We start from the raw sequence: 115,343 nt of genomic DNA, 5'->3' as shown, positions 1-115,343 counted from the left end.
AGGGTGCAGGAATGGGAAGCCCTGATGTGGCAATTTCAGGCACCAACACCATGGACTCCGCAAGGGCAGAAGTGGACGCCGATGACCCTTGTTTTTGACTTGCAGCACGTGGCTTGATGTCAGGCAGGATATGCCTTTCACAGTGACGGTGGAGAAGAGGCAGGTATGCAGCAATCGCAAACACAGCAGGCAATTTCAATGCCTCCCTTGATCGAATTAAAGGATGTCAGCAAGCGTTTTCCTGGCGTGCTGGCGCTGGATAATTGCCAGTTGGATCTGATGCCCGGTGAGGTTCATGCGCTGATGGGCGAGAACGGTGCCGGTAAATCAACCCTGATGAAAATTCTGTCCGGGGTGTACCAAAAGGATGCCGGTGAGATTCTGGTCAATGGCCAAGCAGTCGAGATCGACGGGCCTCGGGCAGCGCAGGCACTGGGGATCGGTATCATTCATCAGGAACTCAATCTGATGCAGCATCTGAGCGCAGCCCAGAACATGTTCATCGGACGTGAACCACGGGGCCGTTTTGGTCTGTTTCTCGATGATGCCGAGCTCAATCGTAAGGCCGCCGCCATCTTCGCACGCATGCGTCTTGATCTCGATCCTCGCACCCGCATCGCTGAGCTCACCGTCGCCAGACAGCAAATGGTGGAAATTGCTAAAGCATTGTCCTTTGATTCGCGTGTACTGATCATGGATGAACCGACTGCCGCACTCAATAATGCCGAGATCGACGAATTGTTTCGGATCATTGGCGAGCTGCAGTCACAGGGTGTAGGTATCATCTACATCTCGCACAAGATGGATGAATTACAGCGCATCTCCAACCGTGTCACCGTCATGCGCGATGGCAGATATATTGCCACCGTCACGACCGAAGGCACGCCAGTCGACACCATCATTGCCATGATGGTGGGGCGTCAACTCGAGAATGCCGGGCCGATGGATGTCGATACCAGCCGCAATGAAGTGGTACTGGAGGTGCAAGGTCTGCAGCGCGGCGATACGATCCGCGATGTCAGCTTTGAGCTGCGCAAAGGAGAAATCCTTGGTTTTGCCGGACTGATGGGCGCCGGACGCACGGAAGTGGCGCGCGCCATCTTTGGTGCAGACCCGATTGATGCAGGAGAGATACGGGTACGTGGAAGCCTTGCCAATATCAAATCACCGGCCGATGCAGTGGCGTATGGCATCGGCTATCTCTCCGAGGACCGAAAGCACTTTGGCCTAGCGACCGGCCTCGACGTCAAGACCAATATGGCACTCTCGAGCATGCAGCGCTTTCGCAAGCAGGGCATCTTCCTGGATGACGGCGCCATCAAACAAATGGCTGAACAGTATGTGCGCCAGCTCAGCATCAAGACGCCCACAATCGATCAGCCAGCGCGACTTCTATCTGGTGGAAATCAGCAAAAAATCGTGATCGCCAAATGGTTGCTACGCGATTGCGACATCCTGTTCTTTGATGAGCCGACACGCGGCATTGACGTCGGTGCCAAGAGCGAGATCTATAAACTTATCCATGCATTGGCGGCACAGGGTAAGGCCATCGTCATGATTTCCTCCGAATTGCCCGAGGTACTGCGCATGAGTCATCGGGTGCTGATCATGTGCGAAGGGCGCATCACCGGCGAGCTCAGTGCCGCTGAAGCGACACAGGAAAAAATCATGCAACTGGCAACCCGGCGCGCCGCCACTGTCATGCCATCTTCCCATTGAGATCACCATGGTAAATCAACCCAATTCCATTCACCAGGCCAATCTGACCATGAGCACCACTCCCGTACCGAGCGAGCCCACTGGCTGGCGCGCGCGTTTGTTTAATCCCGTCACGCGGCAGAAATTGCTGGCCTTTGCCAGCTTGCTGGTACTACTGGTGTTTTTTAGCTGTGCCAATGAAAATTTTCTGCAGATAGAAAACCTGGTCAGCATTCTGCAGTCAACGGCAGTCAATGGTGTGCTCGCAGTTGCTTGTACCTTTGTGATCATTACCGCCGGGATTGATCTGTCGGTCGGCACGATGATGACCTTTTGCGCGGTCATGGCCGGTGTCGTGCTCACTTACATGGGTTTGCCCCTGGGTGTTGGTGTCGCTGCAGCGATTCTCTTCGGTGCCTTGTGTGGCTGGACTTCAGGCATGTTGATTGCCAAGCTCAAGGTGCCGCCGTTTATTGCCACGCTGGGCATGATGATGCTGCTCAAGGGACTGTCTCTGGTGATCTCGGGGACCAAGCCAATTTACTTCAATGACACGCCCAATTTCTCGATGATTTCCCAGGATTCCCTGATCGGTGATCTGGTGCCCGCGTTACCCATTCCTAATGCAGTACTGATCCTGTTTCTGGTGGCACTGGCAGCCAGCATCGTACTCAACAAAACCGTTCTGGGGCGTTACACCTTTGCGCTGGGCAGCAATGAAGAAGCGCTGCGTCTGTCGGGGGTGCGGGTCGATTTCTGGAAGGTAACCGTCTATACCCTCAGTGGTGCCATCTGCGGCATTGCCGGCTTACTGATTGCATCCCGTCTGAATTCGGCGCAACCAGCGCTGGGGCAAGGTTATGAGCTGGATGCGATTGCCGCTGTCGTGATCGGCGGGACCTCACTATCGGGTGGTACCGGCACCATTCTGGGCACCATCATCGGCGCTTTCATTATGAGTGTACTGATCAACGGTTTGCGCATCATGTCGGTGGCGCAGGAATGGCAAACCGTCGTCACCGGCATCATCATCATCCTGGCGGTGTACATGGACATCCTGCGTCGTCGCCGGCAGTAATGCAATACGTATCACCCAGCAGTCTGATCCATCCACCAAGGAGACATTACATGATAAAGAGAAGAGCAATCAATCTTGCCATTGGTTTGACGTTGGCAGTTGGCATGAGTGGTAGCGCACTGGTCGCACACGCGGCTGATGAAATTTATATTCCACTCATTTCCAAAGGTTTTCAGCACCAGTTCTGGCAAGCCGTGAAAGCGGGCGCGCTGCAGGCTGGCAAGGATTTCAATGTCAAGGTCTCGTTCGAAGGACCAGAGACCGAAGCGATGGTCGACAAGCAGATTGACATGCTGTCGGCGGCACTAGCCAAGAAGCCGCGCGCACTCGGCTTTGCTGCACTCGATAGCAAGGCAGCCTTGCCGCTGCTGAAGAAAGCGCAGGCTGCGAAGATTCCCGTGGTCGCATTTGACTCTGGTGTCGACAGTGATATTCCGGTGACGACCGCTAGTACCGACAACAAGGCTGCTGCTGCCCTGGCCGCTGACAAGATGGCCGCGCTGATTGGCAAGGAAGGCGAAATCGCGGTGGTCGCCCACGACCAGACTAGTCGCACCGGTATTGATCGTCGCGATGGCTTCGTCGAACGGATCAAGGCTGCTTATCCCAACATCAAGATTGTTAGCGTGCAGTATGGCGGTGGCGATCAGTTGAAGTCGACTGAAATCACCAAGTCGATTCTGCAGGCCTATCCCAACCTGAAGGGCGCTTTTGGCACCAATGAAGGCTCGGCCATCGGCGTACTCAATGGCGTGCGCGAAATGAAGCGCAAACTGATTGTGATCGGCTTTGATTCCGGTAAACAACAGAAGGATGCGATTCGTGACGGGTCAATGGCGGGCGCGATTACACAGAATCCGGTCGGCATCGGTTACAAGACCGTTGAGGCTGCAGTCAAGGCAATCAAGGGCGAGACGCTGCCCAAGGTGATCGATACGGGCTTTTACTGGTATGACAAGAGCAATATTGGTGATCCCAAAATTGCCGCTGTTCTCTACGATTGACAGGGTTTGATGTAGATCGAGATAGCACGTCGGCCATGGCCTCCCTCACAGGTCGTGGCCGGCACTTCTGTTTTTGCGGCCCACCAATATGACAATACGCATCGACGCGCATCAGCACTTCTGGCGCTACCGCATTGAGGATTATCCCTGGATCGCCAGTGACATGACGATACTGGCAAACGATCGTTTGCCTGACTCCTTACAAGCAATTTTGCAGACGAACACAATACAGGCCACGATTGCCGTACAGGCACGTGCTGATTCGCAGGAAACTGGGTTTCTGCTGGCCTTGGCACAAGACACCCCATGGATTGCGGGCGTCGTTGGTTGGGAGGACCTGTGCGCCGACGATTTGGTCGAGCGACTGGCATCGTGGCAGCATCCCAAACTGCTGGGCTGGCGCCATCAGGTGCAGGATGAACCAGATGTACCGGGCTTTCTCGCGCGGCCGGATTTCAATCGCGGTGTGGCGTTGGTGCAGCAGTTGGGCTATGTCTACGACGTGCTGGTCACGCAGCAGCAATTGCCACAGATACCTGCATTCTGTGCGCGACATGACCAGCACTGGCTGGTGCTGGACCATCTCGGTAAGCCGGCCCTGCGCGAGTTTGACGCGCCAGAGACGGTGCACCATTGGCGCCAGCATCTGCAAACACTGGCGGCTATGCCGCATGTTGTGTGCAAACTGTCCGGACTTGTCACGGAAGCAGACTGGCGTGCCGGTTTGCAGACGCAAGATCTGTCACACATCCGTCTTTGTCTGGATCTGGCGTTGGCAGCTTTTGGTCCGCAGCGGCTGATGTTTGGTTCGGATTGGCCGGTATGCCTGCTGGCAGCTTCCTATGCAGACGTGGCGCAACTGGTGACGCAATGGAGTCGGGATAATCTGCATCCTGATGAGCAGGCTGCGCTATGGGGCGGTACAGCAGCGCGCTGTTATGGCATGACTGATTTTACCGACTCAATTCCCGGCTGAACTCTGCCAAATATGAATATGCAGATTTATTCGTGGCGGTGCCGATGGTGGCGCAAGAGAATCGACTTTTCTTTTCTGCCCAAGGGACTGCACCGTCATGAGCGAACACCAGCACGAGCAAGCGCGCAGCCTGCATCTGAATGTCAATATCCTGCACTCCGGCTTTGTGCCCTCGGCCTGGCGTTTGCCGGATGCCGATCCATACGCTTTCAGCGATGTGAATCATTACATCCGTATCGCTCAACTTGCCGAAGCTGCCAAATTTGATGCCGTATTCCTGGCGGACAATGCTTCTATCGTTGAGCAGATCGACTTTCGCCCCATCACGGCGCTGGAGCCGACTGTTCTGCTGGCAAGCATCGCGGCGGCGACTTCACGCATCGGGGTCATCGGTACTGCCTCCACCAGCTACAACGAGCCCTACAATATCGCGCGTCGCTTTGCGACGCTAGACCATGTCAGCCATGGTCGTGCTGGCTGGAATGTGGTGACCACCGCTGATCTGGCATCGGCGCGCAACTTCGGTCATGACGCCGTACCGGATCACGCCGCCCGCTATGCGCGTGCCCACGAATTCACCGAGGTGGTCAAACTGCTCTGGGACAGCTGGGAAGACGATGCTGTCATTGGTGACAAGACCGACGGACGCTTTATCGATGTGACCAAGGTGCATCCGGTTGCCCATCGCGGAGCCCATTTTTCCGTATACGGACCACTCAATCTGCCACGCTCACCACAGGGGCAGCCGGTGCTGGTACAGGCAGGTGGTTCGGGGGATGGTCGCGAACTGGCTGCGCGTCATGCGGAGGCTGTATTTTCAGCCTCGCAGTCACTGGAAGAATCACTGGCCTACAGCTGCGATATCAACAGTCGCGCAGCGGCCTTCGGACGCGGTCCGCACGCGGTCAAAATTCTGGCAGGACTGGCAACCGTTATCGGTGCCACCGAGGCCGAGGCACGTCAGCGACGTGATCAACTGATTGATCTGATTCCCTGGAGTTACAGTCTGAACCGCCTCGCCGGGATTCTTGGCATTAGCGCTGACCGACTCAAGCTTGATGAGGCATTGCCGGACAATCTTGCCTTGCCTAATGGCGGCAACGGCAACCATACCTTCTTCAACGCCACACTAGCGCTGGCACGGCACCATGGGCAGACGGTTCGGCAATTGATCTATGCACTCAGTGGCGGCGGTGGTCATCGCGTGTTGGTAGGTACACCCGAGCAAATTGCGGACGATATTGAACACTGGTTCCGGGCCGGCGCTGCCGATGGCTTCAATCTGATGCCGGATGCTTTACCGGGTGGTCTTCAGGATTTTGTCGATGGTGTTGTGCCGATCCTGCAGCAGCGCGGAATCTTCCGACGCGAATACAGCGGCACTACCTTGCGCGAGCATCTGGGACTGGCGCGGCCAGCAAGTGTATTTGCACAGAGCAACCAGCAGCACAAGGCCGCCTGAATGTTCAGGCGGTAGCGTGTTCAGGTGCTAAGGCACAGATTATTTCTTGAAATAGTCGGGCAAGCGAAAGCCGTCATAGAAATGGTCTGCCCGAATCGCTTTCTGGAACGTATCGGATTGATAGGCCTCCACCAGATCACGCGAAAATTGGGCAGTCTGCTTGCCTTTGCGCACGACCAAGACATTGATGTAGGGCGCTGTCATGTCTTCCAGAATGAATGCTTCGCTTAATTTGAGTTTGGCGAAGATGGCAAAATTTCCCTGAATCGCAGCGAAGTCAGCATCATCAAGAGCACGCGGTCCCTGTGCGTTTTCCAGCAAAACCAGCTTCAGACCGACCTTGTTTTCGACGACGTCGAGTTCACTGACATCCACCGGATTGGCATTTTCCCTGATTTTGATCCAGCCAAGATGTTGCAGGATGTGCAGCGCACGTTGCAGATTGACCGGGTCATTCGGCACCGCCACGGTGAAGCCCTTTTTCAGGCCTTCCAGACTGTGGTGCTTTTTTGAGTACAGCCCCATCGGTGGTGTTGGTACCTGAACAATGCCGACCAGATCAGTCTGATTACGATCGTTGTAGGACTTCAGAAAGACCGCGTGTTGCATCACGTTGGCATCGATATCGTCCTTGAAAACGGCAGTGTTGGCCTCCAGTCCGGTACTGAACTCGTAATATTTGATCTTGTAGCCTTTCTTTTCCAGTACTGGCTGCACACCAATTTTGAACTCATCAATATAAGGCCCGGGCACAAAGCCCACCCGTAATTCGTTGGTAGATAGATTGCTGGCTGCCTGCACGGTACTAAGGTTAAGGCTGGACAGTGCCAGCAGACTCAGCGATGCCAAATGTTTGAAATAGGAAGTGCGCATATTGGATTTTCTCTCGGTCAGGCGTAGGCCAGCGCAAAGCGCTCGTTGGGCGCATTGTCGTTGAGATGGAAATCGCCGATGGCAGCTTCGCGCTGGGTTGCGGGGTTATGCGAGGCCAGCGTACGTGCATTGCGCCAGTGGCGATCCAGACGGCGCTTGTCGCTGGTAGCTGAAGCACCACCGACCTCGAACAACAAGGTCGTTGCTTCCAGTACCTGGCCGATGACGATTTGCTGTGCCTGGAAGGTTTGAATATCCAGCGCGACGTAATCTGCCGTGCTGGCGTGACCGGCTAGACGTGCCAGATGTACCTTGTCGATGGCGCCAGCCAGCGCGTTGACGAGTTGCTCGGACGACCATGCCAGACTGGCGAGTCGGCCAACCACCCGATGTACCAGGGGATTGTCCCGCGGGCTGGACTGGCCGGGAACGCCGAAAGTGCGGGTGCGCGCCTGCGTAAAGGCGACAGCATCACGTTGCACGGCGCGTGCGATGCCAGCCAGCGTGGCCAGATGCACCGTCTGATAGAAGGTCGTGATGATGCTGTTGCGACGCGGTTGCGAGGCATGATAGCGATCCAGAATCTGTGCCCGAGGCACCAGTACGTCTTCAAAGCGGGTAGTGCCACTGCCTGTCAGGCGTTGACCGAAGCCATCCCAGTCATCGATACGCTGTACGCCCGGTGCATCGCTCCTGACCAGTACATTGAGATCCGATTCCTGGTCATGTGCTCGTACCAGAATCCAGTCGGCATAGAGTGTGCCGGTGGAGTAATATTTTTCGCCATTGAGACGCCAATGATCCGGCTGGCTATCGCTGCTCAGTACGACCGAATTAGTAGTGCTGTTGGTGCGCTCCGAGGTTGCTGCACCAACACTTTGACCGCTGCCGATGACGCTGAGCCAATGGCGGGTATCGGCATCGTCCTTGCGCTCTAGCAGCAGTTCGGTAAAACCGGCGTTGACACGCAGAATCTGCGGCAGATTGGAGTCTGCCTCTGCCAGACGGATTAGCAGGCTGAAAAACTGCGACAGGCTGACGCCGCTGCCACCTTGTTGCTGCGGTACACGCAGCGAAGTAAAGCCACTATCCTTGAGCCATTGCACGGCCTCAAAGGGCAAGGTTCTGTCGTTTTCGCGTGCGATGCTACCTGCGGCGATACGATCAAAGATATCTTGAAAGCGGCTAAGCAGTGGGTCGGAGTTCGCGGCAGTAGAAGCGTGAGACATGATTACCTTTTTTTGCGAGATGGACGAAGGGGGACTGACTAATCAGAAATTATCTGGCAGCCTCCTGCGCTTGGTAACGAAGATAATCAGATAAGAATATGCTGCGCCACGCTTTGCCAAGGCAGCAGCAGGCTTGCAGGCAGTATGGCAATCGGCGTTACAATGCGCGCCTGTCTGTTATTGGGGCTGCCGTCCTTCCCTTGCAAGATTGTCATGAACTGTCGCCCACTTTGCGGTGCCTGCTGTATCGCACCTTCGATCACCAGCCCGATTCCGGGGATGCCTGATGGCAAGCCGGCTGGAGTTGCCTGCGTACAATTGATGGCAGATATGCGCTGCGCTATTTTCGGCAAGCCGGAGCGGCCGTCATTTTGCGGTGGCCTACAGGCATCTTCTGATATGTGCGGGGCAGATCGGCACCATGCCATTGCCTGGCTTGGTCGGCTTGAGCATCTGACCAGCCCGTCGTTGAAAACTGACGGTCTGATTTAAGACTCTTGTTCGAAAATTGACGAGGAGTAAAATAGTCGCATGACTACGCCACCTATCAGCGGCTCGACGCCAGCGACTATGCGAACTGCCACGGCAGCTTCTGTGACGAAGGCCACCACGGTCGCAGGAGACGCTGCCGCCACCACGACGACTGCTGCTACCGGTGCAACATCGGCAGCGGCTCCTGCAAAGTTCTCTACGGTATTAGGTGCCAAGGTCAAGCAACATGCAGCCCGGGCAGCGACCGGTGTGGCGGCACAAACGCCGCATGTGGTGGTGGCTAAAAAGGTCGGTAAGGCGGTAGCATCGGCGCGTTCTACGGCGCCTGCTGCGGCAGTCAAGACCGAAAAAGCCTGACCATTCCCCTTTCGGCCTGGTTGCGTTTCTCTTGCGTTTAACTGTTTATTTTATTGTGGTAGGGCTTTTGCCGCGGCAATGACCTTGGGGTGATCAAAATCATTGATCGCAGCAATGAATTGATTGGTGTACAAATCTTCCAGCTTAGGGCTGGTCTGTATCACATTCCCAGCCTTCATGAAGGCCACCATGTTGGCGACAGCGCTGGCAGGAATTTCTCCCCATTGCACACCCGGTTCCAGTTTCAGAAAATCATTGCGGGTATTGATGATGTGAAGTCCTTGTCGGATCGCCGTAGCGTCATCGAGGCTCGATGGCTTTGTCAGCGGGAAAACCTGCCAGTGCACCTTGAGCGCTCCCTGCGGGTTGGTCAGTGCGGTCAGCGAACCCATCGCGACACAACGCAGTGTTTTTTCGATCACACGAGGGCGCTTACTGATCATGTCATCACGTACGAAGTAGGAGCCGCCGAAGTTCAGCTTTTCAGCAAATGGCGAGCTAAAGCGACGTAGTTTGATTCCTTGATTTTCGGCCGTAGCAATCTGTGAATCCCAGGTACCCCAGATATCGACCTTGCCATGCACCAGCGCAGAAATTGCCTGCGCACCGGTACCCGTTTCGACAAAGGTGACATCCTTGTCCGGATTCAGTCCGGCCTCGCTCAACATGCCCCGGAAGATCTGCACCATTTGCGCGCCGTAGGACGCCACGCCGATGGTCTTGCCCTTGAAGTCGGCCAGCGTTTTGATCGGCGAGGAGTCCAGCACGACCGGGAACTGGAAGTTGTGTCGCATGTTGAGATAGACCGCCTTGATCGGCGCACCCTTGGAACGCGCAATGATGGCAGCAGCCGGACCCATGTTGACGAAGTCTGCCTGGCCACTCAACACTGCCTGCATGGCCGTGGTGGAATTGGTCGGCTGCAGTGTGACGTCGAGACCTTCCTTCTCCCAGCATTTGGTATAGGTGGGCAGCGAGGTATTGTTGACCTGCGAGGCATCGAGTACCTCAGTGCCGATGGCGATGGTAACTTTTTCTTTTGCCGTGGAAGGTTTGCTCTGTGCCTGGGCCTGGTAGCTGCTTAGCGCTACTATCAGCAAGCAACTCAGCATTGTTAGCGCAAACGAACGGGACGTTCGGAGGAAGGCCAGCATATTCATGGTAAATCCTTGTAGATAGCGTGACAGCAACAAGCTTTGCATGCTACCGAAGTCAGTGGATACCTGCTCGTATGTCGTATGCCCCATGAATTGTGCTGCGTTGACCTCACTCTTCTGTAACAACCCGTTTGGCCTTGTGCGTGAACCGGGTCAGTGTGCCCAATGGCAGGACATCGATCTTGGCCGTGACGGAGAGTACCTTTTTGATCTCCTGCGCCAGTTGCGTTGCCAATTGTTGTGCATCCGCAGCGGTGTCGATCTGCTCGACCCGCAGATGCAGGCTCTTCATGAAGCCAGCAGCATCGCGCACCGAGCGGTCAAGCACCAACTGGTACTCATCGCCTAGCCCGGGAGTCCGGCGCACCAGTTCTTCGACCGCAGAGGGAAAGACATTGACGCCGCGGATGACCAGCATGTCATCGGCGCGACCGCGCACGCCACCCTTGAGTCGCGCATGGGTTCGGCCGCAATGACATGGAGTCTGGTCACGCACAACAATGTCGCCAGTCCACCAGCGAACCAGTGGCCCCGCCTGCTTGTCCAGATGGGTCAGCACCAGGACGCCGGGGGTCCCATCCTTAACGGCGATTCCGGTATCGGCATTGACCACTTCGGCATAGGCAAAATCTTCGGCCAGATGCAGACCATCCTGAGCACTGCATTCACCGGCAATGGGCTGGAATTCGAGACAGCCATAGGCATCATAGCAGCGCGCTCCCCACAGCGCTTCAATACGCGCCCGTGTTGCCGGTATGCTGGCACCGGGTTCACCACCAACCATGATGGTGCGTACACTCGACGCGGCCGGATCGAGTCCGCGTTTGCGGACTTCCTCGGCCAGATGGGTAATGAACGATGGCGTACCACATAGCACGGTGGTGCCATAGGTGAACAAGGTATGGATCTGCCGCTCGGTATCCTGGCTGCCGGCCGGGATTACCATGGCACCGGTACGCTGATACCCGGCAGTCGCGCCAAGACCACCGACGAACCAGGTATAGCTGAACAGGCATTGCACGATATCGTCAGCGCCAATGCCCTGTGAGTGCGCATGGCGCGCGTACAGTTGCGCCCAGCGCTCAAGATCGGTACCAGTCCAGAACTGTGGGGTTGGTATCGTCGTGGTGCCGGAAGAAAAATGGATGCGCTGCACCTCGCTGCGCGGGACCGCCATGAAACCGCCTAACGGTGGTTGCGCTGCGAGTGAAGCGACATAATTATTTTTGTAAGTGAATGGCAGCCTGGCAAGATCAGCCAGCGAGCGCAGCTCGCTGACGTCCCAGCCGAGCCGCCGCAGCAGTGGTGCGTAATAGTCACTGTCCTGGCTGAGCCTGGACATTTGCTTGCGCAATTGCGTCAGCTGGAATGCTTCCAGTGTGGCACGATCCCAACTTTCGGCGGGATCAAGATGTGCAGGCACAGCAACGGGCATTACTGTGCCCCGAGACCACGAATGGCAAAGGTCGCAATCGACGCCGCCAGACCCAGTTTTTCTTCTTCGGTTTGGTCGGGGCGTGGACGGTACCAGATGGTGGTCCAGTTCAGGGCGCCAAAAAAGGCTTTCACGACGATATGTAATTGTTGTTGTGGGGCGTGACCTTCATCAAGCACTTGTTGAATTGCTTCGCGAAACAGCGTTTCATACTGATCGCGCAATACTAGGATTTCTGCCAGCACGGTACGTTGTGAGGCAGTGGTTTCACCGGCCAGATGCATTTCCAGGCCTTGTACTGCAACCCGCTGATACGGTAGATGATCCATGATGACGGTGATATGTGCCATGACCATCGCGCGTAATTTCTCAACCGCATTCGTATGCGGCTCAATAGCCGCGGACTGTACTGCTCCCAGATCCATTTCCATGCCACGTTTGTGGACATCGAAGAACAGATCAGCCTTCTTGCGATAGTGATGGTAGATCTTGCCTTTAGTGGCACTGAGAATGTCAGCGACATCATCAATGCTAGTAGCGGCATACCCTTTGGTCATGAATGCCAGTGCAGCTGCATCGAGAATCTCACTTCGTGGGTCTGATTCTGCCGCGGTTACCACATCGGTTTTCGATGGTGGACTTACTGTTTCGACCTTCATTTATGCTCCCTCCTCATTAAACTCGGCGTGTATCGCGCGTGCGAGCACCAGTCTCTGGATCTCCGAAGTACCTTCGTAAATTTCGGTGGCGCGCTGATCCCGGTACAGGCGCTCGACGAGCGAAGGCTTGACGAAACCTTCCGCTCCAAATACTTGAACCCCAATATCGACCGCATCGTGTGCAGCCTCGCTACAGAACAATTTTGCCTGGGCACCGATCAGTGCGACATCCTTGCCAGTATCGAAGTTGCGGGCGGTTTCGTATGCAAGCATTCTACCTGCTGATAGCCGTGTTGCGACATCTGCGAGTTGAAAACCGATACCTTGATGGTCAATGAGCACTTGTCCAAACGCCGTGCGAGCCGTTGCACGCTGGGCTGCAGCGCTGAATGCGGCTAATGCAATTCCGTTGGCCTGCGCTGCTACCACCACGCGCCCGACGTTGAGTGCTTCGAGTGCAAGCTTGAGTGCGCGACCTGGACCAGCGATCATCGCCTCAGCTGCGACCCAGGTATCGAAGTGCACACTGCTGTTGACGGTGCCACGCATGCCCATCTTGTCTTCGGGTGCCGCATTGCTGACACCCTCTGCATCAGCATCCACGATGTAGGCCGCAATGCCGCGCCGCCCCTGTCCCAGCGCGGTTTGTGCAAACACCAGGTAATAGGCGCATTCACCGCTGCCACCGATCCAGCGCTTGGTACCACGCAAGCGCCAGCCACCGTTTTCCGGAAGCGCCAGCGTCTGCATGCTGGAAGGGTCCGAGCCGGCTTCCTGCTCACTGAGCGCAAATGAAATTGTTTTGCGCTCGCGTGCCATCGCGCCAATATACGTCTCTTTCTGTGTCTCACTCCCCGCACGCAACAGTGGCCAGGCACCAAGCTGCAGCGTTGCCACGATACCGCTGGTGGAAGCGCAGGCTTGCGCGAGCTCTTCCACCACCGCGCAAAAAGCCATCAGCGAGGCACCACTGCCGCCGTATTCCTGTGGCAGGAACATGGTCGCAATTCCGCAGTCGTAGAGAAGCTCGACGGTCTCGCGAGGGTAACGTTGATTGCGATCGATCTCGGCAGCTTTGGGCGCGACATGATCCTGCGCGACTTGCCTTGCAATGCTGCGCCAGGCGCTCGCTTGGGGATCGAGCGTAGGCTCCCAGATAATCGCCATTATTTCTCCAAGTCGGCCAAGGTCATGGCCTGAGTGGTTGTGGAGCGGGCTAGTTGATGCTTTTTATTGATCTTCTGAATTGCTTGCCAGAACAAATATACTAAGTAGCATTGCCGCAGTCAATTGCTGAAAATGCAGTTTGTTTGGCTGAAGTTAGCGTGAAAAGAAACATTATGCCCGGTATGTTTTTATTTAACTGTCGTATCTACCGTTATCTCGCGCAGCGGGTCACACCGCTGTCTTAAAATGTGGGCTGTGTGATCGGTCAGCCTGAGTCCTGCGCGTTGGATGCAGACCTGCTAATCTGCGCGCCGTGTTGTGTTTTGGTACCAGGCAAGACGACACAGCCATCATGGATCCGCAAAATCGCACAATTGCAAACGTACACAATCGCAGGAGAGCACAGCATGCAGCAACATCCCGGAAGCTTGTTTCGCCAGTTACTGGCACGTGGTGGTGCGGTGCCGGTGCCGGGGTGTTACGACCCGCTGGGAGCAATGCTCATTGAACGTGCCGGATTTGATGCGGCCTACATGACCGGCTTTTCGCTCTCGGCTAGCTACGGCAAACCGGACATCGGCCTATTGACCATGCAGGATATGGTGCAGCAGGCCCAACGCATTGCGGAGTCAGTCAGGATCCCGGTGATCATGGATGCAGATACCGGCTACGGTGGTGCTGCCAACATCGCAGAAACCGTGCGTGCCTGCGACAAGGCGGGTCTGGCTGGCTTGCATCTGGAAGACCAGCTGATGCCAAAAAAATGTGGTGCGATGGCAGGCAAGCAACTGGCATCGATTGAGGAAATGCAGCTACGTCTGAAGGCGGCACGCAGTGGTCGGGTTCACCGTGATTTTGTGATTATCGGTCGGACCGATGCGATGACCGTCGCCGGTCTGGAAGAAGTTCTTCTGCGTTGCAAGGCGATGCAGCACGCCGGTGCCGATGCAATCATGGTGCCGTCATTGAGTACCCCGGAAGAATTGGCCGCAGTTGCTGCCAGTGTCGAGATTCCGGTGCTCTATGTCGCTGCCGAAACAGTACGTCCCACCTATACCAAGGCACAGCTGGAGCAGGCCGGGTTTGCCGCCGCGCTGTATCCTTTGAGCCTGATTCAAACCACCGTCAAGGTCCAGCAAGCTATGTTGCAGGCCTTGCATCAGCACGGAGACAGTGTACAGCTCATTGATGGCATGCTGCCCTTTGCCGAGCTTGGCCGACTCGTCGGCGTCGAACGTGCCGCTGCCTTTGAGTCCTGGCTCAACTCGTCGAGCGATCTCGAGGATGTTGTCGACAACACGATGGCCACACTCAACGGCAGGAGCTGATCCCATGGGCGCCACCATGACCCAGAAAATTCTCGCACGGGTAAGCGGCCACGATGCTGCGCACCCGCTGCCACCGGGACAGATTATCTGGGCTTCCCCAGACCTGGTGAGTGCACCGGAAGTTTCCTTTTCTGCTTACATCAAGCGCTTGCGCGATATTGGCGTAACCCGGCTGGCACAGCCGGACAAGGTCGCCGTCATCATCGATCATGAAGTGCCGGTTCACAGTGCTGCGGGTGCCGAACGCAATCAACTCACGCGCAAGCTGGCACAGGAGTTATCGGTGGGTCATTTCTTTGATGGTGTCGGTATTACGCACCCTTTGCTGGTCGAGCGTGGACTGGTGCGACCAGGCATGTTTGCCGCCGGTGCCGACAGCCACGCGCCAGCACTGGGTGCGGTCGGTGCACTATCGATTCCGTTCGGCTTTGAAGTCACGATGGTGTTGGCGACCGGGCAAATCTGGCTGCAGGTGCCAGAGACCATTCGGGTACGTCTGCATGGTTGCTGCCCACCCGGCGTGGCTGCCCGCGATATCGTGCTGGCCACCATGCAGCAGCTTGACGACGACCTCACCAGTTACCGTGTGATTGAATATCAAGGCGAAGGATTGGCCAGCCTGTCGATACCAGAGCGCATGACAATCTGCGGGCTTTGTGTGGATGCCGGTGCCAAGTCCGGTATTGCGCAAGTGGATCAGCGTTGCGTGGAAGCCTTGCATGCACTGGGTGTGGCCGATGCCGCATTCTTTCACAGCGATGCCGATGCCAGTTATGCTCACACCATCGATATCGATCTCGACAGCCTGAGCCCACGGGTCTCAATTCCTCCTTCGCCCAGTCATGTCCGAGAAGCACAAGCGCTGTCAGCGATCCGCATTGATCATGCTTACATTGGTTCCTGCGCCTCGGGTTCCATCGAAGACCTCCGTGCTGCTGCCGCCATCCTGCGTGGGCACAAGGTTCATCCCGCCGTGCGGCTGCTGGTGATACCCGCTACCCAACGGGTATTTCAGCAGGCGCTAGAGGAGGGCTTGCTGACCGAGCTTAGTGCTGCGGGAGCGCAGATTTCACCCTCAACCTGCGGTCCATGTTTTGGTGGCATGGCACAACTCACCGCCGGTGAGCGTCGTATCAGTACCAGCACCCGCAATGATCCAGGACGCATGGGTAGTAACGCTGCCGAGATCTATCTGGCCAGCGCCATGACCGTTGCGGCATCGGCCATTACTGGTCACATCACTGATCCACGTCAGTTCGTCGATAGCGTGGCCGTTGCAGGGAGCGCAACATGAGGAGTGCTGCATGACCGTACAGACGACCTTGCGCGGACGGGCGTGGAAGTTCGAGCAAGATATTTCCAGTGACCAGTTGATCTCGGCACGTCATGTGTTCGAGTTTGATCCGCGCCTGCTCAGCAAACATCTGCTACATGAGCTCAGACCCGAGCTGGCCCAGCAGGCCAAGCCCGGTGATGTGATCGTGGCAGGCGCGCATTTTGCCCATGGCAGCAATCACAGTCATCCTTTTCTGGCGATGCAGGCATTGGGTGTCGGACTGTTGTGCCGCTCCCTGTCGCGTGGGCCGTTCCGGCTGGCGATTTTCATGGGCGTGCCGTTGCTGCAGGCAAGTGATGAAGTGATTGCCGCCATTGAAGATGGTCAGCAACTGGAAATCGACTTCAGACAAGGCCGTGTTATTAATCTGAGCACCGGCGCCAGCATGCAGGCTGAGCCACTGTCGCCGTTTCTGCAGGAGATTGTGCAGGCAGGTGGCGGGATGGGCTTCATCGAATCGAGACTGATCAATAAATAATCCATGACAGCAGCTTTGCCAGAATCCTCCCCGATCATTGCCATTGACGGTATCGAAAAAAACTATGCGACGCAGGATGGTCAAGTGGTTGCCGCGCTGGGACCGTTGTCGCTGACCATCGCGCGCGGCAGTTTCACGACCATCGTTGGACCATCCGGCTGCGGCAAGTCAACCCTGCTCAAACTGATGGCCGGTCTGATCGTCCCCAGTGCTGGCCAGATCCGACTCAATGGGCAGATTGTCGACGGACCGCAAGCGGCTATCGGCATGGTTTTTCAGATGCCAGTGCTATTACCCTGGAAAACCGCGCTCGACAACGTCTTGCTACCAGCCCGCGTGCTGGGACTGGAGCAACGCAGTGCGCGCGAACGGGCGCAGGAGCTGCTGGCACTGGTGGGATTGGCTGATTTCAGCCGCCGTTATCCGCATGAACTCTCTGGCGGCATGCAACAGCGGGTGGCGATTGCGCGTGCATTGATGCAAGACCCTGAAGTGCTGGTCATGGATGAACCCTTCGGCGCGCTCGATGCGATGACGCGCGAATTGATGAGCCTGGAGTTATTGCGTCTGTGGCAGCAGTCTGGCAAGACCATTGTCTTCGTCACGCACGCCATTACCGAGGCGGTATTTCTTGGCACCAGCGTGCTGGTCATGTCGGATCGGCCGGGCCGCATTGCTGATCTGGTTGCGGTAGATTTGCCCGCCGAGCGTAGTCTCGACCTGATCAGCAGCGATGCGTTTGGGGTGTACACCAAACGTATTCGTAGCAAATTCAGCTTACCAGGATGGCGTTGATGGATGCACCATTTAAATCCCCCGCCCCCGAGCAACGTAGCAGTCTACTAGCGCGCCTGCACCGGTCGCTGGCGGCACGCCCGGAGTTGTTGCTGATTCCGGCCGTGTTCGTGGTGTTGATCGCCTGCTGGGAAGGCATTATCTATTACTGGCAGATCCCGGCCTATCTGGTACCAGCACCCTCTGCGATTGCACGCGCACTGTCTCAGACGGCATTTCTCGATAATGCCCTTTATACCTTGGCAGAGGCGCTATCCGGGTTTCTGCTGGCGGCTTTCTTCGGGATTGTGCTGGGTGGACTGATTGCCCAGTTCCGCTTGCTGGAGAAGACCCTTTATCCGTATATGATTGCGATCCAGACCACGCCCAAGGTAGCGCTGGCACCTTTGTTCATCATGTGGTTTGGCTTTGGTATTACTTCCAAGGTCATCATTGCGGCGACCATCGCATTCTTCCCGATTCTGGTCAATGTCATCAGCGGATTACATGCCACCGATACTGCCCGCCTCGAGCTGATGCGCTCGCTGCGCGCCACGCGCTGGCAGATTTTTACCATGGTACGGCTGCCCAGTGCGTTACCGAGTATCTTTGCCGGTCTCAATATTGCGATCATCTTCTGCATACTTGGTGCCATCGTTGGCGAGTTCCTTGGCTCGCGCCGTGGACTTGGCAATGCCATCATGCAAATGAACGTCAATCTGGACACCGCCGGCATGTTTGCCACGCTGTTCGTGCTCTCCCTGATTGGTGTCACGCTGCATCTCTTGATGCGCTGGCTCCAGCGCAAGTTGCTGTTCTGGGCTGACCGCAGTCGCATGCCGGAGCTCTGAGGCAAGCCTGCCGCAGTTGCTGATCAACTTGTCGGGACGCGCTTCCAGTAAAATGGCGGACTTTCCGTTGCCGGTAATCGTTGCCAGCAATAGCGATGGCAGCGTAGTTGCCTGATTTTGCCCTTTCATATTTTACGTTTAGCAATAAGGAGTTGGTTTTGGCTAATGTCTGTAGCGCCGGTCTGGATATCGGCTTCGCCTCCCTCGATTATGTTCAGATTGGCATACTCGGTATTGTCCAGGGCATCACCGAGCTGTTGCCAATTTCCTCTACCGCGCACATGCGTATCGTGCCGGCCGTACTGGGCTGGCATGATCCCGGCTCGGCGTTTTCAGCGGCGATGCAACTGGCGGCATTGGCTGCCGTGGTCAGTTATTTCTGGCGTGATGTTAGTGCGGTCACCACCGGCAGCATCAGTGCCTGGAAGCAACGTGATTTCAATGCGCCGATGTTTCGTCTGGCGGTCGCCATCATTCTGGCAACGATCCCTATCGGTATCGCGGGACTGTCGCTCTCCCATGTGCTCAACAGTTGTGGCTCGCCGTTGCGTACGCTGTCGGTGATTGGTTATTCCAGTCTCGCGCTGGCAGTGCTGCTGGCAATTTCTGAATTCACCTGCCGTCATCGCCGGACGGTGAGCGAGATGCGCTTGCGCGATGCCCTCATTGTTGGCATTGCTCAGGTTGGTGCGCTGATTCCCGGCGTATCGCGTTCTGGCTCGACACTCACTGCGGGTTTGTTTCTCAACTTTAAGCGTGAAGAAGCGGCGCGTTTTTCCTTCTTGCTGGGCTTGCCAGCAATTGCACTGGCGGGTCTGAAGGAATTGCTGGTGCTGTGGCACGCGCACATTCCGGTGCAGGCATGGTCGCTGCTCTTGTTCGGTCTGCTGGTGGCGAGTCTGTCGGCGTTTGCGGCGATCTGGGGATTGATGAAAGTGCTGGAACGCTTCTCGACCTGGCCGTTCATTGTCTATCGCGCATTGCTGGGTATCTTCCTGCTGGTGGCAGTCAGCAATGGCTATCTGCAGTAAATAATGTCCTTGCCTGCTTCCTCACCGGCGCATCTTGATCGCGCCCTGCAAGAACTGCAAAGCGTATTTGGCTATACCTCGTTCCGGGGTCATCAGGCCGAGATCGTGGAGCACGTGGTGGCCGGTGGCGATGCGCTGGTGCTGATGCCGACCGGCGGCGGCAAGTCGCTCTGCTATCAGGTGCCTGCGCTGGTACGCGAAGGTATCGGGGTAGTGGTGTCGCCGCTGATTGCCTTGATGCAGGATCAGGTCGATGCGTTGGCCGAAGTCGGGGTGCGCGCTGCCTTTCTCAACTCTACGCAAAGCTTTGATGAAGCCATGCAGATCGAGCGACGGGTGCGCAGTGGCGATCTGGATCTCTTGTATGTCGCTCCCGAGCGCCTGATGACGCCGCGTTGCCTGGATTTGCTCGACGCCTCGCGAATCGCCCTGTTTGCAATTGATGAAGCGCACTGCGTGGCGCAATGGGGCCACGATTTCCGCCCAGAGTACATCAAGCTGTCAGTGCTGCATGAACGCTTCCCGCAGGTCCCCCGCATTGCACTGACAGCCACCGCCGATCAGCAGACCCGTGAAGAAATCATCCACCGTCTGCAACTCGAAGATGCACGTCAGTTCGTCTCCTCGTTCGACCGTCCCAACATCCGCTACCAGATTGTGGAAAAGGCGAATGGGCGCAAGCAGCTGCTTGACTTCATTCAGAGCACGCATGCCGACGATGCGGGTGTCGTCTATTGCCTGTCGCGCAAAAAGGTCGAGGAAACTGCTGAGTTCCTGCAGCAGCATGGCATCAATGCGCTGGCTTATCACGCCGGCATGGACTACGCCAAACGTACCGCTAATCAGGCTCGCTTCCTGCGGGAAGACAAGATTGTGATGGTTGCCACGATTGCCTTTGGCATGGGCATCGACAAACCTGATGTGCGGTTTGTCGCGCATCTGGATTTACCCAAAAGTATTGAAGGCTATTATCAGGAAACCGGACGCGCCGGACGCGATGGTTTGCCTGCCAATGCCTGGATGGCCTACGGTCTGCAGGACGTGGTGCAACAGCGACGCATGATCGCCGAGTCGGATGCCGATGACAGTTTCAAGCGCGTGCTAGGTATCAAGCTCGATGCCATGCTCGGCCTGTGCGAAACCCTGCATTGCCGACGCATGCGTCTGCTGGAATATTTCGGCCAGCCCGGCCAGCCCTGCGGCAATTGTGACATCTGCCTGAACCCGCCGGTCTCCTTTGATGGCACCGTACTGGTGCAAAAACTCCTGTCTACTGTCTACCGTGTCGAGCAGCGCTTTGCCCCTGGACATGTCCTGGATGTGTTGCGCGGTATTGACAGTGAGAAGATCAAACAGTGGCATCACGAGCAACTGTCTGTTTTTGGAATCGGCAGTGATCGTGGTGAGGCGGAGTGGCGCGCCGTGCTAAGGCAAGTCATCGCACTTGGTCTGTTGACCGTGGATCATGAAAATTACAGCGCGCTCAAGCTGACCGAGGCGGCTCGTCCGGTGTTGCGCGGTGAACAGAAAATTAATCTGCGGCAATATCAAAAACCCGTCAAGGCCAAGCGCACTCCCAGCACTGGCACGGGTTACGTCGAGACAGACCTGTCTTTGGCCGAACAACTTATCTTCGACAAACTGCGTTGGTGGCGGGTGGAAACCGCGCGCAAACACAACGTTCCTGCCTATGTCATCTTTCATGACAGCACTATGCGCGAGATCGCCAAAGCCAAACCAGTGTCGCTTGACGACCTGCGGGGCGTCACCGGTGTTGGCGCACGGAAACTTGATACCTACGGTGCCGACATCATTGCTCTCATTCAGGAATTGTCTGAATAGACACAAGCGTTTCTTGAGCGCATCCTATCTCACACATTTCCACGCATTCTTGCTGGTATGTGCTTTGCTTAGTGTTGTCATGTATGCAGGTGAAAATGATTCGTCTGCAACATCTATCAGAACGGCCTGGAGGTAGTATGCATTTGAATAATTGGCGAATTGGCACCCGTCTTGGTGTTCTGGCCGCGATCCTGTTATTGGCGACCATTTTTGTGGGTGTGCGTGGATGGGTGTCGCTGTCCTCTAGTTTCGAGCGCAACAGCATCTCCATGCAACAGGCCGCGACCGTGCAGCATGCCATTGATGCTGCACGTAGTGCGCAGGTGCAGTTCAAGATTCAGGTACAGGAATGGAAAGATACCCTGTTGCGGGGCAAAGACCCTGAAGCCTTTGCTAAATATCGTCAGGCTTTTATCGATCAGGGCAAAGCAACTCAGTCCAATCTAGGACAACTTAAAACGCTGCTGCCGCAGTTGAACTTGACGACCGACAAAGTAACGCAGACTCAGCAACAACTGGCCGATCTGGAGACCAAGTATCTGCGTGAGCTGCAGCAAGGTTACAAGTCAGACGACCCGTCCAGCGTAGCGCGGGTCGATCAGGCGGTCAAAGGTATGGATCGCGGCCCTACCAAGATGATCGATGACATCGTCAACGACGTCCATCAGGCGGCAGAGCACTTCCAGGAAGAGGAAGCCAGCAAGGCCACGCAGGACTTCCAGAGTGCGCGCATGACACTGCTGGTATCGATTGTGCTGGCGTTGCTGCTAGGGGGGATTGTTACCTACTGGCTGGTGACCAGTATCATCCGGCCATTACAGACCGCGGTAACACTGGCACAGACCGTGGCAGCAGGGGACTTGCGTTCGCAGGTGGCAATCACGGGCAAAGATGAGACCTCACAATTGCTGCATGCGCTCAATGATATGAATGGCAGTCTTGCCAAAATCGTCACTGATGTGCGCCTTGGCACCGACACCATTGCCACGGCGTCCAGTGAAATTGCGATTGGTAATCAGGATCTGTCGTCACGTACCGAAGAGCAGGCCGGTTCGCTGGAAGAGACTGCCGCTGCGATGGAACAGCTCACTGCCACCGTCAGGAAGAATGCAGACAATACGCAACAAGCCAATGATCTTGCGGCCAGTGCGGCTGGTGTGGCAGCGCGCGGTGGTGAGATGGTGGTCGCCGTAGTGGAAACCATGGGGGCCATCGAGCAAAGCTCCAACAAGATTGTCGACATCATCAGCGTGATTGACGGAATTGCTTTCCAGACCAATATTCTTGCACTGAATGCGGCGGTCGAAGCGGCCCGTGCCGGAGAGCAGGGACGTGGTTTCGCGGTGGTGGCCTCAGAGGTGCGCTCACTGGCCCAGCGCAGTGCCAGCGCCGCCAAGGAAATCAAGGAACTGATTGGCGACTCGGTCAGCAAGATCAATGCTGGTAGCAGTCTGGTCAGTGGCGCCGGTGACACCATGCAGGAGATCGTTCGCGCGGTCGAGCAGGTGGCCGGCATCATGGATCAGATCAATCGCGCCAATCAGGAGCAAAGCATCGGCATTGATGAAGTCAATCGTGCCGTGGTGCAGATGGATGCGGTGACCCAGCAAAACGCGGCACTGGTTGAGCAGGCCGCGGCTGCCGCAGAAAGCCTCAAGGATCAGGCCGCCCGACTGACCAGTACGGTCAGTGTATTCAAGGTCGGATAAAGCCGCGGAATCAGGGTTAGCCCTGTTTGATGAAGACCAGATCCCAGACCCCGTGGCCCAGACGCAGGCCGCGGTTTTCAAACTTGGTGACAGGGCGGTAATCGGGACGTGGCGCGTAGGCTTCGGCGCTGTTTTTCAGGGTCGGTTCGGCGCTCAGCACCTCCAGCATCTGGACCGCATATTCTTCCCAGTCGGTTGCGCAATGCAGATAGCCACCAGTGGCGATGCGCGAAGCCAGCAGACTCACCAGCGGTCCCTGAATCAAGCGCCGCTTGTTGTGGCGTGCCTTGTGCCAGGGGTCGGGGAAAAACACATGTGCACCGGCCAGTGACCCGGGGGCGATCATGTTGGTCAATACTTCCACTGCATCATGCTGAATCACACGCATATTGCTCAGTTGCTGCTCACCAATTAGTTTGAGCAGGCTCCCGACACCCGGGGTATGCACCTCGACACCAATAAAATTCTTCTCAGGCATGCCTGTTGCAATTTTTGCACTGGTTTCTCCCATACCGAAGCCAATTTCAAAAATCGTCGGTGCGCTGCGTCCAAAGCTGGCTTCCATATCCAGTGGTTGCTTGGCATAGGGCAACATGAACTGCGGGCCCAATTCCTCAATGGCACGTGCCTGCGCACCTGAGAGCCGGCCAGCGCGGGTGACGAAGCTGCGGATACGATGCTCGGTCGGATCGTAAAAAAGAGGTTTGCCGGACTTGTTTTCTGACATGGGGGAACTCGTGAAGCGATAAATTGAAACGGACGTCTTGCGGTCCGCAGAGGTGCTTGGCTTTTCCCCGATCTTGCCGAGGCGCGGACGATATTCTGGACTGTAACCAGCAGACTGGCAAGTCTGCGTGTGGCGGGTTCTGGACAGGATCAGCGCCTCATCGCGGGTATCTCTCATAAATATCACTGATTTCTACTGAACTTATTGTCGTGGCGCCTTTCTTCTTATCCATCGGTGAAAATGTACCGACAACCGATAGGGGATTTCGGCAAGCGCATCATCGCCTGATGCTCAGCAAGGACCAATCCGGGCGCAACGAGGGCGATATCAAATAACAGCAAGCTCACGACACGCCAACAATCATGAAAATGGCGACGGTCGCGCATCAGTCGCCGCCGGGGCTACCCGCATCGGTTTCAACCTTATTACGATCCGTATTTGCAAGGAGGTCAACCTATGTCCACGCTGACTACCATGCCCGCAGAACTCTCTATCTCCGGACTGCTGACTGGTCATCCGATTGCCCACAACCAGATCTCGACGCAAGGCACTGTGCTGCGTACCACGCTGCGCGATGGCCTCGACATACTCGTCTGGGAAGGACATTTCCCGCAGCCGCTGACCATGCATGTGCGCGACGATTGGGGCCGGGTCCAGTTCTGCTGCGCATTGCGCGGTCGCTCGCATTATTCGTTGCATCAAGGTAGCCGGCGACGCGAGGTCGATTTGCGCGCGGGGATGAACTGCATTAGCTACACCCCCGATTCGCGTTGTCGGTCGACCCATGCGGGCACAATGGAGACGGTGGTTATTGCGGTCAGACCAGATATATTGCACGACCTGGTGCCTGAGATGGATGCCGGTCTGACTGCACAAATCGATGCCGCGCAATGCTGTCAGGTCGGTCGCAGTGACGCCCAGATGAATGCGATTGCTTATTCGCTGATGACGGCCTTGCGCAGCACGCCGCCTTCTACCTTGTGGTTGCTCGGGCAAAGCCTGGTGCTGGTGAGCCTGACACTGGCCGCGCATGAGCAGGCGGATGGTTCTGTCAGTCAGCTTAGTGAGAGCGACCGCCAAAAATTGCTACAGGCGCGCGATTATCTGCTCTCCGATCTCAGTGCCGCACCGACGATCGCCATGCTTGCCAGAGAAACCGGACTTGGTGTGCTCAAGCTCAAGCGTGGCTTTCGCGAGCTGTTCCAGCAGAGTGTGTATGGCCTGTTCCAGCAGGAGCGCATGCATGAGGCAAGGCGGCGGCTACTGGCCGGTGATGGCTCCGTCATGGTCGTCGCCAGCGATATGGGGTATGCCAATGCCAGTCACTTCGCGACGGCGTTCCAGAAACAGTTCGGGATCAGACCTTCGACGCTCAAACAACGCCGGTGAGCGAATTTGCCGCCTGCGGATGTGATCGCATGATGCCCTCGTCCATACCGATCCGGGCCTAAATAATTCCGCTACGGGTGGCAGTGAATAACCAGATGATTATCATTTGCAGGTCGGATCAGTGCCGTAACCCTGAGCTGATCGGATGCGCGGGGGGGGGGCAGCCTTCTGGTTTCACCCCGCCTCAAGTCGCGGATAGTCTATCCGCCAATCACATCCGGTGTCCCACAGACGGCATATGCAATATGCTCGTGCAGTGCCGGGCGACGCTGACGGCACCATGAGGACTCTATGTACCCCTTTATCGATGAGCAACTGCATGCCGAGCTGGCGGCTGACCTGTTCTTACTGCCAGCGCAACTGCCAGTCGAAGCCAATCTGTTGCAGCTGGGGCTGGACTCGCTGCGCATGATGGCATGGCAAAACCGACTCCGGGCACGTGGATATCCACTTAGTCTGCGTGCCTTGTACCGTGCGCCCAGTGTGGCCGGCTGGAGTCGTTTGTGTCATCAGGCGGCTGCATTGGCATTTGGCAGTCGTCAGGAACCACTTCCTGGCTTTACCGTTACCGATGCGGAGCCATCACTGCCGGATGATTTCAGTGTGCTGTTTGCGCCATTGACGTTGTCCCCTGATATCCGGCAGTCGGCGCAGCATATTGTGCGGCATGGCGCGCTGGATGCGCTGGCACATGCCATTGCGACACTGGCATTATGGCTCGGTCGTCCGGTGCGCGTCATTGAAGTCACCGCTCAACATGGCTGCAAAAATGCACGCGGACAGACTTTGCTGCAACAGTTGACGCCGCGACAGTTGTACTACATCGGTTTGATCAGTCCTTCGGACCTGCGCGTTCTGACCGCGCAGCAGGCTGACGTGATCTGTCTGCATCATGAAGACTGGCGACAGGATAGTGGTGATGTGCGCCAATTACTGGCGCTCGCGGCGCCCGGTGCGATGGTGCACCTGCTGCAGTGTTCGCCGCAGCAAGACAGCTGGCTCGATTACCTGCAGCAGCAAGGGCTGGAATGTCAGTCGGCAGAGCACTGTGGCACACAATGGCGGATTATTGCCCGCGTCAGACCGGATCTCAGGATCGCCGCTCAAGATCCGTTGCCGCCTTTGTCGGTCTTATCGCGATTGTCTGTTCAACTTCAGCCGCAATCACGATCACCATCGCAATTTCCATCGCCACCATACCAACCGCCGATCATCACACCGCCATTGGTGCTCAGGCCGGATCCGGTAAGCCGCCATCGGCCATTCGCACTGACTGACTTGCAACAGGCTTATCTGGCTGGTCGTGAGCCCGGCTTCCCGCTCAGCGGTGTTGGCGCGCATTTTTTTATCGAATTTGATGTAGATGCGCTCGATGTCGGGCGTTTCGAAGCAGCATGGAATCGACTGATTGCGCGACACGACATGTTGCGCTGCGTGGTGCGCCACGGGCGTCAGCAAGTACTGGTACTGGAGGATTTGCCACGCTTCGCGCTACAGCATCATCAACTCGATCATCTCGACGGTGTAGCAGCGGTGGCCCTGCGTGATCGCCTTGCCTATCAGGTGCGTGATCCTCGTCGTTGGCCGTTGTTCGATCTGCAGGCCGGGGTAGATGGTAGTGGGCATAGCCGACTTTACCTATGCCTCGATCATCTGATGCTCGATAGCTTGAGCATCCAGATCTTGCTGGCGGAACTGGAGCAGCTATACCTGTACCCAGAATCGGAACTGCCCGCACTGACACTGCGTTTTCGGGATTATCAGAAACAGCTTGGTCAACGCCGTCCCAGCCAGGGTTCTCTGGCGTATTGGCAGGCACGCTTGTCGACGCTACCAGCAGCCCCCCAGTTACCCTTGCGCTGTGATCCGGCGCAGGTTGCAAGGCCGCATTTCGTCAGGCTGTCGGCGACGCTACCGGCGGCACGCTGGGGCCAGTTGCAGCAACGTGCAGGCGATGCCGGTCTGACGCCTTCGGCAGTGTTGCTGGCGGCATTTTCAGCGGTGCTCTCCGGGTGGAGTCGCAGGCCTGAGCTTACGCTGAGTCTGAGTCTGTGTGACCGGCCGCAGGTAGATTCGCAACTCAATCATTTGCTGGGTAACTTTACTTCGCCGCTATTGCTGGCCTGGCAGCCTGATGGCGCTTGGCTCAGTAGCGCCTGCCAGTTACAGCGGCGCTTGCAGCAAGACCTACTGCATCGCGATGTCTCCGCGCTATGGGTGATGCGACAGCTGGCGCGACAGCATCCTGATCATGGCAGTATGCCAGTCGTGTTTACTTGTGCATTAGGAGTGCCGCAACAGGATTTTCTGTCTCCGCGATCATGTTTCCGTCCCCAATGGGGAATTTCCCAGGCGCCGCAAATCTGGCTCGATCATCAGGTCTATGAATCGCAGGGTGATTTGTGTTTCAACTGGGATGCGGTACAAGCACTGTTCGCACCAGACGTGCTGTGTGCCATGTTTGATCAATACGTGGCACTGCTGGAGCGACTGGCGCAGGATGCAGATGCCTGGCAATTGTCATTGCAAGAACTGATTGTGCCGCCGTCTCTTCCAGACCATGCGTTGGCGCTCCCGCCGTCTGCGCTAGCGGCGCCAGAAGTGGCATTGCTTGATGTCGCCGCGCAGCAGCATTCACAGTACACACTGCGTCGTTATGGTCGTACCGGTCACCTTGGTCGCGGCGGGCGTGGCAGACGTCATGTACGTAGCTGTCCCGGCGGTAACAGCCTTACACGCGGTGGAGAAAACGCATGAAACCGATGTTCTCTGTTTGTCACTGGTATCTGTTTCAGGGCGTGATCATGGCATGGCACGCGGTTCAGGCTGGCCGATCCTACTATTCTTTCGGAGTGAAGTGATGGATAGTGTCATCCACAATGGATTGAGCAGCAATGACACCAGCAAGATCGGGCAAGACCAGCAACAGGCGCTAGCCACACTGCCGTTTTGCTACGATGACGCAATTGCGGTGGTTGGGTATGCCTGCCGCTTTGCAGGAGCCGAAAATAGTCACGCGTTTTGGCAGAATCTGGTGAGCGGACGTGAATGTGGTCTGCGATCGTCGTGCGCGGAGTTGCTGGCCACTGGTGCCGATGCCCCAATCATCGATACCTCCAACTTTATCAATCTCGGAACCGCAATCCCGGACGCGGATAACTTCGACGCAGCTTTGTTTGGCTATACTGCGAGCGATGCGGCAACGCTCAATCCGCAGCAGCGGCTATTTTTGCAGATCGCTTGGCATGCTCTGGAACATGCTGGCTTTGCGCCGACTGACGTACCCCACAAGACCGGCGTATTCACCTCGGCGCAGGAAGTACGCTCTTTGCCACCAGAAGACAGGGATCATGTCGCGCCGCAGGTTGCTCGCAAGCTCAATTTGCGTGGCCCGGCAGTGTCGCTGCAGACCACCTGTTGCAGCTCTTTGGTGGCCGTACATCTGGCCTGTGAGAGTCTCCGCTCGGGCGAATCTGATATGGCCATTGCCGGCGGCGTGGACATTTCATTCCCACAGGTTGGTGATGAGTTACATCTGCCCGGCACGCTTTATTCACCCAATGGTGCAGCGGCAATCGTGTTGCGTCGTCTGGCTGATGCGCTTGATGATGGCGATCCGGTACTGGCAGTCTTGCCCTCCAGCGCAATGAACAACGATGGCGCTCAGAGGGCCGGCCATGCCGCACTCTCTGTGGCGGGACAACGAGAAGTGATCAGCATGGCGCTGGCGCAGGCAGGTATCGATAGTACTAAAATCGGATTGATCGAAGCACACGGAGCGCTCACGCCACGGGGTGATCCGATTGAGTTGCAGGCGCTATGCACCGTGTTTCACACCGCCGATGCCGGGCCACCCTGCGCGCTCGGCTCGGTCAAGGGTAATCTGGGTTTTCTCGACAGCGCCGCCGGTATCGCGGGCATGCTCAAGACCATCATGGCTGTCGAACACGGCGTGATTCCGCCTAGTCTGCATTTCGAGCAAGACAATACCTCCCAACAAATGGCCGACAGTCCTTTTTATGTGCCCACGCAGGCACATTCCTGGAACGATGCTACGCGTATCGCCGGGATTTCCGCGTTTAACATTGGTGGCACCAACTGCCATGTATTAGCCAGCTCACTGCCGCCCGCGCTCCGCCAGGCGATGACTGGTAGCAGACCATTTCCTGCAGTATCGCGTACGACGCCAAAATCATCTGCTGCGGTGCTGTTGCTCAGCACCGCCAGCGAAACTGCGTTACGGCAGTTGGCCGCCGCCTATGCACTGGCACTGGAAAAGACGAGCTCACACGATCTCGCCTATACTGCATTGCACGGACGGCAACTTGATCTTCCCTACCGACTGGCCCTATCGTTGACCACAGTGGAAGATGCCACCGCAGCGCTGGCTGGCTATGCAGGTGCGCATCCGGAACCGCTGCTATACCGCGGTCATGGGGACCCTGGGAAATTGGTCTGGGTATGCTCCGGTGAGGGTACGCAATGGGTCGGCATGGGGCAGTCGTTGTATCGTCAGTCAATGAGTTTTGCGCAGACGCTGGAGCGTTGCTTCGATGCCTGCGGTAAGGAATGCGCCAATCAGCTGCGCAAGGCCATATTTGGCTTTTCGGGCGAACAACTGGCACAACCGATATTGGCGCAGCCGGTAATCATCGCCTTTCAGATAGCGATGGCTGCCCATTGGCGGGCGCTGGGTCTGGAGCCAGAGATGGTACTGGGCCAAGGGATCGGTGAATATGCCGCGGCAGTGATTGCCGGGCATTTTTCCATTGAGCAGATCATGCCGGTGGTATGCACCCGTGCCCGCCTTTTGCAGGATTGGCAGGCCGTGCCGCATTACGTAGCCAGTCAGGCAGCGGCAGCCGTTCCGGATGATTGCGCAACGGCACGGTTCCACGAAGTGACGGCGATCTTGAGCAAAGTTTGCGCCAATCTGCATGCAGTACCTTCATCCGTGCGCATGATTTCCAGTGTAACCGGTGCCGTGGTCAGCGCAGATCAGCTTAATGCCGATGCGGGCGAACATTGGTGTCGTCACCTGCAGGAACCTGATTGTCTGGGTACGGCATTGCAGGCCGCCAGTAGCGCAGGAGCGACGGTATTTCTGGAGCTCGGCGCAGATGCCTCACTGAGTAGCATGGCTCATCAGTGCATGTGGCCCGTGCTGGCCAATCCAGATTCGCAAGCGTGCTGGATCGCGAGTGCCCGGCGCCAGCAAGTGGCAAGTGTTCAGTTAGAACAGGCCTTGCTGCAGCTCTATGTCGCCGGGTTCGATCTGCGCTGGCAAGAAATTTTGCCATCCTCTGGCCGTAAAGTGCAGGCACCACTCTATGTGTTTGATACCAATACTGCTAATGCCACTGATGCCACTAATGCTACTGATACGATGACATCTCTGGCATTAGACACATCAGTAGTCACCACCCGTCATCTGCAGCCAGCAAACAGTTCTGTGGAGCGCCGATGCAGCAGTTGACTACTTGCGCGCCAATTGCACCAGGGTGTAGATCTGTCGTGCATACAGCACATAGGCAACGTCAATCTCACTACCAGTCGGCCACTCCTCAGACCATGAGTGAGTCAGCCGCAGTCGCAACAGATGATCGTCAAGTGCGATCACCTGTGCCGCATGAAAATCCTGAAAACGCCGCACTAGTGGAAACAATGCCTTGTACAAGGCTTCCTTGGCCGAAAATAGCAGACTGGTCTGATGCAGAGGTGGCAGTGGTTGCGACAGCGACTGTGACAGTGATGCCAGCAAGCGCGCTTCTGGGGCGCTGGCGATCTGTGCCGCAATGTCGCTGGCCATACTGGTACCGGGCAAGCATTCCCTGTTTACCCCCAGCGCATACCATCTGGAACAAGTCGCGGCCACGGCGATCGCGCCAACGCGGCTGTGGCTGATGCTACCGGTCCAGCCAACAGGCCATTGCGGCAAACGGTCTGCGCCGATGGGTAGCATCTCATTTGAGATCGCATGCCCTAGTCCGGCCATCTGCAGCGCATGTGCTGCGCAGCAACGTCCGGCGATAAATTCATGCTGACGTTGCCATGCCGCCTGACTTAATGAGGGCGGCAGACAAGCTGATGTCGTTGCGCGCGAGAGGTAGCGCTGCCATTGCGCTGCCTGGTGCGGGTGTCCGAACTCAAGCACTGACAGGCCAACACCCTCACCCAGGCCGAGTGCACTGGCCAGTCGATGCGGTTGATTTTCTGAGAGCGGAATTGGTACGTCGGGTGAGGGCAGTGGTGCCTTCTGGTCAGGATAGGTCATGGTGCCAATTCTGAAGTGTTCATGTTGCTTGAACAACTTAAAAACAGACTTCGCCGACGGGATCCTGGCAGGTGTCTGTGCATGCCATCACATTCTTGCCCAGACTACTTCTATTACCAGGGAATTGGCTGGCCCTGATAGTCAACAAATTGCGCACCGCTGACCGGTTCCAGCTCTTGTAGTACGCGTAGCATACCGGCCACCGATTGGTCCGGCTCTAGCAAATGCTCCACATTCGCCTGAAACGGCGCTGACAGACGCGAATTCACTGTCCCCGGCTGCAGTGCGACCAACATCAGCTGCGGTTGTTTTCTCTGCAGCTCCAGTGCAGCCGTCTGTAGCAACATGTTCATCGCCGCCTTGGAGGCACGATAACCATACCAGCCGCCCTTGCGGTTATCGCCAATGCTGCCCACACGCGCCGACAGCTTGGCATAGAGTGAGCGTCCCGGCGCCAGCAAGGGAGCAAAATGCTTGAGTACCAATGCCGGTCCGATGGTGTTGATTTCAAATGCACGGAGCAGATGCGCATGTTGCAGTCCTGCCAGTGATTTCTCAGGACCGATCCCATCGATGTAGAGCGTACCGGTGGCATCCACGATGATGTCGTAAGGACCGTCAGCGCGCACACGATCGGCATGGGCGGCAATACTGAGCGGGTCTGCCAGATCAAAGCATGGGATCGTACCGTCAGCAGCAGGCCCGAGTGAGCGGGATACACTGGCTTGCTGCAGGCAAAGCGGGTCGGCGTTGAACGCTGCCAGCCAGGCGGCACCGATTGCACCACCACTGCCAATGACCAATGCCTTGTATGGCTGTGTGAGATTTTTTTTACTCATATTTACTCCTGGTGTTGTTGGGTCGCATGAGGGCGCGCCACGACAATGTCAGTCCTCGCCTGTTTCCATTGGGAAATATTGTTTGAAAACTTCTATCATAGGCGTTTAATTTGTAGGCTGTAGCCGCCATTGAGGGGAGTCGAGCTGCTTAGTCCTGTCTTTTTCTTTACCGGACATTGCCCTTCTGCTAGATTCTGGCGTCTACGCCTGTTGGGTTGTACCTGACGCAATCAACGTGATTACGACTCGCGTTGTCCAGTATGATTTGAACGGCGGGTATTGAGCAGCGAGTCTCGGGCGGATAAGCTGATGTTTTCGGCGGTGTCAAAAACAAGAAAATGTGGAAAGAAAAGGGAAGTATATGAAGAATAAATTGATCCTTTCTCTGCTGCTGATGGTGGCTTGCCAGGCCAGGGCAGTGGTACTGATTACCGATAATGAAGCGCACCTGCCACCGGCGGCGGTTGTGCAGACGCGTGGTATTACGCGCGGTCCGGGAATTGCGCTGGTATCCCCGGCCAGTGGGCAAAGTATCAAGTCGCCGTTTGATCTGAAGATCAATTTCGAGGAGCGGGGCGGCGTCAAGATTGATCCTACCAGCGTTTCGGTGACCTATCTGCGCGCACCAGTGGTGGATCTGACATCGCGCCTGCGTCCGGTTGTCAGTGCCAATGGTATCGTCCTGAATCAGGCTGAGGTACCGCCCGGCGATCATCAGATCAGTATCCGGGTCAAGGATGCAGAGGGACGCGAATCCCATACCATCATCGACCTTAAGGTTGCGCCCTGAGATGCAATGCCCCTATTGCCAGTCAAACATTCCCGAGAGCGCGTTGAGCTGTTCTTTCTGCACCAAGGATCTTTACCTGTTTAAACCTTTGCTGCAAAAAATCGCCAGTCTGGAGGAATCTTCGGTACCGAAGCAGGCGCTGGCAGAGCTGGAGCAAAAGGTCGCAAGGCTCGAACAATTGCTGGAGCAGGGCCTGCACTCGCCGGCGCTGGCAGAGCAGCCGTCTGAATTATCTGAGGTGACCACTGGCACTGCCATTGGTCTTGCGGCATGGGTGTTGCGGACGCTGCGCATGCTGGGACGTTATCTATTGTTGCCGCTTGCGCTGCTGCTGTTGTCGCATTACTTGATGGATATCGTCTTTGACACGCATGTGTTGTATCTACGGCTGGTGAGTCTGGCTGTGCCGTTGCCATTTGGTCTGCTGGTGATGCGTGAGCGCCACGCTGGTTTTCGTCACTGGGCTGTGCTGAGCGCCTTGATGGCACTGGGAGCTGTGTTCGCGATGAGCTTTGATACCAGTCTGTTTGATCACACCAGCGTATTGCCGCAGTCGCGTCTGGAGCTCAGAGAGTTCATTGAATTTTCCTTCAGTATCTGGGGCAGCTACCTGGCGGGCATGATGCTGGGCTATTTTGTCCATCCCCATCGAACCGTGCATCCACAGCACTTCAGCTACAAGCTGGTACAGATGGTCAAGAAAACAGATATGTCCCCAGAGGATATTCAAAAACGTGCCGAAAATCTGCAGGGCTTCTTTGGCACCATTGTTTCGCTGGGGACATCGGCACTGGCGATCTATACAGGTCTGAAAAGTGTGATCGGCAATTGAGATCCGGTATTCCTGAATCAGTGTATTGACAATGTACGAACCTCCGTGCGGCTTCAACGGACTGCGCGGCGACAATCGAAAGGTTTGCGATCATGCGCAGAACGATGACTAAGCTGTTTTTTTTGATATGCCTTACAGGTTGCTCCAGCCTTGCATTTGCGCAAACGGACGAGGTCTCTGGCAACTACGCCAAGCTTAGTCCCGACGAAATCAAGGCCGCAAGAGCTGCATTGGCTGAGCCAACGCCAGCCGGCGCACTGAGCAGCAGCCTGCTCGATTTCTTTCTACGCAAGGAAAATCTGGCCCGCAAGCTGGGCGATAATCAGGCATTGATTGCCATGTATCGCGAATGGCTATCGGTATTGCCAGAGTCTTTTCATTACAACGGATTTGCCAACGAACTGTATGCTGCAGGACAAATTGACGAGGCGCTGTCAATGCGCAGGGAGTCCATTGCACGTCAAAAAAACAGAGTCATGTCAGCTTTTTATCGGCTCAATTACGCCACTGAGCTCTTCACGCTCGGGCGCTATGATGAGGCCAAGAAGACTCTGGAATCCCTGATTGGCGAGTTCGATGGGCTCAAAAGTTTTCTCGATAATAATCGCAACCAGAACGGCCGAGTGAACGATCAGGTGACGCTCAAACGCACGCAGGCCGGCGCGCTCAAGTTGCAGAGCACCATGGACGTGCGTGAAGGTAAATTCAAGGAAGCCGTAGAACATGCTGCACAGGCAGTCGTGTTTGCACGTGACGCCTACAAGGACTCTCAGGGGCTGTCCAAGCTGGGGGAAGATCGGGAGATGCTGACCGCACAGACGCTGGCCGGTTGTTTGCGCACGCAGGCCAACGCCTTGCGCTCAGCTGGCCGTTTCAGCGATGCCGAAGCTTCGCTACGGGAGTTTCTAAAGTTCACCAGCGCGGTCAAGTTGCCGCCTTCGGTACTGGCCGGTCTGTACACCACTGCCGGCAGTCTGCGCTTTGACCTGCGTGAATTCCCACAGGCCGAGCGCTATTACCGTAGCGCCGACAGGGCGGCCGAGACCCAGGCGCTTGCGCCGGATAGCCCTGATCGTATCAACTACGGATATTCTATTGTCGCCGCGATGGAGGGGCAGCAGCGCTGGCAGGACGCATTGGTGGAACTCAAACGCATCGATGCGCTTACCCCCAGTATCGATCCTCTCAAGCAACGTAATTTTGTACTGGAGCGCGGCTATGCCTATTTGCACCAGCCGGCACTGAATGCGCAAGCAGCGCAATTGTTCGCAAAGCTGAGTGCGGATGCCCATCTGCGCTATCCCGAACACCATTTCTTTGCGGCACAGGCGGACGGCTTGCTGGGACTGGCATTGTGGCAGTCTGACAAAACCGAGGACAAGGCGCGCGCTGTCGCCCTGCTCAAGGGAAGCGTACGCGACTACATGCTGCCGGAAAATCTGGATCTGGAAACCGCCGGATTGCGCAAGGATATCCGTGAGCTGGTATTTGCCAACTATCTGGAGGCGATGTTTGCGACACATGAAGAACAAGCCGTAGACGCGATGGCACCGGCGGACTGGATTCGCGGTGGCATGGTGCAGGAAGCATTGAGTGATGCAGCGGTGCGTTCGGCGGCCGGTGAGCCGGGTCTGGCTGATCTGGTGCGCAAGGATCAGGATGCAAAAAACGAAATCGAATCATTACGCAAATTCCTCGCCGGAGACGTTGGTACTGTCAGTCTTGCTTCGCCGGAGATCGTCAGTCAGTTGCATCAGCGGATCAATACGCTGGATGGCGAGCGCCAGAAGTGGCAGCAAGAGATCAAGAAGCGCTTTCCTGACTATGATCGTCTGGTGCATCCGGTACCCCCTGCAGTCCCGGATATCCGCGCTGCCTTGCGTGCCGATGAAGCCTTGCTGATGTTGCTGCCAACGCCCAATGCGGTCTATGTATGGGCGGTTGCAAGTGACGGCAAGGAGGCCGCCTATCGTGTTGCCCTGTCGCAGGAGCAATTGGATAAGCAGATCAAGGCGATACGCGCCACGCTGGATCTGGCGGATATGGACGACCGTTTGCGCCCGTTCAATGCTGCTGCCAGCAGTGCGCTGTATCAATCTTTGCTGGGGCCGGCGCAGGCCGTGATCAATGGGCGGGCACATCTGATTGTGGCACCCGGTGGCATGCTGGGACAGATTCCGTTTGCGGTATTGCTGACCAAGCCGACAACCCAAGTAACAGCCGATGCACCTTGGCTGATCCGCCAGTCAGCGCTGACGCAGATACCGAGCCTGAGCGCCTGGTTGGCGGTCAAGAAATTTGCGCAGGCGCCCTCGGCAGCGGAACCGCTGGCCGGTTGGGGTGATCCCGAGTTCGGTAGTGGCAAGACTTTGGCTGCTACTACTGGAGCGACGGGCGTCAACCGTGGCGTCATCCATACCAGAGCCGCGCAGGACGGCAATCAAGCGCAGAACCAAAATCAGGACGATGGCAGCGATAGTTTCAATTACGCCGATATCCCGGCGCTGCCCGATACGCGCGACGAGTTGCAGGCAATTGCGAAGGCGGTGCATGCCAATCCAGAGCGTGATTTGCATCTTGGTGCGCAGGCGACCAAGCTCAGTGTGTTGCACAGCAGTGCCGATGGCGAATTGCAAAAGAAGCGCGTGATCGTGTTTGCGACCCATGGTCTGGTCGCAGGGGATCTGCCCAATCTGAACCAGCCAGCCCTGGCCTTAGCGAACATCCAGAAGACCGGTGAGAGCCCCTTGACGTCGCTGCTGACTCTCGATGAGGTCTTGCAGCTCAAACTCAATGCAGACTGGGTAGTCCTCTCAGCCTGCAATACCTCGGCCGCAGATGGCAAGGGTGAGGAGGCCATGAGCGGGCTGGCCCGTGGTTTTTTCTATGCCGGTAGCCGTAGTTTGCTGGTGACCTATTGGTCGGTTGACAGTGAAAGCGCCAAGGAGCTGACCACCGCAACCTTCACCTATCACACCGCCAATCCGACGGCGCGGAAGGCCGAAAGTCTGCGTCAGGCGATGTTGCAGGTAATGGGACACAGTGAGCATGTGCACCCGGCTTTCTGGGCACCCTATGCGCTGGTGGGAGATGGCGAGTGACAATGCAGAGAAAGTGGTGCGCATGATGGCGGAGGGGCGGCAACTCTTTCACGCACTCGTGCGACGCTTGGCAATGCTTGATGGCAGGGTGTTTCATATTGCGCTGGCGGTGCTGCTGGGTGTTGGTATCGTACTCAGCTATGGCTTGCATCAGGAGCAGCATATGAAGGGCTCCATCTATGACTGGATGACCCGGCATCGTTTTCATACGCCGCAGCCAGATCCTGAGGTCGTGATTCTCGATATTGACGAAAAGAGTCTGGCATTGCTCAGTAGCGAGTTTGGCCTGTGGCCCTGGCCAAGGGATGTGCTGGGCGCGGTGTTGGCAGAGCTGGAAGCGCAGCAGGCACAGGCAGTGGTGTTCGATATTTTGTTTTCTGATCCGGACAAAAAAAATCCGGTCAGTGAGCAGGCATTTTCAGACGTCATCGCCAGCAGCAAGCGGAGTTTCTTTTCGGTGTTGCGGCTCAATCCCGACAACGATGACAAGAGTCAGATCAGGGCCAGCGACATGCCTGGACTGATTCAGCCACAGCCAGGCGAATCCCCATCTCCGGCACGTACCTTCGCGCTGGTGCCGCCGTATTTTGCGACCGCTGTGGCGACTGGGCGATTGGGTACGCTCAATATCCAGCCGGACAGTGATGGCGTGATCCGACGCTATCATTTGTGGGAAGACATCGACGGCTGGCGGATTCCCTCTCTGCCACAACGTCTGGCCAACGATTTGGGTTGGCCCCAACAGGCGCATGAAAATCAGTTATTGCAATGGATGGATAAGCCGCTGGCACATCGCCGTATTAGTTTTGCTGATCTTTATCAGGATAGCCAGAAGAAAAACAAGCGTCGGCCACGCGATGAATTCAAGGGCAAGATTGTCGTCATCGGTGCTACTGCCGCCAGCCTGTTTGATGTCAAGGGCTCCCCCTTGTCTTTCGTACATCCGGGTGTCGATGTGCTGGCCACGGCCATCGATAATCTCAAGAATCAGCAATTTCTCAGAGAGATTCCAGTTTGGGTGCAGTTGCCGGTCGTGTTTGGCCTGCTGCTGCTGATGGTGTGCCTGTCACTGCATTATTCACGCGAACAGCTGGAATTTGCTTTTCTGGTGGCACCAGCCATTCTGTTGCTGATCGCCTATCTGAGTATGAATACGCTGTATACCTTCGTTGACCTGTCGATGTCAGCGTCGGTAGCACTGATCTATTTCACGGTAGCCAAACTCTATAGCGTTCTGATGCGGCAATACTGGAGCGGTGAGGCACCTTTTGGCATCAAAATGGATGCTGGCAAGACGTATCGCGTGATCTGCCTTGCGGCCATCATGGGACGGCCGCAAGGTGTGCTCGGACTCGAAATGCGCTTTTTGCGGCTGATCAGTCGCTATGCCAGTCACGCCAAGGGCAGCATTGGCTTGGGTAAGGGAATCGGTTGGCTGCAGCCGGCGCTCAACAAGATCTTGATTGCGACCTGGGTTTGTCCGGTTGATGATGCGCAGGCGCTCGACAGGATGCATGTTGAAGCGACCGCGCTGCGTGAGAAAATTGCTGAGGAATTCGCTTCTCAGCAGTTACCACAGCCATCGCTACTTGAGCGCACCATGTTTGTCGACAGCGTAGCGACCGATACCGAAGCATCCTTGCGCAGTATGATCCTTGATAGTGTGCAGGCACTCACGACGACACACCAACAGGATCAGCAGGCATCAATGAACGACGCATTACATCATCAAGGTAGCTGAAAGGAACAGCATTCATGACCCGATGGAACCTATCCCTCCTGCGTTGTGCCAGCCTGGTGCTGGTAACGACTTTATCGACGATCTTGTCAACTACCGCTCACGCACAGCAAAATTCTGCCGATACGGTGCCAACACCGCAAGACATTATCAATGCGCTGCAAGTGCATCCGGTCACGCATCTGAGGAGCATCCGTAATCTTGGCGTCAAGCGCAACGATGACAGTACGACGGCGGTGAGTCAGGAGCCGCATGCGGCCGGTGGTGCTATCAATCTGAATATTCAGTTTGATTACAACTCCAGTCGTATCACCGTAGCTAGTCAGCAAATCCTCAATGCACTGATCGTTGCCATGCGCTCGGAGGAGTTGGCGCAACTGAAATTCCGGATCGAAGGCCATACCGATAGCACCGGTACTGCCGAATACAATCAGAAACTGTCGCAGCAGCGAGCCGATGAGGTCCGACGGGTATTGGTAGCGGCGCACATCAATGGCGACAGACTGAGTACCGAGGGTAAAGGAGCCTCCGATCCACTTAATCCGAATGATACGAGTGCAGCAGAAAATCGTCGCGTGCGTATCGTCAGTGTGGAGCAATAGCATGGGCAGGAAGCTTTTTATGCGAACGACTCTCCAGCGTCTGGATGCTGTTTTCTGCGCCTTGCTTTTCGTCATCGGCATGATGGCTGGTTCCGTCGCCAGAGCCGCATCGACGACTCCTGCCAGCGTTGTTCAGGAAACCGATTTGCGTGATGATCGTTATGTCGATGCCAAGATACTGGCGCATCTCAAGCCTGGTCAGGACGTACAGATCATTCGTTCAGAGGCCGGCTGGGTGCTAATTCAGGTCAGCAAGAAGTCGGGCTGGGTACGCGCGAATACACTCTCCGGCAGTGGCGCGGCAGCCGCTGGTGCAGCAACAATCGAAGGTGGACGGAGTGCCAGTGGCAATATTGTGGCGACCTCCGGTATCCGGGGCTTGCCACACACGACACGCTACGCGCTGATTATCGGCGCAGGTCGTTCGGTGGCGAACGATATGCCAGCACTGACTGGCGTGTCGGAGGATATCGCCGCCGCACGTGGCATGGCGCAAGCCATGGCAGTTCCAGCGTCCAATATCTTCGTGCTGCAGGAGCAGGACGCCGGCAAGGAGGGCATTGCGCATGCAATCAGTGGACTGTCAGCAAAATTGCACGCCGGGGACCGCGTGTTTGTCTATTTCTCGGGTTATGGCACGCAGGTTCATCAGCCGGGCGCTGGCAGTTGCAGTGCGGCGCTGGTGGCCAACGATGCACAAGCGATACGTACCGAGGAGTGGCTGGAATGGTTTAAACCAGTGGCTGCCAAGGCCGACAAGTTGATGGTCTTCTTTGATGCCGGTCAACATTCTCCAGCAGCTGCCGTCAGCTGGCCGAGGCTCCAATCCAAGTTTCTGCCTGCCAGTGATGGCTGTGCGGCGACGACGCCAGATTTTTTTACGCAGGCAGTGCAAGCTGGCGCGGTACCCGGCAATCTGGTTCAGATCACGGCAGCTAGTGGTGACGAAGCAGCATTCTCGGACCCGCTTCACGGTAGTCCGAGCACGCAGGCTTGGCGGGATTGTATGATGGGTGAGGCGCAGGATCTCGATAACTCAGGTGCCATCTCGATCCACGAACTTGCCGTGTGCGCGCAGCAGAAACTCAATCGCTGGCCTGGTGCTGCCGTTGTGACTGTCGCTCAGGCTGCAGCGGTCACTTCTGATGAAGAGGTGGTACCAGCAGGACCGGTAACGACGCTGACGCCTGCGATCGTTGCGCATTTGCAGGTAGCGGGTAATGCCGCACTGGTACCGGGCTGGAGTACCCCAGCAAGTGCGCCCGCCGGTAATCATGGTAAGGACGGCAAGCTTACCGTGACGGCAGCCAGAGCCGCATTGGATGACATACTGGCACAACGCGATTCACGTCGCACGGTGACCGTGACTGCACCCGCCAGCGTGCAGATCGACAAGGACCTTCTCCAGTTTTCCGTGACGTCCTCGCAAGACGGTTATCTCTATATCGTGTTGCTGGGCTCGGATGGTGAGAGTTTTTATCTGCTGTTCCCCAATGATCTGGATCAAGGAAATCAGATCAAGGCGGGACAGCGTTTCGACCTGCCGCACAAGAGTTGGTCGATCACCGCACAAGGGCCAGCCGGAACCGATAAGATGCTGGTGCTGGTGACCGATTCTCCGCGACCGCTGGCAAAGCTTGGTGACAGTCGTACCGGTCCTTTCCTGATGACACTCAGCGACGGTGAAGGGCGCGCCAATCTGCAATGGTTATTGTCGACCTCGTTGCAGCAGGCCAATGGACAATGCAATGGCAACACTTTGGACAAGCGTTGTTCCGATGCCTTCGGTGCAAGTCTGGTGGAAATTGTAGAAAAATAAGCCAAGGTAAGGCAGGGTAAGACAAGTTAAAACGTGACAGCGAGGAAGACATGAGTACACCATACAAGATTGCGGTACTGGCGGGTGATGGCATCGGCAAGGAAGTCATGCCGGAGGGATTGCGTGTACTGCGCGCTGCGGCCAGTCGGTTCAAGATTGATATCGAACTGCAATCCTTTGACTGGGCCAGTTGCGACTACTACGCCCAGACCGGGAAGATGATGCCGGATGACTGGAAGGCACAGCTCAGCGGCATGGATGCGATCTATTTCGGCGCGGTCGGCTGGCCGGCGACCGTACCAGACCATATCTCGTTGTGGGGCTCGCTGCTCAAATTTCGGCGTGAGTTTGATCAATACATCAATCTGCGTCCGGCACAGACCTTCGAAGGGGTGCGCAGTCCGTTGGCCGGGCGAGGTGCCGGTGCTATTGACATGCTGATCGTGCGTGAAAATACCGAAGGTGAGTATTCCTCGGTGGGCGGCATCATGTACGAAGGAACACCGCATGAAATTGTGACCCAGCAATCGATATTTTCACGACGTGGCAGTGACCGGGTGCTGCGCTTTGCCTTTGAGCTGGCACGCACCAGAGCGCGCAAGCATGTCACTGTCGCCACCAAGAGCAACGGCATTTCGATTTCGATGCCTTGGTGGGATGGCCGCGCCGCCGAGATGGCGACGCAATTTCCTGACATCAGCTGGGACAAGCAGCATATCGATATTCTGTGCGCACACTTTGTCTTGCAGCCACAACGCTTTGATGTGGTAGTGGCTTCCAATCTGTTTGGCGATATTCTGTCCGATCTCGGTCCAGCCTGTACCGGCACCATTGGTCTGGCACCGTCTGCCAATCTGAACCCGGAGCGCAACTTCCCTTCGTTATTTGAACCAGTACACGGATCGGCACCGGATATCTATGGCAAGAACATCGCCAACCCGGTTGCGATGATCTGGTCCGGTGCCATGCTGCTGGACTTTTTGACTGGAGGAACCGGGGCCGGCAGACAGGCACATGATGCGATTGTGGCGGCGATCAAATCAGTCTTGGCCAGTGGGCCACACACACCTGATATGGGTGGCGCCGCATCGACCACGAACATGGGACAAGCCATTGCTAGTCTCATTGTGTAGTGTTGGGCCAATGTCGACTGTAATCTGGTCATAACCAACGACGGCTCTGACCAGAAGACTTAGTGATTGTGCCGTGGCATCTGTTCGGCCACGCCGCGATACTTTACGGCTAGCTCCATGCAGGCACCCGATTCCAGCTGCCCTACGGTACTGCGGTAGAGCTCCTGCCACGGTGTCTGACTGGGTGGTATGGCTGGCAATCCTTGTGCCTGACGTTGCGTCAATTCCTCGGTGCTGATGAGCATGTTGCAACTGCCGGTATTGAGATCGATACGAATACGGTCACCGGTACGCAAATAGGCCAGTCCGCCACCGACCGCACTTTCGGGCGAAGCATTTAGAATCGAAGGGCTATCCGAGGTGCCCGACTGGCGTCCGTCACCCAGTGTCGGCAGGGTGGTGATGCCTCGTCGCAACAGCGCGTCTGGCGGTTGCATATTGACGACTTCGGCCGATCCCGGCCAGCCTACCGGACCTGCGCCGCGGATCACCAGAATGCTATTTTCATCGATACCAAGGACAGGGTCGTTGATGCGCGCATGGTAATCGTCCGATCCATCGAACACCACCGCCGTGCATTCAAAGATCCCCTCATTGCCCGGATCACTCAGATAACGCGCGCGGAAATTGTCGGAAATGACGCTGGTCTTCATGATCGCGAAATCGAACAGGTTGCCCTGTAACACCAGGAAGCCAGCCTGCTTGCGCAGTGGCGTCGCAAACGGGGTAATGACTTCACGGTCATGACTTTCGCGACCGTTCAGATTATGGGCCATGCTCTTGCCAGTTACGGTGAGTCGCTCGGCGCGCAGCAGACCGGCTTGCTGCAATTCCCACATAACCGCAGGGACGCCGCCGGCGCGATGGAAGCGCTCGCCAAGATATTTGCCGGCTGGTTGCATGTTCAGTAGCAAGGGGACGTCGTAGCCAAATCTCATCCAGTCTTCGGGTTCCAGTTTGACCCCGGCATGGCGGGCCATCGCCATAATGTGCGGTTGAGCATTGGTGGAGCCACCGATGGCACCATTGACCACAATCGCATCAAGGAAGGCATCCCGGGTCAGAATCGTGGATGGCCGTAGGTCTTCAAATGCCAGGTCGACAATACGGAGGCCGGTTTCATAAGCCATCTGACCACGCTCGCGATAGGGCGCAGGAATTGCCGAGCAACCGGTCAGCGACATGCCCAGTGCTTCGGCAATCGCATTCATGGTAGACGCTGTGCCCATGGTATTGCAGTGGCCAGCCGAGGGCGCTGAAGCCGCCGCGATATCGAGAAATTTTTCATTATCGATCTGGCCTGCTGCCAGTTGTCGACGACCTTTCCAGATCGCGGCACCGGAGCCCACCAGCTCGCCATCCATCCAGCCATCCAGCATCGGTCCGCCAGACAGCACAATCGCTGGAATATCGACCGTTGCTGCGGCCATCAGTTGGGCCGGTGTGGTCTTGTCGCAACCCGTGGTGAGGACCACAGCATCGATCGGATAGCCATGCAGGATCTCGACCAGACCCAGATAGGACAGATTGCGATCAATCGCTGCAGTAGGGCGGCGGCAGTTTTCGAAAACCGGATGCAACGGGAACTCCATTGGTATGCCACCGGCATCGCGAATACCGTCGCGTACGCGGCGTGCCAGTTCCAGATGGATGCGATTGCAGGGACTGATGTCGCTGCCACTCTGCGCGATTCCGATGATGGGACGACCGGAGCGTAATTCGGCAGCCGTAATGCCATAGTTCATGAAGCGTTCCAGATAGAGCGCGGTCATGTCGATATGCTCTGGATTGTCAAACCAGTCCTGGGAACGGAAACGACGGGCGGGGCGATTCGACTGGGTCACTGTGATTCTCCTGATGGTGAACCGATTACGGTCATGATGGTTAGGCGCCATACCAGCCGGCATCGACAAAATAGTCGCGGCCACTGCAGCGCGCGCCACTGTCTGAGGCCAGGAACAGCGCCATGGCAGCAATGTCTTCCGGCTCAATACGTTCGGGCAGACATTGTCCCGCCAGGATGCGCGCTTCTTCCTGCGGGTTGTGCCAGAGCCGCATCTGACGTGGTGTCCGCACGGCACCGGGGACGATCGTGTTGACACGGATTCCGGCGCTTCCCAGATCGCGTGCGAGGCCGCGCGTGAGCCCTTCAATGGCGGCCTTGGCTGTCATGTAGAGCGTCAGGTCGGGTAAGGCCAGATGCCAGGAAATTGATCCCAGATTGAGAATCACACCCTGCCCCCGGGCGCGCATGCCGGTGGCGACTGCCTGTGCACAAAAGAATTGATGCCGCAGATTGACCGCCATGCGCTGATCCCAGTACGCAGCGCTGACATCGCTGATCTGATGGCGATCATCGTTAGCCGCGTTATTGATCAGCACATCGACACCACCGGCCAAGGCTTCAATCTGGGTAAAGCAGGCCTGGAGCGCATCCAGATCGGTCAGATCACAGGGCAGGAAACGTGGTGCTACCTTCACGGCGGGCGTCTGCAAACTGGCTGCCAGTGCTGCACCTTCATCGGCAGCAATATCGAGAAAAAAGACCTGCGCTCCTTGTCGGGCGAAGGCGCTGACCAGCCCCACGCCAATGCCGGTTGCGCCACCGGTAATGACAACCCGCTTGCCAGAAAGACTTGGGTAGATGGCCTGTTCTCTTTGTCCCGCCAAAGCAGGTGGGACTGCGATGTTGTTATCGGTGATGCTCAAGCTCATGCTGTCAGTCTCCTCGGTTCGGATTGTTGCCGCTAATCAGGCAGGATGGAAATGAATTGGGTGTAGGGTTGATATGTCTCATGAGTACTAGCGGTTGCCTCTGGTACTGACATCCACCCACACCGCCAGCATCAAAATGCTGCCCTTGACGATCATCTGCCAGTAGGTACCCACATCCAGCATGGACATGCCATTGTCGAGACTGGCCATGACCAGCGCACCGATCAGGGCACCGTAAATGGTGCCGGAGCCACCGCGCATGGAGGTACCGCCGATGAAGCAGGCGGCAATCGCATCGAGCTCCCCCATGTTGCCGGCCGAAGGTGATCCGGCGGCCAGGCGCGCGGTATTGACCAGCCCCGCCAGTGCACACATCATGCCCATGATGCCAAATACACCTAACTTGATCGCCTGCACATTGACACCGGAAAAACGGGTTGCCTCCATGTTGCTGCCAACCGAATAGATGCGCCGGCCAAACACGGTTTGCGTGCTCATGTAACTGAACAGCCCCAGCAAGGCCAGTAACAGCAACACCGGTACCGGTACGCCGTCGTAACTATTGAGTGTGCGTACGAAGCCAAACAGCAGCAAACCAATCAACAAGACCTTGACGCCATCGCGCCACAGTGCCGGCAGCGGCAAGCCATAGCGGGTGCGACTGTTGCGACGTTGCCAGGTCAGTACAACGGTCAGAATAAACAGGCCGATGACCAAGACTAATCCAGCCTGCGTCGGCAGATAGCCTTGACCCAGATAGACAAGATCGTCCGACACCGGTGCAATCGTCAGTCCGCCGGTGATACCTAGTAATATCCCGCGAAATGCCAGCATGCCGCCGAGTCCGACAATGAATGAGGGAATTCCTCGATAGGCGGTCAGATAGCCATTGAACAAGCCGCAGAGCAGGCCAAGTAGGAGCACTAGTACGACATTCAATGCCAGCGGTAGCTGATAGTTCACATTCAGGATGGCAGCCGCTCCGCCCAGCAGACCAAGCAGCGAACCGACCGATAGATCAATTTCACCTGCGATGATGACCAGCACCATGCCGCAGGCGAGAATGCCGGTCACTGACATTTGTCGCAGCAGGTTCGAGAGGTTGCGCGGTGTCAGAAAGCCACCTTCGGTTTTCCAGCTAAAGAAGGCCCAGATGAGGGCAATTGCAATCAGCAGCGCCATGAGCTTGTAGCGGCTAAAGAGTTGTTTGATAGACGGACGGGTCATGTGTATTCCAGTTTAGGCAGACGTCGCGGTAGCGGCGGCTGGATGGTCTGAAGTGACTGAGTGGGAAGCATCAGGCTGATGGATAGCGGCAGCCAGGATGGTTTCCTGGCTGAGATCATGGTTCTCGAAGTCACCGCGCAACTGGCCTTCGCCAATCACCAGTACCCGGTCTGACATGCCAAGTACTTCGGCCAGCTCGGACGACACCATGATGATGGCCACTCCCTGTTCTGCCAGCGCGGCAATGAGCTTGTAGATTTCGGCCTTGGCACCGACATCGACACCGCGGGTCGGCTCATCGAGGATCAGGATCCGTGGAGTCGCCAGCAGCATCTTGGCCAGTACGGCCTTTTGCTGATTGCCACCCGACAGTCCCGTAATGGGGAGGAAGGGACTGGCGGTCTTGAGTTGCAGGCGGGCGATTTGCGCCGTGATGGTTTGTAGCTCATCCTCGGCATTGATACGACCACGACGTGAGAAGTGGTCGAGTACGGTCAGTGTGATGTTTTGCCCGACACCCAGATCGCGCACGATACCGTGTTGCTTGCGATCTTCCGGCACCATGCACAGGCCCTGTGCAATCGACTTGCGCGGGCTACTGGTATCTGCCGGTTTACCATCGATGAGGACCGCACCGCTATGAAGACCGGGGTAGGCGCCAAAGATGGCCGATACCAGTTCGGTGCGGCCAGCACCGACCAATCCTGCGATACCAAGAATTTCTCCTTTTCTGATGGCAAAGGACACATCATCAACACGCTTGCGCGACGGATTGTCGACATCGTGACAGGTGATATTATGGGCCTCCAGTACCACCTCGCCGAGCTGCCTGTTACGCGGCGGATAGAGGGTGGTAATTTCACGTCCGACCATTTGCGTGATGATCTGCTCAACGCTCATGGCCTGCATGGGCGTAGTGGCAATATGCCTGCCGTCGCGAATGACGGCAATGGTGTCGCATACCGCAGCGACTTCATCGAGCTTGTGCGAGATATAGACGCAGGCGACGCCACGCGCTTTCAAGCCTTTGATGATGTTGAGCAGGATCGCAATTTCAGCGGCCGTCAGTGATGATGATGGCTCATCCAGAATCAATAGTCTGGCCTGCTTGTTGAGTGCCTTGGCGATCTCCACCAACTGCTGATGACCACCGCCGTACTGCATCACCGGCAGCGCCACGTTGATATCCGGCATCTGTAGTTCGCGCAGCAACTCTTCGGCACGCTGGAACATGGCGGGATAATTCATGCGCCCGCCGGGCAGCGTCAGTTCGTGGCCCATGAAGATGTTTTCTGCCACCGACAACTGCGGTACCAGCATCAGTTCCTGGTGAATGATGACGATCCCGGCTGCCTCGGTGTCGCGCACCGATTGCGCGCGCAGGGGCTTGCCATCCAACAGGATTTCTCCATCCCAACTGCCATGTGGATAGACCCCGGACAGGATTTTCATGAGTGTTGATTTGCCGGCCCCATTTTCGCCGCACAGACCAATACATTCGCCGGGCCGGATCTTGAGTTCGATACCATCGAGTGCGCGTACACCGTCAAACTGTTTGACGATGCCTTTCATTTCCAGCAAATACTCAGCCATACCTGTGATTCCGATGAAACGTGCAAGGAGAGTGCGCTGCCACCATTGGTGGCAGCGCCATGCGTCGGCTTACCGAAGTCGATTTACTGAATCCCGAGCTGGGCTTTGGTATAGAAACCATCATCGACCAGTACATTGACGTTGCTCTTGGTCAGAGGAATCGGCTTGAGCAGGACGGTGTCGACCTTTTTTGCACCATTGTCATATTGGGAGTTGTAGGCTGGCTTTTGATTGCGCGCCAGTTGTACTGACAGATTGGCGGCCTCGCTGGCGATCAGCTTGAGTGGCTTATAGACGGTCATGGTCTGGGTGCCGGCAATGACGCGTTTGACTGCTGCCAGATCGGCGTCCTGCCCCGAGACCGGCACCTTGCCAGCCAGTTTCTGTGCTGCCAGCGCCTGAATCGCACCACCCGCTGTGCCGTCATTGGAGGCGACGATGGCATCGATCTTGTTGCTGTTGGCGGTCAGTGCATTTTCAACAATGGACAGTGCTTCCGTCGGATTCCAGTCTTTTACCCACTGCTGACCGACAATCTTGATGTCGCCGCGATCAATATAGGGCTTGAGTACCTTGAGCTGGCCTTCGCGCAGCATCTTGGCATTGTTGTCGGTCGGCGAGCCACCGAGCAGGTAGAAATTACCCTTGGCCTGACTCTTGACAACACCTTCGGCCTGCATTTCGCCGACTTTTTCGTTATCGAAGGAAATATAGGCATCAATATCGGCATTGAGGATCAGGCGGTCATAAGACAGCACCTTGATACCGGCTTTTTTGGCTTCCTTGATGGTATTGGTCAGTACGGTGGCATTGAAGGGAACGATCACGATCACATCAACGCCGCGCGAGATCAGGTTCTCAATCTGAGACATTTGTCGCGCCTCGCTGGCATCTGCCGATTGCACATAGACGGTCGCGCCCAGCTTTTCTGCGGCGGCGGTGAAAAAGTCCCGATCGCGGGCCCAGCGTTCGACCCGTAGATCATCGATGGAAAAGCCGATCTTCGGATGTTGCGCATCGGCCAGGGCAGCGCCGCTGCTCAGGCTCAGGACCGCCAGTGATGCCAATGCCAAGATACTTTTTTTTATGCTTGCCTTCATTGTCTTGTCTCCTGTGGTTCATTATGATTTTTCATGGTGGCTGGCAGGTGCCGCGCAAAAAAATGCGCTGCAACGCGCGCTCAGTCCGGTCTGGTACTGCCCGCCACACCTTGTTGGTATTGCTTTGTCGGCGTGAACGAGTGGCCATACTATGCTTGCTCATATCGGCCTACAATTACGAAATCCGCCAGCATTGATGGCGATTCTTTCTATTGCAGATGCACAAACAGGCCGTGCTAGCGGCAGCTCGGTACAATCAGCTCAATCAGTACAGGAAGTAAAATCTGGTAATTCAGTGCAAGTCAGTTCAAGAAGCTGATCGCAGTAGCAGTTACCAGGAAGAAACCAAGAATAAGTAATAATTCGCTGCATAAGCAGGAGACATGTCGTTCATCCTTAAAGGATAGACGATCATCTGGAGGTGTCAGTGTGACAAGAATACCGACTGTGCATCGCATAGCACTGTTGTTCAATGCGAACAAAATATTCGACCGCGACATCATTGCCGGGATCGGCGAATACCTCACCAGTACCCGCGCCTCCTGGGATCTGTTTCTGGAAGAAGACTTCCGTTGCCGGTTGCAGGGCATCGAGGATTGGCAGGGCCATGGGATCATCGCCGACTTTGACGATCCTGCCATCGCCGAAGCCATGACCCGGGTCCGTCTGCCTGTGGTGGCAGTCGGCGGCTCGTATGCCGATACCGACGACTATCCGCGTGATGTCCCCTATGTGGCAACCGATAATTTCAAGCTGGTCAAGCTGGCCTATGATCATCTGATTGAGGCTGGACTGCAGAATTTTGCCTGTTTCAGCCTGCCACCAGCACCCACCAACCGCTGGGCGCAGGAGCGTGAGAAGGCGTTCACTACGCTGACGCAACGCGATGGCATCAGCGGTCATGTCTATCGTGGTGTCGGTACCAGCGCGCAATCCTGGGATAACGCTGTCGAGCAGCAGATTGCCTGGGTTCGCAGCCTGCCCAAGCCGGTCGGCATTATCGGCGTGACCGATGCGCGTGCCAGACAATTATTGCAGGCTTGCCTGTGTGCCGGCATTGCGGTACCAGAACAGGTCGCCTTGATCGGTATCGACGACGATCCCTTGGCGCGCATCCTGACGCGGGTGCCGCTGAGTTCGGTGATTCAAGGCACGCTGGAGATGGGCCGCACGGCGGCGCATCTGCTCCATCAAATGCTGCACGGCGCCAGTTTTACCGATACCCGTATTCTGGTGCCGCCGGCAGGTATCAATGTACTCGCGTCGAGCCAGCATGAGGTACGCACCCATCCGCATGTGATGCAGGCGCTGCATTTCATCCGTCAATATGCGTGCCAAGGGATCAAGACTGAACAGGTCGCGGACTACGTTGGCATTTCGCGCTCGTCACTGGACTGGTACTTCCGGCGTGAGCTGCGGCGCAGCGTGCATGATGAAATCCTGCGCTTTAAACTGGAGGCAGCATGTCAGATGCTGCGTCAGAGCGCGTTGAGCATTGCCGATGTCGCTGTGGCGTGCGGCTTTACCTCGGTCCAGTATCTGCATGTGGTGTTCCGGCGCGAGCTCGGTTGTACGCCCAAGGAATATCAAGACCAATTGTTGTCGGCCAGTGGCAAGGCTGCCGTACCATCGGCCGCAGACGGACTGGACCGTACCACCAGTATCGAGGTTATCGCAGCGCGTGCTCCGCATACACCTCATGCATCGCATGGTATGCGTCGTTTGCCTTCAATTACCCAGTCTCTGCGTGCGTCCGATTGACGTATCGGGTCACTTTTTTACTTCTTACTTTTTACTTTCAAGATCAGAGCCAACGATGTTTCTCAAACATGTCAGCATCAGCAGCACCCCGGCAGGATCAGGCGTTACCTGGTACACCTTGCGCAATAGCAGCGGTATGCGCGTCATCATCAGCAATCGCGGGGCGGCCATGGTGTCGTGGTGGGTTGCTGACCGCTATGGTCATGAAGATGACGTCCTGCTGGGTTACCCTGACGATGCAGGCTATGTCGAGAATCTACCCTACTTTGGCGCGATCGTCGGCCGCTGGGGCAACCGTATTGCCAAGGGACAGTTTAGCCTCGATGGTGTGGTCTATCAGGTCGATTGTAACGATGGGGACAATCATCTGCACGGTGGACATGCTGGCTTTCATCGTAAGCTGTGGCAGGTTCAGCCCGATCCCGAAGGACTGCGCATGACGCTTGCGGTACCCGCTGGTGAGGCTGGATTTCCTGGCGCATTGCTGGTGTCGGTTCTATATCGCTTCAACGATGACGGAGCCTTGACGATTGACTACAGCGCCACGGCCGATGCCGCCACACCGATCAATCTGACCTCGCATGCCTATTTCAATCTCAATGGTGGCGTGGCTGATATTGGGGATCATTTGATCGCCATTGATGCGGATCGCTATCTGCAGGTCGATGCCGGGCTCATCCCAGTGCGGGCTGCCGACGTGGCTGGCAGTGCGTTCGATTTTCGCCAGCCGGCACCGATTGGTGCCCGACTCAGTTGGCCAGACCCGCAATTGGCGCTGGCTGGTGGTTTCGATCATTGCTATTGCCTGCGGAAGCAGGAACAGGAACACTTGTCATCGGCACTACGCCAGGTAGCGCAGGTATCGGACCCCGGGTCAGGACGCCAATTGACGATCTTGACCACCGAGCCTGGCTTGCAGTTCTACAGCGGTAATTTTCTGGCAGGTGTGCAGGGACGGGGCAGTGCACCTTATGCGCTGCATGACGGCTTCTGTCTGGAAGCGCAGGCGTTCCCCGATCAGGTCAATCATGAAGACAGCGCTGCCGTCATTTTGCGGCCGGGTCAGTTATACCGTCAGACGACGGTGTATCAGATGGGCTTGCAGGGAATTGCCTAAGCGTACATCAGCTTGCATGCGGAGAGCGTTAGTCTGACAGCACGCGCAGACGTTGCACGCCGCGCCATTGCGCTTGCGGTGCCAGATGCACTGGTTGAGCGACCTGCGCGGCTTCAATGCAGAGCATGCGAATCCAGTCGGACGGCACCATGTCGCCGAGTTGTTCGGCTTTGCTCGGACCGGGGTTCCAGACTACGCTGTCGCAGAATCCTTCTTGATCGACTTGCAACAGTGCGCGCTGCGTCACGGTTGATTGCAATTGCAGGCTTGGCGGTGGCGACAGATAGATGCGATCGGTCTCCTCGGCAATGTGCAGCAGTTTGTCGAATTGCGTGGCTTGGGTTTGACCCTGTGCACTATCAATGTAGTGCACATCCTGCAACCCACTGACCGATAGTTGCCGTACATCCTCGCTTGCCAGGTAGGTATGCAGTGCGCCGGTAAAGCTGAAAGCGGAAGTGCCCTGATTACTGACCGTAAGGCCGACTTCCAGGGTATTGGTACCGAGCGCGATATCGAGCTGCAGTTCGAACTCATGCGGCCACAGGGCACGCGTGGCGTCACTGGCAGCCAGCCACAGATGCGCCCGCGCGACTTCCTCCGCATGGATTGTTGAGACACTGTCGGTATGCCAGACGGTGGTGCGCACCAGTCCATGTTTTGGCAACGGTCCGCGATCGGCGAACTGGGGGAAGCAGATGGGCACGCCGCCCCGTGTTGGGCCACCGGGTTTGGTCGGCAGCATTTGACTACAGTACAGACGTTCGCCGCCGTTCGCTGTGCGCCAGGACAGGATTTGACCGCCATACAGGTTGATCACGGCACTGTCGCCTGCCAGGTTGCGTAAGCGGATCAGACCGGCGGGTGTGCTGGACGGGTCATCAGGATAGGGCATGGCGGACTCGATTGGTGAGGGCTTGTACAGACGTCATTGTTGGCGTTCGACCTGAAACAGTAGTCCGGATTTGATGATTTGTGCTGACAGAATGCGGTCGCCGATGACTTCGCTCATGTTTTGCCCTGGATTGTTCAGGGCATTGTCGACCAGCTGCCGGATCAGCGCGGGCAGCTTGTCTTTGGAACCATCGCTGACCACACGCGCAATGGTTTCCGCGCACAGGTAAAACTCGGTACGCGCGGCTTCGGTAGGCTGGGTCAGCAGGGTACCGATACTCTTCAGGTCGCCGTTTCTGGCGAAGGTGCCGATGAGCGTGGTGCGCGACGGACCGACCTGAGTCTGGAACACACGGCGTTCGCCGTTATTGGCCAGAGCGGTCACATCAATGACGTACAGCGCAGCCATGTGGGCTGCATCGGGATCCTTGCGGTCTTCTAGTACCTCGATCATGGTGCGATTGAAGCGGGTCGCAAACAAGGTAGGCGAAATATCGAGAGATTTTTCTGCGGCGGCAATGGCCTTGAGTTGATCCCGAATCGAGTGATCACATCCGGTAACGGTCAGTGTCACGGCCAGCAGGACAGAGAAGCAGACGCACAGGCGCGAAAGAGTAGTATTCATTGCGGTTTTCATCGGATAGCGACACAAATCTGGCAAGAAAAAAGCCCGGTGTCGGGATCGGTGCGATCACCCGGGCGATAACGCTCGAAACAGGGACGGGCATCCATCGTCAAACCTTGTGCCGGCAGCAGTTCACTGAACATGGCTTGCCAGGCTGCGCCAATGTCGCGTGTATCACCATGAAAGTCGAACACGGCATAGCGTCCGCCAGGCAAGTTCAGTTCGTGTGCCGGAGCGACAATCGGAGTTTGCTTCGTGACTTCGACACAGGCATCGTAGCGACATAGTTCGGGTGGCGTGTGCACTGGGTCATCGAGGCCAATGCCATAGCAGATGGCCGTTGCGTCCATCGCGCTGGCCGCGCACCACGGCAAAAACTGCGCACGCCAGAATGTGCCCAGCGCCGGGCCATAAGGACCGGTGTAGCGTAACGCAGCAACCCGCGCAGGAGGGAAATCAAGAATCTGTAATGGCATCGCGATCAAGGCGTGACAAAGATGCGCATATGATACCGCACCGTCCCCGCTGGCAATGTACTCAGTACGGTATCAGTGGCTGTATTTACGATGCGTCGCCAGCAGCAGGTCGAGCAGCTGGGAGAGCCTCTTGCCGGCCTGACGTACATGCTGTTTCTTGTGCTCGTACATGCGCGAATCGGCACGTTTCATCAGTTCACTGATATTGGCGGGCGCCACAGTAGTATCGACCTGGCCGACGCTAAAGCGCAGTTTGTAGCCGCGATTGCTGCTGCGGTTGTGTTGTTGTACTGCCTTCTCCAGGCAACGTAGCGCAACCAGTGCCTGATGACGGGTGGTGTTGGGCAACATGACCGCAAATTCATCGCCACCAAGGCGTCCGATAATGTCTGACTGGCGGAAGGATTTTGTCAGAATGGCACTGAAATCCTGTAGCGCACGATCACCCTCGGCGTGACCGAACTGATCGTTGATTTGCTTGAACAGGTCCAGATCAAAGTACAGCAGCGACACCGGTTTACCAAGACGCTGGCACAAACTCAGCGCTTGCTCCGACATGGCATCAAATCCGCGGCGATTCGGAATACGTGTCAGCTCGTCGATGGTTGCCAGTTCCATGGCAAACAGCTCCTGCTCGGCCATCTTGGCCAGATCGCGCAACAATGCCAGATCATCCTCGCCAAACTGGTGAGGCTGGTTATCGATCAGGCACAATGTCCCGAGCGGCTCGCCGTCACCGACACAGATCGGATAACCGACGTAAAAGCGTACACCGCTATCACGTCCGACCAATGGATTGTTGCTGAAGCGTTGATCCAGGGCGGTATCTTGCAATACCAGCAGTTCGTCACTGGCGCCGGGAGGAGTGAAAAATGGCGGTTGTGCCAGGCTGGCCTTGCCAGCTTTGCCGCTGCGTGTCTGCCAGGGCTGGTCGGCCAGACTGACAAAGGCAACCGGCACGTTGAACAGGCGCTTGGCCAGGCGGGTCAGGCGTTCGAAACGTGCCTCTGCAGCACTGGCCAGCAAGCCGAAGGCATGTATTGCGTCAACCTGGTAGAGCTCATTGATCGACATTTCAGACATGTTCATGGCAGGGCCTCAATTCTTGGCAAAGACAACGACAAGCAATGCCGGGCGGTGCTGCTGGTCAGATTGTGTCAGACCTACCCGGCGAAAGTATTTCTTGTAACGACAGCCCGCCCGCTTTCTGAAGTGCTGGATTGAAAATTTACACTTGTAGCTTTGACATGTGTTGTCGTTTTGCCATGTTTATGTTGCTAATTGCCGAAATGATAAGAGGCACCACCCATGCCATCGGCATCGAAGCCGGCAGTGATTGTGTGTTCGCTACCGCAAAACAGGACCTTCCATTGCTCTTGCCAGCTGCCGCGCAACGGATAGGTGCCAACCAGCAGTGGATTCCTGAGTGGCAGCCAGATGGCATTGACCAATGTGCTGACCTTGCCGACCGAGATCAGTTTGAAGTCGCTGCATTGATCAACGTTGGCACCGCCGTCACGGCTGATGGCTTCAGCCACGGCTGAGCGTGCCGCTGGCAATGCATCGACAATCAGCTTGGGGCCGGCACGGGTTGCGCCCAGTGTTTGTACCTGATGTGCCAGCTGCAGCATGTCGCGGTACTTGGGTGGCAGCTCCGGATTGCCACCTAGCAGGGCCAATACCTGCTGAACGGTACCACCGCCACTTAACTCGTTGAGGATTCCCGCGAGCGCGAGTCGGGCTGGCATATAGTCAGCGTCGGCGGCACCGGCCAGCGCTTCGAGTGCCTCAATCTGGTCGCTGCGCTGGGCAACGCTGCGACTGGCGATTTCATCGTAGCGTGCCTGAATCATGGTGCCGTTGATGCGGTACTGGTTTTCAGGATCCAGCTGGTAGGCTTGCCATAGCAGGAACCCGGCGCGGGCATCTCCGCCATCAATGGCCTTGCGGGTCCAGATACGGGCTTCCTTCAGATTGACAGGCAAGCCCTGGCCGGGCAAGTTGAGCTGGGCATAGATGGCGTAGCAGGTAGGTTCGCCACCTTCGGCGCACTCCTTTGCCAGGCGCGCTCCGGCATGGACGTCGGCAGCAGTGCCTACGCCGCGCACAGTCATCATGGCGAGAAAGGATTTGGCGCGATTGTCGCCGTCGGCTGCCAGGGAGGAAAATTCCTTGTAGGCCGCTTCATATTGCTGAGCGTCGTAGGCTTTGAGTGCACTATCGATATCGGCGTGGGCCGGCGCAGCTAGCAGCAGGCCGCATAGTGACAGGCCGAGTGAGACTGCGCGCAGTGGATGAGGTAGGTTCATGGTGTTTGACTGGAGTCGGAATCAGGATGATCTGGTTGATTGCTATCGCGGTAATGCGTGTATTTACGGGATTGTCCTTTGACCTTGTCGACCGGGTATTTCTCCCGGTTGAGCTGCATTTTTTCGAGCACTGCACTATACAGGTCGACATTGACCTGATCGGCTAGCCGGATCAGATAAACCAGGCTATCGGCCAGTTCGTGACGAATGCCGAGGCGCTGGGCGTCATCAAGCTCGTGATCGGCACCGGTGGGCAGCCATTGAAACTGCTCTACCAGTTCAGCAACTTCGACCGACAGCGCCATGGCCAGATTTTTCGGTGTATGGAACTGCTGCCAGTCCCGTTCTTCGGCAAATTGCCGCACGATATCGCGCAATACCAGCAGGTCGGATGGCATAGTGCCTGAAGTGCTCATGATGATGCCTCAAAAAATTGCCTCTGTAACAAGGCTAAACCCATAGTTTACTGCTGCAGACGGAAGTCGCCGATTCTGCCACACTGCGAGCTGTTCCTTTTGCAGTTCCTTTTTCTGCTCCTTTATTTACTCTTGTTCGATACTCATCATGACTATGGATGCGCACTGGACTGACGGTTACGTCACCGATATCGGCTATACCCACGGCTATTATCCGCAGCTCAATCCGGCACGCCTGCAACTGGCACTGGCTGCCGTCGGCCTCGATAGTCCGGTGGTGCACTCGGCCTGTGAGCTGGGGTTTGGTCAGGGCTTGAGTATCAACCTGCATGCTGCCGCGTCCGCCGTGGCCTGGCATGGCAATGACTTCAATCCAGCGCAAGCCAGCCACGCCGCAACCCTGGCAGCAGCGGCTGGTAGTACGGCCAGATTGTCCGCGGCCAGCTTTGCCGAGTTTTGCGATAATGAGACGCTGCCGCAATATGATTTCATCGCCTTGCATGGCGTCTGGAGCTGGATTTCGGCAGCCAATCGGGATGTGATTCGGCGCTTCGTCGAGCAACATCTGAAGCAGGGCGGGGTACTCTACATCAGCTACAACACCCAGCCGGGATGGGCAGCGTTCATGCCCCTGCGGGATTTACTGCTACGCCATTTCGACATGCCGGCCAATGCCGGACTGAGCAGCAGTGAACGCATCGATGCAGCACTCGATTTTGCGACCCGGCTGTTTGCTACCAACCCGGTGTATCTCCAGGCGAACCCCTTCATGCAGGAGCGGCTGGAACTGCTCAAGAAGCACAGCCACCATTATCTGGCGCATGAATACTTCAATCGTCACTGGCATGTGCAGTCGTTTGCCGACATGGCTGACATGTGGTCGGCGAGTGGTTTGCAATTTGCCTGTTCAGCTGATTTTCGTGACTATCTTGATCTGGCCAATCTGAGTCAATCCCAGCAGCAGTTCTGTGGCGAGCTGGAGGACCGGTACCTGCGCCAGGGAGTGCGTGACTTCATGGTGAACCAGCAATTCCGACGCGACTACTGGGTCCGCGGTGCGCAGCCACTCGATCCAGTGCATCATCACGCCGTCCTGGCGCAGCAAAGGGTGGTCTTGCTTACCACGCCGGCGCATATCCCGATGACACTCAAGACCGTGGCCACCGAAATTACCCTGAACCAGCTTATCTATGGACCGATTATTGCCGTACTGGCTGATCTGCAACCACATACGCTGGGCGAGATCGCCGGTATCGTCGGCAATCGCAACATCGGTTTGCAGCAGGTACTGGATGCCTTGATGATGCTCATCGGTTGCGGCCATGCCGCGCCGGTGCAGTCGGACGACAACCGCGCCGCCGGAGTGGCAGCCAGTGCCGCTCTGAACCGTCATCTGCTGGCACGGGCAGCCCAACATGGCGATATCGAACATCTGGCCAGCCCGGTGACCGGCGGCGGCGTGCCAGCTGACCGTATCCAGCAATTGTTCATGCTGGCGGTACTGGAGCAGCGACAAACACCGCAACAGATCATCGACTTTGCCTGGCATCACCTTGCTGTACAAGGTAAAACGCTGATCAGAGACGGCCAGCTTCTGGCCTCTGATGCAGATAACCTGGATGAGATGTCGCGACTGGCGCAGCAATTTTTTGTGGAGCGGCTGCCTTTGTTGCAGGCATTACAAGTGATTTAGCATAAAATGAAAGACGTTTACGGGGGTAGTCGTCGCGAAGAAATTGCTGAAAAGACAAGATTTTGAAAAAATCATTGCGGGCTAATTTGCTGAACTGGACCTTGAAAACCAAGGTCATCATCGTGGTTGTGATGGCGGTTCTGGTCACCACGGCGGTCACCGTTTCTGTGTCGCTGTACATCATGAAGCAGGATCTCAAGATTCTGATCGGCGAGCAACAATACAGTGCGCTCAAGAGTATCTCGGTTTCTATTGATGAAAGCTTTTATAACCGTCGTGTGGCGCTACGGGCGCTAGCCCAGGGCTTGCCCGGGTCGGCCATTACTCATCCAGAGCAGTTGCAGGAATACATCGGTGTTCACAGTAGTCTGGCCGAGATCTTTACCAATTTTCTAGTAGTCCGGGCCGATGGTGAATTGTTGGCCAATTACGTCAATACCACCGTCGTCGGCAAAATGAGCTTTGCCGACCGGGACTACATGCAGCGCACCCTCAAAGAGCGCCAGGGCATCATTTCCGGACCATTCCGAAGCAGGATCATTGATCGCCCGGTCGTCGTCATGACGGAGCCGGTATTTGATGCGCAGGGCAATGTCGTCTTTGTGTTCGTGGGCAGCATTGATCTGCAGCAAGATAGTTTTGTCAGCCATTATTCCACCCTCAAATTTGGCAAGTCGGGTTTTATGTTTATCGTGGCGCAGGACGGGACTATCGTCAATCACCCGAATCCTGCGCGACTTCTGCAGCGTGTCGATCCGCAGAGCAATGCCAGTGTGGCCATCAATCGTGCGTTGGGTGGTTTTGAGGGGAGCACTGAGGGCATCACCCGTGAAGGGCAGAGTGCCTTGTTTTCGTTCACCCGGATTCAAAGTGTGGACTGGGTCATCGGTTCCGTGTTTCTGGAGCAGGACGCGCTGGTGCCAATCAAGGAGATGCAGCGTCAGGCCTCACTGGTGACGCTGGTATTGGCCATCGGGGCGGGGCTGCTTGCCTGGATCATCATGTCGCGCCTGCTCAATCCCTTGCGCCGCTTGCATCGGCATATACAAAAAATCCATGCCGACAAGGTCTACGATGAAGTGCCACTGTATTACCGCAATGATGAAATTGGCGATCTCGGAAGCGCCTTCAATGCACTGATGCGTGAGCGCCGTGATGCAGAAGTTGAGCTGGAGCAGGCGCGCGCGCATCTCGAAAGTATGAACAAGACGCTGGAGCGACTGGCACTGGAGGATGATCTGACCGGACTGTCGAACCGGCGGCGCTTCGATCTGGCGCTACAGGAAGAATTCAGTCGCGCTATGCGGACCGGGCAGCCATTGGCATTGGTGATGATTGATGTCGATCACTTCAAGCAGTTCAATGATCTCTACGGGCATCTGGCCGGCGACGATTGCCTCTACAAAGTTGGTCGCACGATTCGGGCACAACAGACTCGTCCCGGCGATGTCATGGCGCGTTACGGCGGTGAGGAAGTGGCGGTCCTGCTGCCCGGCGCCGATTTACTGGGTGCGCTGGCGGTCGCCGAGCGTATTCGTCATGCGGTGCGTGAACTGGGAATTATCCATGCCGGTAACCCTGGCGGCATTGTGACCATCAGTGCCGGGGTCGCCGCGATCGTGCCTGAGCGGGACCTTGATGAGCCCGATAAATTGCTGGGACTGGCCGATAGCGCGCTTTATTTTGCCAAACAACAGGGCCGTGACCGCGTCTGCAGCACGCAGGATTTACCGCTGCTGTAAGCGCACACTCTGCCACGATGGCCCTGTCGATTTTCTTGCCGGTGGTCACACTATCCTCTCTACTCCCCGAGCTTGTGGAAAGTCTGATCCAGACGCTGTGACGCCTGTGCAAGCTTTTGTCGCTGCTGCTGCAGCCATGCACTATCACGGTTGAGCTTGTCCTGCTCGGCACCAAGCATGCGCATGACTTCCGCGCGTTGCGGACCGCCCAATCCCTTGCTCGATGAGAGCATGTTCTGCGCTGTGACGGCGGTCTGGTACTGCGCCTGGGTGAGCGGGAACTGGGTGCGTTCAAAGTCGAATTTTTTGACTGCTTCCGCATAAATCTGCTGCACTACATCAAACGAAATATCGCCTGGTTTGAGCTTGTTGGTCCTACCATAGGTCACCAGATCAGAGGCAAAATGATGACCGACCCGGAACGGGACATCTGCCTCACGCTGCAGGATATCGGCCAGTTCCGTGGTGGTGGAATAGTCTGCATCGACTTCCTGCAAGGCACGTTGTTTGTCGATCACCAGATTGTTGAGCAGATCGGCCATCTTGATGAAGGCATCGCTGGTCAATTCGAGTGTTTTTTCAACCTGGTCACGCTTGTAGTCGGGCATGCCGGGGCTGACGTTGTGCGCCTCGATCTCATAGGTCATCGCGCTGCCAACCACTTCACTGGCCTGCAAGCGCAGGATGTTGATGCCATAAGGATTGCGCTTTTGCGGCATGATGCTACTGGTGCCGGTAAGGCGACCTTCCTGAATCATGATCCACGGATAAGGCTGGTGGTATTGGGTATGGAAGTCTTGCATCAGGATGCCCATGGTTAGCGCGGCATTACTGCACAGACTGGTCAGTTCGACACCGGTATCGAGTGCCCCCAGCTGGGCGGCATCGTAGGAGTTCTCGACGGTACCATCGAAGCCCAGCAGCTCGGCCAGGCGGTGTCGGTCGACCGGAAAGCTGGAGGTGCCCAAAGCAGCTGCGCCCAGCGGGCTGAGGTTGAGTCGGGCATAGGCTTCCTGCAGGCGCGCGCTATCACGACCAAAGGCTTCGGCGAAGGCCAGCAGGTAGTGTGCAAATGTGGTGGGCTGCGCCTGCACGCCATTGGTGTAGGCCGGTACGATCGTGTCGACATGCTGCGCTGCCAATGCCAGGATCTGTGCCTTCGACTGGTTCATGGCCGCCATCAGGTCCAGCACGCGTTCACGCTGCATCAGGCGACGGTTGGTTGCCAGAATATCCTGACGACTGCGACCCGAATGCATACGCGAGCCGTCTGGTCCGGCAATGGCCAGGATCAGTGGCTCATATTGCAGATAGTCAGCCGGACGTTTGGCGCCGGGCTGATCGCCGTCGCGGATCACCTGGTCAACTGCGTTGACAATCGTCTTGCCCAGCCCAGTCGGGACGATTTTGTTTTCGATCACCATTACGGTCGAGGCCTTGTTCATTTCACCCAGGAAGTAAAAGGCGTCGTGGTAGACCGGTGCCTTGTCGGTGCTTTGGGCCTGAGCGGGCATCATTGGCACACTGCCCATTATGGCGACTGCCAAGGCAATACAGGTTGTCATGCGTCTGGCGTGAAGCCTGTATGCGGATTTGCGCCGAGGCTTGATTGGGTCGTGACGTGTCTCGTGGTTCATCTCTTGGTCCTTGATGTTTTTTTGATAACGGGAGATTGTCTGGCCTGCAATTGTAGCCATGGTGCGCATGCTATTACGGCTGGCGATGCCACCATATTGTGGATATCACGACTGGCTGGGCACCAGATATTTGGATTTGGCGCAGTAAATCTTTGCTCTGGTACCCGCAAAGGCGATCACGCTACCGGTACGTGTCTGGCGCAGTGCATAGGGATCGTTGGGGTTCTCAGAGGTGAAGTGGAAGCCTGTGTTACGTTCAATGGCATCGGCCAGTTGCTGTGGCGTGCCGTTGAAGACGGCGCCGATGAATTCAGCAGGGCTGCTGCTATCGTTGACCAGTACATCGCTTAACTGAATGCCCCACAGATCGGTACCCGCTTGCCGGTTCCGGCTGGCGCTGAACCAGTAGGCGCCGCCGTCGGTCTTGTAGGGCATGCCAAAGGCGAGAAAAAGGTAATCGTAGAAATACTTGCTGTTGAGTTGATCCAGACACAGCAGGGCGCTACCGATCTCGATACCGAAAGTACCACTTGGGATGGCTTGTGCTTCATCCATGCTGGCAGGCATCAGCTGTGCCACCATCAGAATGGCGGCCAGCACTACTGAACGCGCATTGCGGTGCACGGTGAAGTACGAGAGACGACGGAGGTAGTTCAAACAGACTCCAGAATGCGCATGTCGGTCACATGCCAAGTAAAACAATGCGCAAATTGTAGGAGTCTTTTGTGTTTTTGGCTAATTAATGCTTGTCGGAAATTGGTCTGGAGTTGCTTGAACGGCCCGACTTGAGTACGGTCTCGCCGCGCTGGGATGCTTCGAGTTTGCCGCTGAGGCTACCCAGGCCATCGACGAACGAGGCAATGCCGGTCCCCTTGATCATGACGCAGGGTTTGCCCATTTTCTTGCACAACTGTTTCACCAGATGATAGGCATTATGGCTGATATTGCCAGAGGCGCACAGGACGAGATCGGCGCCGCTGAGCATCGGCTGCAAGCGATGCAGGCTATCTTCGCGACCGCCGTCATGGTGAAGGAAACGGCCACAGCGGGCTTCGATAGCGACGCGATAATGATTGCGGGCACCGGTCAGGCCGCCCACGCAAAGGACACTGCGATCATTCAGACTGAAGCCTGTTGTATTGACCAGATTGTCAGTCTGCTGTCTTGTTTGTGATGGAGCAGCACGATGCATGAATACCTCGGTAGTCGCAAAGAATAGCTGCAGACTAACGCGTCCCTGCTGTGCTGCGAACGAAGATATTGGCATCTGGATATACAGTTTTTGCTGCTACTTATCCCGGCCGCTCCAGAATCAGACTGGCTTGCCCGTCAAGTGCTCTGCCTCGGCACCATGCGCCGGCTCTGGTGTACCTGCCGCATAGCGGCGCGCCAGTGCTGCGCATAACATCAGTTGCATCTGGTGGAATACCATGATCGGCAACAGCACGATACCCACACCGCTACCGGCAAACAACACTGATGCCATCGGAATCCCCGACGCCAGTGATTTTTTCGAACCGCAAAATACCAGCACGATTTCATCCGGCCGTGAAAACCTCAGCGCACGACTGGCATAGGTGGTCAGTACGATCACGCCGCCGAGCAGAATGGCATTGACCAGTACCAGCAACGCCAGCTGCTGTGGTGGAAACAGATGCCATACACCTTGTACAACGGCCGCACTGAATGCCGCATAGACGGCCAGCAGGATGCCGCCGCGATCGACCACCGCCAGCAAGCCCTTGTTGCGCGTCACCCATTCACCGATCCATGGCCGCAAGACATTGCCAAGCACAAACGGGAGCAACAGTTGCAGCAAAATCCCGGTGACTTGCTGCAATCCGTCACTGCCATCCTGATGACGATGCAGCAGCCAGGTCACCAGCAAAGGCGTGATGATGATACCCAGCAGATTTGAAGCGGTAGCGCCACAGATCGCAGCTGGGACATTACCGCGCGCAATCGAGGTGAAGGCAATCGATGACTGTACTGTCGATGGCAGCGTGCATACAAACAGAACGCCCAGCCACAGTTGCGGCGTCAGCAGGCCCGGTGCCACAGCCTGCAACAGCAAGCCCAGCGCCGGAAACAGAATGAACGTGCAGGACAGTGTCAGCAGGTGCAGGCGTGGCTGGCGAAAGCCAGAAAGCGCAGCCTCGCGTGACAGCCTTGCACCGTGCAGGAAGAACAACAGTGCAATGGCGATATTGCTGGCCAGATGCATGACATGTTCGAAGCTGCCGGTTGCGGGCAATATAGTTGCCAGCAGCACCGTACTCAGCAGAAGCAGCGTAAAGGTATCGGGGAGAAAACGTTTCATGATGATCAACCGAAGAATAAGAAATTAAGAAAACAGGATGCAGGCGCGGACTGGTTCCGGCACAGTAAGGCGATCTGACCTGCATGATAGGAAATCCTGCTATGATCGGGAACCCCTTTGATCGCGTTGACTGTTATCGGAATTGCCGATGATCGAAGGTTTTCTCACTGTCATGCAATCCGACGCTGCGCTATGCTCAACCCGATCTGGCTCAAGACATTCGTTACCGTTGCGACCTCCAGCAGCTTCACGGAAGCAGGCCGGCGGCTTGGGCTAACCCAATCCAGTGTCAGTGATCACATTCGACGACTGGAAGAAAGCACCGGCCGCAGGCTGTTTGTGCGCGACACCCATTCACTGGCATTGACCGCCGATGGCGAAAGTCTGCTGGTGCACGCCCGCTTGATTCTCGAGGCGCACGCCCGCGCCGAGGCGCAATTGAGCGCGCCGCGCCTGCGCGGACGGGTGCGCTTCGGTACCTCAGACGATCTGGCCATGGGGCCACTGCCAGACATGCTGGCCGCATTTCGTAATCAGCATCCTGAAGTCGAGCTGGAAATCACGATCGGTCTGACCAGCGAGTTGTATCGGCGTTTTGATAATGGCGATCTGGATCTGATTGTCGGCAAACGCTGGCCCGGCGAGCAGCGTGGTCAGCCCATCCTGCGCGTGCCGCTGGTGTGGCTGGGACGCCCGGAATCGGTGGTGGATCTGAGCCAGCCCTTACCGCTGATTCTCTTACCGGAACCGAGCGTGACTAGGGCGGCTGTACTCAATACCCTGGGTGTGGCTGGGTACCATTGGCGTATTGTCTGCACCAGTGGCAGTCATGCTGGCTGTATGGCGGCTGCGCGTGGTGGGCTGGGGTTGACGGTGTTGCCACAAACCATGATGTCACGCGAGCTGAGTCTACCGCTCAATCACGCCAGCCTGCCGGTGTTTCCTGTGGTGGAATATGTGGTGCTGGGTGCACGGCGGCTGAGTCGGCCAGCCGATAGTCTGCTGCAGATTCTGTTAGCCAGCGAGTTGTATCTGCGCTAATCCGGTCGTGCCGGGAGGCTACATGGTCAGGCGTCAACCACCAGATCGGCCCGGTACAGAGCGCGCAGGCGACGATCGACGAAGTAGCCACCTGCTTCGGTGTAACGCAGGTAATGGCGGCCGCAATGGGTGCAGACGGCGACTTGACAGCGGTTGTACGGGAAGTGTTGCGGTGCGATCGGCGCTTCTGGTGATTCGTAGCGCGTACCGGCCGGATGATATTCCTTGAAGCTGGGTTCATCGTAGGGATCTGCCAGCAAGGTGCCGATGTCCTGCAACAAGTGTTCTGGAAACGAGAGTGGTGTACTGACCCAGCCCGCAGTGACAGCCTGTGTGCAATCACAACTGGCAGTGACGGCAGCACTGCGTTTAGCCAGTGCGCACAGGGCATTGCTATCGAGCAAGGGGAGTGAAGCAGACATGGTGATGTGTGTGGGGGGGCGACAGTAATGTGATTTCAGTCATGCGATGTCAGAATTATTTACCGCCGAAGGCAATCCGTCCACCTTGCAAATGGGCCGTGCCGCCACCCAGGCTGCTGAGGATCGGCCAGGTTTGACGTCCGATCTTGATTTCGACCCCTTCAAACACCGCTTTGATGACGACCACTGAGGCTGAATCGGCGGCAATCAATTCCTCTTTCATCTCGGTCTGCACCGCGACCAGATCCTTGACTTCCTGCGCCACGATCTTGCGCTGATGCTCGATTTCTTCATGCTGCGCCGGGCTGCTTTTTTCGGGATGTTGCTTGAAATAGCCGATCTGTTTGATGATGCGGTCCAGCTCATCGAGTTTTTTCTGGAAGTTATGTTCAGCATCACGCAGCTTTTCTTCCAGATAAGGGTCATGTCCAACCTGAATCTTGGTCAGATTGCCTGTCGGTGAGCCCAATGTAATGGCTTTGACCGTCAGTGTCGCCTGTGCTTTACCACCGATGATCTGACCCAGTTTGGGGTTGTTTTTGCCGACGATGATTTCATTGCCGGCCATCATGTCGCATTGTCGAGCATTACCAGCGATCATGATGGACTCGCGTGCCTCAATCACCGCGCTCTCGGCAAACAGGGCCTGCACCGAGCCTTCGCAATGCAAGCGTGCCGACACGGCTGTGCCACCGGGCTGCGACTCGGCCATGCCGATGATGCCGCCATTGACAGTGATATTGCCACCAGCCTGAATCTCGGCGGCTTCTACCGTACCCTGCACGAAGACATCGCCAGTCACGCGCAAACGCATACCGGTCTTGACATCACCCTTGACCTTGACTGTGCCGGAGAACTCCATATTGCCGGTGCTGAGGTCGATATCATCCACAATGACGACCGGATTGATCTTCACCCCGTTGGAGATCAATGTTGGCTGACCGGCGATTGCTGCAATCAGGAGATTGGGGTCGTCCGGGTGCAGTTCGGTACCGGAGCAGTCTTTGTTGAATTCGACTTCCGCCACGGGCGGCGGATTGACTTCCTCGCCTTTGATATTCATGCCAATAGTGCCGTGATCGGTGGGGATGCGACGCATCACGGGATCGCCCACATTGGTGAGCAGCATATGGCTGATATCGGCATAGTTGATGATGGCATCGTCGTCGATTTCTTCCTCATCTTCGCCACTATCGAGCAGGCTTTCGAAGCGAGCAGGTGTGCCCATTACGGCCTCATCACCTTGGGCAATGAGGAGTTTGTCGCAGGAACCTTCTTTGAGGGCGGCGCGCAGTTTGTCGTGCAAAATCCCGTGTATGATGCCGCGCAGGCGAATATCGGTGAGTACCTCGATTGCCTTGGCGCGGCCGCCTTGCGGTGGGATTAGCGTGAGGTAGGCCGACATCAGGTCATTACTGACTTCGAGGACATACTCGCCGTCACGACGCTCGCCGATCTTCATGGAGACGGTTTCCGTTGCACTCATGGCACTGGCCACGAAATAGTTGATCGCAACGTCATCGATACTCAGTTTGGTATATCTGCCGTCCTCAAGCGCCTGTTTCACGAGGACCAGATTAGGAAGAAGTGCACCTTCCATTGGCGTATAGACTGCCGTCAATACACCGCTGACTCTGTCGAATTTGAGCGACAGTGATTGCGGGCTGATTTGTTCCATGTTATTTCTCGACAGTCTCAATCCAGGAGCCCGACGGATCGATCTGCAGACCTTCAGGCTTTTTGTTGTGTGGCAAGATGATCCTGTAAATTGCCATTTAGTACAAGGGCTGTTTCACCACGGCCACTGTGTTGTTAAAACGATAATGATGGAAGAAAACATGATGGAAAGCGCGCATGCGCGCTACGAAGATGGTCGTCGTAGCACTCTGATCAGCATTGTGGTCAATGTTACTCTCACTACGTTGCAGATATTGACTGGTCTGTTTGCAGGCTCGCAAGCCCTGATTGCCGATGGTGTTCATTCGCTGTCTGATCTGGTGGCTGATTTTGTCGTGTTGCTGGCGGCCAGACAAAGCCGCAATCCAGCCGATGAAGATCACCAGTACGGTCACCAGCGCTTTGAAACCGCGGCCTCGCTGGCGTTGGGAGCCCTATTGCTGGCGGTCGGTACTGGCATGCTGATATCGGCCTATTTCAAGGTGCAGGCACCGGCGGCGCAGACGGTACATATGGCTGCGTTCTGGGTGGCGCTGGCAACGCTGGCCAGCAAGGAACTGTTGTTCCGTTACATGCTGCGTATCGCTGAGCGTCTGCGCTCCAGCATGCTGGTAGCCAATGCCTGGCATGCGCGTTCGGATGCGGTTTCATCGCTGGTAGTAGCACTCGGCATTGGCGGCAATCTGCTGGGCTTTCATTTGCTGGATCCGATTGCCGCATTGGTGGTTGGCTTGATGATCGTACGTACCGGTTGGCTATTCTTTTGGCGGGCATTGAACGATCTGATGGACAAGGCCGTCTCGGAAGAAGAGTCAGAAGCGATTCGCGCGACCTTGCTGGCGACACCGGGCGTGTTCGGTCTACATGATTTGCGCACCCGCAAGATGGGTGATCTGACCATCGTCGATGTGCATCTGGAGCTCGATGGCAATCAGACCGTCACTGCCGGTCATGCGATTGCTTCACTGGCGCGGCAACGGGTGATGGAGCAGCATCAGGTGCTTGACGTGATGACGCATGTGGATCCTGTAGGACATATTGAATAAGCCACGAATTCGAAGGCCCACATAAAGGCTTATTCCAGATCCCATTGCACGTCCTCGAAGGCGTGCACCAGAAAGTCGATCGTGGCCCTTACCTTCGCCGGCAGGTGGGTGCGACTCGGGTAGACCGCATAGATACCCAGTTCTCCACACCGGTATTGCGGCATCAGCTGCACCAGCCTGCCGGCACGGATGTGTTCACTGAGCATGAAGCTGGGTTGGCGGGTAATGCCGATTCCAGCCACTGCCGCAGCAGCGCAGGTGTCGCCGTTATTGGCATGCATCCTGACATTGGTCTTGATACTGACTGAACCCTCGGGGCCCTCGAACTGCCAGTCATCCTTGTCAGGTGAATAGGTATAGCCCATCACCGCATGATCCTTGAGATCATGCGGATGTTGTGGCGTTCCGTGGCGCTCCAGATAGTCTGGCGAGGCACACAGCAGAATCCGGGTCGAAGCCAGCTTGCGATAAATCAGTGAAGAATTGGGTAACTGTGCAATACGGATCGCGAGGTCATAGCCTTCTTCGACGATATCGACGATCCGGTCCGAGAGGGTGATATCCAGCCGTATTCCCGGATAGCGCTGTAGCAGGCAGGGCCAGACCCGCGTCATGTGCAGTACGCCAAAGGACTGCGGCGCGTTGATCCGTAACAATCCGGTCGGATCGGAAATGCCGGCACCGATGACCTGATCGGCTTCTTCCAGTGCGGTGACGATTTGCTTGCATCGTTCCAGGTACAAGATTCCGGCTTCGGTCAACGAAAGACGGCGCGTCGTGCGTTGCATCAGGCGCGCGCCGAGTCTGGCTTCCAGCTCAAGAATGGTACGCGATACCGCGGCCTTGGAGATATTGAGCGCATCAGCCGCCTTGACGAAGCTACCAAGCTCGGCGACAGCAATAAAGCATTCGATTTCGCGCAGTTTATTCATGTGCTTGGTGCGATCTCATCGTTAGGCGGCGGCTGTCAATGGCGTCAGTAACGCGGCGCCACTGCCAAAGGCAAAGGCATCCATGCGCAGACTATGATAAGTCGAACCGGTATCGAGATGCTGCAATCTGGTCCAGTCGTCGGCCGCGCCCATGGCAAAGAACAGCGTCAGCAAGTGTTCATCGGTAGGGTGGTTGCGCACTGCATGCGGCGCGCTGGTGCGGTAATCCAGCAATGCCTGCAGTTTGCCCGCTTCCATCTGTTGCAGGAACCAGTGCAAAAATTGTAGCGTATGCGGTGCTGAATCACTGCCATCGGACTCAGCTGCATTGCGCTGTAGTTCGCGCAGATTGTGGGTAAAGCTGCCTGAACCGATCAGCAGCACGCCTTCTTTTGCCAAAGGTGCAAGCAGTTGACCGACACGATAGTGATAGGCCGGTGGCATCTGTGGCTGCAGCGAAAGTTGCAACACGGGAATGTCAGCCTGTGGATACAGATAACGCAGTGGCACCCAACTGCCATGATCGAGTCCCCAGCTATCGTCGGTCTGGGCCGGTAGTCCGGCATCCTGCAGTAGTGCGACGATGCGCATCGCTAGATCGGGAGCACCAGTGGCTGGGTAGTCCAGCGTGTACAGTTGCGATGGAAATCCACCGAAATCATGAATCACTTTCTGCTTGAGCAGATTGCCCACCCTCGGGGTTTGTGTAGACCAATGTGGAGAGACCACCACGATTGCCTTGGGACGCGGCAGGTACTGTCCAATCTGGTTCAGCAATGGCCCTGTGCGGCCCGGCTCCACGGCCAGCATTGGCGAGCCATGTGAGACAAACAGGGAAGGTAATGTGGTCGACATGATCAGACTCCGACAAGTTGATCGGGGGCGAGGCCCCCGGGGACATCAGACGTCATGTACGCAAACATGACGCGGTAAGGTTTTCAGGGGGCGAATGGCTGCAAACCTTTCGCTGAAAACCATCATTATGCGGCGCTTTTTCCACCCCGACGTTGCAGCGCGAAGGCGCCATTGCCGAGCAGGGTGATGGAAATCAGGGCCACGATCCACATTGCCAGATACTCCCAGCCGCCGTTTGGATTATTGAAGAAGAAGCCATTTTTCGCATGGACCGTGATAATCGCACCCAGCAGGTCGATTGCCAGTGGAATTGCCACCAGGTCAGCGTAAATGCCCAGTACCAGTGCCAGACCGCCGACGACTTCCAACAGAATCACTAGATACGCCATTACACCCGGCAAGCCCAGCGATTCAAAAAAAGCGACGGTACCTGGCAAGGTAAAGACAAAAATCTTGAGACCGGCGTGGATCAGAAAAAACAGACCAGTCGTCACGCGCAGCAGGAAGGCAGCGTAATCGGCTTTGGTATTGAAGGTAGTGGTGGGCATGATGGCTCCAGAGTTGAGAGAAGCCGACATTGGCTTCGATGGAGACACTGTAAGCAAAAGCAGGAGGGGAATAAATGTGGGACAGCGGGATTGATTGTCTCGTATGAATTGACAATCGCCCCCGCTCCAGGGAGATTATGACTCAGTCTTCGGTTTGGCAGCTTCGCGGCGGTTGAAGCCTTCTACCATGTCAAAACGGAACAAACGGCATTCCAGTGCCCCGTTGAAGAAGGGGGTCTTGCGTGCTTCTTTGAGTCGCAGCAGCTTGGGCAAGCCCAGATCGGCGGAGAACAGGAACACGCTCCAGCCAGCAAAGCGCTGCTTGAGTGTGGTGCCAAAGGCGCTGAAAAATGAGGCAAACAATTCCTCGGTGGGCAGCGCACTGTCCCCACGCACGCCGATACGCTCGCCATAGGGCGGATTGGTCAGCATGATGCCGACTGCCGGATTGCCGTTGGCATCCAGTGGTGGCTTGACCTCTTGTGCTTCGATCTGCTTGAGCGGTACCTCGAACTGGATGCCGGCCTTGCGCAGGTTGTTGCGTGCAATATTGACCATATCGCCGGAAATATCGCTGCCAAAAATGGTGGGAACGGAGGGTAGCGCCTGTGGCTTGAAGTCGCCCTTGATGGCCAGCCAGGCATCGGCGTCGAAGTTGTCGAATTTCTCAAATGCAAAACGCCGGCGTGCGCCTGGAGGAATGCCCGCCAGCATCTGTGCCGCCTCGGCCAGAATGGTGCCGGAGCCGCACATGGGATCAAACAGCACCATACCGGGCTTCCAGCCACTGGTCCGTAGCAGACCGGCGGCCAGATTTTCGCGCAATGGTGCGTCACCGGTGTCTTCGCGCCAACCGCGCTTGAACAGGGCCTCGCCGGAGGTATCCAGATACAGCGTGAAATTATGGGCGTCAAGGAAGCCCGAGATGCGCATATCCGGGGTCTTGGTATTGACCGAAGGCCGTTCGTCAAAGCGCTCGCGGAAGCGATCGCAGATGGCATCCTTGATCTTCAGGGTGGCAAATTCCAGGCTGCGCAGCGGCGATTTGACGGCGGTCACGTCGACCCGAATGGTATGGGAGACCTGGAACCAGTTCTCCCATTCCTGTTCCAGCGTCAGATCGTAGATATCGTTTTCGTTCTTGTAGGAGCCGTGGGCCAGTCGCAGCAGCACGCGGCTGGCAATGCGCGAGCGCAGATTGAGCTGATACGCGCCCAGTATCGTGCCTGAGCAATGCACGCCGCCCGGGACCTGATTGTGCACCTTGAGTGCGGCAGCCGGGCCGGCATAAGCGGCAATTTCATTGAGTTCTTCGGCCAGCGCGATTTCCAGCCCGCGCGGACAGGGGCAGAAATAGGAGTACGAGTGCGAACGGGATGCAGCAGGGGAAGTGGTCATAGGGGTACCTTTTGTCCGTTGGTGATTCAAAAGAGGAGATGCAGCAAGGAAACTGAATCGACATTCAATGCTACCGCGTCGCTCCCGCCCACGCGAGGAACGACGCTTGATACGATGCTTGATACGTTGCTAATTACAACACTTGTGTGCGCTTATTTGCGCTTATTCGCCCTTTTTTTCGGCAAAGGCGCGTTCGACGAAATCGAGTCTGTCCTGGCCCCAGTAGCCTTCGCCATCGACGATATACCAGGGGGCGCCAAAGACGTTGGCGGCGGACGCTTCTTCCGTGAATCGGTCAAACTCGGCCTGCACACTGGCAGTCTCAGAGGATTTGAGCAGAGTGACACCGTCATGGCCCAGCTGGTCTGCGATGGCTTGCAGAACGGCATTGTCGGCGATGTTCTTTTCTTCTTCCCAGATTGCACGCATGACCGCACCGGTCAGCGCGAGTGCTGCATTGGTGCCATGCGCGAGCTGCGTGGCAATGATCAGTCGTGCCGCCGCATCACTTTGAACCGGGAAGTAAGTCGGTTGAATGTTCATTGGCTTATCCAGGAACTGGCTCCAGCGTGCCAGCTCCTTGAGCCGATAAGCCTGCCGTTGCGGCGCACGCTTGGCCAGAGGCAAACCACCAGACTGACCGAAAACCTTGCTCAGATCAAAGGGTTTGAGTGCAATCTGAACGTCGTATTGCTTGGCCAGTGCAACCAGGCGTTCATGCCCCAGATAGGCGAACGGAGAGTGTGGCGCGAAAAAGTATTCACAAACCTTGCCCATGAGGGACTCCATCGTTGAAGAAAATTGCAGAAGAAAGTTGAAGAGCCATTTCAGAATGGCTTGACCACAACCAGAATCACGATCACCAGCAGCAATAATACCGGTACTTCATTGAACCAGCGAAACCAGACATGACTACGCTTGTTGTTGCCGTGTTCAAATTTTTTCAATAATGAACCACAGGCATGGTGGTAGCCGATCACCAGCAGCACCAGTAGCAATTTGACGTGCATCCATGCATTTCCCGGTCCCATACCGACGCCATAACCAAGAAACATCCACAGCCCCAGCACAAGTGCCGGTATTGCCAGAATGGTGGTGAACCGATACAGGCGGCGCGCCATGCCAAGTAATCGTTCCCGGCTCACGGTGTCGTTCTCTTGCGCCAGATTGACAAAGAGTCTTGGCAGATAGAACAAACCGGCAAACCAGGAGGCGATAAAGACGATATGCAGGGCTTTGATCCAGAGATACATAAGCGTTCCTTGGCAGACGTTGGTGGCGCCAGCGTCGCTGCTGGCGTAACGGGTATTACTCTTATTACGGGAATTACTGGCGAACCTGACCTTGTCCGAGCACGATATATTTCAGCGAGGTCAGTCCTTCCAGGCCGACCGGCCCCCGGGCGTGAAGTTTGTCATTGGAAATCCCGATTTCTGCGCCGAGTCCGTATTCGAAACCATCGGCAAAGCGGGTCGATGCATTGACCATGACCGACGCAGAATCAACCTCACGCAAGAAGCGCATGGCGCGGCTGTAGTCTTCGCTGATGATGGCATCGGTGTGCTTGGAAGAATAGGTGTTGATATGGGAGATGGCTTCATCCAGGTCGGCAACGATCTTGATGGCCAGGATCGGTGCCAGATATTCGGTGGTCCAGTCCTCTTCTTGTGCTTCCTTGAGCAAGGGGTAGCCGGCCAGAATCTGATGACTCTCAGGGTCAGCACGCAGCTCAACTTCCTTGCTCAGATAGCGCTCGGCCAGTTGCGGCAGAACAGTCGCAGCAATGGTGCGCGCTACCAGCAGTGTTTCCATCGTATTGCACGTGCCATAGCGATGACATTTGGCGTTAAATGCCACATCCAGTGCCTTTTGCAGGTCGGCCTTGTCATCGATGTAGACATGGCAGATACCGTCCAGATGCTTGATCATGGGGACGGTCGCTTCTTTGATCAGGCGCTCGATGAGGCCTTTACCACCGCGGGGCACGATCACATCGACATACTCGGGCATGGTGATCAGTGCGCCAACGGCGGCGCGGTCGGTCGTCTCTACCACTTGCACCGCATCGGCCGGCAAGCCAGCGTCGACCAGTGCTTGTCTGACCAGTTTAGCCAGTGCCTGATTGCAGTGAATCGCTTCGGAGCCACCGCGCAGAATGGTGGCATTACCACTCTTGATACAGAGCCCGGCCGCGTCTACCGTGACATTGGGGCGGGCTTCATAGATGATGCCAATGACACCGAGCGGGACGCGCATTTGACCAACCTGAATACCGCTGGGGCGATATTTCATATTCGATATTTCACCAATCGGATCCGGCAAGGCAACAATCTGCTCCAGACCTTCCGCCATGGTGGCAATCGCTTTATCCGACAGCGTCAGTCGATCCAGCATGGCGTCTGACAGACCGTTGGCACGTGCCGCAGCCAGGTCTTGCTGATTGGCCGCACGCAGCTGCTCTGCTTCACGACGAATCGCAGCAGCCAGCAGGCTGAGTGCCCGGTTCTTGGTGGCACTATCGGCACGGGCCATGGCGCGCGAAGCTTGTCGCGCGCGCTGGCCGAGTTGGGTCATGGTGTGTTGAAGTTCGGTCGTCATGAATGGATTCTTACAAAGTAGTCAAATGCCGCGCGCCAGTTTCAGCCCAAGTTGCGACAAGGCATCCCAGGCATCGCCGGAAAAAGCCTTGGCACGCAGGCCTTTGACCATCTTATCGATTTGCGCCGCATCTCGCAGCGCGTTTTGCAGTGTGGACAGGCTAATGCGGCGCAATGCCGGCTCCATCAGCTTTTCACGCGGCCCCCAGATGCGGTACTCCTTGAGAAGTACACCTAATGGCTTGCCTTGACTCATTGCCGACTTTAGCTTGAGCAGGGTGCGCACTTCTTCGGCCACAGCCCAGAGTACCAGCGGCAAGGCCTCGCCTTCACCCTTGAGTCCGTCCATCATCCGCACCAGACGGGCACAGTCGCCGGAGAGCATGGCTTCGTTGAGCTTGAATACATCGTAGCGCGCCACGTTGAGTACGGCATCATGGACTTGCTCGAAACTGAGTTTGCCGGGCGGATGCAGCAGCGCCAGTTTCTGGATTTCCTGATGCGCCGCCAGCAGATTGCCTTCGACCCGATCCGCAATGAAGTCCATGCATTGGCGATCAGCACTTTGCTGTTGCAGCGCCAGTCTGTTGTTGATCCAGCCAGGCAGCTGAGCACGTTCTACCAGCGGTATATCGATGTAGACGCCTGCCTGTTGCAGGCTACCGACCCATGCTGCTTTGGCGGTTGCCCAGTCGAGCTTGGGCAGGCTGATGATGGTCAGATTGTCTGGATTCAGATTGGACACGTATTCCTGCAGTGCCTGACCGCCATCCTTACCCGGCTTGCCCGTTGGTATACGAAGTTCAATCAGTTTCTTGTCACCAAACAGGGATTGCGATTGATTGGCTGCCAGCAGCTGACCCCATTTGAAACTGCGCTCCACCACCAGCACATCCCGTTCGGTATAACCGTTGGCGCGCGCTGTGCGGCGAATTTTGTCGGCCGCTTCGAGCGCGAGCAGATGCTCATCGCTGGCGATCACATAGAGTGTTGCCAGCGATTTGCCGAGATGGGCGTCAAGTGCGTCGAGCCGCAGTTGCATGGTTTAAGCGACCACTTTACTGACTATTTTCTTCGTTAGCGGCCTTGGGCTTGAAGGCTGCCAGACGGCGTAGCAATTGCAAGACGACATCTTGCTGCATGGCCGTGTAGAGTGAGCCTTCTTCGACCTGCTTAGACAGATCCTGATTGGGATTGTAGGTAATCTGGTCATGCATGACGATCTCAAACGGCAGCATGGCGACTGATCCGTCTTTGTTCACCAGCTGGAAGCGGTAGCGATCATACAGCGCATATTGACGTACATTACCGGAGGTATCCAATGCATCAATTTTCTTTTCGCGCTTCTCTGACAGAAGCTGGAGGGTCACTTCAGCTTCGGCCTGGGTTTGCGTCACGACCACTCCGCTCAGACGGATCTGGCGCGAGAGTTCGATATCCATGGGCGTGTTTCTTGGCAACGACAGATAAATCGATTTGAACGCCAGGTCTGGTGCGCCGCGCAGATGAAAGCCGCAGGCGCTCAGCGTGAGCACCGTCGCCAGGGTCAGCAGCCAGTGAATCGCCTTGCGTTGATGAAGTTGAAATGCCATGTCAGTTTCCGTGGTCAGGTTCGAGGGCAGGTTCTTGTTCGGTTCTTGTCAGGGACGTTATCAGGCAACAATGTTAATCAGCTTGCCGGGAACGACGATGACTTTCTTCGGTGCGCCGGTCAGGAATTTTTGCACGTTTTCGTTAGCCAGCGCCATCGCTTCGATCGCTGCGCGATCTGCATCCTTGGCAACGGTAATGCTGCCACGCAGTTTGCCGTTGACCTGCACCATCAGTTCGATCTCGCTTTGCTCCAGTGCGCTGTTGTCCACCTGCGGCCATGCGGCATCAAGGATGTCGCCTTGCTGGCCGGCAAAACCCAGTTCCTGCCACAGCACATGGGTGATGTGCGGGGTGATCGGGTTAAGTACACGCAGGAAGATCGAAGCGCATTCTGCCAGCACGGCATTGGCGGCCGGGCTGTCTTCCAGTTTGGCAGCTTCGAGCGTGTTGAGCATCTTCATGCAGGCAGAGACCACAGTGTTGTACTGGATCCGCTTCAGGTCGTGATCGGCCTGTTGCAGGATCTTGTGTACTTCACGGCGCAGCGTTTTCATGGCGTCGCTCAGCTGTGCTGCATCAATACTGCCGGCCTCCTGAATGCGCGCTGCGTTCTGGTAAGAAAATGCCCAGACCCGGCGCAGGAAGCGGTTGGCACCTTCGACACCGGCGCCAGACCATTCCAGCGTTTGCTCCGGCGGTGCAGCGAACATGGTGAACAAACGGGCAGTATCGGCGCCGAACTGGTCGATCTGCGCCTGCGGATCGATGCCGTTGTTCTTGGACTTGGACATCTTCTCGGTACCGCCAATGGCGACCGGCTGGCCATCCGACTTCAGGATGGCAGAGACCGGACGGCCCTTGTCGTCAAAACTGAGTGTGACATCGTCAGGGTTGATCCAGGTCTTTTTGCCGGACGCATCTTCGCGATAATAGGTTTCGTTGAGCACCATCCCTTGGGTGAGCAGGTTGGTAAAGGGCTCGTCGAACTTGACCAGGCCGAAGTCACGCATGACCTTGGTCCAGAAGCGTGCATACAGCAGATGCAGTACGGCGTGTTCAATCCCGCCGATGTACTGATCCATCGGCATCCAGTAGTCGTTGCGGGAATCGACCATGGCATCGTTGCTTTGCGGCGAGGTGTAGCGCATGAAATACCAGGACGAATCGACAAAGGTATCCATGGTGTCGGTTTCGCGACGGGCAGGCTTGCCGCATTGCGGGCAATCGACGTGCAGGAATTTTTCATGCTTGTTGAGCGGATTGCCGCTGCCATCCGGGACGCAGTCTTCCGGCAGGACGACCGGCAAATCTTTTTCTGGAACCGGTACGTCGCCGCAATCGGCGCAGTGGATGATGGGGATTGGTGTACCCCAGTAACGCTGACGTGAGATCCCCCAGTCGCGCAGACGGAAGGTGACTTTCTTTTCGCCCAGACCTTGTGCTGCCAGATCGGTAGCAACCGCTTCAACTGCGGCTTGATAACCGAGGCCGTCATACTTGCCGGAGGCGATGATGCTGCCGCTTTCCTTGTCGCCATACCATTCCTGCCAGGCATCGGTGGAATAGTCTTTCCCTGCGACAGCAACGACCTGCTTGATCGGCAGATTATATTTCTTGGCAAAGGCAAAATCACGCTCGTCGTGCGCCGGGACGCCCATCACGGCGCCATCACCATAGGTGATCAACACGTAGTTACCAATCCACACTTCGACCTTGGCACCAGTCAGCGGATGGGTGACGAACAGGCCAGTTGGCATGCCTTTCTTTTCCATCGTTGCCATGTCGGCTTCGATGACGCTGCCTTTTTTGCATTCGGCGATGAATTCAGCCAGTGCCGGATTGGATTTCGCAGCGAAGGTCGCCAGCGCATGTTCCGGTGCCACGGCACAGAAGGTCACGCCCATGACGGTATCGGCGCGGGTGGTGAAGACCCACAGCTTGCCGTCATTGATCAGCTTGCCGTCTTCGGCGATGTCATGCGGGAAGGCGAAACGAACACCAGTCGACTTGCCGATCCAGTTTGCCTGCATCAGGCGAACGCGTTCCGGCCAGCCCGGCAGCTTGGTTTCGACATGCTCCAGCAGCTCATCAGCGTAATCGGTGATCTTGGCGTAGTACATCGGAATTTCACGCTTTTCGATCAGCGCACCAGAGCGCCAGCCGCGGCCATCGATGACTTGCTCATTGGCCAGCACGGTCTGATCAATCGGATCCCAGTTCACGGTACCGGTTTTTTTGTAGATGATGCCTTTTTCCAGCATCTTGAGGAACATCCACTGGTTCCACTTGTAATACTCGGGCGTGCAGGCAGTCATCTCACGCGACCAGTCGATCGCCAGTCCCATCGACTGCATCTGCTTCTTCATGTACTCGATATTCGAGTAAGTCCATTGTGCTGGCGGCACGCCGTTGGCCATGGCGGCGTTTTCTGCCGGCATGCCGAACGCATCCCAGCCCATTGGCATGAGCACGTTGTAGCCGTTCATGCGCAGGTAGCGATACATCACGTCGTTGATCGTGTAGTTACGCACATGGCCCATGTGCAGCTTGCCCGAAGGATACGGCAGCATGGAGCAGGCGTAGAACTTCTTCTTGTCGCGGCCGTTCTTGTCTTTTGCGTGCTCGACGGTCCGATAGGCGTTGCTCGAAATCCAGTGCTGTTGCGCGGATTGTTCTACTTCTGCGGGGCTGTATTTATCTTGCATGACGGATGAGGCAAAGGAAAGATCGAAACCCAGCATTATACCGGCTCACCCTCGTGACGACGCAGTTCTGTGTTGTTAGTGCTGGAGCCCGGTTTTGGGCCCGATAATGAGAATAATTTCTCTGGTGAAATATTCCGTGAGGCTGCTAACGCTAAACGTCATCGGCCGGTAACAAAGCGCTGGCAAGATGTAATCGTTTTCATTTTGTTCCATACGCTTGTGCCACCCTCTATTAAAGAAGTTGCCCAGTCCGCTGGTGTCTCCACTGCCACTGTATCGCGCCTGCTCAATAATCCTGCGGCAGTCAGCAGCGAGACCGCCGAACGGATTCAGCAGGCCATCAGTCAGCTCGGCTTTCGTCCCAATTTCAATGGGCGTAACCTGCGTGCCGGCAAGTCGCGCACCATCGGTGTCGTGGTCCCGACCTTGTCCAATGCGGTCTTTGCTCAGTGTCTGCAAGGTATCGAACTGGCAGCGCGGGAGCTCGACTATTCGGTCATGTTCACTGCGACAGAATATCGCCAGGAAGAGGAGGCCGCCGCCGTCGAATTGTTACTTAGTCATCGCGTTGACGGGGTGATTCTGACTGTCGCCGACGCGAGCAGCAGTAGCACGCTGGACGTGCTGGATCGCGAAGCAATTCCCTATGTCTTGACCTACAACCAGCCACAGCAGGGCGAGCGTCTGTCGGTTGCTGTGGATAACCGGGCGGCCGCCTTTGATGCTGTAGCCCACCTGATTGCGTTGGGTCATCGGCGGATTCAGATGTTGAGCGGATATTTTCATGCCTCCGACCGTGCCTTGCAGCGTTATCACGGTTACCTGGAAGCGATGCGCATGTACAGCTTGACGCCGATGCCACCGATCGAAGTGGCGCGCCATACGGCAAGCAGTCTGAGTTTGTTTGTGGAAGGCGGCGATTTGTCTGCATTGACAGACCCGCAGCTGCGTCCTGAGGCCTTGTTCTGCTCCAATGACCTGCTGGCGCTGGCTGCCATCCGTGATTTGCGCAAGCTGGGATTGGATGTGCCACATGACATATCGGTCATGGGCTTCGACGGGATTGCGCTGGGCGAATTGATGTCGCCAGTCTTGTCCAGTATGGTGCAACCCTCCGAGCTGATCGGTGCGACGGCACTAAGGACCCTGATTGCCGCGATCTCTCCGGGCGCAACATCGGTTCCCGTTTCTGCCATTTTGCCCCACACGCTTCGTCATGGTGCCTCGGTACGCAGGCGCCATGCTTCCAACCAGGCTTTTGTTGCCTCCTTCATTTCTCTCTGATCGAAAGGAAATTCCATGCATTTCGCTCGACTTGTTCAGCGCCTTGCCCGCGGCGCAGCAATGCTGGCCGTACTGGCATTGCCAACCTGGGCCATGGCACAAAACGCCATCTGTTACAACTGTCCACCCGAATGGGCAGACTGGGCTACACAAATCAAGGTCATCAAGGAAAAGACCGGTATCACGGTGCCACCTGACAACAAGAACAGCGGCCAGGCGCTGGCGCAGATACTGGCAGAAAAAGCCAGCCCGGTAGCTGACTTTACCTATGTAGGTGTGACCTTCGGGATTGAAGCGAAGAAGCAGGACATCATTGCCCCCTACAAACCAGCCGGTTGGGATGAAGTGCCCGCTGGCTTGAAAGATCCACAAGGCTACTGGACCACGATTCATTCTGGCACTATGGGCTTGATGGTCAACGTTGACGCACTGCGAGGCAAGCCGGTACCGCATTCCTGGCAAGATCTGCTCAAGCCAGAATATAAGGGCTTGATCGGTTATCTGGATCCGGCCAGTGCCTTTGTCGGCTATGTTGGTGCAGTGGCGGTGAACCAAGCCTTGGGCGGTACGCTCGACAACTTCACGCCTGCTATCAATTATTTCAAGGCCCTGCAGAAGAACTTGCCGATCGTTCCCAAGCAGACTTCTTATGCACGCCTGCTGTCGGGTGAAATCCCGATTCTGTTTGGCTACGACTTTGATGCCTATCGTGCCAAATACAAGGATCATGCCAATGTTGCTTTCGTGATCCCCAGCGAAGGCAGTGTGAGCGTGCCTTACGTGGTGAGTCTGGTCAAAAATGGTCCGAATCAGGCCAATGCCAAGAAGGTGCTGGACTTCCTGCTGTCCAACGAAGGCCAGGCAATCTGGGCCAATGCCTATCTGCGTCCGGTGCGTGCCTCTGCCATTTCCAAGGAAGCGCAAGCGCACTTCCTGCCTGCGGCTGACTATGCACGCGCCAAGTCGATTGATTACGGCAAGATGGCTGAAGTGCAGCGTCAGTTCAGCGAGCGTTATATGGCTGAAGTGAAGTAAGCATGTCGTTGCACATTTCTCAATCAGAGAGCGGTCAGCCAACCGCTCTTCGCAGGCCCGCCAGTCGTGGCGCAGATACACGCCATCTCTGGTGGTGCGCTGCGCCAGCCATGACCCTGTTTGCCGCATTCTGGCTGCTGCCGATGATCCGTCTGATCGGGGTCGGCGCTAGCGGGCCTACAGGTGCTATGGCCTATGTCGCGGTACTGACTAATCAGCATTATTTGAACAGTCTGATTGCCACCTTGTTGCTGTCCCTATTGGTGACGGCAGTGACACTGGCTATTTCTGCGGTGGTCGGCTTGTTTTTGCAGCGCAATCGCTTTCCCGGCAAGTCCCTGCTGGTTGCCATGTTGACCTTCCCGCTAGCGTTTCCCGGCGTGGTGGTGGGTTTCATGGTGATCATGCTGGCGGGACGTCAAGGTCTCATTGGTGCGTTGACCGACAAGTTGTTTGGTGAACCGCTGGTGTTTGCCTACTCCTTGTCGGGGCTGTTTCTGGGCTATTTGTATTTTTCTATTCCCCGCGTGATTCTGACGGTGATTGCCGCTGCTGAAAAACTCGATCCTTCGCTGGAAGAGGCTGCCCGCTCACTTGGTGCGAGCACATTCCGGGTTGCCCTCGATGTCGTGGTGCCGGGCTTGACACCGGCGTTGATTTCTTCTGGCGCAATCTGCTTTGCGACCTGCATGGGCGCATTTGGTACGGCCTTCACGCTGGCCACCAGTATTGATGTGTTGCCGATGTCGATCTACAACGAATTCACCAGCTATGCCAACTTCGCCATGGCAGCTGCGTTGTCGATTGTGCTGGGCCTGATTACCTGGTTGGCGCTGGCATTGGCACGATCCCTGTCCGGCAATGATGTGCCGGCGGCGGCATGAGGAGCCGACGATGAAGAGACAAACCTCCAAGGTACTGCGGTTCTATCTGCAATTGAGTTTTACGCTGATAGTGTGTGCCTTCCTGATCGTGCCAGTATTCCTGTCGGTACTGGCGGGACTGACCGATAACGTATTTGTCGGTCTGTCCAGCGGCTTCACCTTGCGCTGGGTAGCGCAGGTCTGGAACACCTATCAATTGACCATCTGGCGCTCGATCGTGATCGCACTCGCCTGTCTGGTCGTGACGGCTTTGCTCGGTGTGCCGCTGGCCTACATGCTGGCGCGCTATCGGGGTGGCAACAGCCGTGTGGCGAGACTGTTCGAGGAGTTACTAATGATGCCGGTAGCGGTGCCCGGGCTGGCGACTGCATTGGCATTGATCATGGCCTATGGGCAATATCGCGCGCTGCGCGGCAGCATGGTATTCATTCTGATCGGCCATGTCCTGTTCACTTTGCCCTTCATGGTACGGCCCGTATTGGCAGTGATGCAATCCTCGCAATTGGCCGTTTTGGAGGAGGCTGCTGCGAGCCTTGGTGCGACGCGCCTGCAACGCTTTCTTGGCGTGGTGATTCCCAATGTGATGTCGGGCATTCTGGCGGGTGCACTCATGGTGGTGACCTTGTCCATTGGTGAATTCAATATCACCTGGATGTTACACACGCCGCTGACCATGACGCTGCCGGTTGGGCTGGCTGACAGCTACGCATCCATGCGGCTGGAAGTCGGGTCAGCCTATACGTTGATCTTTCTGTTCATGATTATTCCCCTGCTGATTGCCATGCAATGGGTCACGCAGACTACACAAGCAAGAGTACGACTATGAGTGCGTTAGTTTCCAATACAGTATCCAAAGCAGATTCCGGATCAGTCTCGATCAAGCTGATCCAGTGTTCCAAAACCTTCGGCAACGGCGCACCTGCGCTGGAGCCAATTGATCTGGAAGTGCATCCCGGTGAGACACTGGTCTTGCTGGGACCTTCCGGCTGTGGCAAGACCACCACGCTACGGATGATTGCCGGGCTGGAGTTTCCGGATGCCGGTGGTCGTATCCTGTTTGGCGACGAAGATGTGACTGACTTGCCGATTGAACGTCGTGGTGTGGGCATGGTGTTTCAGAGCTACGCACTGTTCCCCAACATGACCGTTGGTGAAAATATTGCCTACGGACTCAGGATTCGTGGCATCGCTGCCGCTGAACGCTTGACCCGCATTGATGACTTGCTGGAGTTGGTCCAATTGCAGGGCTTTGCTCAGCGTCGGATTGATCAACTCTCTGGCGGGCAGAAACAGCGAGTCGCACTGGCGCGCGCATTAGCTGTCGAACCGAGAGTGTTGCTGCTTGACGAGCCGCTCACGGCGCTGGACGCCAAGTTGCGCGAATCGTTGCGGGCAGACCTCAATAGCCTGCTACGCAAGCTCGGCATTACGGCTATCTATGTCACCCATGATCAGGGTGAAGCGATGGCGCTGGGTGACCGCATTGTGGTCATGGAGCGCGGCAGGATTGCGCAGATTGGTAGCCCGCAAGAGATCTACTATCAGCCTGCCAACCTGTTTGTTGCTGATTTTATTGGCAACATGAATCGGATTAGCGGTGCGGTTCAGGATGGTCAGTTGCAAACTGTTGCCGGTACCTTGGCGCTGCCTGAGCAGCAAACGCCATTGCAACATGGAGCGCAGGCGACGGCGATGTTTCGGCCGGAAGATGTCCAGCTTGCGGTACCTGATGGCAGCGGCGAAGGACTGGATGGATGCATCATGTCGAGCTTCTTCATGGGCGACAGGACCCGGCTGATGATCGATGTCGGGCAAGCTTTGCCGATCATCGTCGATGCCAGTGGTCGTGTCAGCTGGCACGCCGGCGAACGTGTCAACTTGCGCATTGCGCCGCAGGCCATGTTGGGTGTGTTGCCATCACCAACTGACAATCAAGGAGTGCCATCATGATTCTCTGTCAGATTTCCGATTTACATATCAAGGCACACGGCAAGAAATCCTATCGCGTGGTGGATACCGCTGAGAGCTTGCGGCGCTGTATAGCGCAGGTCAATACACTGCCCCAGCGCCCGGATCTGGTGGTGTTCACTGGTGATCTGGTCGACTTTGGACACCCCGATGAATACGCCATGTTACGTACTCTGCTGGCGCCACTGCAGATGCCGTATTACCTGTTGCCCGGCAATCATGATGAGCGACAGGCATTGCGTGCAGCGTTTCCCGAGCACACGTATTTACGGCAAAGCGAGACCGAACGGATTGACTATGTGATCGAACAACATCCAGTGCGCATCGTTGCGCTCGATACAGTGATTCCCGGACAAAGCAATGGCGCGTTGCCGCAGGCAAGCCTGCAATGGCTCGATGAAGTGCTCGCGCAACAGCCGCTGCGGCCGACCGTGATTGTCATGCATCATCCGCCGTTCAAGACGGGTATCGGCCATATGGATAAGATTGGTTTGGCACAACCACAGGCACTGGCTGCAGTGGTCCAGCGTCATCCTCAGGTGGAGCGCGTTTTATGCGGTCATTTACACCGACCAATACAGGTCCGGTTCGGTGGCACGATTGCGTCGACCTGTCCTGGCGTGGCGCATCAGGTGGTGCTGGATTTGTCGGATGAGGCGGCATCCCAGTTTGTTATGGAACCTCCGGGATTCCAGCTGCATGTATGGGATCAGGATGCCGGAATGATCAGTCATACCGCTGTCATCGGCCAGTTTGACGGCCCTTATCCGTTTTACGACGGTGATGCGCTGATTGACTGATCGAAATCTGAGGATGTTAGGCGGTATTCATCAGAGCAGCGACAGTTTCAGCGTCGCTGCTTCTTCATAATCTTCGCAGCGCTCGTTGATCATCGCTACACAGAATTGCAGCTCGTCAATAATCTCAGGCGCTGCCTGGCGCAGCTTGTCGCTGTGGGTCACTTCAATGGTCAGCACTTCGTCTGGCTGCAGCACGAATTGACTCATGCCATCGTCATCGCGCAGATAACTGAGGCAGTCGATCCAGGCATTCATGTTGTTGCCGTAGAACTCTGGAAATCCAAAAACTGCTGCGCAGTGGGCATGAAAACTATCCCAGTCGGTAATGAGTTCGCCGTTCAGGCGTGCGGTTGCCATGGTTATTGTTTGGCCGGATCAGGCTTGGGATCGGTCACAAAACCGATCTTGGTCAGCCCGTTGACCTGTGCTGCGGACATGACTTCGGCAATCATTTCATAGCGGGTTGCCTTGTCGGCACGCAGCTGTACTTCGGGTTGTGGTTCACGGCGCGCAGCGACGACCATACGCTGCTTGAGACCTTCCAGACTGACGGGCTGGTCTTGCCAATAAACCTTTCCTGCCGCATCAATGGAAATGCTGATAGTTTGCGGCTTCTCTGGTGACGGATTGGATTTTGCCGTGGGCAAATCCAGTTGCAAGGCGTGTGTAAACATCGGCGCTGCAAGAATGAAGATCACCAGCAATACCAGCATCACGTCAACCATCGGGGTGACGTTGATTTCCGCCATCGGCGCGCTGTGCTGGTTATCGTTGAAGCCGCCGAAACTCATGCTTGCCCCTTGTTCACGCGTTCACCGGTGGTCAGATAAGCGTGCAAATCATGGGCAAAGCCATCCAGCTCTGCCAATGTCAGACGATTGATACGGGTAAAGGCGTTGTACGCCAACACGGCCGGGATCGCCACTACCAGACCCAGTGCCGTCATGATCAGCGCTTCACCGACCGGGCCAGCCACCTTGTCGATCTGGACGGTGCCGCTGCTCGATACCGCGACCAGTGCATGATAAATACCCCATACCGTACCGAACAGACCGACAAATGGCGCCGTCGACCCGACAGATGCCAGCAGGGTCAGCCCGCGTTCGAGTCGTGCTGAAACGCGGTTGATTTCACGGCGTAAAGTGCGTGTGATCAGTTCACCTGGATCGGTTGATGAGTTTAGCGATGGTGTGCCTTGCTGCTTGGAGGAGATGCTCGCGGCTTCTTCGGCATGCAAGGCCAGCGGTGTATAGACTTCTTCACTATCGATCTGCTGCATGACCGCGATCGCATAGGTCAGTGTGGGTGCCTTCCAGAAGCTCTCGAGTGCATTGCTGCTGCGACGAATGCGCCATGAGCTCCAGGTCTTGGCGAGGATGTAAAACCAGCTGGCGATCGACATCAGCAGCAGAACATAAGCGACCGAGTGCGAAACCGCATCACCTTGCGCCCAGTAATGGGCAAATCCAACGCTATCTTCCATGGTTTTCTCTAGTGCCTGTTTTTTGTACTACACGTACATGTTGAACAATAGGTTTCCGATTGTTGCGTGCAAGATGGCATCGCCGTCTTGCACCAAGCTGCACGCTGCAATCAGTCAACTCCGTGACGCAATTGCAGGCAGAACGACTTATTTCAGACCCAGCACATCCTGCATATCGAACAAGCCGTTTGACCGCTCTGCCAGGAAGCGTGCGGCACGCAGGCTGCCATGGGCGTAGGTGACACGGCTTGAGGACTTGTGGGTAATTTCGATACGCTCACCAATGCCCGCAAACAGGACAGTATGGTCGCCCACGATATCGCCCCCGCGTACGGCTGCAAAGCCGATGGTGGAAGGGTCTCGTGGACCAGTGATGCCTTCGCGTGCATACACGGCGACATCTTCAAGCTTTTTGCCCTGTGCTTCGGCGATGACTTCACCCATTTTCAGGGCTGTTCCCGACGGTGCATCGACCTTGTGCCGATGATGGGCTTCGATGATCTCGATGTCATAGCCTTCAGCGAAGCTCTTGGCTGCCATTTCCAGCAATTTCATCGTGACATTGACACCGACGCTCATGTTGGGCGAGAGCAGGATGGCTGTCTTTTGTGCCGCAGCAGCGATCACTTCCTTGTGCTCAGCTTCCAGGCCAGTGGTGCCAATGACCATCTTGATGCCGTGTGCCGCACAGTATTGCGCATGCTTTACGGTACCTTCCGGACGGGTGAAGTCGATCAGTACATCCGCACCACGCAAGCCTTTTTCCAGATCGGATTCAATCAGGACGTTGGCTGGCGTACCAAGAAATGCAGCGGCATCAATCCCGAGATTGGCGGAGCCGGGTACATCGAGAGCGCCAGTGAGGATCATGTCATCGGATTGCTGCACGGCTTCGATCAGCATACGTCCCATGCGGCCAGATGCACCAGCGATGGCGATTTTCAGTTGTGTCATGTTGCTCAAAAATTAGCGTTGATTACTTTGGAGACGGGGCAAGTGGGGTATCGGAGGTTTCCGGCATTGCGTCCTTGTGGCTGCCGGCAATCATCGAGAGATATTCCGACTCGGTTGGCAGATCGTCGCCACCCTCGAACTTTTCCAGCAGATTTTCTTTGAAAAAGACGGATACGCGGCTGCTCACCAGTTCACCATTACGCTTGAGTAGATGAAATTCGTATTCCCAACGATCGGAGTGGAACAGGTCGGTCAGGAGCGGCGTACCAAGTACGAAACGCACCTGATCCTTGGTCATGCCTGGACGCAGTTGGGCCACCATCTCTTTCGAGACAAAGTTCCCTTGCTGGATGTCGACACGATAAGGTGTCAGAAAATCAAGGCCGAACAGGCCGCCCTTGCCCTTGACAACTTGCACCCCGTTGGAGGACGCAGAGGACGGTTGGTTATCGGCCGGACTCTTGGTGGCGCAACCGGACACCAGGGTGGTCAGCACCATCAGTGCCAGTGCGGTTATACGGGATGAAGGCAACATTTGCATAAAGATTTCAATTGGTTGAGCAATTATGCTAAAACGCTATATGATAAAGCAGATCATCTGACTTTTACTGAAACATGCCTAATAATCCATCCGAACTCAAAGCCAGCGGCCTCAAAGCGACTCTGCCACGGCTCAAAATCCTTGAAATTTTCCAGAACACTGAAGTCCGGCATTTGAGTGCAGAAGATGTCTATAAAATTTTGCTGGCCGACAATCTTGATGTCGGATTGGCAACGGTTTACCGCGTATTGACCCAGTTCGAGCAGGCCGGCCTCTTGCAGCGCAATCATTTTGAAACTGGTAAAGCTGTGTTCGAGCTCAACGAAGGATCTCACCACGACCATCTGGTTTGTCTTGACTGCGGCAGGGTGGAAGAGTTCTTCGATGCTGAAATCGAGAAACGTCAGGTTAAGATCGCTCAGGAGCACAACTTCGAGATCGCCGACCACGCTCTGGCCTTGTACGGTCGTTGCAAAGACTGCCAAAAAGACAAGAAATAAGCTGGTACAGACTAGCAAAGAATAAGCTGCACCACCTGATCCGCTCCAATTTCGTTGGCCTGTCAAAGCACAGAGCCAGAAGTACAGCCAAGCAAACAAAAGCCATCTTCTGGATGGCTTTTTTATTTTCGTTTGATTTTGCTCTGCGCAATGTTAAGCAAGGTAAGGCAATTGCAACAACTGGTTGTTGACTGGTTGTTTCTTGGATTTTGCTTAGGTATTGCTGAGTGCGCTCGAGAGCAGTTTGGCGGTGATGTCGACGATCGGAATAACCCGTTCGTAAGCCATCCGGGTTGGCCCGATCACTCCCAGCGTGCCGACAATCTTGCCATTGACTTCATAGGGAGCGGTGACGATGCTCATGTCATCCATCGGCACCAACTGCGATTCACCGCCGATGAAGATCTGTACTCCTGTGGCCTTACTGGAGACATCGAGCAATTGCATCAGACTGGTCTTCTGCTCGAACATTTCGAACAGTTTGCGCAGCGAGCTCATGTTGGAGGAAAGGTCTGCCACGCTCAACAGGTTACGTTCACCGGAGATGACCACGCTGTCAGAATCTTCACTCATGGCGTCACTTCCCGCCTCCACGGCCGACTGCATTAACTGGCTCATATCGTCGCGCAATTGTCGCAGCTCGTTTTGTAAGCGCAGACGCACTTCGTCGAAGCTCAGTCCGCCGTAGTGCTGATTGATGAAGTTGGCCGCCTGTACCAATTGTGACGGAGTGTAATCAACCTCAGTCAGTAGCAGCCGGTTCTGCACATCCCCTCCCTGTCCCACGATCACCAGCAGAATGCGTTTCTCGGACAGGCGCAGAAACTCGATTTGCTGAAACACGGATTCACGTCGCGGCGTCATGACCACTCCGGCGAACTGAGAGAGCGAAGACAGCACCTGCGCTGCGTTGGAGATGATCTTTTGCGGTGAGTTGATGGGCAGACGAGTCTGAAGTCGTGTTTCCAGCGCTGCTTCGTCGATAGTTTCGATGGTCAGCAGGGTATCGACAAAGACCCGATAGCCGCGCGGTGTTGGTACGCGGCCAGCCGACGTGTGCGGGCTGGCAACAAAGCCCATTTCCTCGAGATCGGCCATGATGTTACGGATCGTTGCCGGCGACAACTCCAGTCCGGAAATCTTGGAAAGCGCGCGCGAGCCGACCGGCTGACCGTCGGCAATATAGCGTTCGACCAGAGCTTTGAGCAGGGTTTGGGCGCGGTTATCTAGTTGCATTTCTTTATTCTAACGATCGGGCGGCAGTGCTGCCAGGGTTTCCTGTTCTGTATTCCTTGTCAAACACTGGTTAGCCCTAGCCAATGCTGCAGTTCATGAAGATTGGTACAGACTACGTCGGGTTGTATTTCAGCCGGTAATTCTCGCGCAAAGCGATTCATCCAGGCCGCACGCAAGCCGGCCTGCTGGGCGCCGAGGACATCAAGCGTCAGGTCGTCGCCGACATAGAGCGTATGCGCTGGCTCGACGTCGAGCGCCGAGCAGGCGGCATGAAAAATACTCGGATCCGGTTTTGCAGTGCCGAATTGATGGGCCGCAATAGAGACCTCGAAGTGTCCGGCCAGTCCGATGACGCCAAGGTCGGCGAAACCATTCGATACCGTACCCAGTTTCAGACTTGATTTCATGCTTTGCAGGCCCGGTACCACATCATCAAACGGGTTGACTGCATTGCGGGCGCGACTGAACAATTCCATTGCCGGGTCGGCCAGCGTAACGTCCTCGTGGCATTCGGCCAGTACCTCGCTGAGTACCGTGTGCCGCAGCGCCCATAAATTGATACGGTAAGCTGGTTCGCGTTGTGCCAGCAACTGCCTGCGCTGACGCAGGCTGCTGATAGTGTGCTGCGCCGTCACTGCAGGGGCGTGTTGTTGCAGCCAGGCATACAGTTGCTGCTCGGCTAACACCAGAACGGGCTCAATCGCCCATAGGGTGTCGTCCAGGTCGAACAGGACTGCCTTGATGCTTGTTTTGTTCATCAAATCTTCCAATTTATGTTCTAATCCGCAGCATGTGGCCTATCAAATTACCCGTGCAGGCGGCAACGCCGAAAACCATCGCCATCGTCGGCAAATTTCATGCCGTCGGGATTGCGCAGTCTTTGTCCGATATCGCAGCATTTCTTGAAGCACACGGGCATACCATCGTCTTTGAAGCAGAAACTGCTCAGAATGTCCGGCTGGACGGCTATGAAGCCATGACGCCGGAGCAGATCGGCCAGTTCGCCGATGCTGCCATTGTCGTCGGCGGCGACGGTACCATGCTCGGTATTGCTCGTCAGCTGGCACCATTCAACGTACCGCTGATCGGCATTAACCAGGGACGTCTTGGCTTCATGACCGATATTTCGCTAGACCGAATGATACCGGTATTGGCCGATATGCTGGATGGAAAGGTGGAGGCGGAAACTCGCTCCCTGCTGGAGGCCACCGTATTCAGAGAAGGCGAGCAGATTTTTCATGCGCTGGCTTTCAATGACGTGGTAGTTGCGCGTGGAGCATCTTCCGGTATGGTTGAGCTGACGGTCAAGGTTGATGGCCGCTTTATGTACAACCAGCGTTCAGATGGCTTGATTGTCGCTACTCCTACCGGCTCTACCGCCTACGCGCTGTCGGCTGGTGGTCCGATTCTGCATCCCAGTCTGCACGGTATTGTGCTGGTGCCAATCGCACCGCATGCGTTGTCGAACCGGCCGATTGTCATCCCGGATTCCTGTGAAATTCTGATTGAAGTCGTAAATGGCCGCGATATTAGTGCCAACTTTGACATGCAATCGCTGACTAGTCTGTCCTATGGTGACCGGATCGTCATCAAGCGCTCCGAGCATAAAATTACCTTCCTGCATCCACATGGTTGGAGCTACTACGACACGCTGCGCCAGAAATTGCACTGGAACGAATACCCCTCTGCAGAAGGCCGTCTACAATAAGCGCCTGCTGTACCAACTGTTTTCAAAAAAACCTTTCTTCCGATCCCATGCTGCGTACTCTGTCGATTCGTGATTTTGTGATTGTCGATGCCATTGAACTCGAATTTGCCCCTGGCTTTTCCGTGTTTACCGGTGAAACCGGCGCCGGCAAGTCGATTTTGATTGATGCGCTGACGCTGGCACTGGGTGGTCGTGGCGACGCCAGTGTGGTGCGTGAAGGTGCAGGCAAGGCGGATATCAGTGCTGATTTTTCGGCGAATGATGAGGTCTCGGCCTGGCTGCAGGCTAACGAGTTTGCCGATGATGAGGGCAATGTGCTGCTGCGCCGCGTGATTGATAACGCTGGTCGCTCGAAGGCCTATATTAATGGTATTGCCGCCACCGCGACGCAATTGCGGGAGTTAGGTGAATTGCTGGTTGATATTCACGGGCAGCATGCCCATCAGTCGCTGCTCAAGGCCGATGCCCAGCGCCAGTTGCTGGACAGTCAGGCTGGATTGACTGACGCAGGCAAAGCTGTTGCGGTCGCCTTCAAGATCTGGCGCAATCTGGCCCGCCAACGGGAAGAGTTTGAACGCAATGCGAAGAACGTGCTGATGGAACGGGAGCGTCTCGACTGGCAGGTCAATGAGCTCGAAAAGCTGGCCGTCAAACCGGGCGAATGGGTGGATATTAGCAATGAGCACAGTCGGCTGTCGCATGCCGCCAGTTTGATTGATGGTGCGCAGGAAGCGTTGTCGGCGATCTCGGAATCGGATTTTCCTATTCTGTCGCAGTTATCGTCCCTGAACCAGAAGCTGACCAAGCTCACCGATGTCGATGCTGCGCTCAAGCCGGTACTCGATGCGCTGGAGCCGGCTCAGATTCAGTTGCAGGAAGCGGTCTATGCGCTCAATGATTATCTGGGGCGTGTGGAGCTTGATCCTTCCCGTTTGCAGCAGGTTGAACAGCGACTCGAAGCGATCCATTCCACGGCGCGCAAGTTTCGTGTTGATCCGGAGCAATTGCCGCAGGAACATGAACGTCTGGCGCAAGAGCGCTCGCAGCTAGCCGATGCCAGCGATCTCGATGCGATGCTGGCACAAGAAGAAAAGCTGCGCGCCGCCTACCTGGCCGCGGCAGAGAAACTATCTGCTGAGCGTACCAAAGCCGCGCAGGCACTAGGTACTGCCGTGACTGCCGCGATGCAGGATCTGAGTATGACCGGAGGTCGTTTCGCGATTGCGTTGACACCGTGCGAACCGGCTGCATTTGGCATTGAGCAGGTGGAGTTTCTGGTGGCGGGGCATGCCGGTGTGGCACCGCGTCCGCTGGCGAAGGTCGCCTCCGGCGGTGAATTGGCCCGGATCGCTCTGGCGATTTCGGTGATTGCCTCGTCGGCAACGGCGACGCCGACATTGATTTTCGATGAAGTCGACAGCGGTATTGGTGGTGGTGTTGCCGAAGTGGTTGGACGTCTGCTCAAACGGCTCGGTCAGGAGCGTCAGGTGCTGTGCGTTACGCACTTGCCGCAGGTGGCAAGTCAGGGCAATCAGCATTATCAGGTCAGCAAACGCAATGCAGATGGCAAGACCCTGTCGCAGATCGCCGCGCTGGACGCCAAGGCGCGTATCGAGGAAATCGCCCGTATGCTGGGTGGCCTGGAAATTACGGCAACAACGCGCAAGCACGCACGTGAACTGCTGGCGCTTTAGCAAATTGCCAAAGCAGGCCACGCATTTTTTAAGCTAACTGAACCCGATTTTAAGGAAGCGGCTCTCCATGTCTTTTCGCAAAGAACCACCTTATGTTCACGGGACCAGCACACAGACTGCGGTTGTGCTGGTCAATCTGGGAACGCCAGAAGCACCGACAGCCAAAGCGGTGCGGCGTTATCTGAAGGAGTTTCTCTCGGATCCACGCGTTGTGGAAATTCCACGTGCACTCTGGTGGTTCATCCTGAATCTGATTATTCTGCCTCTGCGTTCCGGTAAATCGGCCGAAAAATATGCGTCGATCTGGTCGCCGCAAGGCTCTCCGCTGAAGCTTAATACCGAACGTCAGGCCAATTTGTTGCAGCAACAGCTGCAGTCGCGCGGGCATCGTGTCAAAGTGATCTATGCCATGCGCTACGGACAGCCGTCTTTGCCAAGTGTACTTGATGAACTCAAAGTGCAGGGTTGTGACCGGCTCGTGATATTGCCCGCCTATCCCCAGTACTCGGGAACCACGACTGCCTCCATTTTTGACGCGGTATTCGCGCATTTTGCCAAAGTGCGTAATGTGCCTGAGCTGCGTCTGATCAAGCATTATCACGATCATGAAGCTTATATTCATGCGCTCAAGTCCTCGGTGTTGGTGCACTGGGACGCCTATGGTCGGCCCGAGAAGCTGATCATGAGTTTTCACGGTGTTCCTAAACGGACCTTGATGCTGGGCGATCCGTACCATTGCGAATGTTACAAGACGGCTCGACTGCTGGCGACGGCGCTGGGCTTGAGTGAGGGCGAGTATCTGGTGACGTTTCAGTCGCGATTTGGCAAGGCGGAATGGCTCCAGCCTTACACCGCGCCGATCATACAAAAGCTGGCCCAGGAGGGGGTGGAAAAAGTCGACGTCATTTGCCCAGGCTTTACCAGCGATTGTCTGGAGACGCTAGAAGAAATAGCGCTCGAGGTGAAGGCGGATTTTCTGCTTGCAGGTGGGAAGGAGTTTCGTTTTATTCCTTGTCTCAATGACTCCGCGCCATGGGCCCAGGGCATGATGGAAATTGTCGAGCAGCACCTGCATGGGTGGCCCACGGTGGCGGGAAGTGCCTGGCGAGAAGAAGAGGCCAGACAGGCAAAAATCTCAGCTGAACAGGCACGTCTGCTTGGCGCCGCGCAATAATTGTACAGACATAGCAGATTCGTCTGCTGTCATGCGCCTGGTAAGCTCGTGTTGCAGAGGCTGGAAATCATGTTTCCAGCAGCCAGGCTGTTAAAATATACGGCTGGGTTTGGTGCGAATGTTGCTTTGCGGGATCGTTCGATGCTTTCCTCGTATTGCGAATAGTCAATACAGGGCAACGAGTTGTGAATAGCTGATCCAGGCAGCAGCAAGCAGAGCGTATGCAAGAATAGTGGCGGAGATAAGCGGCAATTTCATGACGCCTCCTTGGAATGAGGGGTAAGTAAGCTTTCGGTTTAATCATAAATGTTGCACCGCAAACTGTTAAGCTCATTCTAGTAAATTTTGTAACTGGACGTTAGGGCGGGCTTAGAACGTTTAGTTAGATTGCCCTAGGCGATCCATGCGTTTTGAGCAAAAAAATTCCTTGCGTCATGCTGGTAGCCACCGAATTGACCCATCATTTGTCGATAATGCCCCTTGATTTATTAGGGGCAAGCCCAATGTGGAACCGCATGCGCACAGGGCGCTGACCATCAAATACGCATTAAAGTTGGAGATTGATTAATTATGCAAGAGACCGAAAAACAAACGGAAAGTCAGGCAGAAAATCCTGCTGAGTCCGCAGCGCAAGCTCAGGCGACTCAGGATTCCTCCGCGCAACAGGCGACAGCCGAAGCGGCAAGTGAATCGCCTGTCGAGCCTGTGGCTGCAGCGGGTAATCTCGCGGAGCAATTGTTGGCTGCGCAAGCTAAAATTGCTGAAATGCAAGACGCGTTTCTCCGCGCCAAGGCAGAGGCTGAAAACATTCGTCGTCGTGCACAGGACGACATCAGCCGTGCGCACAAATTTGCAATTGAAGGTTTTGCCGAGTCGCTGCTTGCAGTCAAGGACAGTCTCGAAATGGCATTGAAAATCGAAACGCCTTCGGTTGAGTCCCTCAAGGAAGGTGTGGATATGACATTGAAACAGCTGTCGTCCGCCTTTGAAAAGAACAAGCTGCTGGAAATCCATCCGCAGGCCGGTGAAAAGCTCGACCCGATGAAGCATCAGGCAATATCTGCAGTACCGGCCGAGCAGGAGGCCAATACTGTCGTGGTGGTATTGCAAAAGGGTTATACGATTTCCGACCGTTTGTTGCGTCCTGCGCTGGTGACCGTGGCTCAGGGGAAATAAGCGGCATAAATTTTGCTTTTTATGTCGTTTTAAGCGCTTGAAAAGCAGAATTTCCCTCCACATATTAAAACTATCAAAATCATTGTTGTTCCCCTTCGCAAGGGGATTTAAGGAACAGAGGAAAAATCATGGGAAAAATCATTGGTATTGACTTGGGTACAACCAATTCGTGCGTTTCGGTCATGGAAGCTGGTCAACCAAAAGTTATCGAGAACTCCGAAGGCGCGCGTACAACGCCTTCGATCATTGCTTATCAGGAAGATGGCGAAGTCCTGGTCGGTGCGCCTGCCAAGCGTCAGGCGGTCACCAATCCAAAGAACACCATCTATGCGGCAAAGCGTTTGATCGGTCGTAAATTTGAAGAAAAGGAAGTGCAAAAAGACATTTCCTTGATGCCTTATCAAATCGTCAAGGCAGACAATGGTGACGCCTGGATCGGCGTGCGCGACAACAAGCTGGCGCCACCGCAGATTTCTGCTGAAGTCCTGCGCAAGATGAAGAAGACCGCAGAAGACTATCTGGGTGAAGAAGTGACCGAAGCGGTCATCACCGTACCAGCCTATTTCAACGATGCGCAACGTCAGGCAACCAAGGATGCTGGTCGTATCGCCGGTCTGGAAGTCAAGCGTATCATCAACGAACCAACCGCTGCGGCGTTGGCCTTCGGTCTGGACAAGACTGAAAAGGGTGACCGCAAGATCGCCGTCTATGACCTCGGCGGCGGCACGTTTGACGTATCGATCATCGAAATCGCCGATGTTGATGGCGAAAAGCAGTTTGAGGTGCTGTCCACCAACGGTGACACCTTCCTCGGCGGTGAAGACTTCGACCAACGCATCATTGATTACATCATTGACGAATTCAAGAAGATCAACGGTCTTGACCTCTCCAAGGATGCGATTGCGCTGCAACGTATTAAGGCGTCGGCTGAACGTGCCAAAATCGAACTGTCGTCTTCGCAACAAACTGAAATCAATGAGCCCTACATCGCCATGGCCAATGGCGCGCCGGTTCACCTGAATCTCAAGATCACCCGTGCCAAGCTGGAGTCGCTGGTTGAAGAACTGATCAGCAAGACCATCGAGCCATGCCGTATTGCCATCAAGGATGCTGGCGTAAAAGTGACTGATATCGACGACATCATTCTGGTCGGCGGTATGACACGGATGCCTAAGGTGCAGGAAAAGGTCAAAGAATTCTTCGGCAAGGATCCGCGCAAGGACGTCAATCCGGATGAGGCGGTGGCAGTCGGTGCAGCGATCCAGGGTTCGGTATTGTCCGGTGAACGCAAGGACTTGTTGCTGCTGGACGTGACACCACTGTCGCTGGGTATCGAAACCATGGGCGGCGTGATGACCAAGATGATCAAGAAGAACACGACCATCCCGACCAAATTCAGCCAGGTCTTCTCGACAGCAGACGACAATCAGCCAGCGGTTACCATCAAGGTATATCAGGGTGAGCGCGAAATGGCGTCGGGCAACAAGGGCCTGGGCGAATTCAATCTGGAAGGTATTCCACCATCACCACGTGGCACGCCACAAATTGAAGTGACCTTCGACATCGATGCCAACGGTATTTTGCACGTAGGCGCCAAGGACAAGGCCACCGGCAAGGAAAACAAGATCACCATCAAGGCGAACTCTGGCCTGACTGAAGATGAGATCGAAAAGATGGTGCGTGATGCCGAGGCGAATGCTGAAGAAGACAAGCGCCTCAAGGAATTGGCTGAAACCCGCAATCAGGGCGACGCACTGGTACATTCGACGCGCAAGGCACTGACCGAGTACGGCGACAAGCTCGATGCTGGCGAGAAGGAGGCAATTGAAGCCGCTGTCAAGGAGCTGGAAGACGTGTTGAAGGCCAATGACAAGGCAGCAATCGATGCCAAGACCGCAGCATTGTCGGTTGCCGCTCAGAAGCTCGGTGAAAAGATGTATGCCGATCAACAGGCGCAGCAAGCTGCAGGTGCAGCCGGCGCGGCTGATGGTGCAGGTGCAGCAGGTGCTACCGGTGCCGGTGAGGCGCGTCCAAAGGATGACGATGTTGTCGATGCTGACTTCAAGGAAGTGAAGTAACTGGCGAATTAACTGAGCGCGCTGGCAGCGGCGCGCTCTTGTGCGACCTGCTACAGGAATACTTCAAGCAATACGTCAGGCAGCATTGCTGCATGACACGCCGAGTCAGACGGTTGCAAAATCGTCTCTCGGCTTTTTCACATTGTTGGTTTCATCGGTTCCTGAAGTTTGTATCCGGTTGTTTGTCTTCGGTTCAGCACGTGATTTGACAGGGCATGCGTTGAGCTGATCGCGCAGGTATGTCTGATGTGCTGTTGGCTGCGCACTGATCGGATTCAGGGACAGGAAATGTCCAATAACAAGGTGGTATAAAACATGGCAAAACGTGACTTTTACGAAATCCTGGGTCTAGCGAAGAATGCGACCGAGGAAGAGATCAAGAAGGCTTATCGCAAACTGGCGATGAAATACCATCCTGATCGCAACCCTGACAGCAAGGGGGCGGAAGAGAAATTCAAGGAGGTCAAGGAAGCCTACGAGATGCTGTCCGATCCGCAAAAGCGCGATGCTTACGATCGCTATGGTCACGCTGGAGTTGACCCGAACATGGGCGGCGGCGGTGGTGGCGCAGGTGGTTTCGCGGATGCGTTCGGCGATATCTTCGGCGATATCTTCGGAGGTGGTGGTGGCGGTGGCCGAGGTCGCAGTTCGGGACCGCAGGTCTATCGTGGCGCCGACTTGCGCTATAACCTGGAAATCACGCTGGAACAGGCGGCTCACGGTTTCAATACCACCATTCGCGTACCTTCCTGGGATGAGTGCGATACCTGCCACGGCTCGGGAGCTAAACCCGGTACCAGCCCAACGACCTGCGGAACCTGCGGTGGTCATGGCCAGGTGCGGATGCAGCAAGGTTTCTTCAGCATTCAGCAAACTTGCCCCAAATGTCACGGTAGCGGAAAAGTCATTCCAGAACCATGCCCGACTTGCGCCGGGGCCGGCCGCCTCAAGCGCAACAAGACGCTGGAAGTGAAGATTCCTGAGGGTATCGATGACGGTATGCGGATCCGCTCGTCAGGCAATGGTGAGCCCGGCATGAACGGCGGTCCTCCAGGTGATCTGTATGTGGAGATCCACATCAAGCAGCATGAAGTGTTTCAGCGTGATGGTGATGACCTGCATTGCGAAATGCCGATTTCGTTTGCCAAGGCAGCATTGGGTGGCGAGATTGAGGCGCCGACACTCAATGGTCGTGCCTCATTTACTATTCCTGAGGGTACGCAGTCCGGCAAGACTTTCCGCCTGCGCGGCAAGGGTATCAAGGGCGTTCGCTCGGGTTATGCCGGTGACTTGTTCTGTCATGTGGTCGTTGAAACACCGGTCAAGTTGACAGATCGTCAAAAGGATCTGTTGCGGGAATTCGAGAAGCTCACAGCAGAGGGCGGTGCTAAGCATAGTCCTCAGACCAAGACCTGGAAGGATAAGGTCAAGGAGTTTTTCGAGTAATGGATCAGGCCGATGACGTTTGCCAAGGTGTCGGCCTTTTCTTGTGTTTCGAAGAGTCTATCCTCAACCTCCTAACCAGCTCTTGAACCAGCTCTTGATGACGATGAAAACACCAAGCCAACACGACCAGGTGCAGCAGCAGTTGCTGCAAGGAAATCGCCGCTGGGCGACCGAAATTACTTCACGCGATCCCGATTTCTTTCTGCGACTGGGTGCGCAGCGCTCGCCGGAATATTTCTGGATTGGATGCTCCGATAATCGCGTACCAGCTAATGAGCTGCTCGGATTGCAACCGGGCGAGCTGTTTGTTCACCGCAATATCGCCAACGTCGTGGTACACACCGACCTCAATTGTCTTTCGGTATTGCAGTTTGCGGTAGATGTCTTGAAGGTCAAGCATGTGATCGTCTGCGGGCATTATGGCTGCGCGGGCGTGCAGGCCGCCCTGAATAAGCGTCGCGTTGGTCTGGCTGACAATTGGCTGCAACATGTCCAGGATGTGCACGAAAAGCACAGCGACTGCTTTCATGATCATCAATCCGAAGGCGATCAGCACGATCGTTTGTGCGAACTCAATGTTCTGGAGCAGGTCGCCAATATCTGCCGTACCACAATCGTGACCGACGCTTGGGAACGTGGGCAGGCACTTAGCATCCATCCTTTGGTGTATGGCGTGCACGATGGCTTGCTGGAGGCGTTGTCGCCGACCATCAGTAATGCCGATGAATGCAATCGCTATCTGTCAGAAAGTCTTGCCTTGTACCGCAAGGCCAATGCGACTGGGGGCAGCTGATTGCCTGATTGAACGCTCTCCGCTAGTCGAAAAAGCCTGCTCTGGCATCTGCCGGGCAGGCTTTTTTACGCGCGTTTGATTTACGCACCGTTGCTTGGGCATGCGCAGGCACAAATCGCTTGTGCCTAGCGGATTCATGGTAAAGCAGGGTCTTAGAAGCAGTGCTCGCTGGCCGGAAACTGCTCTTGCTTGACCGCCGTTACATAGGCGCGCACAGCCTCATCAATGCTTCCGGCACCTTCCATGAAATTTTTCACAAAACGTGCTTTATGCCCTGGGAAGACACCAAGCATGTCATGCATCACCAGCACCTGGCCAGAACAGGCAGAGCCAGCGCCGATGCCGATGGTGGGGATATGCAAAGCTGCCGTCACAGAGGCACCTAGCGTTGCAGGGATGGCCTCCAGCACGAACAATGCCGCACCGGCATCCTGCAGGGCCAGCGCGTCTGCCAGCAGTCGCTCTGCAGCTTGCTCGGTTTTGCCCTGGACCTTGAAACCGCCCATCTGGTGCACTGATTGTGGCGTCAACCCAAGGTGCGGGCATACCGGGATACTGCGATCTGTCAGAAAGCGCACGGTCTCGGCGAGCCAGGCACCGCCCTCCAGTTTGACCATGTGCGCGCCCGCTTGCATCAATTTCACAGCATTGTCGAATGCTGCCGTGGGTGTGGCATAGGTACCAAATGGCATGTCTGCCACCACCAGCATGTGTGTATTGCCGCGTGCGACGCTGGCAGTATGGTAAGCAATCTCGTCGAGTGTGACCGGTAAGGTTGACTGATGGCCCTGGCACACCATGCCGAGGGAGTCTCCAATGAGTACCGTATCGATACCACAGCGATCCATCACCGCAGCAAAGCTGGCGTCATAACAGGTCAGCATCGTGATTTTCTCGCCTTTATCGCGCATGGTTTGCAGCGTGTGGCGGGTAACGGCTTTTTTGCGGATTTCGGGCGACTCTTGCAAATAGGCTGCCATGGTGGCTTCTCCTCGGTTCATGAAAATGCGCCAGATGCATGTTCATGGATATCAATAATGTGAATTGCAGTCCCCGCAGGGAAGTCCAGAAGCCTTGTCAGGTATCTCTGGCGTGCTCAGCGAGCCCGCATTGTAGGAGATTGACGCCGGGTTGTCAGCGCATACTGACCCAAGGCGCGAGCCGGTCATTGTTGCATGCGACAGGAGTGTTAGATTTTGGCAATATTTGTCACGTTCCCCGGTGCTGAGCGTGATATGCGTCGCTCGAATAGTGCAGAATAAGACTTGTCATTGTTGTTGCGACTATTGGCATTTACGGTAAGCCCAGCAGCGGAATATCACAAGGAGTTGAGTTTCGCCAGCGATACTGATGTAATCAAGAAAAACTAACATTCGGATTGGGAAATTGTGAAGTCCAGATACCACGCCTTGCTGGCGATTTTTGGGGGTAATGTATTGCTCCTTGCGCTATTGGCATCGACTTGGTGGGTTGGCGCCATTGCGGGGGGGGTGATACTGGCAGCCGTGATTCTGGTATTCAGGCAGATTGCCTTGAGGCAATCAGATGACGTATTAGTGCCGGCGGGGACGACGGTTGATTCTGAGTTGCCGACCTTGGTCCAGCAGGTAGTGCCAGCTTGGCGAGATAACATCCAGTTGGCACGAGTCCAGACTCAGGAGGCCATCGACAGGCTGGTTGTGCGTTTTGTCGGCATTCATCAGCGTTTGGCTAGCGCACTGAATCTGGCCGAGGGGAAAAATGGTGATATCGCTCAGGTTATCCAGAGCGCTGCAGTGCAGCTTGGCAGCGTTGCCGCGGCGCTGGAACATGTTTTGTCGACCCGCAATATCCTGTTGCAGAAGATTGAATTGCTACGCCAGCACAATGATGAAATTCTCCATCTTGCTCAGGACATGAATCGTCATCTTGACCAGCAAACCGGGACAGACTTTGCCAGCAGTCAGGGGCGATTAAGCGAGCTGATGGCAGTGTCTGTCACTTCCAGCGCGGCAATTACGCAAAAATCCCGGATGATTGCCTCGCAGATAGCGGTGGCGCTGTCTTCCAGCAAGCAGCTCGATACAGAGGCCAGTTCGATGGTAATTGACTCACATCAAGTCATCGATACCGTGATTGCAGATTTTCGACAGTCAGCGCTCAAGCTCAGCGGTACAGTAGACCAACTGGAAGGTGAAAACCGAGAAGTAGATCTGGAAGTCTGCGACATTCTGGTGAATTTGCAATTTCAGGATCGTATCAGTCAGATTCTCGATCACGTACAGAAAGACATGGTCAAGCTGGAGCAAATGCTCAATACCAGTGCGCCATTGCCAGCGGCACAGCAGTGGCTGGATGCGCTGGCACAGACCTATACCACGCTCGAGCAACGTCAGCGCCATGCCGGGCAGCAAGCGGATAAATCGATGCATTCCCAGGTCGACTTTTTTTAATGTGACATGTCATGACGAAACCGATTGATAACCAGGGCCCGTGGAGCATCAACACATGAGTGCCAAGACCATTCTTATCGTTGATGATTCGTTCAGTTTGCGTCAGACCATTAGCCTGGCACTCAAGATTGCAGGTTATGAAGTCGTTGAAGCAATGGATGGGCAGGATGCGCTCAATAAACTGGATGGACGGAAATACAACTTGGTCATCTCGGACGTCAATATGCCCAATATGGACGGTCTCAGTTTCGTGCGTGCGCTGAAACTGCTGCCGGATTACAAATTCACGCCGGTGATCATGTTGACCACGGAAAGCACCGATGCCCGCAAGCAGGAGGGGCGTTTGATCGGTGTGCGTGCCTGGGTACACAAGCCTTTTTTACCCCCGGTATTGTTGGATGCGGTAGCCAAGCTGATATTGCCATAGGAGGATCCCATGCCATTGACACAAAGTACCCAAGAAGGGCATCTGCTACTGCAGATCAGTGGCAGCTTCACCATTTTTCAGGCGCGTCAATACAAGGATCAACTATTGCAGCAGTTGGCACTTCCGGGTGATTTGCTGGAGCTGGACTTGAGTGCCGTCGAGGAAATCGATACCGCCGGGCTGCAATTGTTGTTGCTGTTGCGTCGAGAGGCCGGCGCGCTGCACAAACGCATGCAATACAAGAGTTTCAGCCCGGCGATCGAAAACATGATCGAGATGCTGCAGCTACAGCACATCTTCCCGATAGCACCGCTACCGGGGCGGAGCTGAAATGAAAAAAGACGCTGCCCGTGACGCGCTGGTGCAAGAGGCGAGAGAATTGATTGTCGCGATGGAAGCGGCCTTGCTGCAGATCGAAAGCGAAGGTCGCAGTATCGATGCCATCAATGCCATCTTTCGCGCGGCCCATACCATTAAAGGCTCCGCCGGGCTGTTCGCCTTTGACAGCATTGTCAGCTTTACGCATCTGCTGGAAAACCTGCTCGATAAGGTACGTAACGACATCCTTGCGCTGGATGACAACATGATGTCATTGCTGCTCAATTGCGGTGACTACATGGATGCGCTGGTGGATGCGATTGCCGAGGGCAACGAGGATCAGGATCCCGATCCAGGATTGCGTAGCGAACTGGAGGCTGCACTTAATGCTTATCTGGAGCGTGCGCTGACGGGGGGATCAATTCCTGTTACTGCACCAACGTCGCCTTCTCTGATGACCTCGGTGGCACAGTCATTGCAGTCTCTTGGTGCCGATGCAGAGCACGAACTGATCGCCGACATCAATGTTGCCAATCCACTGTGGCACATTTCGCTACGCTTCAGCCCCGGCATGTTGCGAGACGGCCTTGATCCGCTTTCCTTCCTGCGTTACTTGCTGACGATGGGGACCGTGGCTTATCTTCATGTAGTCGAGGATGGAATGCCTGCGGCTTTGGAAATGGATCCCGAGCTCTGTTATCTCGGTTTTGAGCTGGGCTTTGACAGCGTAGCGGATCAGGCGAGCATTGAAAACGTCTTCGAATTTGTAAAAGAGGATAGTCAAATCCTGCTGTTACCGCCGCATGCGGCCCTGGGAGACTATCGTCGCTGGCTCGCCCGCCTGCCAGATCGCGACAGCATCGGCTTGCTGCTGCGTCAGCACCAGGCGCTCACGGATGTGGAGTGGCAGTTATTGACACTCGGAGATGTCAATCTGAAGAGCATCCCGACTGCCGCCATAGCATCGCAGCAGCTTAGGGCCAACATTTCACCACTCGTCCCGACGACCGCTGTGCGGGCCAGAGCGGGCGACGAGAAAAAATCACCGGAACAGAAATTCATCAAGATCGAGGTGTCCAAACTCGATCAGCTCATTGATCTGGTCGGAGAATTGGTGATCGCCGGTGCCGGTGCCAGTCTGGTCGCCAAGCAAAAGAAAGATCAGCGCTTTGATGAAGCAACGCAAACGATCTCAGATCTGGTCGAGCAGATTCGTGATGCGGCGCTGACTTTGCGGATGGTGCAAATCAACGAAGTGTTTCAACGTTTTCCAAGGGTGGTAAGGGATATTGCGCGTGAGCTTGGCAAGAACATCGAGCTCATTGTCACTGGCGCCGAGACAGAGCTGGACAAGTCCATGGTCGAAAAAATTTCCGATCCGCTGGTGCACGTTGTGCGCAACGCACTCGATCACGGGATTGAATCGGCCGCCGAGCGCAAGGTCGCTGGCAAGCCTGAGACAGGCGTGCTGCGGCTCAATGCAACGCATGAATCCGGAACGGTCGTGATTGAAGTGTTCGATGATGGACGTGGTCTGGACAAGCAAAAAATCCTTGCCAAGGCGATTGAGCAGGGTCTGATTTCCCCGGAGCAAACACCATCTGATAGTGAAATATTCCGCTGTATTTTTGAGCCAGGCTTTTCTACCGCCGAGAAAGTCACAGCCTTGTCGGGCCGCGGCGTTGGTATGGACGTCGTCAAGCGCAATATTGAGTCACTGCAGGGCGAGGTCGAGATCTTCAGTAATCGAGGTCAAGGAACGCTGGTGCGTATTCGCCTGCCGCTGACTCTAGCCATCATCGCTGGTTTTCAGGTGGTCGTTGGTGGCGCGGTGTTTGTCATTCCGCTTGATCTGGTCGTCGAATGTATCAATTTGTCTGCCTATCCGGTACAGCGCAATGTAGTGACCTTGCGCGGCGAACCATTGCCGTTCATTCGCTTGCGTGAGCTATTTGACCTGCCGCACCGGGAGACTGTGCGCAAGAGTCTGGTGGTGGTCCAGTACGGGGCAATGCGTGCCGGTTTGCTGGTTGATAATCTGCTGGGAGAGTGTCAGGCAGTGATCAAGCCACTGGGAAAACTATTCAGCAAAGTAAAAGGCTTGAGTGGTTCGACGATTCTGGGCGATGGCCGGGTGGCATTGATTCTTGATGTTCCGCACCTGATTGCACAGACAGGAAAAATCGAGCAGAGCCAGGCGAGGGAATCGGGCACACGGTCCGAACTTGGCGTGATTTCTGGAGACCAGGCCGGATAACCTTCTCGTTAGGCCTGAACGGCAGGGTACGTGAAGCCCAACCGATATCGTAGTGAAAAGAAGCAAGGGATTTGTCATGCAAACTAAATGGACCCAGAAGATAACGATCAGACAGTTGTTCACCTGGCTGGTCATTTTGCTGGCAGTGCTGATGAGTATGATGGTTGTCGTCACGCGCGAGCTAAAGAATGCCAATCTGAATCTGGATCGGGCGCACGAGTCGCGTTATTACTCTTTTCTTCTTGCCAATGAAATGCGACGTACGTCCGAAGATCTGACCAAATTTGGACGGGCCTATGTCACCACGGGCGATCCCAATGATGAAGAGCGCTACTATTTTGTACTTGATATCTTCAACGGCAAGAGACCGCGTCCCTTGCACTACGAGCGTTTTAACTGGGATCTGGTCAATACCAAGCAGTTAGCCTCCACCTCAGCCGATCAGGCGGTGCCATTGATTGAGTTGATGAAGCAGGCCGGCTTTACGCCCGCCGAGCTGGGCAAGATGCAGGAAGCAAAAGCCAACAGCGATGCGCTGACCAAGATTGAAATCACCGCCTTCAACGCCATCAAAGGTCAGTTCGATGATGGAAGTGGTCATTTCAGTGTCATTGGTGCCCCCAATCAGGCCATGGCCCAGGAGCTGATGTTTGATCAGAACTATCGTGCGATGGTCGGTCGTGTCATGGTGCCGATTAATGATTTTCTGCGAATGGTGGATGAACGTACACAAGCGCGGGTGAATGTGGCGCAAGTCCGCTATTCCAAGCTTGAAATCGTGATTTTCTCTTTGTTAGGGGCATCGATGCTGCTGTTGCTGGTGTGCCTGTTCTTCTCTTACCGGCTGATTCGTTTACAGCTCGGCGGCGAGCCGCGGGATGCCATGATGGTTTTGCGTAAACTGGCCGAGGGCGACTTGACGGTGAAAGTCCCGCTCTGGCACAAAGATACCGGCAGTGTGCTGCACAGTGCGCAACAGATGATCTCCAAATGGACCTCGGTCATCAGCGATGTCAACGATACGGCCAATTCGCTGGCGTCAGCCTCAGAAGAAATTTCGGCATCCTCGCAGTCGCTGAGCAGAAATGCTTCACAACAAGCTGCCAATGTTGAAGCAACCAGTTCCTCAGTTGAGGAAATCACAGCCACCATTGCACAGAATGCCGAGAACGCCCGGGTGACTGACAATATTGCCAGCAAGTCTGCTGGTTCAGCTGCCGAGGGCGGCCAGGTGGTACGCGAGACCGTGCATGCGATGAAACAGATCGCTGGCAAGATCGGCATCATTGACGATATCGCTTACCAGACCAATCTGCTGGCATTGAATGCGGCGATTGAGGCTGCGCGTGCCGGCGAGCATGGTAAGGGTTTCGCGGTGGTAGCAGCGGAGGTGCGTAAGCTGGCCGAACGTTCGCAAACCGCTGCGCAGGAAATTATTGCTGTTGCAGAAAATAGCGTGAGTCTGGCCGAACGTGCTGGCGTCTTGCTTGATCAGATGGTGCCTTCTATCTTGAAGACGGCAGACCTGGTACAGGAAATTTCTGCAGCCTCGCGCGAACAGTCCGCTGGGCTCGAGCAGATCAACACCGCAGTGCATCAGATGGCGCAGACGACGCAATTGACAGCATCTGCGTCGGAGGAGCTGTCGTCAACTTCAGAGCAAATGAGTTCGCAGGCAATGCAATTGCAGGAGTTGATCATGTTCTTCCAGGTTGGTGCCGAAAAGGTCAGTGAGCCCAAAAAGCCGGCAAAAGAAAAGAAAGGTTCTACCGAGCCAGCACTGGTGAGTGCCCGACTCGTCAAGAGCAGGCGTGTTTCCATGCTCGATGCCGGAGAAGATCCGGTTGATGAATCATCTTTCAAACACTTTTAAACCTTATGTTGTATCGATTTCATGTCGAGAACTACCCGGTTGTAATGATGTATTGCGCCAAGTGCCGGAGGAGGAATAAGTATGCCTAGTCTATCGCTTAGCGGTGAAGCATCCCTGCTTGATCTGCGTCAGCAGGAAATGGTGCAAACCAGGCAATTTCTCAGCTTTATGCTGGGCGAGGAATTGTTCGCTATGGCAATTGACGATATTCGGGAAATCATCGAATACGCGCCGCTGACGGAAGTCCCGCTGATGCCCAGCTTTCTGCGTGGGGTCATCAATCTGCGTGGTGCGGTGGTGCCGGTGATTGACCTGTCTGTGCGTCTTGGTCGCCCGGCGACAACAGTTTCCAGACGGACCTGCATCGTCATTCTGGAGTTGCCGCAACAGCAACAAAATCTATTGCTTGGTGTGATGGTCGATGCAGTACGTGCGGTATTGACGGTGGAGCTGGACAAGATCGAACCGGCATTGCAATTTGGTGCACATATACGTACCGATTTCATTGATGGCATGATCAATATCAATGATCGCTTTGTGGTCTCGCTCGATGTTGGCGCCGTGTTTTCGGTGGAGGAGCTGTCTTCGCTGATCGGCCTGGCAGAGCAGGAGGTTGCTCGCAGGCAGAATTAGCATCTGAGGACATGCAGGATAGGCCTGGGCGGAGTAATCTAAGGCTTGGTGTTGCTGCGTTACCGGCACTATCGACATAAGCACATTCACGGGAGCATGAATGAGTTTGAGTATCGAATCCGTTGCAATGGATATCAGCGATCAGCAAATGTTGTTGTTCCAGCGTTTCTTCAGAGAACAGACGGGATTGCATTTGCCTCTGTCGAAGAAGGCCTTGTTGTGCAGCCGATTATCTTCGCATGTGAATGAACTCGGAATGGGCAATCTTGAAGCATATTATGCGTTCATCTGTCTACCAGCGCAGCAGGCAGAAAGGCAGCGTGCGATTGATCTCATTACCACCAATGAAACTTATTTCTTTCGCGAGTCCAAGCATTTCGATTTTTTACGTGATCAGATATTGCCGGTACTAGGCCAGGTCGACAAGTTGCGGATCTGGAGTGCCGCCAGTGCAACCGGAGAAGAGGCATACTCGATTGCCATGGTGCTTGATGATGTTGGTGTGCAGCAGCCTTGGAGCATCCTGGCAACCGACATTAGTCAGCGGGTCTTGTCGTTTGCACGTCGTTCACTGTATCCCATGGCGCGGGGGGAGCGGATACCGGATGATTATCTTGCACGTTACTGCTTATGTGGAACAGGCGACTATGAAGGACATTTTCTGATCGATCAGAGTCTGCGCCAGCGCGTCAGCTTCGAACATTGCAATCTGGTGAATTTACCTGCCAAGGTGCAGACACGTTTTGATGTGGTTTTTCTGCGTAATGTGATTATTTATTTTGATTTCCCGACCAAGCTCCAGGTATTGCAACAGGTAGTCCAGCGCGTCAAGCCGGGCGGCTGGCTGCTGGTCGGCCACTCAGAATCCTTACATGGCATGTCACTTGATCTGGAGATGGTCGCCCCTTCGATCTACCGGCGGTGTGTATGAGCGAACTTGTCCAGCCTGTTTTCCTCAATCTGGGCGACACTTATTTCGGTGAGGGAGAGATGCAGGTTGAGACTCTGCTTGGTTCTTGCGTGGCTATTGTTTTATGGCATCCGCTACGACGACTGGGTGGCATGTGCCATTTTGTGTTGCCCAAACGCCCACGTCCAGCCGACGGTCAGTCACTCGACGGACGGTACGGCGAAGAGGCTTTGATGATCTTGCTCGAGCAGGTACGTCTGCATCACAGCGCAATCGATGAATATACTGTCAAGGTTTTTGGCGGCGCTAACGTCTTGGGGCTATCCGCTACCGAGCGCCGTATCGGGCCCGCCAATGCCGAGTTCGTATTGGCCATTTTGCAGCGTTGGAAGATTCGGGTTGATGCACAAGATCTCGCCGGTGAAGGCTATCGTTATGTCCGTTTTGACTTGCGCACCGGCGAAATCTGGTTACGTCACGGGCAATCTCTTGCTCAGGAATTTACCAAGGTCAAGGGAGCGCTCGGATGACGATCAAGGTTATGGTAATCGACGATTCCTCTGTTGTGCGCCAGGTCATTACGGATCTGTTGGCGCCCTGTCGTGATATCGATCTGATTGCAACTGCGGCTGATCCGATTTTTGCCATGGGCAAGATGCGCAGCAACTGGCCGGATGTGATTGTGCTGGATATTGAAATGCCGCGCATGAATGGCATTAGTTTTTTGCGCCAGATCATGACTATCAGGCCCACGCCTGTGGTGATCTGTTCATCGCACGCGGATCCTGACTCCGGCACCACAATGGATGCACTTGCAGCCGGTGCAGTGGATATTATTCGCAAGCCAGCGGTGGGTATTCGTGATTTCTTGCATGACAGTTCGGTGGCGCTGATCGCTGCCATTCGTGCGGCGGCTGAGAGCAATCCCGCCGGTACTGCTCACCATCCGAATCCTGCTGCCGCGACCTTTAGTGACCTCGCTGTTGCCGATATTCTTTCAGACAGAAAAACCATTACGCGGACGGAGACGGTCACTAACACTGCCATGAATTTTGTCACCGATACTGCTTCCGGTTTGTCTGGAGTGAGACTGAGCGCGGATGTGATCCTCGACCCGCCTGATTTTCGCGATGTCTATGTTCCTCTCACATTGAAAATTATCGCTATCGGTGCTTCCACCGGTGGCCCGCAAGCACTCGAACAAGTGCTTGGCAAGCTCGCGCCAGGTTGTCCCGGGATCGTCATTGTGCAGCACATGCCAGAGAAATTTACGGCCAGTTTCGCCAGTCGGCTACATGCCCTGTCTACAATTGACGTCAAAGAGGCTGCACATTTTGACCTGGTGTTGCCGGGACGGGCATTGGTAGCCCGTGGCGGGTCGCATTTGCTGGTCAAGCGTGACGGAGGGCAATATTATGTCGAAGTGGTGGACGGACCGTTGGTCAGTCGCCATAAGCCATCGGTAGATGTCTTATTTCGTTCTGTTGCCAAGGCTGCCGGACCCAATGCGGTTGGTATTATCATGACTGGCATGGGGGATGACGGCGCAGTTGGCATGCGTGAACTGCGTGATTGCGGTGCTGCAACCTATGCACAGGATCAGGATAGTTGCATGGTCTATGGCATGCCTAAAGAAGCGGTGTTGTCTGGCGGCGTGAGTGCCATGGTGACTCTTGAGAGAATTCCTTCCTTGATTGACCGATATGCGAATTAAAACATCATTCCCACTGGAAACGCTGCTGGTCGTTGATGACAGCGCCTTGCAGCGGCTGCATACCGTTGGACTCATGCGCGATCTCGGGGTAGAAATGATCTATGAGGCTGGCAATGGGCATGAAGCGCTGGAATTGCTGTCCCTGCTCAAGTTGCCTCCCAGCCTACTTATTGTTGATCTGGAGATGCCCGGCATGGATGGCGTGGAGTTCATCCAGCAATTACAGGTCAGGGATATCAACATTCCGCTGATCGTTGCATCAAGTCGTGAAAACGCCTTGCTGACATCAGTCGAGACCATGACGGGTGCCTTGGGTCTGCATGTATTGGGCGCCTTGCAGAAGCCGCTCACGGAGGAAAAAATTGTTGGGGTATTGACGGCTGCCGGGGATCCGTTGTTGCCACCAAGAAAAAATGAAGATGTGCCGTCTGTCTCCGAAGAGGAATTGGCTGCCGCCATCACTGCGCAGCAGATCATCCCCTATTACCAACCCAAGGTTGATATCCGCAGCGGGATGCTCAAGGGCGTGGAAGCACTGGCGCGGTGGCAGCATCCTGAAAAAGGGATGATTGCGCCGGTGCACTTCATCGGCCTGGCAGAGCAGAGTGGCTTGATCCATGAGCTTACCTTTTCCATGCTGGAGCAATCCATGCGGCAGGCGGTACTCTGGAATAGTCGTGGATTTGCACTGAAGGTCGCAGTCAATCTGTCGACACTATCGCTGGACGTGCCAAGTTTCGGTCAGAAAGTGGCTGATTTATTGGCTCAGCATGCGTTGCCGGCGGAGCAGATCGTGCTGGAAATCACCGAAAGTTCGGTTTCTTCGAACCTTGGTAACTCACTGGGAACACTGGCGCGTTTCCGGCTCAAGGGTTTTGGCTTGTCGATTGACGATTACGGTACGGGCTTTTCTTCCATGCAACAGCTGGCACGGATTCCGTTTACCGAGCTCAAGGTAGATAGGACGTTTGTCCATGGTGCCCACATGCGTCCGCATTTGCGGGTGATCCTGCAATCTGCACTGGACATGGCCAAACGCCTGGAGCTGGTGACCGTGGCGGAAGGCATTGAAGCCATTGAAGACTGGCGCCTGCTGCAGGAATCGGGCTGCATGATCGGTCAGGGATATCTGATCGGTCGTCCGATGCCTGCCAATGAACTGCCGACCTGGCTCAAAGGTCATCATCGCCGTCTGCATGAACTCCGGCCTTTGCTGCCATCTGGCATGCAGCCAGAAGTCCAGCCTTCTCCGGTTAAAAGTGACTAAAAAGTTTGTGTGAATCAGATCAACGCGAGCTCAACCGTGCTCAATTCTCTCAGTGCGCAGTTGACTGGATGATCTCAATTGTCTGGCCAGTTACTGCTGCAAGCGCATGCTGCGCCGGCCCGAATCCCGGGATGTCGATCGCGGGTGCAATCTCCAGCAATGGCAAGAGAACAAAGGCGCGTTGTGTCATGCGCGGATGCGGTACGCTCAGTGTTGCATCGTTGATGCTGTGGTCGCCATACAGCAGCACATCGAGGTCGAGTGTGCGCGGTGCATTGTGATACGGACGCTGGCGTCCATGTTGTTGCTCTATTGCCTGTAATGCGGCCAACAGCGCATGGGCTGAGAGTGCGGTAGCGACAGCCACCACTGCGTTGACATAGTCATCACCACTGGAGTCAATCGGTGCGCTGCGATAGCGTTGCGACTGACCCTGTAATGTTGTTTGCGGCAATTGCCCCAATTGCACAATCGCCTGATTGACGGTGGCAAGGGCATCGCCCAGATTGCCACCAATACCAATGTAGGCGAGCGTCAACGGTGCTGCTGCAGTCATACTTCACCGCCACCATCATTGCCGGTGCCGCCGGCCACTTTGCCGCTGCGGTTGCGGCCACCACGGCGCTTGCGTTTTTTTGCCGGTGCAGCGGTGCCGGCTGCGGCGACTGGCTTGCGCGCTAATAAGGCCTCGCGTTCAGCGCCATCACCATCGATGAAGGCGGTCCACCATTCACCCAGCTCAGCATCAAGCTCGCCAGAACCGCAACGTAATAGCAGGAAGTCGTAGCCAGCACGCAGGCGCAAATGCTCCAGCAGCTTGTAGGGCGATTTGCCGGTACGACGCTCGAAGCGCGGTTGCATGGCCCAGATATCGCGCATATCAGAAGCGATCTTGCGTTGCAATGCCAGTTTCTCTGTCTGCGCGTTCAGGACGTCATCGGCTGCCAGATGCAGTGCCGGAATTGGATATTCGCCAGCGGCCTGATAAGCGCGCCATTTCTCCAGTACCTGATGCCACAAGAGCGAGGCAAACAAAAAGCCCGGTGAAACTGGCTTGCCTTGCTTGATGCGGGCATCTGTATTGGCGAGGGCCAGAGAAACGAACTTCTCGCCCAGTGGTTGCTCAAGCACCACGTCGAGCAATGGCAGCAAGCCGTGATGCAGACCTTGCTGCCGCAGTTGCTGCAGGCAGGCCAGTGCATGGCCGCTCATGAGCAGCTTGAGCATTTCATCGAAGACGCGCGCTGCCGGAACGTTGTTGATCAGCGGTGCCATGACGGCAATCGGTGCACCGGTTGCAGCATCGATCTTGAATTTGAGCTTGGCAGCGAAGCGCACCACGCGCAGCATGCGCACCGGATCTTCACGGTAGCGCTCTTCCGGGATACCAATGATGCGCAAGGTTTTACCCCGGATATCGGCGATACCACCATGATAGTCAAGCACGGTCTGCGTGGCCGGATCGTAGTACATCGCATTGATGGTGAAGTCACGGCGCACCGCGTCTTCATGCTGTTCACCAAAGGTGTTGTCGCGCAGTACCCGGCCATGTTCATCCTTGGGCGCGCTAGTAGCGGAACTGCCGCGGAAGGTCGTGACTTCGATCAGTTCCTGACCAAACATTACATGTACGATCTGGAATCGTCGGCCAATGATGAAGGCACGCCGGAACAGTTGCTTGACCTGCTCTGGTGTCGCGTTGGTGGCGACATCGAAGTCCTTGGGTTTGACCGACAGCAGCAAGTCACGCACGGCACCACCCACGATGAAAGCCTTGTACCCTGCCTGTTGCAAGGTTTGCGTCACCCGGATCGCATTGGGAGAGACCAGCTGTAAATCAATGCCGTGCTGCTTCTGGCCGAGCACGGTCGGTTCCGTGGCAGTCTCAGCGGCAGTTTTCTTGTTCTTGCCGAGAATCGAGCGGATAAACTTTTTAATCATTGCGCGTGCGCGTCGAAGACGTTCAGGATCGGCCAGCCCTTGGCAATGGCATGGGCCTTGAGTTTATCGTTGGGATTGGTCGCCACCGGGTGGGTCACGCGCTCCAGTAACGGGATGTCGTTTTGCGAGTCACTGTAGAAGTAGCTCTTCGGAAAATCCTCGATGGTCTTGCCCAGGCCTTTGAGCCATGCTTCGGTATGGGTCACCTTGCCAGGACCAAAGGTTGGGGTGCCGATCAGACGTCCAGTGATGCGGCCACTGGCATCAATTTCAGGTTCTGCACCGATCAGGTGATGGACTTTGAACAGTTTGCCGATGGGCGCGGTCACGAAGCTGTTGGTGGCAGTGACAATGGCCACCAGATCACCAGCGTCCAGATGTTGCTGCACCAGCGCTTGGGCAGCGGGAACCATGGCGGGCTTGATCACTTCTTCCATATATTGCTGGTGCCATGCATCCAGCTGGTCTCGCGGGAAGCGCGACAGAATTTCGAATGCAAACTCCAGGTATTTCACTGGATCCAGTGTGCCAGCCTGATATTGAGCAAACCATTCGTCATTGGCTCGGCGCAGGGCTTCGCCATCAACGGCACCAGTACGGGAGAGAAACTCACCCCATTCGTGGTCGGAATCGATCGGAAGGATCGTGTGGTCAAGATCAAAAATAGCAAGATTCATGGTGTGATGTCTTCGGGTTGCTGTAGTAAGAGATCGCGGAGCAGCGGCAAGGTAATTGGCCGCTTGGTCTCCAGCGAGTAGTGGTCAAGTTCATCCAGCATATGTGACAGCGATGGCATGTCGCGCCGGTAATGGGTCAGCAGATAACTGAGAATGGCGGGCGATACCGTCATGCCACGCGCTTGCGCAGATTGGGTCAGGGCAGCTATTTTTTCGTCATCGGTCAGGCCATGTAACTGATAGATCAGTCCCCAGCCCAACCGTGTTCGCAAGTCTTCCCGTACATGTTCCTGTAATTGCGCAGGCGGCAAGGCCCCTGAGCTCACCAGGAAGCCGCCTTGTTCGCGAATCTGGTTGAACAGATTGAAGGCAGCAATTTGTGATGCTGCCGATAATTGCTCGCAGTCATCCAATAGGTAGCAGCTCACCGCAGGATCGTAATCGAAGTCGTTCACATCGGCATTGGCTGTGATGTAGCGACTGTTGGCACAGACCTGTGCCAGGGATTGCAACAGATGTGTCTTGCCGGCGCCGCTGGCGCCCCACAGATAAATAAACCGGTCATGCAATGGCGGCAGCGCTTGCGCCGCGCCGATGTCTTGCAGCCGTTGCAGCAGTTCTGCATTCTGACCACTGACAAAGGTTTCAAACGTTGGTGCCTGCTGCGCACCTAAATCCAGCAGAAGTTGTCTCATGTCTCGCTATTGTAGAAACTGCTGCTCAGGTAGTGACGACGCAGATGCCGCACGATCACCGACAGAATCGCCGAGATCGGCAGCGCCAGCAGAATGCCGACAAAACCGAATAGCTGACCAAACGCCAACAGGGCAAAAATCACCACCAGCGGATGCAGGCCGATGCGCTCTCCCACCAGTTGCGGCGTCAGAATAAAACTTTCCATGACCTGACCGATGCCATAAATGATGGCCACCGAGATCAGACCCTGGGCGCCAGGAAATTGCAATACGGCTGCAATCAGCGCCAATGTCAGTCCCAGGCCAAAGCCGACATACGGAATGAACACCAGCAACCCGGTCAAAATACCGACTGGCAAGGCAATATCAAAGCGGGCTATTGCCAGCGACGCCGAATAAAAGATCGCCAGAATCAGCATGACCAATAGTTGACCTCGCAAGTACTGCGCCAGCAGATCATCGACTTCTTCGGCCATGATGGTGACCGTGCCGACCCAGCGGCGCGGGATCATACCACGCAGGCGGTTGATGAAGGCATGCCAATCCTGCAGCAGGTAAAACAGGACCATCGGAATGAACAGCAGATTTGCCAGCCAGGTCAGCAAGGCGCTACCACCCACCCGGACCGAGGCCAGCACCGACGTCCAGATATCATCACCGCTGCTGGCCAGTTGCTGGGTAAGCAATTGCTTGATACCGTGCAAATCGAGGCTGATATCGATGCCAAGATCATGCAGGCGGGGTGAAACGAAGGCATTGAGCTTGTCGAGGAAGGTCGGGATCTGTTGTTGCAATAAAGGCAACTTGGTCAAAAATACCGGCATCA

General features: G+C 55.8%; 105 protein-coding genes (2 of these 105 cut by a window edge). 56 read left to right on the top strand and 49 right to left on the bottom strand.

Annotation, left to right across the window (positions count from 1 at the left end):
- The 6 genes from FHW66_RS10835 to FHW66_RS10810 form a co-directional block, all read left to right on the top strand.
- Window positions 1-117, top strand: partial view of an L-rhamnose mutarotase gene (locus FHW66_RS10835; protein WP_183379803.1) — the final stretch only. 225 nt of this gene lie to the left of the window's left edge; only the last 117 of its 342 coding nucleotides appear in the window; its start codon lies off the left edge, out of view; it ends in the stop codon at window positions 115-117.
- A 48-nt stretch (window positions 118-165) separates the two neighbouring features.
- Window positions 166-1,719 carry a sugar ABC transporter ATP-binding protein gene (locus FHW66_RS10830; RefSeq protein ID WP_183379802.1) on the top strand — a complete coding sequence of 518 codons (1,554 nt, stop codon included), beginning with the start codon at window positions 166-168 and terminating at the stop codon, window positions 1,717-1,719.
- A gap of 49 nt (window positions 1,720-1,768) precedes the next feature.
- Entirely contained in the window at window positions 1,769-2,776 is a 1,008-nt protein-coding gene (locus FHW66_RS10825; RefSeq protein ID WP_255458930.1) for an ABC transporter permease, read from the top strand.
- 50 nt (window positions 2,777-2,826) lie between these two features.
- Window positions 2,827-3,780, top strand: a complete 954-nt coding sequence (locus tag FHW66_RS10820; RefSeq protein WP_183379800.1) for an ABC transporter substrate-binding protein — start codon at window positions 2,827-2,829, stop codon at window positions 3,778-3,780.
- Between the two features lie 88 nt (window positions 3,781-3,868).
- The gene (locus tag FHW66_RS10815; RefSeq protein ID WP_183379799.1) at window positions 3,869-4,756 is read left to right on the top strand and encodes an amidohydrolase; all 888 of its coding nucleotides are present in this window, start codon (window positions 3,869-3,871) and stop codon (window positions 4,754-4,756) included.
- Window positions 4,757-4,853: 97 nt separating this feature from the next.
- Complete coding sequence (locus tag FHW66_RS10810) at window positions 4,854-6,218, top strand: LLM class flavin-dependent oxidoreductase (protein WP_183379798.1); 1,365 nt, start codon at window positions 4,854-4,856, stop codon at window positions 6,216-6,218.
- 39 nt (window positions 6,219-6,257) lie between these two features.
- On the opposite strand, the gene FHW66_RS10805 is transcribed toward FHW66_RS10810, so the two are convergent.
- Both FHW66_RS10805 and FHW66_RS10800 read right to left on the bottom strand, forming a co-directional pair.
- On the bottom strand, window positions 6,258-7,091 hold the full coding sequence (locus FHW66_RS10805; protein WP_183379797.1) for a MetQ/NlpA family ABC transporter substrate-binding protein: 834 nt from the start codon (window positions 7,089-7,091) through the stop codon (window positions 6,258-6,260).
- Window positions 7,092-7,108: 17 nt separating this feature from the next.
- The gene (locus tag FHW66_RS10800; RefSeq protein WP_183379796.1) at window positions 7,109-8,320 is read right to left on the bottom strand and encodes an acyl-CoA dehydrogenase family protein; all 1,212 of its coding nucleotides are present in this window, start codon (window positions 8,318-8,320) and stop codon (window positions 7,109-7,111) included.
- Window positions 8,321-8,533: 213 nt separating this feature from the next.
- Here FHW66_RS10800 and FHW66_RS10795 point away from each other — a divergent pair, with 213 nt between their 5' ends.
- Both FHW66_RS10795 and FHW66_RS10790 read left to right on the top strand, forming a co-directional pair.
- Window positions 8,534-8,812 carry a YkgJ family cysteine cluster protein gene (locus FHW66_RS10795; protein ID WP_183379907.1) on the top strand — a complete coding sequence of 93 codons (279 nt, stop codon included), beginning with the start codon at window positions 8,534-8,536 and terminating at the stop codon, window positions 8,810-8,812.
- A gap of 39 nt (window positions 8,813-8,851) precedes the next feature.
- The gene (locus FHW66_RS10790; RefSeq protein ID WP_183379795.1) at window positions 8,852-9,169 is read left to right on the top strand and encodes a hypothetical protein; all 318 of its coding nucleotides are present in this window, start codon (window positions 8,852-8,854) and stop codon (window positions 9,167-9,169) included.
- 50 nt (window positions 9,170-9,219) lie between these two features.
- Here FHW66_RS10790 and FHW66_RS10785 read toward each other — a convergent pair whose 3' ends face one another.
- The 4 genes from FHW66_RS10785 to FHW66_RS10770 are packed head-to-tail and all read right to left on the bottom strand — an operon-like array spanning window position 9,220 to window position 13,587.
- Window positions 9,220-10,416 (bottom strand): ABC transporter substrate-binding protein, encoded by a 1,197-nt coding sequence (locus FHW66_RS10785; RefSeq protein ID WP_255458923.1) that lies wholly within the window; start codon window positions 10,414-10,416, stop codon window positions 9,220-9,222.
- A gap of 19 nt (window positions 10,417-10,435) precedes the next feature.
- Window positions 10,436-11,761, bottom strand: a complete 1,326-nt coding sequence (locus FHW66_RS10780) for a phenylacetate--CoA ligase family protein (protein WP_183379794.1) — start codon at window positions 11,759-11,761, stop codon at window positions 10,436-10,438.
- A complete protein-coding gene (locus FHW66_RS10775; RefSeq protein ID WP_183379793.1) occupies window positions 11,761-12,420 on the bottom strand; it encodes a TetR/AcrR family transcriptional regulator in 660 nt (219 codons plus the stop codon). Before FHW66_RS10775 ends, FHW66_RS10780 begins: the two co-directional genes overlap by 1 nt.
- A complete protein-coding gene (locus FHW66_RS10770; protein WP_183379792.1) occupies window positions 12,421-13,587 on the bottom strand; it encodes an acyl-CoA dehydrogenase family protein in 1,167 nt (388 codons plus the stop codon). It abuts the gene before it with no gap.
- A gap of 407 nt (window positions 13,588-13,994) precedes the next feature.
- On the opposite strand from FHW66_RS10770, the gene FHW66_RS10765 reads away from it, so the two are divergent.
- From FHW66_RS10765 to FHW66_RS10730, 8 genes are all read left to right on the top strand, one after another.
- A complete protein-coding gene (locus FHW66_RS10765) occupies window positions 13,995-14,915 on the top strand; it encodes an oxaloacetate decarboxylase (protein ID WP_183379791.1) in 921 nt (306 codons plus the stop codon).
- A gap of 4 nt (window positions 14,916-14,919) precedes the next feature.
- The gene (locus tag FHW66_RS10760) at window positions 14,920-16,209 is read left to right on the top strand and encodes an aconitase/3-isopropylmalate dehydratase large subunit family protein (RefSeq protein ID WP_183379790.1); all 1,290 of its coding nucleotides are present in this window, start codon (window positions 14,920-14,922) and stop codon (window positions 16,207-16,209) included.
- Window positions 16,210-16,219: 10 nt separating this feature from the next.
- On the top strand, window positions 16,220-16,729 hold the full coding sequence (locus tag FHW66_RS10755; protein ID WP_183379789.1) for a 3-isopropylmalate dehydratase: 510 nt from the start codon (window positions 16,220-16,222) through the stop codon (window positions 16,727-16,729).
- A gap of 3 nt (window positions 16,730-16,732) precedes the next feature.
- Window positions 16,733-17,524, top strand: coding sequence for an ABC transporter ATP-binding protein (locus FHW66_RS10750; protein ID WP_183379788.1), 792 nt, complete (start codon window positions 16,733-16,735; stop codon window positions 17,522-17,524).
- Window positions 17,524-18,354 carry an ABC transporter permease gene (locus FHW66_RS10745; RefSeq protein WP_183379787.1) on the top strand — a complete coding sequence of 277 codons (831 nt, stop codon included), beginning with the start codon at window positions 17,524-17,526 and terminating at the stop codon, window positions 18,352-18,354. The genes FHW66_RS10750 and FHW66_RS10745 overlap by 1 nt, the downstream gene beginning before the upstream one ends.
- A 158-nt stretch (window positions 18,355-18,512) precedes the next feature.
- Window positions 18,513-19,385 (top strand): undecaprenyl-diphosphate phosphatase, encoded by an 873-nt coding sequence (locus tag FHW66_RS10740; protein ID WP_183379786.1) that lies wholly within the window; start codon window positions 18,513-18,515, stop codon window positions 19,383-19,385.
- Window positions 19,386-19,388: 3 nt separating this feature from the next.
- Window positions 19,389-21,227: a DNA helicase RecQ gene (gene recQ / locus FHW66_RS10735; RefSeq protein ID WP_183379785.1), complete on the top strand. Its 1,839-nt coding sequence runs from the start codon at window positions 19,389-19,391 to the stop codon at window positions 21,225-21,227.
- Between the two features lie 137 nt (window positions 21,228-21,364).
- Window positions 21,365-22,936 (top strand): methyl-accepting chemotaxis protein, encoded by a 1,572-nt coding sequence (locus FHW66_RS10730; protein WP_183379784.1) that lies wholly within the window; start codon window positions 21,365-21,367, stop codon window positions 22,934-22,936.
- A 16-nt stretch (window positions 22,937-22,952) separates the two neighbouring features.
- On the opposite strand, the gene trmB is transcribed toward FHW66_RS10730, so the two are convergent.
- On the bottom strand, window positions 22,953-23,663 hold the full coding sequence (trmB, locus tag FHW66_RS10725; RefSeq protein ID WP_183379905.1) for a tRNA (guanosine(46)-N7)-methyltransferase TrmB: 711 nt from the start codon (window positions 23,661-23,663) through the stop codon (window positions 22,953-22,955).
- A 456-nt stretch (window positions 23,664-24,119) separates the two neighbouring features.
- Here trmB and FHW66_RS10720 point away from each other — a divergent pair, with 456 nt between their 5' ends.
- From FHW66_RS10720 to FHW66_RS10710, 3 genes are all read left to right on the top strand, one after another.
- Window positions 24,120-25,052 (top strand): AraC family transcriptional regulator, encoded by a 933-nt coding sequence (locus FHW66_RS10720; RefSeq protein WP_183379783.1) that lies wholly within the window; start codon window positions 24,120-24,122, stop codon window positions 25,050-25,052.
- 291 nt (window positions 25,053-25,343) lie between these two features.
- Window positions 25,344-27,809, top strand: coding sequence for a condensation domain-containing protein (locus tag FHW66_RS10715; protein ID WP_255458922.1), 2,466 nt, complete (start codon window positions 25,344-25,346; stop codon window positions 27,807-27,809).
- A 103-nt stretch (window positions 27,810-27,912) separates the two neighbouring features.
- Window positions 27,913-30,528 (top strand): type I polyketide synthase, encoded by a 2,616-nt coding sequence (locus FHW66_RS10710; protein ID WP_183379782.1) that lies wholly within the window; start codon window positions 27,913-27,915, stop codon window positions 30,526-30,528.
- Here the strand turns inward: FHW66_RS10710 and FHW66_RS10705 are convergent, their stop codons facing one another.
- Both FHW66_RS10705 and FHW66_RS10700 read right to left on the bottom strand, forming a co-directional pair.
- Window positions 30,529-31,326 (bottom strand): 4'-phosphopantetheinyl transferase, encoded by a 798-nt coding sequence (locus tag FHW66_RS10705; RefSeq protein ID WP_183379781.1) that lies wholly within the window; start codon window positions 31,324-31,326, stop codon window positions 30,529-30,531.
- A 113-nt stretch (window positions 31,327-31,439) separates the two neighbouring features.
- Window positions 31,440-32,165 carry an SDR family NAD(P)-dependent oxidoreductase gene (locus FHW66_RS10700; protein WP_183379780.1) on the bottom strand — a complete coding sequence of 242 codons (726 nt, stop codon included), beginning with the start codon at window positions 32,163-32,165 and terminating at the stop codon, window positions 31,440-31,442.
- Window positions 32,166-32,526: 361 nt separating this feature from the next.
- Between FHW66_RS10700 and FHW66_RS10695 the strand changes: the two genes are divergently transcribed.
- From FHW66_RS10695 to FHW66_RS10665, 7 genes are all read left to right on the top strand, one after another.
- Entirely contained in the window at window positions 32,527-32,955 is a 429-nt protein-coding gene (locus FHW66_RS10695; RefSeq protein ID WP_183379779.1) for a hypothetical protein, read from the top strand.
- Between the two features lie 43 nt (window positions 32,956-32,998).
- Entirely contained in the window at window positions 32,999-33,787 is a 789-nt protein-coding gene (locus FHW66_RS10690) for a hypothetical protein (RefSeq protein WP_183379778.1), read from the top strand.
- Window positions 33,788-33,891: 104 nt separating this feature from the next.
- Window positions 33,892-36,888: a CHAT domain-containing protein gene (locus FHW66_RS10685; RefSeq protein WP_183379777.1), complete on the top strand. Its 2,997-nt coding sequence runs from the start codon at window positions 33,892-33,894 to the stop codon at window positions 36,886-36,888.
- The gene (locus FHW66_RS10680) at window positions 36,878-38,629 is read left to right on the top strand and encodes a CHASE2 domain-containing protein (protein ID WP_183379776.1); all 1,752 of its coding nucleotides are present in this window, start codon (window positions 36,878-36,880) and stop codon (window positions 38,627-38,629) included. Before FHW66_RS10685 ends, FHW66_RS10680 begins: the two co-directional genes overlap by 11 nt.
- A 14-nt stretch (window positions 38,630-38,643) precedes the next feature.
- On the top strand, window positions 38,644-39,228 hold the full coding sequence (locus FHW66_RS20735; protein WP_221196974.1) for an OmpA family protein: 585 nt from the start codon (window positions 38,644-38,646) through the stop codon (window positions 39,226-39,228).
- A gap of 19 nt (window positions 39,229-39,247) precedes the next feature.
- Window positions 39,248-41,047 (top strand): DUF4384 domain-containing protein, encoded by a 1,800-nt coding sequence (locus FHW66_RS10670; protein ID WP_183379775.1) that lies wholly within the window; start codon window positions 39,248-39,250, stop codon window positions 41,045-41,047.
- Between the two features lie 50 nt (window positions 41,048-41,097).
- The gene (locus FHW66_RS10665; RefSeq protein ID WP_183379774.1) at window positions 41,098-42,180 is read left to right on the top strand and encodes a tartrate dehydrogenase; all 1,083 of its coding nucleotides are present in this window, start codon (window positions 41,098-41,100) and stop codon (window positions 42,178-42,180) included.
- Between the two features lie 59 nt (window positions 42,181-42,239).
- Here FHW66_RS10665 and FHW66_RS10660 read toward each other — a convergent pair whose 3' ends face one another.
- The 5 genes from FHW66_RS10660 to xylF all read right to left on the bottom strand — a co-directional run bounded on the left by FHW66_RS10660 (window position 42,240) and on the right by xylF (window position 48,815).
- Entirely contained in the window at window positions 42,240-44,024 is a 1,785-nt protein-coding gene (locus FHW66_RS10660; RefSeq protein WP_370543445.1) for an IlvD/Edd family dehydratase, read from the bottom strand.
- Window positions 44,025-44,064: 40 nt separating this feature from the next.
- Window positions 44,065-44,895, bottom strand: coding sequence for an SDR family NAD(P)-dependent oxidoreductase (locus FHW66_RS10655; protein ID WP_183379772.1), 831 nt, complete (start codon window positions 44,893-44,895; stop codon window positions 44,065-44,067).
- An 87-nt stretch (window positions 44,896-44,982) separates the two neighbouring features.
- Window positions 44,983-46,122, bottom strand: a complete 1,140-nt coding sequence (locus FHW66_RS10650) for a sugar ABC transporter permease (protein WP_183379771.1) — start codon at window positions 46,120-46,122, stop codon at window positions 44,983-44,985.
- 12 nt (window positions 46,123-46,134) lie between these two features.
- A complete protein-coding gene (gene xylG, locus FHW66_RS10645; protein ID WP_183379770.1) occupies window positions 46,135-47,715 on the bottom strand; it encodes a D-xylose ABC transporter ATP-binding protein in 1,581 nt (526 codons plus the stop codon).
- An 83-nt stretch (window positions 47,716-47,798) separates the two neighbouring features.
- On the bottom strand, window positions 47,799-48,815 hold the full coding sequence (xylF, locus tag FHW66_RS10640; protein ID WP_183379769.1) for a D-xylose ABC transporter substrate-binding protein: 1,017 nt from the start codon (window positions 48,813-48,815) through the stop codon (window positions 47,799-47,801).
- 429 nt (window positions 48,816-49,244) lie between these two features.
- Between xylF and FHW66_RS10635 the strand changes: the two genes are divergently transcribed.
- Window positions 49,245-50,576: a DNA-binding transcriptional regulator gene (locus FHW66_RS10635; protein WP_183379768.1), complete on the top strand. Its 1,332-nt coding sequence runs from the start codon at window positions 49,245-49,247 to the stop codon at window positions 50,574-50,576.
- Window positions 50,577-50,631: 55 nt separating this feature from the next.
- Entirely contained in the window at window positions 50,632-51,693 is a 1,062-nt protein-coding gene (locus FHW66_RS10630) for an aldose epimerase family protein (protein WP_183379767.1), read from the top strand.
- Window positions 51,694-51,721: 28 nt separating this feature from the next.
- Here the strand turns inward: FHW66_RS10630 and FHW66_RS10625 are convergent, their stop codons facing one another.
- The 6 genes from FHW66_RS10625 to FHW66_RS10600 form a co-directional block, all read right to left on the bottom strand.
- Window positions 51,722-52,588 (bottom strand): D-hexose-6-phosphate mutarotase, encoded by an 867-nt coding sequence (locus FHW66_RS10625; protein WP_183379766.1) that lies wholly within the window; start codon window positions 52,586-52,588, stop codon window positions 51,722-51,724.
- A gap of 33 nt (window positions 52,589-52,621) precedes the next feature.
- Window positions 52,622-53,212, bottom strand: coding sequence for an aldehyde dehydrogenase (locus tag FHW66_RS10620; RefSeq protein ID WP_183379765.1), 591 nt, complete (start codon window positions 53,210-53,212; stop codon window positions 52,622-52,624).
- Between the two features lie 8 nt (window positions 53,213-53,220).
- Window positions 53,221-53,688 carry a GyrI-like domain-containing protein gene (locus FHW66_RS10615; protein ID WP_183379764.1) on the bottom strand — a complete coding sequence of 156 codons (468 nt, stop codon included), beginning with the start codon at window positions 53,686-53,688 and terminating at the stop codon, window positions 53,221-53,223.
- A gap of 72 nt (window positions 53,689-53,760) precedes the next feature.
- A complete protein-coding gene (locus FHW66_RS10610; protein WP_183379763.1) occupies window positions 53,761-54,777 on the bottom strand; it encodes a sensor domain-containing diguanylate cyclase in 1,017 nt (338 codons plus the stop codon).
- A gap of 188 nt (window positions 54,778-54,965) precedes the next feature.
- Window positions 54,966-55,997: a tetratricopeptide repeat protein gene (locus tag FHW66_RS10605; protein WP_183379762.1), complete on the bottom strand. Its 1,032-nt coding sequence runs from the start codon at window positions 55,995-55,997 to the stop codon at window positions 54,966-54,968.
- Window positions 55,994-56,413 (bottom strand): nucleotide pyrophosphohydrolase, encoded by a 420-nt coding sequence (locus FHW66_RS10600; protein WP_183379761.1) that lies wholly within the window; start codon window positions 56,411-56,413, stop codon window positions 55,994-55,996. Before FHW66_RS10600 ends, FHW66_RS10605 begins: the two co-directional genes overlap by 4 nt.
- 148 nt (window positions 56,414-56,561) lie before the next feature.
- Between FHW66_RS10600 and FHW66_RS10595 the strand changes: the two genes are divergently transcribed.
- Entirely contained in the window at window positions 56,562-58,106 is a 1,545-nt protein-coding gene (locus tag FHW66_RS10595) for a methyltransferase regulatory domain-containing protein (protein WP_370543444.1), read from the top strand.
- Window positions 58,107-58,168: 62 nt separating this feature from the next.
- Window positions 58,169-59,848 carry a GGDEF domain-containing protein gene (locus FHW66_RS10590; RefSeq protein WP_255458921.1) on the top strand — a complete coding sequence of 560 codons (1,680 nt, stop codon included), beginning with the start codon at window positions 58,169-58,171 and terminating at the stop codon, window positions 59,846-59,848.
- A 59-nt stretch (window positions 59,849-59,907) separates the two neighbouring features.
- On the opposite strand, the gene FHW66_RS10585 is transcribed toward FHW66_RS10590, so the two are convergent.
- The 4 genes from FHW66_RS10585 to FHW66_RS10570 all read right to left on the bottom strand — a co-directional run bounded on the left by FHW66_RS10585 (window position 59,908) and on the right by FHW66_RS10570 (window position 63,805).
- The gene (locus FHW66_RS10585) at window positions 59,908-61,413 is read right to left on the bottom strand and encodes an argininosuccinate lyase (protein ID WP_183379760.1); all 1,506 of its coding nucleotides are present in this window, start codon (window positions 61,411-61,413) and stop codon (window positions 59,908-59,910) included.
- 177 nt (window positions 61,414-61,590) lie between these two features.
- On the bottom strand, window positions 61,591-62,142 hold the full coding sequence (locus FHW66_RS10580) for a hypothetical protein (RefSeq protein ID WP_255458920.1): 552 nt from the start codon (window positions 62,140-62,142) through the stop codon (window positions 61,591-61,593).
- 82 nt (window positions 62,143-62,224) lie between these two features.
- A complete protein-coding gene (locus tag FHW66_RS10575) occupies window positions 62,225-62,752 on the bottom strand; it encodes a DUF2325 domain-containing protein (protein ID WP_370543443.1) in 528 nt (175 codons plus the stop codon).
- Between the two features lie 45 nt (window positions 62,753-62,797).
- Window positions 62,798-63,805, bottom strand: coding sequence for a bile acid:sodium symporter family protein (locus tag FHW66_RS10570; RefSeq protein ID WP_183379759.1), 1,008 nt, complete (start codon window positions 63,803-63,805; stop codon window positions 62,798-62,800).
- Window positions 63,806-63,997: 192 nt separating this feature from the next.
- Between FHW66_RS10570 and FHW66_RS10565 the strand changes: the two genes are divergently transcribed.
- Window positions 63,998-64,846 (top strand): LysR family transcriptional regulator, encoded by an 849-nt coding sequence (locus FHW66_RS10565; RefSeq protein WP_183379758.1) that lies wholly within the window; start codon window positions 63,998-64,000, stop codon window positions 64,844-64,846.
- 26 nt (window positions 64,847-64,872) lie between these two features.
- Here the strand turns inward: FHW66_RS10565 and FHW66_RS10560 are convergent, their stop codons facing one another.
- Together FHW66_RS10560 and FHW66_RS10555 are read right to left on the bottom strand one after the other, a co-directional pair.
- Window positions 64,873-65,268, bottom strand: a complete 396-nt coding sequence (locus FHW66_RS10560) for a hypothetical protein (RefSeq protein ID WP_183379757.1) — start codon at window positions 65,266-65,268, stop codon at window positions 64,873-64,875.
- 55 nt (window positions 65,269-65,323) lie between these two features.
- Window positions 65,324-66,946, bottom strand: a complete 1,623-nt coding sequence (locus FHW66_RS10555; RefSeq protein WP_183379756.1) for a DUF342 domain-containing protein — start codon at window positions 66,944-66,946, stop codon at window positions 65,324-65,326.
- A 160-nt stretch (window positions 66,947-67,106) separates the two neighbouring features.
- Between FHW66_RS10555 and FHW66_RS10550 the strand changes: the two genes are divergently transcribed.
- On the top strand, window positions 67,107-67,991 hold the full coding sequence (locus FHW66_RS10550; protein ID WP_255458919.1) for a cation diffusion facilitator family transporter: 885 nt from the start codon (window positions 67,107-67,109) through the stop codon (window positions 67,989-67,991).
- A 29-nt stretch (window positions 67,992-68,020) separates the two neighbouring features.
- On the opposite strand, the gene FHW66_RS10545 is transcribed toward FHW66_RS10550, so the two are convergent.
- The 10 genes from FHW66_RS10545 to leuS all read right to left on the bottom strand — a co-directional run bounded on the left by FHW66_RS10545 (window position 68,021) and on the right by leuS (window position 78,619).
- Window positions 68,021-68,923 carry a LysR family transcriptional regulator gene (locus tag FHW66_RS10545; RefSeq protein ID WP_183379754.1) on the bottom strand — a complete coding sequence of 301 codons (903 nt, stop codon included), beginning with the start codon at window positions 68,921-68,923 and terminating at the stop codon, window positions 68,021-68,023.
- Between the two features lie 21 nt (window positions 68,924-68,944).
- Window positions 68,945-69,778 (bottom strand): dioxygenase, encoded by an 834-nt coding sequence (locus FHW66_RS10540; protein WP_183379753.1) that lies wholly within the window; start codon window positions 69,776-69,778, stop codon window positions 68,945-68,947.
- 125 nt (window positions 69,779-69,903) lie between these two features.
- Window positions 69,904-70,326, bottom strand: coding sequence for a DoxX family protein (locus tag FHW66_RS10535; RefSeq protein ID WP_183379752.1), 423 nt, complete (start codon window positions 70,324-70,326; stop codon window positions 69,904-69,906).
- Window positions 70,327-70,461: 135 nt separating this feature from the next.
- Window positions 70,462-71,724: a class I SAM-dependent RNA methyltransferase gene (locus FHW66_RS10530; RefSeq protein WP_183379751.1), complete on the bottom strand. Its 1,263-nt coding sequence runs from the start codon at window positions 71,722-71,724 to the stop codon at window positions 70,462-70,464.
- A 162-nt stretch (window positions 71,725-71,886) separates the two neighbouring features.
- Window positions 71,887-72,501 (bottom strand): 2-hydroxychromene-2-carboxylate isomerase, encoded by a 615-nt coding sequence (locus FHW66_RS10525; protein ID WP_183379750.1) that lies wholly within the window; start codon window positions 72,499-72,501, stop codon window positions 71,887-71,889.
- A gap of 50 nt (window positions 72,502-72,551) precedes the next feature.
- Window positions 72,552-72,977 carry a CopD family protein gene (locus tag FHW66_RS10520; RefSeq protein ID WP_183379749.1) on the bottom strand — a complete coding sequence of 142 codons (426 nt, stop codon included), beginning with the start codon at window positions 72,975-72,977 and terminating at the stop codon, window positions 72,552-72,554.
- Between the two features lie 73 nt (window positions 72,978-73,050).
- Window positions 73,051-74,322 (bottom strand): glutamate-5-semialdehyde dehydrogenase, encoded by a 1,272-nt coding sequence (locus FHW66_RS10515; RefSeq protein WP_183379748.1) that lies wholly within the window; start codon window positions 74,320-74,322, stop codon window positions 73,051-73,053.
- A 21-nt stretch (window positions 74,323-74,343) separates the two neighbouring features.
- Entirely contained in the window at window positions 74,344-75,363 is a 1,020-nt protein-coding gene (gene holA, locus FHW66_RS10510; protein ID WP_183379747.1) for a DNA polymerase III subunit delta, read from the bottom strand.
- 16 nt (window positions 75,364-75,379) lie between these two features.
- Entirely contained in the window at window positions 75,380-75,913 is a 534-nt protein-coding gene (lptE, locus tag FHW66_RS10505) for an LPS assembly lipoprotein LptE (protein ID WP_183379746.1), read from the bottom strand.
- A gap of 60 nt (window positions 75,914-75,973) precedes the next feature.
- Window positions 75,974-78,619 (bottom strand): leucine--tRNA ligase, encoded by a 2,646-nt coding sequence (leuS, locus tag FHW66_RS10500; RefSeq protein WP_183379745.1) that lies wholly within the window; start codon window positions 78,617-78,619, stop codon window positions 75,974-75,976.
- A 219-nt stretch (window positions 78,620-78,838) separates the two neighbouring features.
- Between leuS and FHW66_RS10495 the strand changes: the two genes are divergently transcribed.
- The 6 genes from FHW66_RS10495 to FHW66_RS10470 are packed head-to-tail and all read left to right on the top strand — an operon-like array spanning window position 78,839 to window position 84,590.
- The gene (locus FHW66_RS10495) at window positions 78,839-79,903 is read left to right on the top strand and encodes a LacI family DNA-binding transcriptional regulator (RefSeq protein WP_183379744.1); all 1,065 of its coding nucleotides are present in this window, start codon (window positions 78,839-78,841) and stop codon (window positions 79,901-79,903) included.
- 60 nt (window positions 79,904-79,963) lie between these two features.
- On the top strand, window positions 79,964-80,938 hold the full coding sequence (locus FHW66_RS10490) for an ABC transporter substrate-binding protein (protein ID WP_255458928.1): 975 nt from the start codon (window positions 79,964-79,966) through the stop codon (window positions 80,936-80,938).
- 2 nt (window positions 80,939-80,940) lie between these two features.
- Window positions 80,941-81,822 carry an ABC transporter permease gene (locus FHW66_RS10485; protein WP_183379742.1) on the top strand — a complete coding sequence of 294 codons (882 nt, stop codon included), beginning with the start codon at window positions 80,941-80,943 and terminating at the stop codon, window positions 81,820-81,822.
- Window positions 81,823-81,832: 10 nt separating this feature from the next.
- Entirely contained in the window at window positions 81,833-82,648 is an 816-nt protein-coding gene (locus tag FHW66_RS10480; protein WP_183379741.1) for an ABC transporter permease, read from the top strand.
- Window positions 82,645-83,772, top strand: a complete 1,128-nt coding sequence (locus tag FHW66_RS10475) for an ABC transporter ATP-binding protein (RefSeq protein WP_183379740.1) — start codon at window positions 82,645-82,647, stop codon at window positions 83,770-83,772. The genes FHW66_RS10480 and FHW66_RS10475 overlap by 4 nt, the downstream gene beginning before the upstream one ends.
- The gene (locus tag FHW66_RS10470) at window positions 83,769-84,590 is read left to right on the top strand and encodes a phosphodiesterase (RefSeq protein WP_183379739.1); all 822 of its coding nucleotides are present in this window, start codon (window positions 83,769-83,771) and stop codon (window positions 84,588-84,590) included. The genes FHW66_RS10475 and FHW66_RS10470 overlap by 4 nt, the downstream gene beginning before the upstream one ends.
- Window positions 84,591-84,620: 30 nt before the next feature.
- On the opposite strand, the gene FHW66_RS10465 is transcribed toward FHW66_RS10470, so the two are convergent.
- The 5 genes from FHW66_RS10465 to FHW66_RS10445 form a co-directional block, all read right to left on the bottom strand.
- Window positions 84,621-84,947: a barstar family protein gene (locus tag FHW66_RS10465; protein ID WP_183379738.1), complete on the bottom strand. Its 327-nt coding sequence runs from the start codon at window positions 84,945-84,947 to the stop codon at window positions 84,621-84,623.
- Between the two features lie 2 nt (window positions 84,948-84,949).
- The gene (locus tag FHW66_RS10460; protein ID WP_183379737.1) at window positions 84,950-85,381 is read right to left on the bottom strand and encodes a biopolymer transporter ExbD; all 432 of its coding nucleotides are present in this window, start codon (window positions 85,379-85,381) and stop codon (window positions 84,950-84,952) included.
- Window positions 85,378-86,073 carry a MotA/TolQ/ExbB proton channel family protein gene (locus FHW66_RS10455; protein WP_183379736.1) on the bottom strand — a complete coding sequence of 232 codons (696 nt, stop codon included), beginning with the start codon at window positions 86,071-86,073 and terminating at the stop codon, window positions 85,378-85,380. The genes FHW66_RS10460 and FHW66_RS10455 overlap by 4 nt, the downstream gene beginning before the upstream one ends.
- 147 nt (window positions 86,074-86,220) lie before the next feature.
- Entirely contained in the window at window positions 86,221-87,027 is an 807-nt protein-coding gene (gene dapB, locus FHW66_RS10450; RefSeq protein ID WP_183379735.1) for a 4-hydroxy-tetrahydrodipicolinate reductase, read from the bottom strand.
- Between the two features lie 22 nt (window positions 87,028-87,049).
- Window positions 87,050-87,562 (bottom strand): outer membrane protein assembly factor BamE, encoded by a 513-nt coding sequence (locus tag FHW66_RS10445; protein WP_183379734.1) that lies wholly within the window; start codon window positions 87,560-87,562, stop codon window positions 87,050-87,052.
- Window positions 87,563-87,642: 80 nt separating this feature from the next.
- Between FHW66_RS10445 and fur the strand changes: the two genes are divergently transcribed.
- A complete protein-coding gene (fur, locus tag FHW66_RS10440; RefSeq protein ID WP_183379733.1) occupies window positions 87,643-88,068 on the top strand; it encodes a ferric iron uptake transcriptional regulator in 426 nt (141 codons plus the stop codon).
- 213 nt (window positions 88,069-88,281) lie between these two features.
- Here the strand turns inward: fur and hrcA are convergent, their stop codons facing one another.
- Together hrcA and FHW66_RS10430 are read right to left on the bottom strand one after the other, a co-directional pair.
- Window positions 88,282-89,304 (bottom strand): heat-inducible transcriptional repressor HrcA, encoded by a 1,023-nt coding sequence (gene hrcA / locus FHW66_RS10435; protein WP_183379732.1) that lies wholly within the window; start codon window positions 89,302-89,304, stop codon window positions 88,282-88,284.
- 59 nt (window positions 89,305-89,363) lie between these two features.
- Entirely contained in the window at window positions 89,364-90,062 is a 699-nt protein-coding gene (locus tag FHW66_RS10430) for an HAD family hydrolase (protein ID WP_183379731.1), read from the bottom strand.
- Window positions 90,063-90,094: 32 nt separating this feature from the next.
- On the opposite strand from FHW66_RS10430, the gene FHW66_RS10425 reads away from it, so the two are divergent.
- The 7 genes from FHW66_RS10425 (at window position 90,095) to can (ending at window position 99,373) form a co-directional block, all read left to right on the top strand.
- On the top strand, window positions 90,095-91,012 hold the full coding sequence (locus FHW66_RS10425; RefSeq protein ID WP_183379730.1) for an NAD kinase: 918 nt from the start codon (window positions 90,095-90,097) through the stop codon (window positions 91,010-91,012).
- A gap of 47 nt (window positions 91,013-91,059) precedes the next feature.
- Complete coding sequence (gene recN, locus FHW66_RS10420) at window positions 91,060-92,706, top strand: DNA repair protein RecN (protein WP_183379729.1); 1,647 nt, start codon at window positions 91,060-91,062, stop codon at window positions 92,704-92,706.
- A gap of 67 nt (window positions 92,707-92,773) precedes the next feature.
- The gene (gene hemH / locus FHW66_RS10415; RefSeq protein ID WP_183379728.1) at window positions 92,774-93,880 is read left to right on the top strand and encodes a ferrochelatase; all 1,107 of its coding nucleotides are present in this window, start codon (window positions 92,774-92,776) and stop codon (window positions 93,878-93,880) included.
- Window positions 93,881-94,450: 570 nt separating this feature from the next.
- The gene (gene grpE, locus FHW66_RS10410) at window positions 94,451-95,056 is read left to right on the top strand and encodes a nucleotide exchange factor GrpE (protein ID WP_183379727.1); all 606 of its coding nucleotides are present in this window, start codon (window positions 94,451-94,453) and stop codon (window positions 95,054-95,056) included.
- A gap of 128 nt (window positions 95,057-95,184) precedes the next feature.
- Window positions 95,185-97,134, top strand: coding sequence for a molecular chaperone DnaK (gene dnaK / locus FHW66_RS10405; RefSeq protein ID WP_183379726.1), 1,950 nt, complete (start codon window positions 95,185-95,187; stop codon window positions 97,132-97,134).
- 315 nt (window positions 97,135-97,449) lie between these two features.
- Complete coding sequence (gene dnaJ, locus FHW66_RS10400; protein WP_183379725.1) at window positions 97,450-98,580, top strand: molecular chaperone DnaJ; 1,131 nt, start codon at window positions 97,450-97,452, stop codon at window positions 98,578-98,580.
- Between the two features lie 103 nt (window positions 98,581-98,683).
- A complete protein-coding gene (can, locus tag FHW66_RS10395; RefSeq protein WP_183379724.1) occupies window positions 98,684-99,373 on the top strand; it encodes a carbonate dehydratase in 690 nt (229 codons plus the stop codon).
- A gap of 152 nt (window positions 99,374-99,525) precedes the next feature.
- On the opposite strand, the gene panB is transcribed toward can, so the two are convergent.
- Entirely contained in the window at window positions 99,526-100,353 is an 828-nt protein-coding gene (gene panB, locus FHW66_RS10390) for a 3-methyl-2-oxobutanoate hydroxymethyltransferase (protein ID WP_183379898.1), read from the bottom strand.
- 408 nt (window positions 100,354-100,761) lie between these two features.
- Between panB and FHW66_RS10385 the strand changes: the two genes are divergently transcribed.
- The 10 genes from FHW66_RS10385 to FHW66_RS10340 all read left to right on the top strand — a co-directional run bounded on the left by FHW66_RS10385 (window position 100,762) and on the right by FHW66_RS10340 (window position 111,204).
- On the top strand, window positions 100,762-101,805 hold the full coding sequence (locus tag FHW66_RS10385; RefSeq protein WP_370543442.1) for a chemotaxis protein: 1,044 nt from the start codon (window positions 100,762-100,764) through the stop codon (window positions 101,803-101,805).
- A gap of 55 nt (window positions 101,806-101,860) precedes the next feature.
- Complete coding sequence (locus tag FHW66_RS10380; protein WP_183379723.1) at window positions 101,861-102,232, top strand: response regulator; 372 nt, start codon at window positions 101,861-101,863, stop codon at window positions 102,230-102,232.
- 9 nt (window positions 102,233-102,241) lie between these two features.
- Complete coding sequence (locus FHW66_RS10375) at window positions 102,242-102,562, top strand: STAS domain-containing protein (protein ID WP_183379722.1); 321 nt, start codon at window positions 102,242-102,244, stop codon at window positions 102,560-102,562.
- A gap of 1 nt (window position 102,563) precedes the next feature.
- On the top strand, window positions 102,564-104,807 hold the full coding sequence (locus tag FHW66_RS10370; protein WP_183379721.1) for a chemotaxis protein CheA: 2,244 nt from the start codon (window positions 102,564-102,566) through the stop codon (window positions 104,805-104,807).
- A gap of 76 nt (window positions 104,808-104,883) precedes the next feature.
- Window positions 104,884-106,680 (top strand): methyl-accepting chemotaxis protein, encoded by a 1,797-nt coding sequence (locus FHW66_RS10365; RefSeq protein ID WP_183379720.1) that lies wholly within the window; start codon window positions 104,884-104,886, stop codon window positions 106,678-106,680.
- Window positions 106,681-106,761: 81 nt separating this feature from the next.
- A complete protein-coding gene (locus FHW66_RS10360; protein WP_183379719.1) occupies window positions 106,762-107,313 on the top strand; it encodes a chemotaxis protein CheW in 552 nt (183 codons plus the stop codon).
- A gap of 100 nt (window positions 107,314-107,413) precedes the next feature.
- Entirely contained in the window at window positions 107,414-108,244 is an 831-nt protein-coding gene (locus tag FHW66_RS10355) for a protein-glutamate O-methyltransferase CheR (RefSeq protein WP_183379718.1), read from the top strand.
- Window positions 108,241-108,753 carry a chemotaxis protein CheD gene (locus FHW66_RS10350; RefSeq protein ID WP_183379717.1) on the top strand — a complete coding sequence of 171 codons (513 nt, stop codon included), beginning with the start codon at window positions 108,241-108,243 and terminating at the stop codon, window positions 108,751-108,753. The genes FHW66_RS10355 and FHW66_RS10350 overlap by 4 nt, the downstream gene beginning before the upstream one ends.
- Entirely contained in the window at window positions 108,750-109,937 is a 1,188-nt protein-coding gene (locus FHW66_RS10345) for a chemotaxis response regulator protein-glutamate methylesterase (RefSeq protein ID WP_183379716.1), read from the top strand. Before FHW66_RS10350 ends, FHW66_RS10345 begins: the two co-directional genes overlap by 4 nt.
- The gene (locus tag FHW66_RS10340; RefSeq protein WP_183379715.1) at window positions 109,927-111,204 is read left to right on the top strand and encodes an EAL domain-containing protein; all 1,278 of its coding nucleotides are present in this window, start codon (window positions 109,927-109,929) and stop codon (window positions 111,202-111,204) included. The genes FHW66_RS10345 and FHW66_RS10340 overlap by 11 nt, the downstream gene beginning before the upstream one ends.
- Before the next feature lie 49 nt (window positions 111,205-111,253).
- Here FHW66_RS10340 and folK read toward each other — a convergent pair whose 3' ends face one another.
- The 5 genes in view from folK to FHW66_RS10315 are tightly spaced (each overlapping or abutting the next) and all read right to left on the bottom strand, a layout consistent with a single transcriptional unit that may run on beyond the window.
- Window positions 111,254-111,760 (bottom strand): 2-amino-4-hydroxy-6-hydroxymethyldihydropteridine diphosphokinase, encoded by a 507-nt coding sequence (gene folK / locus FHW66_RS10335; RefSeq protein WP_183379714.1) that lies wholly within the window; start codon window positions 111,758-111,760, stop codon window positions 111,254-111,256.
- Entirely contained in the window at window positions 111,757-113,145 is a 1,389-nt protein-coding gene (pcnB, locus tag FHW66_RS10330) for a polynucleotide adenylyltransferase PcnB (RefSeq protein ID WP_183379713.1), read from the bottom strand. The genes folK and pcnB overlap by 4 nt, the downstream gene beginning before the upstream one ends.
- Entirely contained in the window at window positions 113,142-113,822 is a 681-nt protein-coding gene (locus FHW66_RS10325) for an HAD family phosphatase (RefSeq protein WP_183379712.1), read from the bottom strand. Before FHW66_RS10325 ends, pcnB begins: the two co-directional genes overlap by 4 nt.
- A complete protein-coding gene (gene hda, locus FHW66_RS10320) occupies window positions 113,819-114,517 on the bottom strand; it encodes a DnaA regulatory inactivator Hda (RefSeq protein WP_183379711.1) in 699 nt (232 codons plus the stop codon). Before hda ends, FHW66_RS10325 begins: the two co-directional genes overlap by 4 nt.
- Window positions 114,514-115,343, bottom strand: the 3' portion of a protein-coding gene (locus FHW66_RS10315) for an AI-2E family transporter (protein WP_183379710.1). 259 nt of this gene lie beyond the right edge of the window; the window shows 830 of its 1,089 coding nt (coding positions 260-1,089); its start codon lies off the right edge, out of view — the gene reads right to left on this strand; the stop codon is at window positions 114,514-114,516. The genes hda and FHW66_RS10315 overlap by 4 nt, the downstream gene beginning before the upstream one ends.

The sequence above is a fragment of the Herbaspirillum sp. Sphag64 genome, from assembly GCF_014192645.1.
GTDB lineage: Bacteria > Pseudomonadota > Gammaproteobacteria > Burkholderiales > Burkholderiaceae_D > Herbaspirillum.
Note: the sequence above shows the minus strand (reverse complement) of the source record. Positions and strands in the feature narration are given on the sequence as shown.

What these genes read in the sequence shown, in the direction of transcription:
- FHW66_RS10620 (WP_183379765.1), bottom strand. Translation starts at nt 53,212, where the DNA reads ATGAATACTACTCTTTCGCGCCTGTGCGTCTGCTTCTCTGTCCTGCTG.
- FHW66_RS10350 (WP_183379717.1), top strand. Translation starts at nt 108,241, where the DNA reads ATGAGCGAACTTGTCCAGCCTGTTTTCCTCAATCTGGGCGACACTTAT.
- FHW66_RS10750 (WP_183379788.1), top strand. Translation starts at nt 16,733, where the DNA reads ATGACAGCAGCTTTGCCAGAATCCTCCCCGATCATTGCCATTGACGGT.
- holA (WP_183379747.1), bottom strand. Translation starts at nt 75,363, where the DNA reads ATGCAACTGCGGCTCGACGCACTTGACGCCCATCTCGGCAAATCGCTG.
- FHW66_RS10585 (WP_183379760.1), bottom strand. Translation starts at nt 61,413, where the DNA reads ATGACAACCTGTATTGCCTTGGCAGTCGCCATAATGGGCAGTGTGCCA.
- FHW66_RS10795 (WP_183379907.1), top strand. Translation starts at nt 8,534, where the DNA reads ATGAACTGTCGCCCACTTTGCGGTGCCTGCTGTATCGCACCTTCGATC.
- pcnB (WP_183379713.1), bottom strand. Translation starts at nt 113,145, where the DNA reads ATGATTAAAAAGTTTATCCGCTCGATTCTCGGCAAGAACAAGAAAACT.
- FHW66_RS10550 (WP_255458919.1), top strand. Translation starts at nt 67,107, where the DNA reads ATGATGGAAAGCGCGCATGCGCGCTACGAAGATGGTCGTCGTAGCACT.
- FHW66_RS10475 (WP_183379740.1), top strand. Translation starts at nt 82,645, where the DNA reads ATGAGTGCGTTAGTTTCCAATACAGTATCCAAAGCAGATTCCGGATCA.
- FHW66_RS10340 (WP_183379715.1), top strand. Translation starts at nt 109,927, where the DNA reads ATGCGAATTAAAACATCATTCCCACTGGAAACGCTGCTGGTCGTTGAT.
- recN (WP_183379729.1), top strand. Translation starts at nt 91,060, where the DNA reads ATGCTGCGTACTCTGTCGATTCGTGATTTTGTGATTGTCGATGCCATT.
- FHW66_RS10465 (WP_183379738.1), bottom strand. Translation starts at nt 84,947, where the DNA reads ATGGCAACCGCACGCCTGAACGGCGAACTCATTACCGACTGGGATAGT.
- FHW66_RS10775 (WP_183379793.1), bottom strand. Translation starts at nt 12,420, where the DNA reads ATGAAGGTCGAAACAGTAAGTCCACCATCGAAAACCGATGTGGTAACC.
- FHW66_RS10830 (WP_183379802.1), top strand. Translation starts at nt 166, where the DNA reads ATGCAGCAATCGCAAACACAGCAGGCAATTTCAATGCCTCCCTTGATC.
- FHW66_RS10540 (WP_183379753.1), bottom strand. Translation starts at nt 69,778, where the DNA reads ATGTCGACCACATTACCTTCCCTGTTTGTCTCACATGGCTCGCCAATG.
- FHW66_RS10625 (WP_183379766.1), bottom strand. Translation starts at nt 52,588, where the DNA reads ATGCCCTATCCTGATGACCCGTCCAGCACACCCGCCGGTCTGATCCGC.
- FHW66_RS10680 (WP_183379776.1), top strand. Translation starts at nt 36,878, where the DNA reads ATGGCGAGTGACAATGCAGAGAAAGTGGTGCGCATGATGGCGGAGGGG.
- FHW66_RS10345 (WP_183379716.1), top strand. Translation starts at nt 108,750, where the DNA reads ATGACGATCAAGGTTATGGTAATCGACGATTCCTCTGTTGTGCGCCAG.
- FHW66_RS10615 (WP_183379764.1), bottom strand. Translation starts at nt 53,688, where the DNA reads ATGCCATTACAGATTCTTGATTTCCCTCCTGCGCGGGTTGCTGCGTTA.
- FHW66_RS10325 (WP_183379712.1), bottom strand. Translation starts at nt 113,822, where the DNA reads ATGAATCTTGCTATTTTTGATCTTGACCACACGATCCTTCCGATCGAT.
- hemH (WP_183379728.1), top strand. Translation starts at nt 92,774, where the DNA reads ATGTCTTTTCGCAAAGAACCACCTTATGTTCACGGGACCAGCACACAG.
- FHW66_RS10560 (WP_183379757.1), bottom strand. Translation starts at nt 65,268, where the DNA reads ATGTCTGCTTCACTCCCCTTGCTCGATAGCAATGCCCTGTGCGCACTG.
- xylF (WP_183379769.1), bottom strand. Translation starts at nt 48,815, where the DNA reads ATGAAGGCAAGCATAAAAAAAAGTATCTTGGCATTGGCATCACTGGCG.
- lptE (WP_183379746.1), bottom strand. Translation starts at nt 75,913, where the DNA reads ATGGCATTTCAACTTCATCAACGCAAGGCGATTCACTGGCTGCTGACC.
- FHW66_RS10425 (WP_183379730.1), top strand. Translation starts at nt 90,095, where the DNA reads ATGTGGCCTATCAAATTACCCGTGCAGGCGGCAACGCCGAAAACCATC.
- FHW66_RS10800 (WP_183379796.1), bottom strand. Translation starts at nt 8,320, where the DNA reads ATGTCTCACGCTTCTACTGCCGCGAACTCCGACCCACTGCTTAGCCGC.
- FHW66_RS10600 (WP_183379761.1), bottom strand. Translation starts at nt 56,413, where the DNA reads ATGAGCACTTCAGGCACTATGCCATCCGACCTGCTGGTATTGCGCGAT.
- FHW66_RS10490 (WP_255458928.1), top strand. Translation starts at nt 79,964, where the DNA reads ATGCTGGCCGTACTGGCATTGCCAACCTGGGCCATGGCACAAAACGCC.
- FHW66_RS10370 (WP_183379721.1), top strand. Translation starts at nt 102,564, where the DNA reads ATGAAAAAAGACGCTGCCCGTGACGCGCTGGTGCAAGAGGCGAGAGAA.
- panB (WP_183379898.1), bottom strand. Translation starts at nt 100,353, where the DNA reads ATGGCAGCCTATTTGCAAGAGTCGCCCGAAATCCGCAAAAAAGCCGTT.
- FHW66_RS10555 (WP_183379756.1), bottom strand. Translation starts at nt 66,946, where the DNA reads ATGGAACAAATCAGCCCGCAATCACTGTCGCTCAAATTCGACAGAGTC.
- FHW66_RS10595 (WP_370543444.1), top strand. Translation starts at nt 56,562, where the DNA reads ATGACTATGGATGCGCACTGGACTGACGGTTACGTCACCGATATCGGC.
- recQ (WP_183379785.1), top strand. Translation starts at nt 19,389, where the DNA reads ATGTCCTTGCCTGCTTCCTCACCGGCGCATCTTGATCGCGCCCTGCAA.
- FHW66_RS10460 (WP_183379737.1), bottom strand. Translation starts at nt 85,381, where the DNA reads ATGAGTTTCGGCGGCTTCAACGATAACCAGCACAGCGCGCCGATGGCG.
- FHW66_RS10685 (WP_183379777.1), top strand. Translation starts at nt 33,892, where the DNA reads ATGACTAAGCTGTTTTTTTTGATATGCCTTACAGGTTGCTCCAGCCTT.
- FHW66_RS10355 (WP_183379718.1), top strand. Translation starts at nt 107,414, where the DNA reads ATGAGTTTGAGTATCGAATCCGTTGCAATGGATATCAGCGATCAGCAA.
- FHW66_RS10670 (WP_183379775.1), top strand. Translation starts at nt 39,248, where the DNA reads ATGCGAACGACTCTCCAGCGTCTGGATGCTGTTTTCTGCGCCTTGCTT.
- can (WP_183379724.1), top strand. Translation starts at nt 98,684, where the DNA reads ATGAAAACACCAAGCCAACACGACCAGGTGCAGCAGCAGTTGCTGCAA.
- FHW66_RS10650 (WP_183379771.1), bottom strand. Translation starts at nt 46,122, where the DNA reads ATGACCCGTCCGTCTATCAAACAACTCTTTAGCCGCTACAAGCTCATG.
- FHW66_RS10715 (WP_255458922.1), top strand. Translation starts at nt 25,344, where the DNA reads ATGTACCCCTTTATCGATGAGCAACTGCATGCCGAGCTGGCGGCTGAC.
- FHW66_RS10790 (WP_183379795.1), top strand. Translation starts at nt 8,852, where the DNA reads ATGACTACGCCACCTATCAGCGGCTCGACGCCAGCGACTATGCGAACT.
- FHW66_RS10365 (WP_183379720.1), top strand. Translation starts at nt 104,884, where the DNA reads ATGCAAACTAAATGGACCCAGAAGATAACGATCAGACAGTTGTTCACC.
- FHW66_RS10570 (WP_183379759.1), bottom strand. Translation starts at nt 63,805, where the DNA reads ATGAAACGTTTTCTCCCCGATACCTTTACGCTGCTTCTGCTGAGTACG.
- FHW66_RS10535 (WP_183379752.1), bottom strand. Translation starts at nt 70,326, where the DNA reads ATGCCCACCACTACCTTCAATACCAAAGCCGATTACGCTGCCTTCCTG.
- FHW66_RS10825 (WP_255458930.1), top strand. Translation starts at nt 1,769, where the DNA reads ATGAGCACCACTCCCGTACCGAGCGAGCCCACTGGCTGGCGCGCGCGT.
- FHW66_RS10720 (WP_183379783.1), top strand. Translation starts at nt 24,120, where the DNA reads ATGTCCACGCTGACTACCATGCCCGCAGAACTCTCTATCTCCGGACTG.
- FHW66_RS10745 (WP_183379787.1), top strand. Translation starts at nt 17,524, where the DNA reads ATGGATGCACCATTTAAATCCCCCGCCCCCGAGCAACGTAGCAGTCTA.
- FHW66_RS10575 (WP_370543443.1), bottom strand. Translation starts at nt 62,752, where the DNA reads ATGCCAATATCTTCGTTCGCAGCACAGCAGGGACGCGTTAGTCTGCAG.
- FHW66_RS10525 (WP_183379750.1), bottom strand. Translation starts at nt 72,501, where the DNA reads ATGGGCAAGGTTTGTGAATACTTTTTCGCGCCACACTCTCCGTTCGCC.
- FHW66_RS10430 (WP_183379731.1), bottom strand. Translation starts at nt 90,062, where the DNA reads ATGAACAAAACAAGCATCAAGGCAGTCCTGTTCGACCTGGACGACACC.
- FHW66_RS10770 (WP_183379792.1), bottom strand. Translation starts at nt 13,587, where the DNA reads ATGGCGATTATCTGGGAGCCTACGCTCGATCCCCAAGCGAGCGCCTGG.
- trmB (WP_183379905.1), bottom strand. Translation starts at nt 23,663, where the DNA reads ATGTCAGAAAACAAGTCCGGCAAACCTCTTTTTTACGATCCGACCGAG.
- FHW66_RS10810 (WP_183379798.1), top strand. Translation starts at nt 4,854, where the DNA reads ATGAGCGAACACCAGCACGAGCAAGCGCGCAGCCTGCATCTGAATGTC.
- FHW66_RS10605 (WP_183379762.1), bottom strand. Translation starts at nt 55,997, where the DNA reads ATGAACCTACCTCATCCACTGCGCGCAGTCTCACTCGGCCTGTCACTA.
- FHW66_RS10480 (WP_183379741.1), top strand. Translation starts at nt 81,833, where the DNA reads ATGAAGAGACAAACCTCCAAGGTACTGCGGTTCTATCTGCAATTGAGT.
- FHW66_RS10705 (WP_183379781.1), bottom strand. Translation starts at nt 31,326, where the DNA reads ATGACCTATCCTGACCAGAAGGCACCACTGCCCTCACCCGACGTACCA.
- FHW66_RS10565 (WP_183379758.1), top strand. Translation starts at nt 63,998, where the DNA reads ATGCTCAACCCGATCTGGCTCAAGACATTCGTTACCGTTGCGACCTCC.
- FHW66_RS10520 (WP_183379749.1), bottom strand. Translation starts at nt 72,977, where the DNA reads ATGTATCTCTGGATCAAAGCCCTGCATATCGTCTTTATCGCCTCCTGG.
- FHW66_RS10665 (WP_183379774.1), top strand. Translation starts at nt 41,098, where the DNA reads ATGAGTACACCATACAAGATTGCGGTACTGGCGGGTGATGGCATCGGC.
- FHW66_RS10515 (WP_183379748.1), bottom strand. Translation starts at nt 74,322, where the DNA reads ATGACGACCGAACTTCAACACACCATGACCCAACTCGGCCAGCGCGCG.
- fur (WP_183379733.1), top strand. Translation starts at nt 87,643, where the DNA reads ATGCCTAATAATCCATCCGAACTCAAAGCCAGCGGCCTCAAAGCGACT.
- dapB (WP_183379735.1), bottom strand. Translation starts at nt 87,027, where the DNA reads ATGACACAACTGAAAATCGCCATCGCTGGTGCATCTGGCCGCATGGGA.
- FHW66_RS10630 (WP_183379767.1), top strand. Translation starts at nt 50,632, where the DNA reads ATGTTTCTCAAACATGTCAGCATCAGCAGCACCCCGGCAGGATCAGGC.
- FHW66_RS10710 (WP_183379782.1), top strand. Translation starts at nt 27,913, where the DNA reads ATGGATAGTGTCATCCACAATGGATTGAGCAGCAATGACACCAGCAAG.
- FHW66_RS10695 (WP_183379779.1), top strand. Translation starts at nt 32,527, where the DNA reads ATGAAGAATAAATTGATCCTTTCTCTGCTGCTGATGGTGGCTTGCCAG.
- FHW66_RS10375 (WP_183379722.1), top strand. Translation starts at nt 102,242, where the DNA reads ATGCCATTGACACAAAGTACCCAAGAAGGGCATCTGCTACTGCAGATC.
- FHW66_RS10655 (WP_183379772.1), bottom strand. Translation starts at nt 44,895, where the DNA reads ATGAGCTTGAGCATCACCGATAACAACATCGCAGTCCCACCTGCTTTG.
- FHW66_RS10805 (WP_183379797.1), bottom strand. Translation starts at nt 7,091, where the DNA reads ATGCGCACTTCCTATTTCAAACATTTGGCATCGCTGAGTCTGCTGGCA.
- leuS (WP_183379745.1), bottom strand. Translation starts at nt 78,619, where the DNA reads ATGCAAGATAAATACAGCCCCGCAGAAGTAGAACAATCCGCGCAACAG.
- folK (WP_183379714.1), bottom strand. Translation starts at nt 111,760, where the DNA reads ATGACTGCAGCAGCACCGTTGACGCTCGCCTACATTGGTATTGGTGGC.
- FHW66_RS10820 (WP_183379800.1), top strand. Translation starts at nt 2,827, where the DNA reads ATGATAAAGAGAAGAGCAATCAATCTTGCCATTGGTTTGACGTTGGCA.
- FHW66_RS10485 (WP_183379742.1), top strand. Translation starts at nt 80,941, where the DNA reads ATGTCGTTGCACATTTCTCAATCAGAGAGCGGTCAGCCAACCGCTCTT.
- FHW66_RS10360 (WP_183379719.1), top strand. Translation starts at nt 106,762, where the DNA reads ATGCCTAGTCTATCGCTTAGCGGTGAAGCATCCCTGCTTGATCTGCGT.
- FHW66_RS20735 (WP_221196974.1), top strand. Translation starts at nt 38,644, where the DNA reads ATGACCCGATGGAACCTATCCCTCCTGCGTTGTGCCAGCCTGGTGCTG.
- FHW66_RS10785 (WP_255458923.1), bottom strand. Translation starts at nt 10,416, where the DNA reads ATGGGGCATACGACATACGAGCAGGTATCCACTGACTTCGGTAGCATG.
- FHW66_RS10470 (WP_183379739.1), top strand. Translation starts at nt 83,769, where the DNA reads ATGATTCTCTGTCAGATTTCCGATTTACATATCAAGGCACACGGCAAG.
- FHW66_RS10700 (WP_183379780.1), bottom strand. Translation starts at nt 32,165, where the DNA reads ATGAGTAAAAAAAATCTCACACAGCCATACAAGGCATTGGTCATTGGC.
- dnaK (WP_183379726.1), top strand. Translation starts at nt 95,185, where the DNA reads ATGGGAAAAATCATTGGTATTGACTTGGGTACAACCAATTCGTGCGTT.
- FHW66_RS10815 (WP_183379799.1), top strand. Translation starts at nt 3,869, where the DNA reads ATGACAATACGCATCGACGCGCATCAGCACTTCTGGCGCTACCGCATT.
- FHW66_RS10380 (WP_183379723.1), top strand. Translation starts at nt 101,861, where the DNA reads ATGAGTGCCAAGACCATTCTTATCGTTGATGATTCGTTCAGTTTGCGT.
- FHW66_RS10730 (WP_183379784.1), top strand. Translation starts at nt 21,365, where the DNA reads ATGCATTTGAATAATTGGCGAATTGGCACCCGTCTTGGTGTTCTGGCC.
- hda (WP_183379711.1), bottom strand. Translation starts at nt 114,517, where the DNA reads ATGAGACAACTTCTGCTGGATTTAGGTGCGCAGCAGGCACCAACGTTT.
- hrcA (WP_183379732.1), bottom strand. Translation starts at nt 89,304, where the DNA reads ATGCAACTAGATAACCGCGCCCAAACCCTGCTCAAAGCTCTGGTCGAA.
- FHW66_RS10610 (WP_183379763.1), bottom strand. Translation starts at nt 54,777, where the DNA reads ATGAACATGTCTGAAATGTCGATCAATGAGCTCTACCAGGTTGACGCA.
- FHW66_RS10780 (WP_183379794.1), bottom strand. Translation starts at nt 11,761, where the DNA reads ATGCCCGTTGCTGTGCCTGCACATCTTGATCCCGCCGAAAGTTGGGAT.
- FHW66_RS10545 (WP_183379754.1), bottom strand. Translation starts at nt 68,923, where the DNA reads ATGAATAAACTGCGCGAAATCGAATGCTTTATTGCTGTCGCCGAGCTT.
- xylG (WP_183379770.1), bottom strand. Translation starts at nt 47,715, where the DNA reads ATGGCTGAGTATTTGCTGGAAATGAAAGGCATCGTCAAACAGTTTGAC.
- FHW66_RS10755 (WP_183379789.1), top strand. Translation starts at nt 16,220, where the DNA reads ATGACCGTACAGACGACCTTGCGCGGACGGGCGTGGAAGTTCGAGCAA.
- dnaJ (WP_183379725.1), top strand. Translation starts at nt 97,450, where the DNA reads ATGGCAAAACGTGACTTTTACGAAATCCTGGGTCTAGCGAAGAATGCG.
- FHW66_RS10530 (WP_183379751.1), bottom strand. Translation starts at nt 71,724, where the DNA reads ATGACCACTTCCCCTGCTGCATCCCGTTCGCACTCGTACTCCTATTTC.
- FHW66_RS10760 (WP_183379790.1), top strand. Translation starts at nt 14,920, where the DNA reads ATGGGCGCCACCATGACCCAGAAAATTCTCGCACGGGTAAGCGGCCAC.
- FHW66_RS10455 (WP_183379736.1), bottom strand. Translation starts at nt 86,073, where the DNA reads ATGGAAGATAGCGTTGGATTTGCCCATTACTGGGCGCAAGGTGATGCG.
- FHW66_RS10445 (WP_183379734.1), bottom strand. Translation starts at nt 87,562, where the DNA reads ATGTTGCCTTCATCCCGTATAACCGCACTGGCACTGATGGTGCTGACC.
- grpE (WP_183379727.1), top strand. Translation starts at nt 94,451, where the DNA reads ATGCAAGAGACCGAAAAACAAACGGAAAGTCAGGCAGAAAATCCTGCT.
- FHW66_RS10765 (WP_183379791.1), top strand. Translation starts at nt 13,995, where the DNA reads ATGCAGCAACATCCCGGAAGCTTGTTTCGCCAGTTACTGGCACGTGGT.